At 60.0% G+C, this 115,343-nt stretch carries 102 protein-coding genes and 1 tRNA gene (1 of these 103 running past the window's edge); 30 read left to right on the top strand and 73 right to left on the bottom strand.

All coding sequences use genetic code 11. The features are described 5' to 3' along the window. The 11 genes from F568_RS0103180 to F568_RS0103130 all read right to left on the bottom strand — a co-directional run. Positions 1-200, bottom strand: partial view of an adenylosuccinate synthase gene (locus tag F568_RS0103180; protein ID WP_019017254.1) — the start only. Its footprint begins 1,096 nt before the window's first position; only the first 200 of its 1,296 coding nucleotides appear in the window; it begins with the start codon at positions 198-200; the stop codon falls past the left edge of the window. A gap of 71 nt (positions 201-271) precedes the next feature. Continuing rightward, the gene (locus tag F568_RS0103175; protein WP_019017253.1) at positions 272-1,468 is read right to left on the bottom strand and encodes an ATP phosphoribosyltransferase regulatory subunit; all 1,197 of its coding nucleotides are present in this window, start codon (positions 1,466-1,468) and stop codon (positions 272-274) included. Positions 1,469-1,575: 107 nt separating this feature from the next. Beyond that, positions 1,576-2,472: a protease modulator HflC gene (gene hflC / locus F568_RS0103170; RefSeq protein WP_019017252.1), complete on the bottom strand. Its 897-nt coding sequence runs from the start codon at positions 2,470-2,472 to the stop codon at positions 1,576-1,578. After that, a complete protein-coding gene (gene hflK / locus F568_RS0103165; RefSeq protein WP_019017251.1) occupies positions 2,469-3,707 on the bottom strand; it encodes an FtsH protease activity modulator HflK in 1,239 nt (412 codons plus the stop codon). The genes hflC and hflK overlap by 4 nt, the downstream gene beginning before the upstream one ends. Before the next feature lie 80 nt (positions 3,708-3,787). After that, positions 3,788-5,119 carry a ribosome rescue GTPase HflX gene (hflX, locus tag F568_RS0103160; RefSeq protein WP_019017250.1) on the bottom strand — a complete coding sequence of 444 codons (1,332 nt, stop codon included), beginning with the start codon at positions 5,117-5,119 and terminating at the stop codon, positions 3,788-3,790. Between the two features lie 13 nt (positions 5,120-5,132). Beyond that, positions 5,133-5,381 (bottom strand): RNA chaperone Hfq, encoded by a 249-nt coding sequence (hfq, locus tag F568_RS0103155; RefSeq protein ID WP_019017249.1) that lies wholly within the window; start codon positions 5,379-5,381, stop codon positions 5,133-5,135. Between the two features lie 124 nt (positions 5,382-5,505). Beyond that, entirely contained in the window at positions 5,506-6,465 is a 960-nt protein-coding gene (miaA, locus tag F568_RS0103150) for a tRNA (adenosine(37)-N6)-dimethylallyltransferase MiaA (RefSeq protein WP_019017248.1), read from the bottom strand. Next, positions 6,462-8,477 (bottom strand): DNA mismatch repair endonuclease MutL, encoded by a 2,016-nt coding sequence (mutL, locus tag F568_RS0103145; RefSeq protein ID WP_019017247.1) that lies wholly within the window; start codon positions 8,475-8,477, stop codon positions 6,462-6,464. Before mutL ends, miaA begins: the two co-directional genes overlap by 4 nt. Positions 8,478-8,536: 59 nt before the next feature. Next, on the bottom strand, positions 8,537-9,916 hold the full coding sequence (locus F568_RS0103140) for an N-acetylmuramoyl-L-alanine amidase (protein WP_019017246.1): 1,380 nt from the start codon (positions 9,914-9,916) through the stop codon (positions 8,537-8,539). A 118-nt stretch (positions 9,917-10,034) separates the two neighbouring features. Next, a complete protein-coding gene (gene tsaE, locus F568_RS0103135; protein ID WP_019017245.1) occupies positions 10,035-10,511 on the bottom strand; it encodes a tRNA (adenosine(37)-N6)-threonylcarbamoyltransferase complex ATPase subunit type 1 TsaE in 477 nt (158 codons plus the stop codon). 8 nt (positions 10,512-10,519) lie between these two features. Then, complete coding sequence (locus F568_RS0103130) at positions 10,520-12,028, bottom strand: bifunctional ADP-dependent NAD(P)H-hydrate dehydratase/NAD(P)H-hydrate epimerase (RefSeq protein ID WP_019017244.1); 1,509 nt, start codon at positions 12,026-12,028, stop codon at positions 10,520-10,522. Between the two features lie 99 nt (positions 12,029-12,127). On the opposite strand from F568_RS0103130, the gene queG reads away from it, so the two are divergent. Continuing rightward, on the top strand, positions 12,128-13,243 hold the full coding sequence (queG, locus tag F568_RS0103125) for a tRNA epoxyqueuosine(34) reductase QueG (protein ID WP_040475828.1): 1,116 nt from the start codon (positions 12,128-12,130) through the stop codon (positions 13,241-13,243). A gap of 18 nt (positions 13,244-13,261) precedes the next feature. On the opposite strand, the gene orn is transcribed toward queG, so the two are convergent. After that, on the bottom strand, positions 13,262-13,846 hold the full coding sequence (gene orn, locus F568_RS0103120; protein ID WP_019017242.1) for an oligoribonuclease: 585 nt from the start codon (positions 13,844-13,846) through the stop codon (positions 13,262-13,264). 114 nt (positions 13,847-13,960) lie between these two features. On the opposite strand from orn, the gene rsgA reads away from it, so the two are divergent. From rsgA to asd, 3 genes are all read left to right on the top strand, one after another. Beyond that, positions 13,961-14,971: a small ribosomal subunit biogenesis GTPase RsgA gene (gene rsgA, locus F568_RS0103115; protein ID WP_019017241.1), complete on the top strand. Its 1,011-nt coding sequence runs from the start codon at positions 13,961-13,963 to the stop codon at positions 14,969-14,971. A gap of 86 nt (positions 14,972-15,057) precedes the next feature. Further along, positions 15,058-15,888: a sulfurtransferase gene (locus F568_RS0103110; RefSeq protein WP_019017240.1), complete on the top strand. Its 831-nt coding sequence runs from the start codon at positions 15,058-15,060 to the stop codon at positions 15,886-15,888. A gap of 113 nt (positions 15,889-16,001) precedes the next feature. Further along, on the top strand, positions 16,002-16,847 hold the full coding sequence (gene asd / locus F568_RS0103105) for an archaetidylserine decarboxylase (RefSeq protein WP_019017239.1): 846 nt from the start codon (positions 16,002-16,004) through the stop codon (positions 16,845-16,847). Positions 16,848-16,864: 17 nt separating this feature from the next. Here the strand turns inward: asd and epmA are convergent, their stop codons facing one another. Together epmA and efp are read right to left on the bottom strand one after the other, a co-directional pair. Then, a complete protein-coding gene (gene epmA, locus F568_RS0103100; protein ID WP_019017238.1) occupies positions 16,865-17,836 on the bottom strand; it encodes an EF-P lysine aminoacylase EpmA in 972 nt (323 codons plus the stop codon). A gap of 134 nt (positions 17,837-17,970) precedes the next feature. Then, positions 17,971-18,537 (bottom strand): elongation factor P, encoded by a 567-nt coding sequence (efp, locus tag F568_RS0103095; RefSeq protein ID WP_019017237.1) that lies wholly within the window; start codon positions 18,535-18,537, stop codon positions 17,971-17,973. 99 nt (positions 18,538-18,636) lie between these two features. On the opposite strand from efp, the gene epmB reads away from it, so the two are divergent. Further along, positions 18,637-19,668, top strand: a complete 1,032-nt coding sequence (gene epmB / locus F568_RS0103090; RefSeq protein WP_019017236.1) for an EF-P beta-lysylation protein EpmB — start codon at positions 18,637-18,639, stop codon at positions 19,666-19,668. 21 nt (positions 19,669-19,689) lie between these two features. Here the strand turns inward: epmB and F568_RS0103085 are convergent, their stop codons facing one another. From F568_RS0103085 to F568_RS0103055, 7 genes are all read right to left on the bottom strand, one after another. After that, positions 19,690-20,841 carry an MFS transporter gene (locus F568_RS0103085; RefSeq protein ID WP_019017235.1) on the bottom strand — a complete coding sequence of 384 codons (1,152 nt, stop codon included), beginning with the start codon at positions 20,839-20,841 and terminating at the stop codon, positions 19,690-19,692. Positions 20,842-20,878: 37 nt separating this feature from the next. Beyond that, positions 20,879-22,588, bottom strand: coding sequence for a 2-isopropylmalate synthase (leuA, locus tag F568_RS0103080; protein WP_019017234.1), 1,710 nt, complete (start codon positions 22,586-22,588; stop codon positions 20,879-20,881). 380 nt (positions 22,589-22,968) lie between these two features. After that, positions 22,969-23,217 carry a TIGR02647 family protein gene (locus tag F568_RS0103075; RefSeq protein WP_019017233.1) on the bottom strand — a complete coding sequence of 83 codons (249 nt, stop codon included), beginning with the start codon at positions 23,215-23,217 and terminating at the stop codon, positions 22,969-22,971. Positions 23,218-23,292: 75 nt separating this feature from the next. Further along, positions 23,293-23,619 (bottom strand): protealysin inhibitor emfourin, encoded by a 327-nt coding sequence (locus F568_RS22045; protein WP_019017232.1) that lies wholly within the window; start codon positions 23,617-23,619, stop codon positions 23,293-23,295. Continuing rightward, positions 23,616-24,677 (bottom strand): M4 family metallopeptidase, encoded by a 1,062-nt coding sequence (locus F568_RS0103065; RefSeq protein WP_019017231.1) that lies wholly within the window; start codon positions 24,675-24,677, stop codon positions 23,616-23,618. The genes F568_RS22045 and F568_RS0103065 overlap by 4 nt, the downstream gene beginning before the upstream one ends. Before the next feature lie 56 nt (positions 24,678-24,733). Then, entirely contained in the window at positions 24,734-25,609 is an 876-nt protein-coding gene (locus F568_RS22040) for an alpha/beta hydrolase (RefSeq protein WP_019017230.1), read from the bottom strand. Between the two features lie 73 nt (positions 25,610-25,682). Further along, positions 25,683-27,821, bottom strand: coding sequence for a TonB-dependent siderophore receptor (locus F568_RS0103055; RefSeq protein ID WP_026300298.1), 2,139 nt, complete (start codon positions 27,819-27,821; stop codon positions 25,683-25,685). A gap of 151 nt (positions 27,822-27,972) precedes the next feature. On the opposite strand from F568_RS0103055, the gene F568_RS22035 reads away from it, so the two are divergent. Then, entirely contained in the window at positions 27,973-28,968 is a 996-nt protein-coding gene (locus F568_RS22035) for a helix-turn-helix transcriptional regulator (RefSeq protein ID WP_019017228.1), read from the top strand. A gap of 11 nt (positions 28,969-28,979) precedes the next feature. Here F568_RS22035 and F568_RS0103045 read toward each other — a convergent pair whose 3' ends face one another. The 6 genes from F568_RS0103045 to pgi form a co-directional block, all read right to left on the bottom strand. Then, on the bottom strand, positions 28,980-30,656 hold the full coding sequence (locus tag F568_RS0103045) for a PilZ domain-containing protein (protein WP_019017227.1): 1,677 nt from the start codon (positions 30,654-30,656) through the stop codon (positions 28,980-28,982). Positions 30,657-30,735: 79 nt separating this feature from the next. Beyond that, the gene (serB, locus tag F568_RS0103040) at positions 30,736-31,953 is read right to left on the bottom strand and encodes a phosphoserine phosphatase SerB (protein ID WP_019017226.1); all 1,218 of its coding nucleotides are present in this window, start codon (positions 31,951-31,953) and stop codon (positions 30,736-30,738) included. 88 nt (positions 31,954-32,041) lie between these two features. Further along, positions 32,042-34,294 carry a DNA topoisomerase IV subunit A gene (parC, locus tag F568_RS0103035; protein ID WP_019017225.1) on the bottom strand — a complete coding sequence of 751 codons (2,253 nt, stop codon included), beginning with the start codon at positions 34,292-34,294 and terminating at the stop codon, positions 32,042-32,044. Positions 34,295-34,305: 11 nt separating this feature from the next. After that, positions 34,306-36,186 carry a DNA topoisomerase IV subunit B gene (parE, locus tag F568_RS0103030; RefSeq protein WP_019017224.1) on the bottom strand — a complete coding sequence of 627 codons (1,881 nt, stop codon included), beginning with the start codon at positions 36,184-36,186 and terminating at the stop codon, positions 34,306-34,308. A gap of 26 nt (positions 36,187-36,212) precedes the next feature. Continuing rightward, positions 36,213-36,872, bottom strand: coding sequence for a YqiA/YcfP family alpha/beta fold hydrolase (locus F568_RS0103025; RefSeq protein ID WP_019017223.1), 660 nt, complete (start codon positions 36,870-36,872; stop codon positions 36,213-36,215). Between the two features lie 28 nt (positions 36,873-36,900). Then, the gene (gene pgi / locus F568_RS0103020) at positions 36,901-38,568 is read right to left on the bottom strand and encodes a glucose-6-phosphate isomerase (protein ID WP_019017222.1); all 1,668 of its coding nucleotides are present in this window, start codon (positions 38,566-38,568) and stop codon (positions 36,901-36,903) included. A gap of 120 nt (positions 38,569-38,688) precedes the next feature. Between pgi and cmoA the strand changes: the two genes are divergently transcribed. Together cmoA and cmoB are read left to right on the top strand one after the other, a co-directional pair. Continuing rightward, entirely contained in the window at positions 38,689-39,432 is a 744-nt protein-coding gene (cmoA, locus tag F568_RS0103015) for a carboxy-S-adenosyl-L-methionine synthase CmoA (protein ID WP_019017221.1), read from the top strand. A 3-nt stretch (positions 39,433-39,435) separates the two neighbouring features. Then, positions 39,436-40,428, top strand: a complete 993-nt coding sequence (cmoB, locus tag F568_RS0103010; protein WP_019017220.1) for a tRNA 5-methoxyuridine(34)/uridine 5-oxyacetic acid(34) synthase CmoB — start codon at positions 39,436-39,438, stop codon at positions 40,426-40,428. 49 nt (positions 40,429-40,477) lie between these two features. Here the strand turns inward: cmoB and F568_RS0103005 are convergent, their stop codons facing one another. The 6 genes from F568_RS0103005 to F568_RS0102980 form a co-directional block, all read right to left on the bottom strand. Then, complete coding sequence (locus F568_RS0103005) at positions 40,478-40,957, bottom strand: hypothetical protein (RefSeq protein WP_019017219.1); 480 nt, start codon at positions 40,955-40,957, stop codon at positions 40,478-40,480. Between the two features lie 231 nt (positions 40,958-41,188). Next, a complete protein-coding gene (gene cysN / locus F568_RS0103000; RefSeq protein ID WP_019017218.1) occupies positions 41,189-42,616 on the bottom strand; it encodes a sulfate adenylyltransferase subunit CysN in 1,428 nt (475 codons plus the stop codon). Beyond that, the gene (cysD, locus tag F568_RS0102995; RefSeq protein ID WP_019017217.1) at positions 42,616-43,527 is read right to left on the bottom strand and encodes a sulfate adenylyltransferase subunit CysD; all 912 of its coding nucleotides are present in this window, start codon (positions 43,525-43,527) and stop codon (positions 42,616-42,618) included. The genes cysN and cysD overlap by 1 nt, the downstream gene beginning before the upstream one ends. Positions 43,528-43,722: 195 nt before the next feature. Beyond that, positions 43,723-44,457 (bottom strand): phosphodiesterase, encoded by a 735-nt coding sequence (locus F568_RS0102990; RefSeq protein ID WP_026300297.1) that lies wholly within the window; start codon positions 44,455-44,457, stop codon positions 43,723-43,725. 35 nt (positions 44,458-44,492) lie between these two features. Continuing rightward, on the bottom strand, positions 44,493-44,936 hold the full coding sequence (locus F568_RS0102985) for a DUF1249 domain-containing protein (RefSeq protein WP_019017215.1): 444 nt from the start codon (positions 44,934-44,936) through the stop codon (positions 44,493-44,495). Positions 44,937-44,939: 3 nt separating this feature from the next. Then, the gene (locus tag F568_RS0102980; RefSeq protein WP_019017214.1) at positions 44,940-45,569 is read right to left on the bottom strand and encodes an NUDIX domain-containing protein; all 630 of its coding nucleotides are present in this window, start codon (positions 45,567-45,569) and stop codon (positions 44,940-44,942) included. A 390-nt stretch (positions 45,570-45,959) separates the two neighbouring features. Between F568_RS0102980 and greB the strand changes: the two genes are divergently transcribed. Then, the gene (greB, locus tag F568_RS0102970) at positions 45,960-46,496 is read left to right on the top strand and encodes a transcription elongation factor GreB (RefSeq protein ID WP_019017212.1); all 537 of its coding nucleotides are present in this window, start codon (positions 45,960-45,962) and stop codon (positions 46,494-46,496) included. A gap of 14 nt (positions 46,497-46,510) precedes the next feature. Here the strand turns inward: greB and F568_RS0102965 are convergent, their stop codons facing one another. Further along, positions 46,511-47,506 (bottom strand): methyltransferase, encoded by a 996-nt coding sequence (locus F568_RS0102965; protein ID WP_026300295.1) that lies wholly within the window; start codon positions 47,504-47,506, stop codon positions 46,511-46,513. A gap of 177 nt (positions 47,507-47,683) precedes the next feature. Here F568_RS0102965 and F568_RS0102960 point away from each other — a divergent pair, with 177 nt between their 5' ends. Beyond that, on the top strand, positions 47,684-49,465 hold the full coding sequence (locus F568_RS0102960) for a putative bifunctional diguanylate cyclase/phosphodiesterase (RefSeq protein ID WP_019017210.1): 1,782 nt from the start codon (positions 47,684-47,686) through the stop codon (positions 49,463-49,465). 11 nt (positions 49,466-49,476) lie between these two features. Here F568_RS0102960 and F568_RS22030 read toward each other — a convergent pair whose 3' ends face one another. Further along, positions 49,477-50,250, bottom strand: coding sequence for a methyltransferase domain-containing protein (locus F568_RS22030; RefSeq protein ID WP_019017209.1), 774 nt, complete (start codon positions 50,248-50,250; stop codon positions 49,477-49,479). A gap of 231 nt (positions 50,251-50,481) precedes the next feature. Here F568_RS22030 and F568_RS0102950 point away from each other — a divergent pair. From F568_RS0102950 to F568_RS24805, 5 genes are all read left to right on the top strand, one after another. Further along, positions 50,482-50,558 (top strand) — tRNA-Arg (locus F568_RS0102950). Between the two features lie 305 nt (positions 50,559-50,863). Next, positions 50,864-51,607, top strand: a complete 744-nt coding sequence (locus tag F568_RS0102945) for a sulfite exporter TauE/SafE family protein (RefSeq protein ID WP_019017208.1) — start codon at positions 50,864-50,866, stop codon at positions 51,605-51,607. Positions 51,608-52,545: 938 nt separating this feature from the next. Beyond that, positions 52,546-52,803 carry a hypothetical protein gene (locus F568_RS0102940; RefSeq protein WP_019017207.1) on the top strand — a complete coding sequence of 86 codons (258 nt, stop codon included), beginning with the start codon at positions 52,546-52,548 and terminating at the stop codon, positions 52,801-52,803. A 1,655-nt stretch (positions 52,804-54,458) separates the two neighbouring features. Further along, positions 54,459-54,776, top strand: coding sequence for a hypothetical protein (locus F568_RS0102920; RefSeq protein ID WP_019017203.1), 318 nt, complete (start codon positions 54,459-54,461; stop codon positions 54,774-54,776). A gap of 73 nt (positions 54,777-54,849) precedes the next feature. Beyond that, positions 54,850-55,065 (top strand): hypothetical protein, encoded by a 216-nt coding sequence (locus tag F568_RS24805; protein ID WP_156817332.1) that lies wholly within the window; start codon positions 54,850-54,852, stop codon positions 55,063-55,065. A gap of 66 nt (positions 55,066-55,131) precedes the next feature. On the opposite strand, the gene F568_RS24800 is transcribed toward F568_RS24805, so the two are convergent. The 9 genes from F568_RS24800 to F568_RS23775 form a co-directional block, all read right to left on the bottom strand. Continuing rightward, on the bottom strand, positions 55,132-55,287 hold the full coding sequence (locus F568_RS24800) for a fimbrillin family protein (RefSeq protein ID WP_019017202.1): 156 nt from the start codon (positions 55,285-55,287) through the stop codon (positions 55,132-55,134). Positions 55,288-55,327: 40 nt separating this feature from the next. Further along, the gene (locus F568_RS0102910) at positions 55,328-56,830 is read right to left on the bottom strand and encodes an FAD-dependent oxidoreductase (RefSeq protein ID WP_019017201.1); all 1,503 of its coding nucleotides are present in this window, start codon (positions 56,828-56,830) and stop codon (positions 55,328-55,330) included. Positions 56,831-56,879: 49 nt separating this feature from the next. Beyond that, complete coding sequence (locus F568_RS0102905) at positions 56,880-58,916, bottom strand: sensor domain-containing diguanylate cyclase (RefSeq protein WP_019017200.1); 2,037 nt, start codon at positions 58,914-58,916, stop codon at positions 56,880-56,882. Between the two features lie 288 nt (positions 58,917-59,204). Beyond that, positions 59,205-60,407, bottom strand: coding sequence for a porin (locus tag F568_RS0102900; RefSeq protein WP_019017199.1), 1,203 nt, complete (start codon positions 60,405-60,407; stop codon positions 59,205-59,207). 505 nt (positions 60,408-60,912) lie between these two features. Continuing rightward, positions 60,913-61,635: a ProQ/FINO family protein gene (locus F568_RS22025; protein WP_019017198.1), complete on the bottom strand. Its 723-nt coding sequence runs from the start codon at positions 61,633-61,635 to the stop codon at positions 60,913-60,915. Between the two features lie 197 nt (positions 61,636-61,832). Then, positions 61,833-62,390: a dihydrofolate reductase gene (locus tag F568_RS0102890; protein WP_019017197.1), complete on the bottom strand. Its 558-nt coding sequence runs from the start codon at positions 62,388-62,390 to the stop codon at positions 61,833-61,835. Then, positions 62,387-63,160, bottom strand: a complete 774-nt coding sequence (locus tag F568_RS0102885; RefSeq protein WP_229804203.1) for a thymidylate synthase — start codon at positions 63,158-63,160, stop codon at positions 62,387-62,389. The genes F568_RS0102890 and F568_RS0102885 overlap by 4 nt, the downstream gene beginning before the upstream one ends. Before the next feature lie 151 nt (positions 63,161-63,311). Beyond that, positions 63,312-64,121 carry a prolipoprotein diacylglyceryl transferase gene (gene lgt / locus F568_RS0102880; protein ID WP_019017195.1) on the bottom strand — a complete coding sequence of 270 codons (810 nt, stop codon included), beginning with the start codon at positions 64,119-64,121 and terminating at the stop codon, positions 63,312-63,314. Between the two features lie 38 nt (positions 64,122-64,159). After that, positions 64,160-66,349: an ATP-binding response regulator gene (locus F568_RS23775; protein ID WP_019017194.1), complete on the bottom strand. Its 2,190-nt coding sequence runs from the start codon at positions 66,347-66,349 to the stop codon at positions 64,160-64,162. Positions 66,350-66,441: 92 nt separating this feature from the next. Between F568_RS23775 and F568_RS0102870 the strand changes: the two genes are divergently transcribed. Beyond that, positions 66,442-67,230, top strand: a complete 789-nt coding sequence (locus tag F568_RS0102870; RefSeq protein WP_019017193.1) for an NRDE family protein — start codon at positions 66,442-66,444, stop codon at positions 67,228-67,230. On the opposite strand, the gene ptsP is transcribed toward F568_RS0102870, so the two are convergent. Next, complete coding sequence (gene ptsP, locus F568_RS0102865; RefSeq protein WP_019017192.1) at positions 67,227-69,494, bottom strand: phosphoenolpyruvate--protein phosphotransferase; 2,268 nt, start codon at positions 69,492-69,494, stop codon at positions 67,227-67,229. The genes F568_RS0102870 and ptsP overlap by 4 nt on opposite strands. A gap of 52 nt (positions 69,495-69,546) precedes the next feature. Then, entirely contained in the window at positions 69,547-70,038 is a 492-nt protein-coding gene (locus tag F568_RS0102860) for an RNA pyrophosphohydrolase (RefSeq protein ID WP_026300293.1), read from the bottom strand. 158 nt (positions 70,039-70,196) lie between these two features. Here F568_RS0102860 and F568_RS0102855 point away from each other — a divergent pair, with 158 nt between their 5' ends. The 5 genes from F568_RS0102855 (at position 70,197) to F568_RS0102835 (ending at position 78,626) form a co-directional block, all read left to right on the top strand. Continuing rightward, complete coding sequence (locus tag F568_RS0102855; protein ID WP_026300292.1) at positions 70,197-70,850, top strand: histidinol-phosphatase; 654 nt, start codon at positions 70,197-70,199, stop codon at positions 70,848-70,850. Between the two features lie 267 nt (positions 70,851-71,117). After that, positions 71,118-72,626, top strand: a complete 1,509-nt coding sequence (gene mqo, locus F568_RS0102850) for a malate dehydrogenase (quinone) (RefSeq protein ID WP_026300291.1) — start codon at positions 71,118-71,120, stop codon at positions 72,624-72,626. Between the two features lie 291 nt (positions 72,627-72,917). Beyond that, complete coding sequence (locus tag F568_RS0102845; protein WP_040475807.1) at positions 72,918-74,312, top strand: FAD-dependent oxidoreductase; 1,395 nt, start codon at positions 72,918-72,920, stop codon at positions 74,310-74,312. A 133-nt stretch (positions 74,313-74,445) separates the two neighbouring features. Further along, positions 74,446-75,537, top strand: coding sequence for an efflux RND transporter periplasmic adaptor subunit (locus F568_RS0102840; protein ID WP_019017187.1), 1,092 nt, complete (start codon positions 74,446-74,448; stop codon positions 75,535-75,537). After that, positions 75,537-78,626 (top strand): efflux RND transporter permease subunit, encoded by a 3,090-nt coding sequence (locus tag F568_RS0102835; protein WP_019017186.1) that lies wholly within the window; start codon positions 75,537-75,539, stop codon positions 78,624-78,626. Before F568_RS0102840 ends, F568_RS0102835 begins: the two co-directional genes overlap by 1 nt. 80 nt (positions 78,627-78,706) lie before the next feature. Here F568_RS0102835 and F568_RS0102830 read toward each other — a convergent pair whose 3' ends face one another. The 5 genes from F568_RS0102830 to F568_RS22015 all read right to left on the bottom strand — a co-directional run bounded on the left by F568_RS0102830 (position 78,707) and on the right by F568_RS22015 (position 84,343). Further along, positions 78,707-79,210, bottom strand: coding sequence for an Rsd/AlgQ family anti-sigma factor (locus F568_RS0102830; protein ID WP_019017185.1), 504 nt, complete (start codon positions 79,208-79,210; stop codon positions 78,707-78,709). A gap of 78 nt (positions 79,211-79,288) precedes the next feature. After that, complete coding sequence (locus tag F568_RS0102825) at positions 79,289-79,822, bottom strand: disulfide bond formation protein B (RefSeq protein ID WP_019017184.1); 534 nt, start codon at positions 79,820-79,822, stop codon at positions 79,289-79,291. Positions 79,823-79,882: 60 nt separating this feature from the next. Continuing rightward, positions 79,883-81,493, bottom strand: a complete 1,611-nt coding sequence (gene gshA / locus F568_RS0102820; RefSeq protein WP_019017183.1) for a glutamate--cysteine ligase — start codon at positions 81,491-81,493, stop codon at positions 79,883-79,885. Positions 81,494-81,613: 120 nt separating this feature from the next. Beyond that, positions 81,614-83,962, bottom strand: coding sequence for a Tex family protein (locus F568_RS0102815; RefSeq protein WP_019017182.1), 2,349 nt, complete (start codon positions 83,960-83,962; stop codon positions 81,614-81,616). A gap of 141 nt (positions 83,963-84,103) precedes the next feature. Further along, a complete protein-coding gene (locus tag F568_RS22015) occupies positions 84,104-84,343 on the bottom strand; it encodes a DUF1127 domain-containing protein (protein ID WP_019017181.1) in 240 nt (79 codons plus the stop codon). Positions 84,344-84,411: 68 nt separating this feature from the next. Between F568_RS22015 and F568_RS0102805 the strand changes: the two genes are divergently transcribed. Beyond that, positions 84,412-85,302: a LysR substrate-binding domain-containing protein gene (locus F568_RS0102805; RefSeq protein WP_229804187.1), complete on the top strand. Its 891-nt coding sequence runs from the start codon at positions 84,412-84,414 to the stop codon at positions 85,300-85,302. Positions 85,303-85,366: 64 nt separating this feature from the next. Here the strand turns inward: F568_RS0102805 and F568_RS0102800 are convergent, their stop codons facing one another. The 4 genes from F568_RS0102800 to yrfG all read right to left on the bottom strand — a co-directional run bounded on the left by F568_RS0102800 (position 85,367) and on the right by yrfG (position 89,167). Continuing rightward, positions 85,367-86,950, bottom strand: a complete 1,584-nt coding sequence (locus F568_RS0102800) for a phosphoenolpyruvate carboxykinase (RefSeq protein WP_019017179.1) — start codon at positions 86,948-86,950, stop codon at positions 85,367-85,369. Between the two features lie 232 nt (positions 86,951-87,182). Beyond that, on the bottom strand, positions 87,183-88,058 hold the full coding sequence (gene hslO / locus F568_RS0102795) for an Hsp33 family molecular chaperone HslO (protein ID WP_019017178.1): 876 nt from the start codon (positions 88,056-88,058) through the stop codon (positions 87,183-87,185). A gap of 38 nt (positions 88,059-88,096) precedes the next feature. Then, positions 88,097-88,486, bottom strand: coding sequence for an RNA-binding S4 domain-containing protein (locus F568_RS0102790; RefSeq protein ID WP_019017177.1), 390 nt, complete (start codon positions 88,484-88,486; stop codon positions 88,097-88,099). 9 nt (positions 88,487-88,495) lie between these two features. After that, the gene (yrfG, locus tag F568_RS0102785) at positions 88,496-89,167 is read right to left on the bottom strand and encodes a GMP/IMP nucleotidase (protein ID WP_019017176.1); all 672 of its coding nucleotides are present in this window, start codon (positions 89,165-89,167) and stop codon (positions 88,496-88,498) included. Positions 89,168-89,239: 72 nt separating this feature from the next. On the opposite strand from yrfG, the gene nudE reads away from it, so the two are divergent. Then, on the top strand, positions 89,240-89,818 hold the full coding sequence (gene nudE / locus F568_RS0102780; protein WP_019017175.1) for an ADP compounds hydrolase NudE: 579 nt from the start codon (positions 89,240-89,242) through the stop codon (positions 89,816-89,818). Between the two features lie 73 nt (positions 89,819-89,891). Here the strand turns inward: nudE and F568_RS0102775 are convergent, their stop codons facing one another. From F568_RS0102775 to ilvD, 3 genes are all read right to left on the bottom strand, one after another. Next, the gene (locus F568_RS0102775; RefSeq protein WP_019017174.1) at positions 89,892-90,281 is read right to left on the bottom strand and encodes a hypothetical protein; all 390 of its coding nucleotides are present in this window, start codon (positions 90,279-90,281) and stop codon (positions 89,892-89,894) included. A gap of 169 nt (positions 90,282-90,450) precedes the next feature. Next, a complete protein-coding gene (locus tag F568_RS0102770) occupies positions 90,451-91,500 on the bottom strand; it encodes an oxidoreductase (RefSeq protein ID WP_019017173.1) in 1,050 nt (349 codons plus the stop codon). A 346-nt stretch (positions 91,501-91,846) separates the two neighbouring features. Further along, positions 91,847-93,691: a dihydroxy-acid dehydratase gene (gene ilvD, locus F568_RS0102760; protein ID WP_019017171.1), complete on the bottom strand. Its 1,845-nt coding sequence runs from the start codon at positions 93,689-93,691 to the stop codon at positions 91,847-91,849. Positions 93,692-93,998: 307 nt separating this feature from the next. Here ilvD and F568_RS22010 point away from each other — a divergent pair, with 307 nt between their 5' ends. After that, a complete protein-coding gene (locus F568_RS22010) occupies positions 93,999-94,409 on the top strand; it encodes a hypothetical protein (RefSeq protein ID WP_019017170.1) in 411 nt (136 codons plus the stop codon). 100 nt (positions 94,410-94,509) lie between these two features. Here the strand turns inward: F568_RS22010 and lon are convergent, their stop codons facing one another. From lon to nrdR, 9 genes are all read right to left on the bottom strand, one after another. After that, positions 94,510-96,879 (bottom strand): endopeptidase La, encoded by a 2,370-nt coding sequence (gene lon, locus F568_RS0102750; protein WP_229804202.1) that lies wholly within the window; start codon positions 96,877-96,879, stop codon positions 94,510-94,512. 162 nt (positions 96,880-97,041) lie between these two features. Further along, a complete protein-coding gene (locus F568_RS0102745; RefSeq protein ID WP_019017168.1) occupies positions 97,042-98,307 on the bottom strand; it encodes a DUF945 family protein in 1,266 nt (421 codons plus the stop codon). A gap of 157 nt (positions 98,308-98,464) precedes the next feature. Beyond that, positions 98,465-98,938, bottom strand: a complete 474-nt coding sequence (locus tag F568_RS0102740; RefSeq protein WP_019017167.1) for a phosphatidylglycerophosphatase A family protein — start codon at positions 98,936-98,938, stop codon at positions 98,465-98,467. Next, entirely contained in the window at positions 98,935-99,888 is a 954-nt protein-coding gene (gene thiL, locus F568_RS0102735) for a thiamine-phosphate kinase (RefSeq protein ID WP_019017166.1), read from the bottom strand. The genes F568_RS0102740 and thiL overlap by 4 nt, the downstream gene beginning before the upstream one ends. A gap of 23 nt (positions 99,889-99,911) precedes the next feature. Next, a complete protein-coding gene (gene nusB / locus F568_RS0102730; RefSeq protein WP_019017165.1) occupies positions 99,912-100,412 on the bottom strand; it encodes a transcription antitermination factor NusB in 501 nt (166 codons plus the stop codon). Continuing rightward, entirely contained in the window at positions 100,409-100,891 is a 483-nt protein-coding gene (gene ribH / locus F568_RS0102725; protein WP_019017164.1) for a 6,7-dimethyl-8-ribityllumazine synthase, read from the bottom strand. Before ribH ends, nusB begins: the two co-directional genes overlap by 4 nt. A 25-nt stretch (positions 100,892-100,916) precedes the next feature. After that, positions 100,917-102,128, bottom strand: coding sequence for a bifunctional 3,4-dihydroxy-2-butanone-4-phosphate synthase/GTP cyclohydrolase II (ribBA, locus tag F568_RS0102720; RefSeq protein WP_019017163.1), 1,212 nt, complete (start codon positions 102,126-102,128; stop codon positions 100,917-100,919). Between the two features lie 168 nt (positions 102,129-102,296). Beyond that, the gene (ribD, locus tag F568_RS0102715) at positions 102,297-103,427 is read right to left on the bottom strand and encodes a bifunctional diaminohydroxyphosphoribosylaminopyrimidine deaminase/5-amino-6-(5-phosphoribosylamino)uracil reductase RibD (protein WP_019017162.1); all 1,131 of its coding nucleotides are present in this window, start codon (positions 103,425-103,427) and stop codon (positions 102,297-102,299) included. Positions 103,428-103,519: 92 nt separating this feature from the next. Next, positions 103,520-104,002 (bottom strand): transcriptional regulator NrdR, encoded by a 483-nt coding sequence (gene nrdR / locus F568_RS0102710; protein ID WP_019017161.1) that lies wholly within the window; start codon positions 104,000-104,002, stop codon positions 103,520-103,522. Between the two features lie 138 nt (positions 104,003-104,140). On the opposite strand from nrdR, the gene F568_RS0102705 reads away from it, so the two are divergent. From F568_RS0102705 to F568_RS0102685, 5 genes are all read left to right on the top strand, one after another. Then, positions 104,141-104,389, top strand: coding sequence for a GlsB/YeaQ/YmgE family stress response membrane protein (locus F568_RS0102705; RefSeq protein ID WP_019017160.1), 249 nt, complete (start codon positions 104,141-104,143; stop codon positions 104,387-104,389). Positions 104,390-104,512: 123 nt separating this feature from the next. Next, entirely contained in the window at positions 104,513-106,354 is a 1,842-nt protein-coding gene (locus F568_RS0102700) for a sugar phosphorylase (protein ID WP_019017159.1), read from the top strand. Between the two features lie 103 nt (positions 106,355-106,457). Further along, a complete protein-coding gene (locus F568_RS0102695) occupies positions 106,458-107,216 on the top strand; it encodes an amino acid ABC transporter substrate-binding protein (RefSeq protein WP_019017158.1) in 759 nt (252 codons plus the stop codon). Between the two features lie 59 nt (positions 107,217-107,275). After that, entirely contained in the window at positions 107,276-107,950 is a 675-nt protein-coding gene (locus tag F568_RS0102690) for an amino acid ABC transporter permease (protein WP_019017157.1), read from the top strand. Further along, positions 107,947-108,693 (top strand): amino acid ABC transporter ATP-binding protein, encoded by a 747-nt coding sequence (locus F568_RS0102685; RefSeq protein ID WP_019017156.1) that lies wholly within the window; start codon positions 107,947-107,949, stop codon positions 108,691-108,693. The genes F568_RS0102690 and F568_RS0102685 overlap by 4 nt, the downstream gene beginning before the upstream one ends. 36 nt (positions 108,694-108,729) lie before the next feature. Here the strand turns inward: F568_RS0102685 and F568_RS0102680 are convergent, their stop codons facing one another. After that, positions 108,730-109,950 (bottom strand): glycosyltransferase family protein, encoded by a 1,221-nt coding sequence (locus F568_RS0102680; RefSeq protein ID WP_019017155.1) that lies wholly within the window; start codon positions 109,948-109,950, stop codon positions 108,730-108,732. Beyond that, positions 109,947-110,786, bottom strand: a complete 840-nt coding sequence (locus F568_RS0102675) for an HAD-IIB family hydrolase (protein WP_019017154.1) — start codon at positions 110,784-110,786, stop codon at positions 109,947-109,949. Before F568_RS0102675 ends, F568_RS0102680 begins: the two co-directional genes overlap by 4 nt. 292 nt (positions 110,787-111,078) lie before the next feature. Between F568_RS0102675 and F568_RS0102670 the strand changes: the two genes are divergently transcribed. Continuing rightward, positions 111,079-111,594, top strand: coding sequence for a gluconokinase (locus tag F568_RS0102670; RefSeq protein ID WP_019017153.1), 516 nt, complete (start codon positions 111,079-111,081; stop codon positions 111,592-111,594). Positions 111,595-111,653: 59 nt separating this feature from the next. Here the strand turns inward: F568_RS0102670 and F568_RS0102665 are convergent, their stop codons facing one another. From F568_RS0102665 to F568_RS0102650, 4 genes are all read right to left on the bottom strand, one after another. Next, positions 111,654-112,559, bottom strand: a complete 906-nt coding sequence (locus tag F568_RS0102665) for a 2-dehydro-3-deoxygalactonokinase (RefSeq protein ID WP_019017152.1) — start codon at positions 112,557-112,559, stop codon at positions 111,654-111,656. Continuing rightward, positions 112,556-113,242, bottom strand: a complete 687-nt coding sequence (locus F568_RS0102660; protein WP_019017151.1) for a 2-dehydro-3-deoxy-6-phosphogalactonate aldolase — start codon at positions 113,240-113,242, stop codon at positions 112,556-112,558. The genes F568_RS0102665 and F568_RS0102660 overlap by 4 nt, the downstream gene beginning before the upstream one ends. 10 nt (positions 113,243-113,252) lie before the next feature. Further along, complete coding sequence (gene dgoD, locus F568_RS0102655; RefSeq protein WP_019017150.1) at positions 113,253-114,401, bottom strand: galactonate dehydratase; 1,149 nt, start codon at positions 114,399-114,401, stop codon at positions 113,253-113,255. Between the two features lie 11 nt (positions 114,402-114,412). Further along, positions 114,413-115,343: TRAP transporter large permease (locus tag F568_RS0102650; RefSeq protein WP_019017149.1), on the bottom strand; the 931-nt coding region annotated here is incomplete at its 5' end.

Here is a 115,343-nt window from a genome sequence, read left to right as displayed (position 1 = left end):
CAGGTCTTGTCTTCGCGCAGAATGCCCGAAGGAATCAGGTGAAGTACCGTCTTCTCGCCGTCGATGACTAGCGTATGGCCAGCATTGTGCCCGCCCTGAAAACGTACGACCGCCGATGCCGACTCGGTCAGCAAATCGACGACCTTACCCTTGCCTTCGTCACCCCACTGGGTGCCCAGTACGACTACGTTCTTGCCCATCACTCTCGTCTCTTGAACTAGAAAACCGCCAATCGGGCCTTACGGGCGGAGCATCGGCGCCGCTCGTCATATTATGTCAGTGGTGAAACCTGCCAATCGTCACCCATGCGCACGAGCTGACGATTGCAGCGGTGCTCAGCGGGACCGGTCTGCTGATCGGGTAGCGCCTGCACGACACGCTCACCGGCACTGCGTAGACGCGCGATCACTGCATTGAGCTGCTGCGCTTCGCTACTCGAAGCTGCCAGCGACGGAGCCCAGATACCATCATTCTGGGGAGCTTGCTCCACCAGAGTGGCCAGCAGCTTGAGGTCCATCGAGAAGCCGGTGGCCGGCCGGGCACGACCAAAGGCACGCCCAGTATCATCGTAGCGTCCTCCTTTAGCCAACGCCTGTCCATACCCTGGCACATAAGCGGCGAACATCATGCCCGTGTGGTACTGATAGCCCCGCAGGTCGGCGAGATCCACGTATAGCGTGACATCGGGATAGTCCCGCTTGACTCCCTCACACAATGCCTGCAGCTGATCGAGCGCTTCAGCCACCTCTGCCGGCGCTTCAATCAGCGCAGTGCGAGCCGCTTCGAGTATGTCACCCCCCCCGTGCAGATTCACCAGTGCGGAAAACATGTCTGCCAGCCCCGCATCATCGACATGCGCCGCAACCAGCGCATTCACCTCGCTGGGCGACTTGCGCTCGATAGCCTCGAACATGGCCCGACGGGCATCGCCCTGAAGATTGGCAGCCTGGACCAGCGTCCGGTAGATGCCAATATGACCCAATGCCAGGTGAATCTCCGAGGCGCCGGCCGTAGTCAGGCTAGACAGGGCCAAACGCAGAATTTCCAGGTCGGCTTCGAGACCGGCATGACCGAACAACTCCACACCCACCTGAACCGGGCTACGCCCTCCCTGATGCTGGTCGGCCTTGGCCCGCAGTACATGGCTGCAATAGCATAATCGCGCCGGCCCTTGGCGTTTCAGAGAATGCGCGTCCATACGGGCTACCTGCGGCGTCACGTCGGCACTGGCGCCCATCAGGCGGCCAGTGAGCTGGTCGGTGAGCTTGAAGGTCTGAAGGTCGAGGTCGGTTCCGGTCCCGGTCAGCAAGGAGTCCAGAAACTCAACCGGCGGCGGCATAACCAAGTCGTAACCCCAGCGATAATACAGATCGAGAAGCGCGCGACGTAGCGCCTCCATGCGGGTCGCCTGCGGGGGGAGCACCTCGTCCATGCCGTCGGGAAGCAGCCAGCGGTCTGCGATGGTCATTTGCCCTGTCCTGCCAGAAATGAATGGCGCACAAAAAAACCGGGCCACGCCCGGTTAGAGGATTCTATCACGTTTGCTCTCCGGGTGTACCCCGGAGAGCCTTGGCATCATTGGCCTGCGTTCTGGCCCTGCTCCGGACGCGCACTTTCAAGATAGCGGAAGAAATCGCTATCCGGCTCCAGAACCAGCAAGTCATCCTTGCCATCGAAGCTGTCGCGATAGGCGTTCAGGCTGCGATAGAAGCGGAAGAACTCAGCGTCTTGCTCATATGACTGGGAGTAGATTGCCGCCGCTTCGGCATCGCCCTGGCCACTCAAAGTCTGGGCCTTGGCCTGAGCTTCGGCGATCAGAACCTGCCTACGCCGATCGGCATTGGCGCGAATCTTCTCGGCCTGCTCCTGCCCCTGAGCACGATACTCGCGAGCCTCGCGCTGACGCTCGGTACGCATGCGATCGTAGACCGCCTGGGTGACTTGATCAGGCAAATCGATCCGCTTGATGCGGATATCGATGATAGCCACCCCCAGCTCCTCCCGCAGCAGCTCGTTGAGCTGCTCGGTGGGTTCCGCCATCAGAGCATCCCGCTTCTCGGCGATGATTTCCTGCAGCTCAAGCCGACCGAACTGGTTACGCAGACTCTCGTCCACGCGAGGCATGATCAAGCGCTCTGCGGTCTGCTCATTGCCGGTCGTCGCCTCGTAGTAACGAGTAGGATTGACAACTTTCCACATCACATACGAATCGACGATCACCGCCTTCTGTTCCAGGGTCAGGTAACGGCTGGTGTCCGTGTCCAGCGTAAGTACCCGGGTATCGAAGGTCCGGACGGTCTGGACGAACGGGATCTTGAAATGCAGACCCGGCTGGATGTTCTCCTCGATGATTTCACCGAAGCGAAGCTTCACGGCACGCTCAGTCTCGTCGACGATGTAGAGGCTGCTGCTGCCGACCCAGGCAACCACGGCAAGGCCGGCAACGATGACCAGGGAACGATTATTGATCATTGACGGCCCTCCCTACGGATACCACTGTTGTTCTGCTGCTGGCTGTTACCGCTGTTCAGGCGCTCGAGGATACGCGGATCCACGCCCGCCTGGCTCTGGTCCTGGTCGCCATTACCGGATTCGGTATCCTGACTGCCCTGGCTTAGTCCCAATTTCTCCAGCGGCAACACCATCAGCGGACTGTTCGAGCTGACATCGACCAATACCTTGCTGGTATTGCTGAGCACGTCGGACAGCGCCTCGATGTACATGCGGTCACGCATGATCTGCGGCGAGTTCTGATACTCGGACAGCAGAGAGTTGAAGCGGTTGGTATTACCCTGGGCCTCAGCAACCACCGACTCCCGATAGCCTTGCGCCTGCTCGATCATGCGCTGAGCCTCACCCTGGGCTACCGGAATGATGGCATTGGCGTAACCGATGGCTTCGTTGATAGAGCGCTGCCGATCCTCCCGGGCCTTGATGACATCGTCAAAGGCCTCCTGAACGGCATCCGGCGCAGCCGTCGATTCTACGTTAACGGCCTGAACAGTTACCCCTGTTCCATAAGCGTTGAGGTAGTTTTGCAAGCGTGTCGATACCGTATCCGCCAGCAGTTCACGCCCGGATGTCAGGATCAGCTGCATCTCTGTGCCACCGACCACATGACGCAGCGCTGAGTCCAACGCGTTCTCGATACTGAGTTCAGGGTTGCGCACGTTGAGGACGAATTCGCCCGGGTCGGTCACGCGGTACTGCACCGACATGTCAACCTCGACGATATTCTCGTCTTGGGTCAGCATCGATTTGGTTTGCGAGATGGAACGAACGCGCGTGACGTTGACCATGCGCACATCGTCAATGAACGGTGGATTCCAGTGCAGGCCGGGAGTTACCACGTTCTGCATCTTGCCGAAGCGCAGCACGACACCACGCTCGGACTGGTCAACGAGATAGAAACCGGACGCGGCCCAAATCGCCACGGCAATGATGATCACCAGCGCCGGCAGCGTAAAGGTACTGCGCTTGCCGCCACCGCCACCGCCACCGGATTCACCCCGACCGCCCCGTTTGCCACGGCCACCGCCGAGCATGTTGTTGAGCTTGTCCTGGAACTTCTTCAGGGCTTCATCGAGATCGGGCGGGCCCTGGTTATTGCCGCCACCACCGCTACCGTTGCCGCCGCTACCGCGCCGACCACCACCACTCCACGGGTCGTGCTGGTTGCCACCACCACCAGGCTCATTCCAAGCCATACGTTGTCTCCACTCAGCGTAAATTGCGACATGCGTTGATCAGGTGCGCACGACCGATCGAGGCCATCAGCATCGATCGATCATCGCCGGGCCTCGTCGGCCCACACCGGCGACGCTTCCATGTCCTCCGGCGCTAGATAGTCCTCTGCTTTCTCACCCAGTCGAGCAAGCAACTGCATGAAATCACGCCGCGGCAGGCGAACGTTCAACAGGGTATTGCCCTGATCGTCGAACGTCTCTTCGCGCACGGCACCCAGCTCATGCAAACCGGCACGTAGTCTACCCTGCTCGGGAGATAACGTCAGACTGGCCTCTATCACATTCTCGGCGAGACGCTCCGAGAGCGCTTCAGCCAGTAGGTCGAGCCCAAGCCCCTGCTGAGCCGAAAGCCAGACGACTTCAGGGATTCCGTTGCCGTCACGTTCGATACGAGGCGCACTGTCAAGTAGATCGATCTTGTTCATGACTCGCAAGCAAGGCACCTCATCGGCGCCGATTTCCGCGAGCACACCTTCTACCTCGGCAATATTCATCTCGCGATCGGGATCGGCAGCATCGATGACATGTACCAGCAACGAGGCTTCGGCCGCCTCCTGCAGAGTGGCCTGAAACGCCTCTACCAGCTTGTGAGGCAGATGGCGAATGAAACCAACCGTGTCGGCCAGCACCACCGGGCCGACATCGGCAATTTCCAGGCGCCGCAATGTGGGATCGAGGGTGGCAAACAACTGATTCGCGGCATAGACCTCAGACGAAGTCAGCGCATTGAACAGTGTCGATTTGCCGGCATTCGTGTAGCCAACCAGCGAAACACTGGGAATCTCGGCACGTGAGCGAGCACGACGGTTCTGCTCGCGCTGGCTGCGGACCTTGTCGAGACGCTTGTGAATGGACTTGATGCGTGCGCGCAGCAGCCGACGGTCTGTCTCTAGCTGGGTTTCCCCAGGCCCACGCAGGCCTATCCCCCCTTTCTGGCGCTCAAGGTGGGTCCAGCCGCGTACCAAACGGGTGGACATATATTCGAGCTGGGCCAATTCGACCTGCAGCTTACCCTCGTGGGTACGTGCACGTTGCGCGAAGATATCCAGGATCAGCCCAGTACGATCGAGGATACGACACTTGAGCGAGCGCTCGAGGTTACGCTCCTGAGATGGACTGAGCGCATGATTGAATATAACCAACTCGGCTTGGTGGACAGCCAACAGCTCGCGCAGCTCTTCCACCTTGCCGCTGCCTATGAAGGCACGTGGATCGGGCTTACGCCGGCTCCCCTGCATGAGGGTTGCCGGCTCAGCCCCTGCGGAGCGCACCAGCTCCAGGAACTCGCCTGGATCTTCGCGCTCCTGTTCGTCCTGAAAATCGATATGGACGAGTACCGCCGTCTCTCCGGCGTCGGGACGTTCAAAAAACAATCAAGGCCTCTTATCAGCTTTCTTGGGAAGCTGCATTGGGGTCCTGTGCAGGCAACCGTACGTTACGGGAAGGTACCACAGTCGAAATGGCATGCTTATACACCATTTGGCTGACTGTATTGCGCAACAGGATCACGAACTGGTCGAAGGATTCGATCTGCCCCTGCAGCTTGATCCCATTGACCAGAAAAATGGACACCGGGATGCGCTCCTTGCGCAGGATGTTCAGATACGGGTCTTGAAGGGACTGCCCTTTGGACATTTTGCTCTCCCTAACTGTCTCTATAATGTTGATGTCTTTTTATCGATTCGCCTGGGGCATGTGCCCTTGGGGCCACGTATGCGCAGCGTAGCATCGTTCCGCCACACGAAGCCCTTATCTTACGCTAAGAGCGCCAGGGGCGCACGAGATTCAATATCTCTTCGAGCGGTGCGCTTCCCAGGGAATCAACCCAGTGAAGCGCCGGCCAGCTACGCAGCCAGGTGATCTGCCGCTTGGCCAGTTGTCTAGTGGCGACGATTCCCTTGAACTTCAAGTCCTCCTCGCCGTAGGCACCATCCAGATACTGCCACGCTTGACGATAGCCTACGCTTTTCATCGACGGTAGCCCTGGATGCAGGTCTCCCCGCTGCTTGAGCCCGGCGACCTCGTCGATGAAACCTGCCCTGAGCATCATCGTGAAACGCCGAGCAATGCGCTCATGCAGTACATGCCGATCAGCCGGAGCAAGCCCTATGGACAACGTGCGCCAAGGAAAGGTTTCCCGAGCCTGCTCACGCCACAGCTCACTCATGGGACGCCCCGTGATGCGCTGGACCTCCAACGCCCGCATCAGCCGCTGTGGATCGTTGGGATGTATACGCGCAGCCGAATCGGGATCGACCTTGCAGAGATGATCATGCAAGGCCTGCATCCCGTCACGGGCCGTCCACGCCTCGAGTTCGGCACGCACCTTGCTATCGGCCTCGGGCAGGCTGCCGATGCCACCCACCAAGCTTTTATAGTAAAGCATGGTGCCTCCAACCAGCAGCGGGATATTGCCACGTGCGCTGATCCGGCACATTTCGCCTCGTGCATCGTCGCGAAATTGGGCCGCCGAGTAGGGTTCGGCAGGATCCCGGATATCGATCAGCCGATGTGGAGCCCGCGCCAGTTCCTCGGGCGAAGGCTTGGCGGTGCCGATGTCCATGCCGCGATAAACCATGGCCGAATCGACACTGATCAGCTCGGCACCTAGCCGCTCGTGCAGCGCCATGGCCAGGTCGGTTTTCCCAGAGGCCGTCGGGCCCATGAGGAAGATGGCGAGAGGCCGGGTATCCGTGTGCATCGCTTCCTTATTGCTCATTGACCGCGCAGGAAAAGCTTGTCGAGTTCCTGCATCGACATCTCGGTCCAGGTGGGGCGCCCATGGTTGCACTGGCCGCTGCGCTCGGTGCGTTCCATGTCGCGTAGCAAAGCATTCATCTCCGCAAGCGTTAAGCGCCGGTTGGCACGCACACTACCATGGCAGGCCATGGTCGCCAGCAGTGCATTGATATGTGCCTCGATGCGGTCGGAATGGCCGTAGCGGTCCAGATCGGCGAGCATGTCACGGATCAGCGGCTCGACATCAGCCTGGGCCAGCAGTACCGGCACCTGACGAACCAGCAGCGTCTCGGGACCAGCCACATCAAGCTCCACCCCTAGACGAGAGAACGCATCGCGGCACCGCTCGGCAGTTTCCACCTCGCCGGGGCTGGCCGCGAGCGATACCGGAACCAATAAGGGCTGGGCTTCCAGACGCCCTTCGTAGTCGACGCTGCCATGTACCTGCTGCTTCATAACCTCGTAGGTAATCCGCTCGTGGGCAGCGTGCATATCGACCACCACCAGGCCACGCGCCGTCTGGGATAGTATGTACACCCCATGCAACTGGGCAATTGCGTAGCCCAGCGGTGGAGCCTGAGTCAGGTCCTCCTCGGGCATCGCACGCGCGCTCGTCGTGGGCAATGTAGTTACCGAAGGCGCATCGCTATGCCGCTCCTGCCAGGCGACGGCGGCTTCAGCCCCACCCGGAGCCGGTGGCTGCGGTGTCAGCAAGGCCTCCTCATGGTCAGGATGCAGGGCCCGATAGCCGGCCATGAATTCGCGGACCCGAGCAGCGCCAGGTCGAGAATCGTTGCCGGTCTTCGAGCCGTCACGACCAGGATATAGCGCCATGGGCTGCTGTTGCCAGCGGGCTTGGCTGGCCGCTTCCTGGCTTGTCGATGAATCAGCCTGCGAAACAGTCACATCGTTCGCGTCCGCGGTATCCGCCGCGCCGCCGCTCTGACCAGCAGCAGTGTCGTGGGTTACCTCGTTGGGACGAACCTCGGCCAAGGCCCGGTGCAGGCTCGAGAACAGGAAGTCATGGACCAGCCGGCCATCGCGAAACCGCACTTCGTGCTTGGTGGGGTGGACGTTGACATCGACCACGGTGGGATCGAGCTCAAGATACAACACAAAGGCAGGATGCCTGCCGTGGAAAAGCACGTCGCGATAGGCCTGGCGTATGGCATGAGCGACCAGACGATCACGTACCACGCGACCATTGACGAAGAAATATTGCTGGTCGGCCTGGGCCCGCGAATGGGTCGGCAGACCGACCCAGCCCCACAGTCGCAACCCCGACGCCTCAATGTCCAGATGCAACGCATTATCGAGAAACTTGCCACTCAGCAAGGCATTGATGCGTCGCTCGCCTGACGCGGCATCCATGGCCGGGCGCAACTGGTGAATGGTCTTCTGGTTGTGCCTGAGTGTCCAGCCGATGTCGTAGCGCGACAGGGCAAGGCGCCGAAACGCTTCTTCGACATGGCCGAACTCGGTTTTCTCGGTGCGTAGAAACTTGCGGCGCGCCGGGGTATTGAAGAACAAGTCACGCACCGTCACCGACGTGCCGCGCGGATGCGGTGCCGGAGAGACCCGCGGTTCCATTTGGCGGCCTTCGGCCACTACGCGCCAGCCGGCCGTAGGATCATCGTCGATATTGGAGATCAACTCCAAGCGCGACACCGAGCTGATCGAGGCTAGTGCTTCGCCCCGGAACCCCAGGCTGGCGACTCCCTCCAGGTCTTCCAGCGACTCGATCTTGCTGGTGGCGTGACGCGACAGAGCCAACGGCAGGTCTTCCTCGGCGATACCGCTGCCATCGTCGCGAATCTTGATCAAACGCGCCCCACCGGCTTCCAGCTCAACCTCGATCCGCCGGCTGCCTGCATCGATGGCATTCTCGATCAGTTCCTTGACCACAGATGACGGCCGTTCGACCACCTCTCCGGCAGCGATCTGGTTGGCCAGGCGCGGATTGAGTATCTGTATGCGTTGTGTCTGCGTCATCGCCTTACCATTAATGGCCCTGCAATAGCCCCTGTCATCGTCGTTGCCACTATGCGGAATTAGCCCCGAGGAATCCGTAACACCTGGCCGACACGAATCACATCACCGTTGATCTCATTGGCTTGCTTGAGCGTCTGCAACGGTACCTCGTGACGCGAGGCAATTTCCGACAAGGTATCGCCGGGCTGAATGCGATATTCGTTGGACGGACCGCCACGCTGCTGATCGCGCTGCCAGGCCAACAGGCTGGCTGGCGGGGGGTTGCGCTGGTAATGAGCATTGATGCCGGTGAAGATCGCCTTGGCCAGCGATTGCTGATAACTCGCATCGCGCAGACGCTTTTCTTCCTGCGGGTTTGAGATGAACCCCGTCTCGATCAGCAGCGAGGGGATGTCCGGCGACTTGAGCACCACGAATCCCGCCTGCTCAACCCGCGACTTGTGCAGATGGTTGATCTGGCCGAGTTGATCGAGCACCTGGCCACCCACAGCCAAGGAGTCGTTGAGGGTCGCAGTCATGGTCAGGTCGAGCAGCACGCCCCGTAGCACTTCGTCCTTGTCAGCCAAATTGAGACTACCATCCACACCGCCGATCAGGTCCGAGCGGTTCTCGCTGGTAGCCAACCACTTGGCAGTCTCGGACGTGGCACCACTCTGCGACAGGGCAAATACCGAGCTGCCTTTGGGACGCGGGCTCTTGAAGGCATCGGCATGAATCGAGACGAAAAAGTCAGCCTTCTGGTCACGTGCCAGCAATGTACGCTGGCGCAGGCCAACATAATAATCGCCATCGCGGATCATGACCGCCTTGTAACCGGGCGTGCCCTGGATGGTCGACTCGAGCCGGCGAGCTATCTGCAAAACGACATCTTTTTCACGGGTGCCGCTGGGCCCGATGGCGCCGGGATCTTCACCGCCGTGGCCGGCATCGATGGCAATAATGATGTCTCGCTTGGGATGAGGTTGAGCTTTTTCGCGGGCCAGAGACGCCTGTTTCTGTGCAGCGTTACCGCCACCCTGCGCGCCTGCCAGTGCCCGATCCACGGCTATTTCCTGCTCGCGAATCTTGGCTTCGATGGGATCGATCGGATTATCGACGGCACTTGCTCCCGGATACTCCAGATCCACCACCAAGCGGTGGCCATACTGATCATTGGGCGCCAATGTGAAATGCTTGGGCTCGACGTTACGGCTGAGATCGAGCACGACACGCAAATCATCCCCGTGTCGAGTTCCCGTACGAATCTTGCTGACAGCGCTCCCGCCCAGGTCCAGCGTGTCGGGATCCAGGGTCATTCGACTATCGGCCAGATCGATGACCAGACGGTCGGGATTATCTAAAGAAAAGACTTTGGCATCGGTCGGAGCAGATAGATCGAAGACCAGTCGGGCATGGTCAGGCGCAGCCCAGATACGCAAGTTCTGAACATCACTCGCCATTCCCAGGGCAGGCAACAGAGTCGCCGTGACCCCAAAAAACAGAGTGGCTAGCCGTCGCAGTGGCCGGTGAGAAGCACGACACAGGCGGTACGTTAGCCGATTCACACACATCATAACGTTAGCTGTCGCCCTTTTCGGAAAGGATGCTGTTCAGTCGGGAAAGGACATGATCGCCATAGGGCGTGCTTGCCATCACGCTGGCCTCACGCCCCGCACCCACTACCGATAGCGTCACGGTCAGGTCGGACATGGGAAGCCACCCCTCGCCACGGCTAGGCCACTCGACCAGACACAGGCTGTCTTCGGAGAAAAGCTCACGGGCCCCGATGAACTCGAGCTCCTCGGGATCCCCCAGGCGGTAAAGATCAAAATGGTGAATCTGTGTCTCGCCCAGATCATAAGGCTCCACCAGGGTATAGGTCGGACTCTTGACCGCGCCCTGGTATCCGTAGGCACGCAGGATACCGCGCGACAGAGTGGTCTTGCCCGCCCCCAGCTCTCCCTGAAGGAAGATACACCCACGCCCATTCAGGGCATGGCCCAGTGTCTCCCCAAAGGCGACCTGTGAGGCTTCGTCACGCAGAGATAGGTGCATGCTTTCGCTCAAGAAGAGTGACCGTTATCGAGATTCATCAAGATACGCGCATAGGATGCCAGATCACCCGCCAGCAGGCCACGCTCCCCTTCCTTTTGTGCTGCCAAATCAGCGGCGAGGGCATGTAGCGTCACCCCAGTACGAGCCGCTTGCTCCAGGGGCAGTCCTTGAGCGATGAGTGAACCCAACATTCCCGAAAGGACATCTCCGGTTCCACCACTGGCCATGCCCGGATTGCCGTAGGGGCAGACACCGATGCCCATAGGTCCCGCCACCAACGTACCCGCCCCCTTGAGTACGATCGCGCCATGCCGGCGCTGCTGCAAGTCACGCACGGCGCTCAACCGATCCCCTTCTATCGCTGCGCTACTACTTTCGAGTAGCCGCCCTGCTTCGCCAGGATGTGGGGTAAGCAGCCAATCGTCACGCTGCAGGTCGGGCCAGTACAGGGCAAGCAGATTGAGGCCGTCAGCATCGATAACCAAGGGCTTGCCGGAATCCAGCGCCACCTGAAGCATTCCTTGCCCCCAGGCATCCTTGCCTAACCCCGGACCGACCACGATGACATCGGCCATGTCGACCAGCGGCTCGGCATCGGAGACACCCCTGACGCCACGCGCCATGATCTCGGGGGTGCGTATCAGGCTCGCCCCGACATGCTCCGGTGCCGTCGCCAGGCTGACCTTTCCGGCGCCCAGCCGTGCTCCCGCCTCGCTGGCCAACAAGGCTGCGCCACCGAAGCCAGGCGCCCCGCCAATCACCAATAGGTGACCATGATTGCCCTTATGGCTGGTGCGGCGCCGTGGCGGAAAAGCCTCCCGTACCAGCCCGGCATCGAGTAGATCGGCTTGTGGTTCAATATCGCCCTGCGCCTGCGGCTCGATGCCAAGCGCACGATACACGACGCGTCCGACGTGATCGCCCGCCTTGCCGGTATGCAAGCCGAACTTGTCGGCGATGAACGTCACCGTGACATCGGCGTCGACGGCCGCACCCAGCACGCTGCCGGTGTCTGCCGATAGCCCCGAAGGCACATCTACAGCCAGTACTGGCAGCCCGCTGTCGTTGATGGCAGCAATGGCCGATGCGAATGGCTCACGTACCTCGCCTCCCAGGCCGGTGCCCAGCAAGGCATCGACGACTACCTCCCCGGGCAGCGCCATGCCGTCCTGCCAAGACTGAGCGTTCAGGGCTTCTGCTGTTGCCATGGCATAGGCGCGGGCAGCGTCTCCCTTGAGGTTCTCCGGCGAACGTACGGCAATCAGTGACACCTCAAGACCATCCCGCGCCGCCAGGGCGGCAATTATGTAACCGTCTCCGGCATTGTTGCCTGCTCCGCACACGACGCATACATGCCGGGCCAAGGGCCAGTGTTGGCGTAGCTGCTGGTAGGCGGCCAATGCAGCCCGCTGCATCAGGACAAAGCCGTCGCCCGCTTCCTGCGACGCAATGATACGCCGATCGATTTCCCTGACCTGGGCGGCGAGGTAGAGGGGGTGGCGGTAGCCTCGCGACATGAGCTCCTCCGGTGTGACGTAGACTGTGTTCTAGTGTAGTGTGGCGCCTCTTCACTACTTGCCTTGCTGTTCCGCTTCCTGCGTTCTTCCTCACTCATGATGACACGTCAATCCGTTAAAGACGGCGACTCCCTGGATCTTTCCGGTCTGGCCGAACGTATCCACGAATGGGGCCGCGAACTGGGCTTCCAGCAGATCGGCATCACCGATACCGATCTGGCAACGCATGAGCGTTATCTGGAACGCTGGTTGGCGGCAGGACATCATGGCGAGATGGGCTTCATGGCCAAACACGGCAGCAAACGCACGCGACCGGCCGAGCTAGTCCCCGGCACGTTGCGAGTGATCAGCGCTCGCATGGATTACTTGCCACCCGAAGTCGAAACTACCAAGGTCCTCGGCCAGGCAGACAAGGCCTACGTGTCGCGCTATGCGCTGGGGCGTGATTACCACAAGCTGATACGCAAGCGTCTGGCATCGCTGGCCAAGCGCATCGAGGACGAGGTCGGCCCCTTCGGTTATCGGGCATTCGTCGATTCAGCACCGGTCATGGAGCGCGCCCTGGCGCAAAAGGCCGGCCTGGGCTGGTTCGGCAAGAACTCGATGCTGCTGCACCCCAGGTCCGGCTCGTTGTTCTTTCTCGGTGAGCTTTACACTGACCTGCCCTTGCCCATCGACGCCCCCTTCGACAGCGAGCACTGCGGCAAGTGCAACCAATGCCGTACCGCCTGCCCCACAGGCGCGATCATCGATGACAAGGTCGTCGACTCACGGCGCTGCATTTCCTACCTGACCATCGAGTTGCATGGCAGCATTCCCGAGGAATATCGCGAGGCAATGGGCAACCGTGTATACGGCTGCGATGACTGCCAACTCGTCTGCCCCTTCACCCGCTTTACTCGCGCCAGCCATGAGGAAGATTTCGCTCCGCGCCACGACCTGGACCGCGCAGAACTGGTGCGCCTGTTCGGCTGGGGCGAGGAGGAATTTCTGATGCGTACCGAAGGCAGTGCCATTCGCCGCATCGGCTATGAGCGTTGGTTACGCAACCTAGCCGTTGGACTAGGTAACGCGCCGTGGAGCGAAGCGGTGGAGGCCGCACTACGTGCTCGCCTGCCCTACCCCTCCGACCTGGTTCGTGAGCACGTGCGCTGGGCACTTGCCAGGCAACACGGCAAGCGCCAGCGATTGATTGCGGTCAGTCCTAACCACTAAGAGCGTTGGGACAAGTTACTACGCGTCTCCTGTCTTGCCTTCATCCAGGCGCAGGAAGGTACGGCGATAATGTGCCAGTTCGCTAACTGATTCGTGGATGTCATCCAAGGCACGGTGTGTGTTTCGTTTCTCGAAACCTTTCAGTGCGTCGGGATTCCAGCGCTTGGCCAGCTCCTTGATGGTGGACACGTCCAGGTTGCGATAGTGGAAGAAGTCATGCAGGGCTGGCATCTCACGCTCGAGAAAGCGCCGGTCCTGATGCACGCTGTTGCCACATACTGGTGAGCTTCCAGGCACTACGTAGCGGGCCAGAAATTCCAACGTCAGACGTTCGGCCTCAGCGGTGCCGATCTTGCTGGACTTGACCCGATCGATCAGCCCCGACTCGCCATGGGTACGTGTATTCCACTCATCCATGGCCGCCAACAGGCTATCAGGCTGCTTGACCGCCAGCACCGGGCCTTCGTCAATCAGGTTCAGCTCGCCATCGGTAACCAGCGTCGCCACTTCGATGATCCGCTCCTTGTTGGGATCGAGGCCGGTCATTTCCAGATCGATCCAGACCAATAGATCCTTGCGTGGCGCGTCGGACTGTTCGGGCATGCGGCACTCCTGTCTTAGACTATAAAAAAATACCAGTATCGATCGGCGTCCTTGGGCGGACATGGCGGATCGCGCTGGGTACAATACGTCCATTGTACGCCCAGCCGAGGTTGCATGAGCAAACGTAAGCTGTCGCGCCAACAACGTTGGCGTGTTGAGAAGATCCAGGCCGAGCGCGCCGTCCGTGCCGAAAAGCAGGCCGCGCGTGAAGACTACGCGTTGGAAGCCGGGGAATACGGTCCCGAGATTCCCGGCCGGGTTATCGCTCACTTCGGACGGACTCTCGATGTCCAGGCGCCCGAAGACACCGAAAACCATCGCTGTCATTTGCGGGCCAATCTCGAAGGTCTGGTTACTGGCGACCGGGTAATCTGGCGCCAGGCGCAAGATGGCAGCGGTGTAGTCGTGGCCAGGGATACGCGCGACAACGTACTCGAGCGCCCCGATCCGCGTGGCCAACTGAAGCCGGTCGCCGCTAACATCGATCAGATACTGATCGTCTTCGCTGCCGAACCCGCTCCCTTCGCCAACCTGATCGATCGTTACCTGGTCGCGGCCGAGGCCACCGACATTACGCCGGTACTGGTTCTCAACAAGGTCGACTTACTGCCTGAGGGTGGCGGTGAATTGGGCGCCCTGCTAGAGCGATACGCCGCCCTGGGTTATGCCGTGGTACGTGCCACTACCCAGACCGCACAGGGCCTGGATGACTTGCATGCCAAGCTGCGGGACAAGACGTCCGTGTTTGTAGGGCAGAGCGGAGTTGGCAAGTCTTCACTCATAGACCGGCTATTGCCGGATGAGGCCCTGCGTATCGGTGCGCTCTCCGAGGATTCGCGCAAAGGGACACATACCACCACCACGGCCCGCCTCTATCGGCTGCCCATCGGTGGAGAGTTGATCGATTCGCCGGGGATTCGTGAGTTTGGGCTCACTCACCTCGACGAGCAGCAAGTCACGGAAGGCTTTGTCGAGTTCCGTGACGTGCTGGGCCACTGCCGTTTCCGCGATTGCCGTCATCGGGATGAGCCTGGGTGTGCCCTGCTCGAGGCGGTAGCCCAGGGCGACATCGCCAAAGAGCGTTTTGCCAGCTATCGGCGCATTCTGGACAGCCTGAACTCGTAGTTAGTGAGCCTCTTCATTCGCGAGAACCGCCCGGGTTGTGCCATGATCGGTGCCAATACCGAGTGTCCGCGTAAGGAGAGTCATCCATGAGCTCTGAATCCAACCTCCTGCCGCTGATCGTCGAGCCGGACCAACTGGCCGAGGTCATCGACGATCCCCAGGTACTGATTATCGATGTGCCACTCAAGGCGGACAGCTACACGGCAGGCCACGTGCCCGGTGCAGTCTTCCTGGACCATCGCCGCCTACTGCGTGGTGACGGGGAGGTTCCCAATGACGTTCCCGAGGAAGACGCCCTATCGGCCCTGTTTTCCTCGCTCGGCCTGACCCGGGACACCCATGTGGTGGCCTATGATGATGAAGGCGGCGGCTGGGCCGGGCGTCTACTCTGGACCCTCGAGCTGATTGGACATACCCGCTATTCCTACCTGAACGGCGGTATTCATGCCTGGCGTGCCGAGGGACTGCCCGTATCAACGGAAGATCACGTACCGGAGCCCAGCGATTATCAGGCAGAGTTTCTTCATCCTCAGGTTCTGATCGAACGGGAGGAACTTGCCGAGCGCCTGAATGACAAGCACCTAGCAATCTGGGACGCGCGATCTCCCGAGGAATACCGGGGAGAGAAAGGCAAGAATAAGCACCTGGGTCATATCCCCCGCGCCATCAACATGGAGTGGACTGATGCCATGGATCGCGAACGCCAACTACGCATTCGTGACTATGCCGAACTGATCACCGAACTCGAGGCTCAGGGGCTCACGCCTGATATGGAAGTGATTACTCACTGCCAAAGTCATCACCGCAGCGGATTCACCTGGCTGGTCGGCAAGGCCCTGGGCTTCGACAGGATGCGTGCTTACGCTGGATCCTGGCAGGAATGGGGCAATCGCGACGATACGCCGATCGAAAAGTAGCGAAAACAGACACTGCAGGCTTGCCGACACCGCCTCGGCAAACGCTGTATCAACTTGTCTCTTAGGCCCGCTACGACTATGGTGGCGGGCTGTTTCACTATGGATTCCGAACCGTGGATCGCGATCAGCTGTTTTCCCTCATCCAGTACCCGCTACCTCATCACCTGATTTCCCGGTTGGTGGGGCAACTCGCCGAGTGCCGTACGCCCTGGCTGAAGAACCTGTTGATCGAACAGTTCATTCGCGTCTTCGACGTCGACATGAGCCAAGCCCTAGAGCCCAACCCGCACACCTATGACTGCTTTAACGCTTTCTTTACCCGTGCCATGCGAGACGATGCCCGCCCCATCGGCGATGGCCTGGTTTCCCCTACCGATGGCGTACTCTCACAATCCGGGCGTATCGAACATGGCACATTGATCCAGGCCAAAGGGCAGGCCTATTCGTTGACTACCCTGCTCGGGGGAGATTCCCGGCGTGCCGAGCCATTCCGCAACGGCAGTTTCGCAACCATCTATCTTTCGCCCCGGGATTATCACCGTGTCCATATGCCGCTGGGTGGCACGCTGCGCGAAATGGCTTACGTCCCGGGGCGCCTGTTCTCGGTCAATCTGGCTACCGCCGCTAACGTCCCCGGGCTTTTCGCGCGAAACGAACGCCTGGTTTGCATTTTCGATACGGAGTTCGGCCCGATGGCCATGGTACTGGTCGGCGCAATGATCGTGGCCGCCATAGAAACCGTATGGGCGGGGCAAATCACACCAAAATCGGGCCAGGTCCAGACGACCCGCTACAATGAAGCCATCGAATTGGCCAAGGGAGCCGAGATGGGGCGGTTCAAGCTCGGTTCCACTGTCATCCTGTGTTTTCCGCGTCCCGTCGACTTTCGTGAAGACCTGTCCATTAATAACAGCATGGTCAGCATGGGGCAGCCACTTGGGCAGTTCCATGACACCTGATACGTAGAATTCAGTTCCTAGGCGTTGGGCGTGGCAAATGCCATGACATCGGCCACGCTATCCTTGCCCAGCACCAGCTGGATCAACCGGTCCAGCCCCAATGCTACACCACAACCCTCCGGCATTCCGGCCTGCAAGGCCGCCACTAGCCGCCGATCAACATCCACCGGCGGCTTACCAAGGCGCTCGCGTTCACGATTGTCTTCGTCGAAGCGGTTAGCCTGCTCCTTGGCATCGGTCAGCTCATGGTAGCCGTTGGCCAGTTCCAGGCCATTGATGTAAACCTCAAAACGCGCTGCCACCTCGACACCATCCTCCGGGTCGTAACGGCGCCTGGCCAGGGCTGCCTGACTGGCCGGATAATCGATGACCACATCGATTCCGTCACGACCCAGCCCGGGCTCAATCATCACGCTCATCAACAAGTCCAGACAAGCGTCTCGCTCGCTTTCCATCATGTCGATCTGGCCATGCTGCATCGCCAGCTGCCGCAGCGTACCGAGAGGTGTCGTAAAGGGGTCAACCTGCAACGCCTCGCGAAACAGATCGCGATATCGGCGTTGGCGACACGGTCCAACACTCGGCAGGACATGGCGTATCAGGGCATCGGTCTCGCCAATCAGCGTATCCAGAGTGAATCCGGGACGGTACCACTCGAGCATGGTGAACTCGATGTTGTGACGCCGCCCCACCTCGCCATTACGAAAACTGCGTGCCAGTTGGAATATCGGACCACTGCCGGCAGCCAGTAGACGTTTCATGTGGAATTCCGGTGACGTCTGCAGCCACAGCCGCTCGCAGCCCGCCGGCGTGGTCGCCGCCAGACACAGCGAATCGAGATGCACATCGGTGCTCCCGCCATGGCCCAGTACAGGCGTTTCCACCTCCAGTACATCACGCTCGGTAAAGAATGCCCGTATCCTTGCCAATAGACGAGACCGCTCGCGCAGTGTCTCGATGCTCGCCGTAGGATGCCAGTCATCAGTCATGTTTTGCTCCTTGTGAAAACCAAAAGGCCACGCATCCAAGCGTGGCCTTCAAGCAGGGCACCCGTCTTCACGGGCGCGCAATGAGCATAGCGTGCCTGTTTCCAACGTCACATCACCGAGCGCAACAGCGCCGATTATGCCCGAGAAACGTACTCGCCGGACCGTGTATCGATCTTGAGCACCTCGCCCTGATTGATGAACAATGGCACTCGCACCACAGCGCCGGAAGACAGCGTAGCCGGCTTGGAGCCGCCTTGGGCGGTATCGCCCTTCAGGCCGGGATCGGTCTCGACCACTTCCAGCTCGATAAAGTTGGGTGGCGTTACGCTGATCGCGTTGTCGTTCCACAGGGTCACGGTATAGGCCACCTGCTCCTTGAGCCACTTCTCGGTATCACCGAGCGCCTTCTTGTCGACCGCGTACTGCTCGAAGGAGCCGTCAGTCTTCATGAAGTGCCACATGTCCCCGTCGGTATAGAGATATTCCATCTCCAAGTCCATGACGTCAGCGCCTTCCAGCGATTCGCCGGACTTGAAGGTACGCTCCCAGACGCGCCCGGTAATCAAGTTGCGCAGCTTGACGCGGTTGAAGGCCTGACCCTTACCTGGCTTGACGAATTCGTTCTCGACGATGTTACAAGGATCGCCGTCCAACATGACTTTCAGACCGCCCTTGAATTCGTTGGTAGAATAGTTCGCCATGATTCCTCGCTGAAGATTCCTTCGTCTGGCCTGCCGGCCGGACGTGCATGAACTGACCCGCGAAGCGCATGTCGCCTTCGCATTGATATAGTGTGGCGCATGATAACCCGAAGCCCCGACCTTTTGCAGAGCGTTATCCCCACAGTAACGGACGAAGCTCGAGACTGGCAGACACAGCTCGCCAAGGCCATTCGCGATCCACGCGACCTACTCGCCCGGCTGGGCCTGGACGAGCGCTGGCTGCCGGGTGCCAGTCAAGGGCATGCGCTGTTCGAGGTGCGCGTTCCCGAGGCATACTTGTCTCGGATACGCCGGGGCGACCCCCACGATCCGCTGCTCCGTCAGGTGCTTCCCGTGACTGCCGAGACAGACAGCGTGGCCGGTTTCGTCAGTGACCCGCTGGAAGAAGCGGAGCATACGCCCCGCCGAGGCCTGATCCACAAGTATCATGGGCGAGTATTGTTGATCGGCAGCCCGACCTGTGCGATCAATTGCCGTTACTGCTTCCGGCGTCACTTCCCCTATGCCGAGAATTCCCCCTCGCGCACTCAATGGGAGGAAACGCTGGGGTATCTGCGCCGTGACCCCAGCATCCAGGAAGCGATCCTGTCCGGCGGCGACCCTCTGGCTTCCAACGATAAGCGCCTGGCCTGGCTGGTGGGGCGCCTCGGTGAAATTCCCCACCTGCGCCGGCTGCGGATCCATACTCGGCTGCCGGTGGTGATTCCCGACCGGATAGACAACGCCTTGCTGGCCTGGTTAAAGGATACCCGGCTGCAGACCGTCATGGTACTGCACATCAACCACCCCAACGAGATCGACGACGCTGTCATCGAGGCCTGTAAGCGCCTGCAGAATGCGGGTGTGACCCTGCTTAACCAGAGCGTGCTGCTGCGGGGCGTCAACGATGAGGTGGCTACATTGGCCGAACTCTCCGAACGGCTGTTTTCCGCCGGTGTCCTGCCCTACTACCTGCATGTCCTCGATCCGGTAGCTGGCGCTGCCCATTTCGACGTGCCCGATGCCGAAGCGGTGGCCCTGATCGATGCGTTACGGACCCGCCTGGCTGGCTTCCTGCTGCCACGCCTGGTTCGTGAGGTCCCTGGAGAGGCCAGCAAGTCGCCATTGTAGCCAAGACGAGATACCGTCAGTTCAAGCGCGCCGAATGATCGAGGCGAAGGCAATCACCGACAGCATGGCCACGATCAGCATCGCCAACGCCGTGGTCAGGCTCGTAAGTTGCGCCACGAAGCCGATCAAGGGGGGCCCGGTGAGTAACCCGGCATAGCCCAGCGTGGCTACAGCGGCGATCGCCGGGCCACGGCGCATGGTCCGGGAGTTGCCTGCCGCGCTGAACAAAATGGGAATCATGTTGGCCAACCCCAAACCAATGATACCAAAGCCCACCAGAGCGACGCCGAACGATGGCGCCAGCAAGGTCAAGGTCATGCCACTCGCCGCGAGGGCTGCGCTTAGCCGGGCCGCCAGAACCCGACCGACACGCGCCACCACGCGATCGCCAAATAGCCTGCCCAGAGTCATGGTCAGCGAGAAGCTGGCGTAGCCCATCGCCGCCAAACCTGGCCCCAAGGAGAAGGCATCACGCAGGTAGATGGCGCTCCAGTCGTTCATCGCCCCCTCGCAGAACAGCGTGAACAGCGCCAGCACGCCGACACCCAGCAAGGCACCACGCGGCAGCACGAACTGTGGACCACTGGCCTCGCCCTGGCCGTGTAGCGCCACCCGTAGCGCCGGAACGCAGGCCACCAACAGCACCGCTGCCAGCAGAGAGACGTGGGCCCACGGCGCCAGCCCCATTTCCAGCAGTAGCCCGCCGCCTCCGGCTCCGACCAGCCCCCCCAGGCTGAAGAAGCCATGAAACGAGGACATGATCGGCCGCCCGTAGCGCTTCTCTATGTCCACCGCCTGGGCGTTCATGGCCACATCCATGCTGCCGTTGCCCAGACCGAACAGTACCAGCGCCGCGAACAGGATGGGCAGCGATGGCGCGACGATCGGCCCTATCAGTGCCAGGCAATAGATCGGCGTAGCGACCATGACAACGGTGCGGCTGGTATAGCGCTCGATGAACTGCGCCGTCAACGGCATGCTGACGATAGCGCCTATGGCCACCCCCAGCAGGGCGATGCCCAGCCATCCGGGGGTAAGGTCGAGGCGCGCCTGAAAGAGCGGGATATGCGGCACCAGGCTGGCCGTGACCAGCCCGTTGATCAAAAACAGGCCGAGTACGCCTAGGCGCGCCAGACGCACCTCTCGGCTACTGCTGTCAGCTAACTCAGACAATATTCGGCATCCTTTCCGAAAAATACATCCGTAGGAGTTACTTGAGCGTGTCGGCCGTGACGTTGGGCGCCGCTTCTGTGTGCGTGGCCAAGTGTCGGTTGAGCGCCCCCATGACTGCCTTCATCGAGGCGCTGGTGATGCTCTCGTCAATGCCTACGCCGAACACGGCCTTGTCATCGATGCGCACCTCGACGTAAGCGATGGCTTCCGCCTCGGCGCCCTGTCCTCGTGAATGCTCATGATAGTCGATGATCTCAATGTTCAATCCATGGGCACCAAGCGCCTTGATAAACGCAGCCAGTGGGCCATTGGCAGTGCCATGCAGGGTCTCGCGGCTATCGCGATCCTCGATGACCGCCTCGAGATGCACACGCGGGCTGTCCGGCTCGGAGGAAAGGCGGTGATTGACCAGCGCATACGGCGACGTTCTGTCCAAGTACTCGTCGGCGAAGGCCTGGTAGATCATCTGCGAGGTGATTTCCTTGCCGGTACGCTCGGCGACCTCTTGAACCACCTGGCTGAACTCGATGGACAACCGTCGCGGCAGCTCGATGCCATGCTCCTCTTCGAGCAGGTAGGCGACACCGCCCTTGCCGGACTGGCTGTTGACCCGGATGACCGCCTCATAGCTGCGGCCCACGTCGAGCGGATCGATCGGCAGATATGGCACTGCCCACATGGCATCGGGATGCTGACGGCGCTCGGTCATGCCCTTCTTGATGGCATCCTGGTGCGAGCCGGAGAACGCCGTGAACACCAAGTCGCCGACGTAGGGATGGCGGGGGTGTACCGGCAGCTGGTTGCAATGTTCGACCTCACGCATGATCGGCGTGATGTTGGAAAAATCGAGCTGTGGATGCACGCCTTGGGTATAGAGGTTCATCGCCAGGGTAACGATATCGACGTTGCCGGTACGCTCGCCATTACCAAACAGCGTGCCCTCGACACGATCGGCGCCAGCCATCACCGCCAGTTCAGCCGCCGCCACCCCCGTCCCCCGGTCGTTATGGGGATGCACGCTGACCACCAGGCTATCGCGGTTGGCAACGTGACGACAGAACCACTCGATCTGGTCGGCATAGTTGTTGGGCGTGGCAATTTCTACCGTGGCCGGCAGGTTGACGATCATCGGCTTGTCGGGGGTCGGCTCATAGCTCGCCGCCACGGCATCGACAATCTCGACGGCGAAATCGAGTTCGGTTGAGGTGAACAGTTCCGGTGAATACTGAAACGTCCAGTCGGTCTCGGGATGTTCCGCCATGCGCTGCTTGATGAGTTCAGTGGCATCGGTAGCGATCTTGATGCACTGGGGCTTGTCGACGTTGAACACCACGCGACGGAACACCGGATCGGTCGCATTATAGACATGAACGATGGCCTTCCTGGCCCCCTTTAGGGCTTCGAAGGTACGCTCGATAAGATGCGGTCGGGCCTGGGTCAGCACCTGTATGCTCACGTCGTCCGGCACCAGGTCGTTGTCTATCAGCTCACGAACGTAATCGAAGTCGATCTGCGAGGCCGAAGGAAAGCCTACCTCGATCTCCTTGAAACCGATCTTCACCAGCATCTCGAAGAAACGACGCTTGCGTTCAAGATCCATGGGGTCGATCAGCGCCTGATTACCGTCGCGCATATCGACGCTGCACCATACCGGCGGATGAGTGATTCGCTGATTCGGCCATTGACGATCAGGCAGGTCGACGGCAACGAAGGGACGGTACTTGATGGACGGATCAGGCAACATCATGGCGGAAATTCCTCGTCTGGCAGTGCGGGTCAGAACATTCGGAGCGAGTAACGAAATACCCCGCTGAACTTCGGCTCAGCGGGGCAACGCGACAATACTTTGGATGCGTCTTGTCAGACGCAGGCATCCACCGAACAGAGCAACAGCCCTGATGGCGGACGAAAAACAAAACCGATGGGAAATGAGGCTGGGAGTGACTGACCGGCATTGTGTTGACTCTCGTAGCTCGACAGGAAGGACTCAGTGCCCAAGGGCACACAGACACGGTGGCGCAATCAAAGGGCGCCTGGTAGTCGTAGCGATAGCGAGAGAACGCAAGTACCGGTATTCATCCTTCAAGAAAACCAATTCATCAGAAGCTTGTCAACTCCAGCCAGCAATCAGGTAGTGGCCGGTGCCGTCGACAGGATCGTCAGCAGGTTCTGGGCCTGCGTGGCAGCATCGCGACCAAGCCCGGTCAGATAACCGCCATCGGGTTGGGTCACCAAGCCACGCTCGTAGAGGCGCTGTGTGGCAGCGACTTTCTCAGGCATTGCCGATGAGTGCACCTTGATTCCCTCGTGAGTCGTCGACAAGTTGAACAGGCACAGAACGTTAAGCTCATCGATCATGTCAGGCGTGTAAGTCATGAATCACCTCGGATTGTTGTTATGGCGCCTTTCACTCTAGGCCAGAACCAGCCGTTCCTGCCATGCTTGGTGTTGCTATTCCTCCAGCATGCCATGTTGCCAGAGCCTTATCAGGGCCGCGGGAGCCTGGGACTCATCAAAGGATAGCGTCCAGGTCGGCGACGTGGACGCATCTTCCTCCGTGATCTCGAGACAGAAGCGGCGCCGGTCGGCGCCACCTTCGATATCCAAGTATTGCCCAGCCTGCTCGAGCAAGCTCTGAATCCACTGACGCTGTTCCTCGGTGCATTGAGCGCATCGTATCCGGCGAGGCGACGCCAGGCCCGGAAAATGCGCAATGCCCCCCTCGCGTCGAATGAGCAGCACGCTATGCGGCCCCAGCCGGGGCGTAGACTGGCTCATGACAATACCCCCACGCCTCGCCAGGCATCACGGACAGCCCCCACCTCCCGACTGTGCCTACCGAAGCGCCGGTCGGCGTTATCTTCGGTCAACCGGGCAAAGGTGGCGAAATCACAGTCAGCTGTTAGCCGTGAGTCAAGCAGGGTGTCATACCAGATGCGCCCCGGCGCCTGCCACGCGTAGCCCCCCAGGGCCATCGCCACGAGATAGAAGGCATGATTGGGTATACCCGAGTTGATATGGACACCGCCATTGTCAGCCTGGGTTTCGACATAATCGCGCATGTGACCAGGCTGAGGATCGTGGCCAAGCACTGGGTCGTCATAGGCCGTTCCGGGCTCGGCCAGCGAACGCATGGCACGGCCATTGACCCGTTCAGTCAACAGGTCGGCACCGATCAACCAGTCGGCCTGAGCTGCCGTCCTGTTCAAGTAGTGCTGCCTGACCAGGCTGCCGAAGACATCGGAAAACGATTCGTTGAGCGCTCCGGACTGATAGGCATAAACCAGACCGGCTTCTCGTTCGGTCACGCCATGGGCCAGTTCGTGGGCAACCACGTCGAGCGAGGCGGTAAAGCGATGGAACAATTCGCCGTCACCATCGCCGAAGACCATCTGCGCCCCGTTCCAGAACGCGTTGTCATAATCCTGACCATAATGCACCGTGCCGATCAGCGGCATGCCCCGACCATCGATGGCATCGCGCGCGAACACTTCCCAGAAGAAGCGATAGGTCGCGCCCAGCCAACGGTAGGCCTCATCCACCGCAGGGTCGCCGATGGCTTCCTGCCCCTCTGCCCTTACCAGCCGGCCGGGCAACTCCAGGAGTTGATCGGCACTGTGAATATATCGCGCAGGCTGGCCGGGTATCGACCGCTCCAGCGGTGTTGGCAAGGTTTCAGCAATTCCCGGCCCACGCCGGTCGCGAAACGTCTGGTCGGTGGTCAGCGTGTGACGCGCCACATCCCGAAGCCGCTCGGTGCCATGAGCGGCAACACGCTCCAGCACATAGGGCGGCATGAAACCGTAACGACACGAACGGTGATGCAATAACGACATTCCAAGCCTCTCCTGGCGAACATTGCTATTTGCTGTTTGCCTGGCCTTAGTGTGGCTCAAGATCGGTCGTTCGTGTCACGCCCTGACATGTCCCAAGGCGCCAGGAACACGATGGCCTGACGTGCTGCCGGCCACATGACACTGCCGTGGTGCGTTCCGGGATAGACCTCGAAGCGCGTTTCCCATTGGGGGCGAAGCCGTTGAAGTACCCGGGCGGCCCGACCTGCGTTGTCCACCATGGCATGTGCCCGCTTGCGTTGGCCACGCGGTGTATCGGCCTCGCTTGGCGGCGGCGTTTGCTCGAGTTCTCCGACACCGATCAGGACATGGCGCCCAGCGACAACGCTCGGCGAATCAGGCTGTGACGCTAACGCCTCCAGTACCTGACCGTGCTGCCACCAGAGCGATGGACTGATGGCTATATAACGCTCGAAGCTCTGCGGCGCCGCCTGCAGCACGTGCATCACGAACAGCCCACCATAGGAATGACCCATCAGCGCTTCACGCGAGGTATCCACGGCAAAGCGCTCGGCCATGGCCGGCTTTAGGGTCTGCTCGATGAAGGCCAGGAAACGCTCTGCCCCGCCTTGCGCCGAGCCGTCCTCTGCCGGCCCGGAGGGTAGCGGCGTGTAATCGCGCGCGCGACGGGAAACGTCGAAACGTTCGGTGTCCGGGTAACCGATACCGACGATCAGCAGCGCGCTTCCCCTCCCGTAAGGCCCCTGCCGGGTCAGGGTATCCCGTGCCAGGTGCAATAGTGGAAAGCGCGCGTTGCCATCCAGCACATAAAGCACCGCATAGCCCTGTTCGGGGGCAGGCGTATCGGGCACCGAGACCTGAATAAGGTAATCGTCTCCGGTCTGGGGGGAATGCAACACGAACGCCTGGGTGCCCGGTAGGCTGACGGCGGTCGTGTCCTGACTGTGAGCCATGGCCGGTACCAGTAGAAGGCAGCAAAGCAGCAGAGTGAAAAACCGGGAGCGCGATGCGCGCTCCCGAGACAATCTAGAAGTCATAACGCAGTGAAGCCACGACGTTGGCTGGCTCACCCACCATGTTAAACGTCCCGGTACTGCCCACCCGGGTGTAGTAATCGCGATCGAAGACATTGTTTAAATTGACCTGCCCGGAAAGCTGGGACGTAAAATCGTAGCCCAGCATGGCATCGAATACGGCATATCCTGGCGCCTTGATGCCTTGGCTGGAACTGAAGTCGCTCATCGCCGTCACGCCACCGCCGACATGCCAGCCTTCCAGGGTACCGCCCTCGAAACCGTACTGTGTCCAGAGATTGAACAGATTACGGGGCATCAGCAGGAACGTCGCCGGCGTCTCTGCATTGTCCACGTCGGTTTCCATATAGGTGTAACCGGCGATCACATCCCAGCCAGGCAATGGTGAACCGACCACTTCGAGCTCAGCCCCTTGGATGCGACGCTCGCCGATGGCGGCACTGTAGGTCTCACCGGTCACGCCGGCAGCGGTGTTCTCATCATAGAGACGGAAGGCAGAGAGGCGAGCATTCAGGTCGCCGTCCAGGTAACTGCCCTTGATGCCGACCTCGTACTGCGTGCCTTCACGCGGCTCGAGCAGATCGCCATTGGCGTCATACTCAGTTTGCGGCTTGAACACCTCGGAGTAGCTCGTATAGAGCGAGTGATTCGGGTCGAGGTCGTAAACCGCGCCAGCGTAGCTCGTGAATTCATTATCGTCGCGCACATAATCGGTATCGGTGAGCTGGTTTTCCAGTTCGACTTCGTAGTCGCTGATCCGGCCACCAACGGTCAACGCCAGCGGAGCGACCGGCCGGAACGTCAACTTGGAGTAAAGCCCGGTTTCCTCAAGGGTTTCTCGTGTATCGGTAGAAAGGTAGTCAGCCAGAATATCGACGTAGGCAATATCGGCAAATGTATCGACGGTAGACGTGCCCAGGCGCGCCTTGGCTGCCAGCGTATCGGTCTCATAGCGCTTGTAATCGCTGCCGACCACAAACTCACTGACACTGCCCAGCGCCGCGAACGGTTGGCTGTAGCTGGCATCCATGGACAGGGCTTGCTGCTCTATGTCGCCCGCTGTGCCGGCGATGCTCACCACACCATCATCACTGACCGAGCCACCACCGAACGCGTAGTTGTAGTCAGCCTTACGGTCTGAATAACGCGCGGCGAAGCGTCCATAGCCGCCATTGGCAAAGCGGTGCGTCAGCTCGACCAGCGAGTCGTTGCTCTGCATGGTGAACGCGTTCCAGTCGGCACCGAAGAACGTGGAGCGGTCGGAGTACAGCAGGTCGCCATTCGTATCGGTAGCCTGACCGTTGTTGACCGTGATGTCCTTGACCTGGCGCAGGAAGGCCAGTGACAGCGTGGTAGCCTCATCAAGGTCGATATCGAGCGCCCCGTAGAAGGTCTGGTTCTCGTTGTCGTTATGGTCGACGAAACCCTCCGTGGCGCTATCGGACACCACGAGTCGACCACGCATACGCCCTTCGCTGTCGATCGGCCCAGCAATGTCGGACTCTAGGTAGCGCTGGTCCCAGCTACCGTAGCGGCCAATCACATGGCCCTGGAACTCGTCGGTAGGCCGCTTGCGGACCAGGTTGACGATGCCACCCATTTCGCTGGTGCTGTTGAACAGGCCCGACGGGCCACGCATCACTTCGACACGGTCGAACGCGGACAGCGTAGGCACCGTCCCGTTGATGCTCTGCATCGGAGCCGGTAAGCCATCGATATTGTATTCGTCGTACTCGTAGCCGCGCGCATAGATCGACGATCGCCCATCGTCGTTGTTGAGCACGCGCATGCCCGGCGTACGCTGCCCCAGCTCATCGAGGGTATCGAGATTCCGGTCCTCGATGGCATCGCGCGTGACGACCGTGATCGACTGGGGGATGTCGCGCAGCGCGGCGGGAATCTTGGTCCCGACGGTGGCGGCATCCACGTCGTACCCTTCGGTTTCCTCCGAGGGCAACATCTCGTAGAGCCGGTTACCTTCGACGGTAATCGTCGCGAGACGGTCATCGGCGATTCCCGACGCTGCATCCTGTGCCCAACCGCTGGGGGACACGCCCAACAGGAGGGTTCCGCCAATCGCCAAGGACAAGGGCGTTCTTTTGTATGCGTCACTCAATTTGATCGTTCCCATTTGCACCTGCCTGCTCAAGTGGCAATGATAATCTATTGCAACAACTACCAATGCCGAGCATTATTCCAGTTGCAGGATCGCTGTGCCTTTGCAGAAGCGGCAAAATGCTTTGTGAAATGGGCAAATGCCTAACCCTTCGGGAACCTTACTCATGCCTGCCATTCCCCCGCCGACGATCGACAAGCAACGGCTGCGTGCCTTGTCCTCCCCTCTCGTGGCGCAGCATGAGTTATACGCACCGGACTGGGACCAACGTGCGCCCTTGCTCGAAGGCAGCATGCGCATGATCCAGCCCCAACCCGGCATGTACGTCAGGTTGGCGGACGTCCGGGATCGCTACGATCTGATCAGCGAAGCCGAGCTCCCGCCTGGTATACGGCTAGCCTTGGTCCTCTCCGGCCAGGCACGGGTCAGGTTCGGGCATCATCAACTTACTCTGGGGCCTGATACTGCGGACGGCTCGATGACACAGGCCATGCTAGTTTCGCTGCAGGAAACCACTGGCTTCCAGCGCTTCGGCCGTGCTAATGGGCATGAGCGGACCCTGACGATCACACTGACGCCTGCATGGCTGCAGCGCTATCTGGCAGACCATATGGCCGGAAGAGCATGGCAGGATACGCTGGGCCAGCACTTGGCCCTAGTGACCTGGAGCCCCTCATACGTGGTGCGCGAGCTGGCACAGCGCCTCTTCGCGCCCCTCACGGAAACAGGGCCGCTACCCGAACTGAGCGAACGTCTGATTACTGAAGGTTGCGCTCTTGCCCTGATCGGGGAAGCTCTCTCAGGCCAGCATCCCCCGGTACGGGAACAGCGAGACCTTACCCGTCTTAGAGAAGACCGACGCTTGCAACGCCTACGCGCGATGATCGATACCGGGGAAGCCTACTGTCTGACTCAGGACGCTCTGGCCGAGCGGCTCGGCATGAGCCACAGCAGCCTGCAACGCCAGTTTCGGACACACTTCGGCATCAGTCTGGGGCGTTACCTGCGCGTGCGCCGCCTGCAAGCATCGCGCCAGGCCTTGTGTGAGAAAGGAGTCAGCGTGGAAGCGGCGGCGGCGCTGGCCGGTTACACCAGCGCCGCCAATTTCGCCACGGCATTCAAGCGTCAATTCGGCATATGCCCCAGCGCCTGTCGCCAGTAAGATACGTTGCCTTACTGCCTTGGCAGCAGCTCCGGCAATGGCGCTCGTAGAATCTCTTCTATCACGCCCAGTGACGCCACTTCGTCATCCAGCCGTAACTGGGCAGCCGGACTGATAACGGCGACCTGCCGCGGCTGCCCCTTGCTGTCCAGACGCTGTATCCAACCTTGCGCGCCACTCGAAAAGCGCACCAGGCTGCCGATCGGATAACGGCCGAAATAGCGAATATAGTGTTGTACCCATTCGCGATCGAACATGGCGGGCCGCCCCAGCATATGTCGATAGGTATCTTCCAGCGACCAAGCCGGACGATCCGGACGAGAGCGGGTCATGGCATCGACGACATCAACTACCATGGCCATCCGGGTCAGCTCCGTCAGCTTCGCGTCCTGCAAGCCGCCAGGATAGCCACTTCCGTCGAGGCGCTCGTTGATTTCCCCGACAATGCTCCGGATCACTTGGGGCGCCAGCCAGCGGCATGCTTCCAGCCTGGTGCGGATCAAAGCGACATGATCGTTTAGCTGGTCACGCATTGCAGCGTCGAACGATGGGCTATCGCGCAGCGCATCGTCCAGCAGAGCCTTGCCTAAATCATGCACCATGGCGGTAGCCACGATGGCCTTGAGAAGCTCCCGCGGGGCCCTGCGCGCCTTGGCCAGGTCGGCCAGGCGAATCGCCACAGCCAAGCCGTGCTGAACCAACGGAGGCTCATGGTGAAGACAGACACTGGCGAACACTAATGCCTCGCGGTCTTCCTCAAGCAGCCCCAGCAGCATGTCGCTGTAACGTGATAGCTGCGTGCTGTCCACGGAGCCGCCATTCTGCAATTGCACCATCTGGGCATTGAGGAAGTCCGCGATCTTGGCCAGACGGCGAGCCATCGGCGTGGCATAATCGGCACGCAGCCGGCGGGCAGGCGGTTCCTTCGATGTCGTCGGTGCAGCCCGGAACAGCTCCGAAGGGCCCAACGCCTTCTCTCCCTGCGTCGCCTTGCGCACCGCCTCGCGCTCGATTTCCTTGACAAGAAACCAGATCCAGCGCTCCAGCTTCGGCGACGGAACGTTGAACTCGCACCCCACCAGAGCACGTTGCCACTTCTCGTCGATGCGCACATGACGCACCACACCCTGTGCTGTCAGGCGCTGCCCACTGGGGAAAATTGCCTCCAGGCGTGCCAGTGACTGGTCGGACTTCAGCGCCGCCGCCTTGTTTAACGGCAATTGCACTAGGCAGCCGCCCAGCGAGAGGTTGATCAGCTCACCATGGATCACCTCTCTCTCGGCGTCGAGTTCCAGCTCCACCGCCACGGGCATGCCAGGGCCGAGTTCGGCGCGAAACGCGTTGCGCCTATGCCAGACATCGAGGCGCTGCGGATATGCACAGCTGAACCGCAGGCGCCCAGGCGTGCCGCTTAACGGCAATGCCGTGAGCGGCTCTGTCGACACCATGGCGCCATGCGCCTGTCCGGTCAGCTGAAATGGACGCTCGGCCATCAGCTCGCCAGCGATCTCAGGAGCGGCACTGATATCGAGTACCAAATGCCGATCCTCGATTACCTCGACGAGGAGCACCGATACCGGTGCCCCATGCTCTTCGAAGCTCAGCGACACACCGCCAGGCTGGCTCATCGCCTCCACCAGCTTGGCAATTTCCCCCGCATGCTCAACAGTCGAAGGCGACTCGTTCATCTCGCTCCCTACGCTACACGTTCGCTAAAACCAGGGGTCGATCCCGGGTCCCTTGTTCTGATCATCGTTATCGACTGGTCTAAACGTCTTTCAAGTCATCCAGATCACCCTGTCGGTAGCCGATCAGGTACAGCACGGCATCCAGACCCAGCGTAGAAATGGATTGGCGCGCCCGGCTACGGACCAGAGGCTTGGCCCGGTAGGCAATGCCCAGCCCAGCGGTGGCCAGCATCTTTAGATCGTTGGCACCGTCGCCTACGGCAATGGTCTGCTCCAGGCATAGCCCCTCGCGCTCGGTGATCTCTCGCAGCAGTGCCGCCTTGCGATCGGCATCGACAATCGGCTCCCGAACCTCACCGGTCACCTTACCATTTTCGATAACAAGCTCATTAGCATGTATTTCGTCAAAACCCAGACGTTCCTGAAGGTGGCGGGCAAAATAAGTGAATCCGCCAGAGAGTATCACCGTACGATAGCCCAGACGCTTGAGATGCTTCATCAGGCGTTCGACGCCATCCATTAGCGGTAACGACATGGCGATCTCGTTGAGCACACTCTCGTCGAGCCCGTTGAGCTTGCTCATTCGCTCGCGAAAGCTCTGCTGGAAATCCAACTCGCCGCGCATGGCTCGCTCGGTGATCGCCGCCACCTCGTCGTAGACGCCATGGCGACGCGCCAACTCGTCAATCACCTCGGCCTGGATCAGGGTCGAGTCCATATCGAAACAGACCAGACGACGGTGTCGGCGCCAGATGGAATCTTCCTGTATGGCGATATCCACGCCGTGCATGGCCCCCAGTGCCAAGGCCTTTTCGCGTAACGACTCGAGGTCGATCTCCTCGCCGCGCAGCCAACACTCGACACAGGCCCCATACTCGGGGGCTTCGCCATCCAGCGGTTCGCGACCGGACAGGCGATGAATCAGCTCAACGGTAAGGCCATGCTCGGCGGTCAATGCCCCCACCTCGGCAAGAATGCCGGCCGGCAGCCGAGGCGCCAGCAGTGTCAGAATCAGGCGCGGCTGTCCCGCCTGTGTGGTCCAGCGTTGATAGTCGTCAGCACTGACCTGGATGGCCTGGACATCGAGCCCCAGCTCATCACCAGCTTCGTTAAGGGTCGCTTCCAGCGCGGCATCCTCATCGAGACCAACCAAGGCCTCTAGCGACACGATGCCGAACGTCACGCTCTGATTGATGTCTAGCAGGCGTGCCCCACAGCGGGCCAATGCGCGTCCAAGGCCAGCCAGCTGGCCGGGGCGTGCCGTGCCGGTGGCACGAATCAGAATGCGTCGAGTCATGGAAATCTCGAATCAGAATGAATGGCAGCGGATCGTGACACTGAGCCACGATCCGTCGGGTAACCTATATTGAGCCGAAGCCCGAAGGTCAGGATTCTACCTCAAGCCGATCTACCTTCTGGAAGCCGCGCGGTAACTTGCTACCCCGCCGCCCGCGCTCACTCACGTAATAGTCGAGATCCGCCGGCTTGATGGTCAGCTTGCGCTTGCCGGCATGCACGACCAATGCAGCCCCTTCGGTCAGGATTTGCAGATCACGCACGAACTCCTCGCGGCGCGAAGCCCGCGTGCCGGGAATGTCGAGCATCTTGTTACCCTTGCCCTTGGTCATTTCGGGCAATTGATCAACATCGAACAGCAGTAGGCGGCCTTCGTTGGAGACCACCGCGACCTTTACGCCATCGACGCCAGGTACTGGTTGCGGTGGCAAAACATTGCATCCTTTGGGTACCGACAGTACTGCCTTCCCCGACTTGTTCTTGCCGATCAGCTCCTCTAGGCGGGCAACGAACCCGTAGCCGCCGTCAGAAGCCAGCAAGTAGCGAGTCTCGGGCGGCGCCAGCATCAACCCGACCATGTGTGCGCCAGCCGCAGGGTTGATCCGTCCGGTCACCGGCTCTCCCTGGCTACGTGCACTTGGCAGGTTGTGCGCGGCCAGCGTATAGGTGCGCCCACTGTCGTCGAGCAGCACCAACGGCTGGTTGGTCTTGCCACGTGCGGCCAGATGAAAGCGGTCCCCGGCCTTGAAGGCCAGCCCCGCAGGGTCGATCTCGTGGCCCTTGGCACTGCGAATCCAGCCTTTCTCCGAAAGCACCACGGTCACCGGGTCGGCCCCCATCAACTCGACTTCGGACAGCGCCTTGGCCTCTTCGCGCTCCACAATCGGTGAACGCCGGGAATCGCCATGCTCACGTGCCGCCTCGCGCAGTTCTTCCTCGATCAGGTCGGTCAGCGCCGCATCGTTGCCGAGCAACTCCTTGAGCCGCTTGCGTTCGGCTAGCAGCTCATCCTGCTCACCGCGAATCTTGAACTCTTCGAGTTTGGCCAGATGGCGCAAGCGTAGCTCGAGGATGGCCTCGGCCTGTCGTTCGGTAAGGCCGAAGGCCTCCATCAGGGCAGGCTTGGGTTCATCTTCCTCGCGGATGATGCGGATTACCTCGTCGATGTTGAGGTAGGCCGTGAGCAAGCCTTCTAGGATATGCAGCCGATCCTCGACCTTGCCCAAGCGGTGTTCCAGACGCCGGCGTACCGTGGCGCGCCGATAGGTCAACCACTCGCCGAGCATGTCGTTAAGCGGCATGACCCGTGGCCGGCCATCGAGTCCGATTATATTGAGGTTGGCACGGATGTTCTTCTCGAGGTCGGTGGTGGCGAACAGGTGCGCCATCAGCGATTCGATATCGACACGATTGGAGCGCGGCTCGATCACCAGCCGGGTCGGTGTCTCGTGGGTCGACTCATCACGCAGGTCGGAGACCATCGGCAGCTTCTTGGCCTGCATCTGCGCGGCGATCTGCTCGAGCACCTTGGAACCACTGACCTGATAAGGCAACGCCGTGATCACCACGCTGCCCTCTTCCAAGGTGTAACGCGCGCGCAGCTTGATCGAGCCACGCCCGCTCTCGTAGAGCTTGCGCAGGTCGCTGCGCGAGGTAATGATTTCTGCCTCGGTGGGGAAATCCGGCGCCGGCACGTACTTGACCAGATCGGTGACTGTCGCTTCGGGATGCCGCAGCAAATGGCAGGTCGCCTCGACAACCTCGTTCACGTTGTGCGGGGGGATATCGGTGGCCATGCCTACGGCGATCCCCGTAGCACCATTGAGTAGCACATGAGGCAGGCGTGCCGGCAGCACCGCCGGCTCGTTCATGGTGCCATCGAAGTTGGGCATCCAGTCGACGGTGCCCTGCCCCAGTTCGGTGAGCAAATTCTCGGAAAACTTGGAAAGCCGCGCCTCGGTATAACGCATTGCCGCGAACGACTTGGGATCGTCCGGGCTGCCCCAGTTACCCTGACCGTCGATCAGCGGATAACGATAGCTGAACGACTGCGCCATCAGCACCATGGCTTCGTAGCAGGCGCTATCCCCGTGGGGATGGAACTTACCCAGCACGTCGCCAACGGTACGTGCCGACTTCTTGTACTTGGCATTGGCGGTCAGCGACAGCTCGCGCATGGCGTAGATGATGCGTCGCTGGACCGGCTTCATGCCGTCGCCAATGTGTGGCAACGCACGGTCGAGAATCACGTACATCGAATAGTCGAGGTACGCCTTTTCAGTATATTCGCGGAGCGACAGGCGTTCGACGTCGCCTTCCGCTACCTGGATATCCATGGTCATTCAACGACCCCTTACACTTCGATGTCGGCGAGGTTGCCGTAATCTTCGAGCCAGCTCTTACGATCGGCTGAGCGCTTCTTGGCCAGCAGCATGTCCAGCATCTCGCTGGTGCCGTCGCCCTCGATCCGAGTCAGTTGCACCAGACGTCGTGTATCCACCGCCATGGTCGTCTCGCGCAGTTGCAACGGGCTCATTTCACCGAGGCCCTTGAAGCGCTGAACATTTGGCGTACCGCGTTTGCCCTCGAGACGCTTGAGAATCGCGGCCTTCTCGCTCTCATCGAGGGCGTAGTGCACCTCCTTGCCGAGGTCAATGCGATACAGTGGCGGCATGGCGACATAAACATGCCCAGCGTCGACCAGCGCGGGAAAGTGGCGCACGAACAGTGCACACAGTAGTGTGGCGATGTGCAGGCCGTCGGAGTCGGCATCAGCGAGGATACAGATCTTGTGGTAGCGCAGCTTGGACAGATCATCGCTGGCCGGATCGGTGCCGATGGCCACGGCAATGTCATGCACTTCCTGGGAACTGTAAATGTCGTGGGAATCGACCTCCCAGGTATTTAATATCTTGCCACGCAGCGGCAGGATGGCCTGGGTCTCACGGTCGCGTGCCTGCTTGGCACTGCCGCCCGCGGAGTCGCCCTCGACCAGGAACAGCTCGCTAGAGATAGGGTCCTGCCCCGAGCAATCGGCAAGCTTGCCGGGCAGTGCCGGCCCGGCAGTGACCTTCTTGCGGGCAACCTTCTTGGCGCTCTTCTGGCGTCGCTGAGCAGCGCTGATGACCATCTCGGCCAGCGCCTCGGCCTGATCGACGTGGTGATTGAGCCACAACGAGAAGGCGTCCTTGACCACGCCGGAGACAAACCCTGCCACGGTCCGTGACGACAGTCGCTCCTTGGTCTGACCGGCGAACTGCGGATCGAGCATTTTCACGGAGAGCACGAAGGAGACGCGCTCCCACAAGTCATCGGGCGTGAGCTTGACACCCCGAGGCAGCAGGCTACGGTAATCGCAGAACTCACGCAGGGCCTCGAGCAGCCCCGAGCGCAAGCCGTTGACGTGCGTGCCGCCCAGCGGTGTGGGAATCAGGTTTACGTAGCTTTCCATCAATGGCTCACCGCCTTCCGGCAGCCACTGGATCGCCCAATCCGCGGCCTGCTCGTCATCGGCAAAGTGGCCGATGAATGGCGATGGCGGCAAGACCTCGTAACCGTCGGTGGCCTGGGCCAAATAGTCGCGCAGGCCATCCTCATACTGCCAGGTGCTTTGGGTGCCGTCAGTCTCGGTCAATACCACCTTGAGCCCAGGGCACAGTACTGCCTTGGCACGCAGCAGGTGCTTGAGGCGCGGCAACGACAGTTTGGGTGAATCGAAGTACTCCACCTCGGGCCAGAAGCGCACTACCGTTCCTGCTGCCCGCTTGGGGCAAGTACCGATGACGGCCAGCTCCTCGACCTTCGCGCCCTTCTCGAAGGCAATGGCGTGGCGCTGACCGTCACGGCACACCTCGACCTCCAACCGCCGTGACAATGCGTTGACGACCGAGACGCCAACCCCATGCAGGCCACCGGAAAAACGGTAGCTGGACTGCGAGAACTTGCCGCCCGCATGCAGCTTGGTAAGAATCAACTCGACCCCCGACAAGCCGTGCTCGGGATGGAGGTCGATGGGCATGCCACGCCCGTCGTCGGTCACCTCGATGCCGCCGTCGTCGAGCAGGCGCACCTGGATCTCGCGGGCATGCCCGGCCAAGGCTTCGTCGACACTGTTGTCGATGACTTCCTGGGCCAGGTGGTTAGGACGGGTCGTGTCGGTATACATGCCGGGGCGCTTGCGCACCGGCTCAAGGCCGGAAAGGACCTCGATCGAAGTGGCGCTATATTGCGTCATGTGTTGTCCATGATGCTGTATTTGTCTCAGGAAGCGGTGCCAGACACCTCGTCGATGGCAGATGGTACATCGTCCAGCCGATGACCGCCGTGGGCCAGCACAGCGGGCAGAAACTCACGCAGACGACTGAAGCCGTGATCGCCATCGGGCACTATGAGCGTGCGGCTACCAGCATATGCCTGGAAGGCGTCATGGCAGTCAAGCGTCTCATCGGCTGTGCCGAGCAGCAGCAGATAGCGCTGTGGCGTCAGGATCGCCGGAGTCAGAGCCTTCAGCTCGTCCCGGTGAGATGCCTCGATCATGAAGCGCTCTCCGGTATAGTCATTGACTAAAGCCATGCCCAGCCACTCGCTGACCAACCGGGCCGGTTCGACGGCCGGGTTGATCACCACAGCCTGCAGCGCGAACCGCTCCGCCAGGCAAGTCGCCAGAAAGCCGCCCATTGAGCTGCCTACCAGCAGCGTTTTCTCTCCCATCGTACTCAACAGGCCTTCGGCCAGGTCATAGGCTGCCTGGGGATGGTGTGGCAACTGTGGCGTACGGCAGGCCAATGGCCTGCCGCGATGACTGATGTGTGCACAGACGGCGCGCATCAACCTGGCCTTGGGCGACTCGCTACCGCTGTTGAACCCATGCAAGTAGAGCACGCCATCGACGGGCGTTGCTCCCGACGGCAGGTTCAGCATACCTCAAACCCTGGACAAATAAACAGCATCAATAGTCACTTTCCCGCCATACCGCTTCGATCAGGCCACGGCTGGAATCGTCCAGCGATTCGATACCTTCGTGCGAGGTGAGGATCTGCTCGGTCTGGGTGGCGATTTTCTTGCCCAACTCGACCCCCCACTGGTCGAAGGGATTGATATCCCAGATCGTCGCCTGTACGAACACCTTGTGCTCATAGAGCGCGACCAATGCGCCCAGTGTTTCCGGTGTCAGCCGGTCGAGCAGCAGCGTAGTCGAGGGCTGGTTGCCACGATAACGCTTGTGGCTGGGTCGCGGACCGTCATCTTCGATGGCGTCGTCACCGAGCATCAGTACCCGTGACTGGGCGAAGCAGTTAGCCAGGGTCAGGCGATGCTGGCCCTTGAGGTGTTTGCGGGTTGCCTCGTCCTCGACACGATCGTAACGACGGATGGGCGCGATGAAATCGCACTCGACGGGCTGCGTCCCCTGGTGCAGCAACTGGTAGAAGGCGTGCTGGGCATTAGGCCCCAGCTGCCCCCAAAGCACCGGACAGGTGGAGTAGGTGACGCTGCGGCCTTCATTGGTGACCGATTTGCCATTGGATTCCATCTCCAGCTGCTCAAGATAGCTGGCAAAGTATTCCAGCCGCCCGTCGTAGGGCAGGATCGAGTGGGCGCGAATGTCGAGGAAATTGACGTTCCAGATCCCCGCCAGAGCCAGCAATACCGGCAGATTGTTTTCCAGTTCCGCAGTAGCGAAATGACGGTCCATGGCATGCGCCCCGTCGAGTAACGCACGGAAATTGTCCATGCCCACCGCCAAGGCAATCGGTAGACCGATGGCGCCCCACAACGAATAGCGGCCACCGACCCATTCCCAGAACTCCAACTGGTTGCATTCGCTGATGCCCCAGTCGCTCATCTTTTCGGGACTGGCGGAGACACCGATGAAGTGTTGCCGCATCACCAGGCCGTTGGTGTCGTTGCCGTCGGCCAGATGTGAGAACAGCCAGTCGCGGGCGGTCCGTGCGTTGGACAGGGTATCGATAGTGGTGAAAGACTTCGACGAGATAACGAACAAGGTGGTCTCGGGGTTGAGACGCAACAGGTAGTCGGCAAGTTGCGAGCCGTCCATGGTCGAAGCGAAGTGCACCTCCACCGGATGTACGTCGCGCGGACGATAGTCGGCCAAGGCATGGGTCACCATCAGCGGCCCCAAGTCCGAGCCCCCGACCCCGAGGTTGACCACGTCGGTGATCGCCCGGCCGGTTGCCCCCCGCCACTGCCCGGCCTGGAACTTGGCCACCATGGTTGCCATGCGATCCAATGTGCGGTGTACGCTAGGCACGACATCCTTGCCATCTACCTCCAGCTTGGCATCTGCCGGTAGGCGCAGCGCAGTATGCAGCGCAGGACGATCCTCGGACAGGTTGACACGCTCTCCGGAAAGCAGCCGATTGATCGCCGACGGAACATCAGCGGCTCGTGCCAGATCGAGCAGCATGTCCAGTGTCTCGTCCCGCCAGCGCTGTTTGGACAGATCGAGCATCATGCCCGCGGCCCGCCGGGTATAGCATTCATGCCGTCCGTCCTGCTCCTGGAAAAGATCCTTGAGATGGACTTCGCGCATGGCTTCGGCATGCTTGCTCAATGCCCGCCAGGCTTGCTGCTGATCGATCGGTTCACGTGCTGTCATCGGCTGTCTCTCCTTGAGCTCGGGTGGGTCCATCCTGGCCTGCGGGTGCAAGCCCGGCTGAGGGCGCGTAAAATGACTTTTTGCGCCAAGATCGCGCCTCATAGAACGTTTACGAATATCATGAATGATCCATCTTACCGTGACGCGATCTTTACGACACCCCTGGATCGTGTCGCGTCGTTCTCCTTCGATGAACAGGTCGTGGCCTGCTTCCCTGACATGATTCGCCGTTCGGTGCCGGGTTACGGACAGATTCTCGGCATGCTCGGCGTCCTGGCCGAACGTCACTTGCGTCACGGCGGTCATGTTTACGATCTCGGCTGCTCTCTGGGTGCCGTGGGTCTGGCCTTGGCCGGCCGGTTGCCGCCGGAGGCCTTCAGCCTGACCGGCGTCGACCTGTCGCCCGCCATGGTCAGTCAAGCACGCGCCCTGCTGGCCGAAGAGTGTCCCGAGCATCGTATCGATATCGTTGAGGGCGACATCCGCCAAGTCGAGTACCGACCGGCCAGCATGATCGTGCTCAACTTCACCCTGCAATTCCTTTCTCCAAGCGATCGCGACGGCGTGATTGCGCAGCTCTACGAGGCCTTGGAACCGGGTGGCGTGCTGGTATTGTCGGAAAAGATTGTTGCCGCCGATGAACAGGAAAATGCCTGGCTGGTGGAACGCTACCACGATTTCAAGCGCGCCAATGGCTACAGCGACCTTGAAATCAGCCAGAAGCGCACGGCGCTGGAGAACGTGCTGATTCCCGACACGCTGGAGGCTCACCATGCCCGATTGACGGATGCGGGCTTCAGCCGAGTGACAACCTGGTTCCAGTACCTCAATTTCGCTTCGATGATTGCCTTCAAGGACGCCTGACGCATGCCTTTTCCCGATGATGCCCAGCAGGCGCTCTATCACGCCTTCGTGGATCATGGCCTGACGCGTTGGCTGGCTCGCCTGCCCGAGCAACTGGCCAACGGTCTTGATCGCAAGCGTTACGGTGACCTGCCTGCCTGGGAAAAGGCCGTGGCCAAGCTACCCCCACTGCCTGAAGCCCGTAAGGTTTTTCTCGACCACGACCGGGTCACTGTCGACGTCGCCCTCAGCGACGCTCAGCGTCGCCAATCGGAGAACCTGCTGCGCAAGCTGATGCCGTGGCGCAAGGGTCCGTTCACTCTGGGCGGCATCGATATCGACACCGAATGGCGCTCGGACTGGAAGTGGCAGCGTGTTGCTCCGCATCTTGCTCCGCTGACCGGGCGCAAGGTACTCGACGTGGGCGGGGGCAGTGGCTATCACGCCTGGCGCATGGCCGGTGCCGGCGCCGCCTTCGTGCTGGTGATCGATCCTTCGCCGCGCTTCTACTACCAGTTCCAGGCGGTCCGGTATTTCGTCGGCGAGGCGGATGGTGGGCGTACGCATTTCCTGCCGGTGGGCATCGAGGATGTGCCCGACGCCCTGGAGGCCTTCGACACGGTATTCTCGATGGGTGTGCTCTATCACCGTCCGTCGCCACTCGATCATCTGTTGCAACTCAAGGGCGCACTGCGACCCGGCGGGGAGCTGGTCCTGGAGACACTGGTCGTCGAAGGCGACAGCAACACTGTATTCATGCCCGGTGAACGCTACGCTGCGATGCCCAACGTCTACTTCCTGCCTTCATCGGCAGCTCTGAAGCACTGGCTGGAGCGCTGCGGCTTCAGTAACGTACGCGTCGTCGACGAAGCCATGACCACGCTCGATGAACAGCATGCAACCGACTGGATGACTTTCCAGTCACTAGCCGATTTTCTTGATCCCGAGGACCGCACCCTAACCATCGAAGGCTATCCGGCTCCACGGCGCGCCGTGATCATCGCCGACAAGCCCTGAAACGCATCGACCCGCCAGTTGGCGGGTCGAACAGTGAAGTCGCGGAAGCTTACTCTACGGTTGCCGTGTCGGCTTCACGCATCATGGCATCGAATGCCATACCGGCCTTGGTCAGCACAGTAACCGACTGAACGTCACCACCCGTGTCATGATCGCGCGTAGCGGCATACTTGACTGCCTCAACCGCACTTCTGCCATGATCAATGGCCGCCAGGGCCCATTTCCAACCGGTACCGTAGGCGACCGGGCCGGACACCGGCATTCTGACCAGACGATCGAACATCTCGAACACTCCGTCCGGGCCGGCAATGATCATCTCGATGCGTGTTACATGCGGTTTGGCATTGCGCGGCGCACCGGCATTCAGCCATTCCATGACTTCCCACCATCCCTGTTGCTCGCCGGCGAAGGCCACCCACTCGCCGCTGTTGAGTTTGAAGAGCTTCTGCGCATGGTTGTACGTCGAGCCATTGACGCTAATCAGCGAATCCGTCGCCAGTGTCGTTCCGTCCCATACGATGGTAGTCATCTACATACCTCTAGTTATAAGAATGGCCTGCTGCTCCGACCTTCCTCGCTTGCCTGGCGTTACGATAAAGATAAAAAAAGGAAGGATTCGTCAACAATAATGCCGTTTTGTTTCCGCCCTCATTGCTGAAATAACGTTCTCCCTGTCCTCCTAATCCAACCTTTGGCCCAATAGACAACGGGCCCCACCGATTACTCGACAGGGCCCGCAGGATTTCGTTTCAAGCAGGCGTTACTTGCTCAGCAGCTCGCGTACGTCCTTGGCTTCCCAATGCGGGAAATACTTGCGCACCAGCGCATTGAGCTCGACCTCGAAGGCCTGCCAGTCGACCTCGTTGGTCTGTGCCCCCTGCCCATCGGCCACACCACGGATCATCCCGGCCCCCACGGTGACGTTGGTCAGCCGGTCAATGACGATGAAACTGCCCGTGCCCGGGCTGGTGCGGTAGTCGTCCACCGGTACCGGCGCGGTGAGCTCGACCCGGCAGCGGCCAATGGCGTTCAGCCCCAGCCGTTCAGCGGCATGCTGCTCCAGGGTGTTGACGTCGATCTGGTAATCGATGGCGCTGACCTGACCCGCCAGATCGCGGGTGGCAAGCTTGAGATCATAGAGCTTGCCCGGCGCGAGCGCGTCCTCGTGCATCCACACGATGTCGGCGGTGAAGGCATTCGACAGTGGCACCTCGGCATCCGCCGCCACCAGCCAGTCGCCGCGCGAGATGTCGATCTCGTCCTGCAGGGTCACGGTGATCGCCTGGCCTGGGTAAGCGGCGTCCAGGTCACCGTCGAAGGTGACGATGCGCTCGACCGTGGAGGCCTTGCCCGAAGGCAGCGCCTTGACCGCCTGGCCGGGACGCAGGATACCGGCGGCCAGCGTGCCGCAGTAGCCGCGGAAGTCCAGGTTCGGGCGGTTGACGTACTGCACCGGCAGGCGCAGGTCGGCGAGATTCTGGTCGCGACTGATCTCGACGCCTTCCAGCAGCTCGAGCAGCGGCGGCCCGTCATACCACGGTGTATGCTCGCTGCGGTTGACGACGTTGTCGCCTTCCAGGGCCGACATCGGCACGAAGCGAATATCACGGGCATCGAGCTTTTCGGCGAAGGCGCGGTACTCGGCGACGATCTCGTCGAAGCGATCCTGCGAGAAGCCGACCAGGTCCATCTTGTTGACCGCGATCACCAAGTGCTGGATGCCCAGCAGGTCGGCGATGAAGCTGTGCCGGCGGGTCTGGGTCTGCACGCCGTGGCGGGCGTCGATCAGGATCACCGCCAGGCTGGCCGTGGAGGCGCCGGTGGCCATGTTGCGGGTGTACTGCTCGTGCCCCGGAGTATCGGCGATGATGAACTTGCGCTTGTCGGTGGAAAAGAAGCGGTAGGCGACATCAATGGTGATGCCCTGCTCGCGCTCCGACTGCAGCCCGTCGACCAGCAATGCCAGGTCGACCTTGTCGCCGGTGGTGCCGCTCTTCTTCGAGTCGCGAGTGATCGCCGCCAACTGATCCTCGTAGATCATCTTCGAGTCGTGCAGCAGCCGCCCGATCAGGGTCGACTTGCCGTCATCGACGCTGCCGCAAGTGATGAAGCGCAGCAGATCCTTGTTCTCGTGCTCGTGCAGGTACTGCTCGATGTTTTCAGCGATCAGATTCGATTGGTGTGACATTAGAAATATCCCTCACGCTTCTTGCGCTCCATCGAGCCCGCCTGGTCATGATCGATGGCCCGGCCACTGCGCTCACTGGTGCGGGTCAGCAGCATTTCCTGAATGATCTCCGGCAGCGTGGCGGCCTTCGATTCCACTGCCCCGGTCAACGGATAGCAACCCAACGTGCGGAAGCGCACCCACTTTTCTTCCGGCACCTCGCCGTCTTCCAGCGGCAGACGCTCGTCATCGACCATGATCTGCATGCCGTCACGCTCGACCACCGGGCGCGGTGCGGCGTAGTACAGCGGCACGATGGGGATCGACTCGAGATAGATGTACTGCCAGATGTCCAGCTCGGTCCAGTTGGAGAGCGGGAACACGCGGATCGACTCACCCTTGTTGACCTTGGCGTTGTAGATGCTCCACAGCTCGGGACGCTGGTTCTTGGGGTCCCAGCGGTGGTAGCGGTCACGGAACGAGTAGACACGCTCCTTGGCCCGCGAGGCCTCTTCGTCGCGACGAGCCCCGCCGAAGGCGGCATCGAAACCATATTTGTCCAGCGCCTGCTTGAGCGACTGGGTCTTCATGATGTCGGTGTACTTGGCGCTGCCGTGCTCGAACGGGTTGATGTTCGCAGCGCGGCCTTCCTCGTTGATGTGCTCGATCAGCTCCATCCCGGCCTCCGCGGCCATGCGATCGCGGAACTCGATCATCTCGCGGAACTTCCAGGTCGTGTTGACGTGCATCAGCGGGAACGGCGGCGTGCCCGGGTAGAAGGCCTTGCGCGCCAAGTGCAGCATCACCGAGGAGTCCTTGCCGATGGAATACAGCATCACCGGATTGCGGAACTCGGCGGCGACTTCACGAATGATGTGGATCGACTCCGCCTCGAGCTGCTTGAGGTGGGTCTGGCGTTCAGGAGAAAGCATTGCGCTTGCAACCTCTCAATGACAACGGCGCCTTAACATGACAAGACGCCTCGAAAACGTGGTCAGCGTTGGCGCCCAAGGCGCGACCGCTGGTCATGGAGGCTACGTTACCGACCTTGCAACGATAACGTCAAAGAATTAAGAACTATTCTTTAAGCATTACAAGCTATAACGAGATCCAGTTTCTCACACATATTACAGATCGACGCGTTCAACCCAGGTCGCAAGACGGTCCCCTTCCAGATCGACGACGCGCAAGCCGGGCCGTGAGGCCTCGTCAATGGCGAAATCAGGCGATCCCCCTAGAAACTGATCAGACGTCGATGGGCAACCGTAAATGGCAATCTCGCCGATTGGCGAGGCATGACGCGTCGCAAAGGCCTGATGGGTATGACCGAAGAGGATACCTCTCACCTGGCCGTAGGCCGCCAGGGTCTGCCACAGCGCCTCGCGATCTACCAGGCCAATGGCATCCATCCACTCCGACCCGACTTCGATTGGTGGATGATGCATGGCCAGCAGGGTTGGCCGGTCATCTTCTTCCAGGCGCCATGCCAGCTCTTGAATCTGTGCCTGGCCAAGTTCGCCATGTACCTGTCCAGGCACCTGCGTATCGAGGACAAGTAACCGCCAGTGATCGAGGTCAACCTCATTATGGATCTCGCGCAGCTCCGCCATGAGCTGCGACCGGTCATGGTTGCCAGGAAACCAGAACCACGGGCAGTCGAAGCCGGAAAAAGCCTCGAAGGCATGGCGGTACGAGGCCGGCGTCTCATCCTGGCTGACATCCCCCGTCACTAGTACGACATCAGGGCGCAGTGCACGCGCTCTCTCCAGCACGGCACGCAGCTGACGTAGCGGAAATCCCTTGCGGGACTGTGCATCGGGATTGGCATGAAGATGACAATCGGTGATCTGAACCAGCCGCATCAAGCCATGGCTCCGTAGGACGTCAGTGTCATGGGTCAACGCAGCTCCTGAAGAGCGGCATGGCCATGGGCAAGCCCGTGATCCAGCCACTCACCGAGAAAACGATTGAGCTGTAGTTTCTCGTCAGGCTGGTGCATGCGCGGATTGGGGTAGCGATAGCGACCGCTGAAATGGCGTTGCCGCTGAAAATCGGTGACTTCGGCCATGCGCACGTCATGATAGAGATGCACGAGCATGCGCGGCGTGTCGACAATACCATCGAGCACACCGGTCTGACAGACACGGACGATGGTGGTATAGGGCGCACGCTCGACGACCTCGAGCCATAGCGTACCGAAACGCACAGAGTTGCCGGAGAGTGGCACTTCTCGTACATCGCCCGCTTCCAATGAGCCCAGCAGCCGGGTCATGCGCACGTAGTTGGCTGTGCACTCCGCCTGCAGGCTCTTGAGATCGGTTACATAAGCGGTTCTTGCCACAGACTATCTCCTTGCTCGCAATGATGCCCGTTCGCGTGCCAACCAGTAAAACGCGATCAGGCACATGGCGTTGTCGAGTCGTCCGGCGTCGAGAAGTTCCCAAGCACGTGCAAAAGGTATCACATGGACAAGGATATCCTCATTTTCGTCATCCAGCCCATGCACGCCGCCCAGGCCACGGGAATCCACCAGCCCCAGGAACAAGGTGACCTGTTCGTCGCAGGCGCCCGGGCTGGGGTAATAGGTATGCAGCTCGATCAGCTCCTGGATGGCGCAGCCAGCTTCCTCGCTGGCTTCCCGGCGCGCCACGTCCGCCGGGTCCTCGCCCGGCTCAATCAACCCGGCCACTGGTTCCAACTTCCAAGGGCTACGGGGATCGTCGAGCGCACCGGCGCGTATCTGCTCGACCAGAACGACGCTGTCCCGCTCCACATCATAGAGCAGAACACCCACGGCATCGCGACGAACGTGGACTTCACGCGTTATCACATTGCTCCAACCACCCTGGAACAGGCGATGGCGTAGTTGGCGCTTCTCGAGGCGAAAGAAACCTTGGTGAAGCGCTTCCGTTTCCACCCGTTCGACATCGGCACGACCAAAGTGTGGTGTGTTGTGCAAAGTCTCCTCTGCCATGGCAGCCTCCCTGGCGTTCGTCGATCAGCGTACCGGTACCGTACGCACAATCGCTCATTATCCCGGCCCACTTAACGGATTCCAACCACGGCAGAAGTTTCCGCGCCCACTGACCGTGAAACGGACTATCCCAGCTTAGCAGCCAATGCCCTTGCTTCTTCCGGCAATTTTTAATCGCATACCGCCTCGCCGGCCAAGAAGACCGCGTAGTAGTAGTTGACGTCGATACCCGCCGGACGCACCGTTAGTGCCTGACGGAACATGGCAACTCCTTGAAGTACGTTATGATTGTTTGTCGTCTGCCGGCGTCTTTCGCCTCGCGGTTTCGGCAGCCCCGGGAGAATGTAACGAACGTTTGAATTATTTGCTATCCAAGAGAACCAGTCGACAATGAAAGGCCGCAACATGACGCGCTGGCGGGATCCGGCCAAGGATCCACGCCAGGAGAAGAAGAGCAACCTGATCACACCGCAGGGCTATGCGCGACTCAAGGGCATTCACGATCACTTGTCGCGGGTACGTCGCCCCGAAATCTCCGCCAAGGTTGGCGAAGCCGCCGCGCTCGGCGATCGCAGCGAAAATGCCGATTACACCTACAACAAGAAAGAGCTCAACCGAGTCATTGCGCGCATCCGCTACCTGGGCAAGCGGCTCGATGAGCTGCAGGTGGTCGACAGATTGCCGGCCGACACCGGTCGCGTCTATTTTGGCGCCTTCGTCACCCTGGAGGACGAAGATGGCGAGGAGATGCGCATTCGCATCGTTGGCCACGACGAGACCGATACCAGTAAGCGCTGGATCAGCGTTGACGCCCCCTTGGCCCGAGCCCTGCTCGGCAAGGCTCTCGACGACGACGTGACAGTCGCCGCGCCGGGCGGAGAAACCACCTACGTCATCACCGACATCGATTATCGTGAACCGCAGTAACCAGGCCCTGCGTATTACCGCATAATGGTGTGATAGACCCGAAATCGCCGATTGTCGGCCAACACCGTGAACGATCCAAAGGCGGACTCGAGCAGGTCGGGATAGGGTAGAAAAGCATTGGCCACCAACGTAAGGCTGCCCCCGGACACCAGCCGTCGGGGCGCTTCACGAATCAGCCGTGCGGCCGGCCCGTAATCGATGTCCCGCTCCTGGTGAAATGGCGGATTGCTGACGATAGCTGCAAAGCGCTCGCTGTCCGGCAGCCCCGAATAGACATCGCCCTGTACCACCCTGCCTTCAAGTTGATTGGCCTGGAGTGTGCGTCTTGCCGCTTCCACGGCGAAGGCATTAATGTCCGTGGCGGTCACCTTCGCTCCCCGCCTGGCCAGACTGGCAGCAATGACCCCATCGCCGCATCCCACGTCGATCACACCCTGCTCGGCAGCACCCGACAGGTTCGGCAGATGCTCAAGCAACAGGCGCGTTCCCTCATCGAGCTTGCCATGCCCGAACACGCCGGGATGGCTGACCAGTCGCAGGCCCAACGCCTCGAAAGTCGACCACACCTCATCCGGCGAGACCGGCACCGGGGCTGTCGTTGTTTCCAGCAACAGACAGCGCCTGGCATTGTCGACCTTACGGCACCCCAGACCCAACGCGGCCAGAACCTTCAGAGCCCGCTTGATCCCGCCCTGGTTTTCGCCAACCACCTGGAGCCGAGTCTCTGCCGGCAAGTAGGTGCACAATGCGAGCACCCACCATTCTCCCAAGGCATGCGACTTGGGCCAGAACAGTACTGCGCCCGGCACATTGTCAGGTTCCGGCATCAAGGTACCGAACACCTCTCGCCCACGTTCACGCCATGCCTGACAGACACCCAGATCGGCGCTCCACACCCGCCCTTGGCCACTCTCCAACCAAGGATCATGAGGCGGCGCGACCCACAACCAACCCCGGTAATCCGCGTCCTGCCGCTCAAGCAACTGACAAGCGGGGGTGACAGCCCTCATGATCGGTTACCTAGAAAATTCATACTTCCCCTATGACCCAAACCAAGCGTTACAATGAAACAATATGTAACACAAACGAAATTGCGGTTAGGAATGACAGTACTCGCCTGAGGGATCAGCGTCGGAAAAAACAACAACCGCCTACTGTGGCCCGGCAACAATGCAAGGAACCCCAACGTGACCCATTCCCTATCCGAGCAGCCCATGAACGCCACCAGCCCGAACCGGCCTCTTCACACGCTTCCTCAGCCATGGCTGTTACGATCGGTATTCGCCCATTGCCAAGAGGGCATTCTGGTCACGGATGCTCATAAGACCATCATCGATGCCAACCCGGCCTTTACCCTCATCACCGGCTTCACTCGCGAAGAAGTGATTGGCAAAAAGCCACATATCCTCTCGTCGGGCAGGCACACGGCGCTTTTTTACCAGAACATGTTTATTGATGTCGCCGAACAAGGCTTCTGGAGCGGTATTATCAAGAATCGCCATAAAGATGGTAGCCACTTCATCGCCCAGACCACCATTACGGCGGTGTACAACGACGCGGGCAAGCTCAGCCATTACTTCAGCATATTTCGAGACGTGACCCAGCACCAGCTCAGTCAAGCCCGCCTGGAACGCCTGGCCATCCATGATCCATTGACCCATCTCTACAACCAAGAGCACTTCACGAATGCGTTGGGCAATCTGTGCGAGGGACTGCGTTATACCGAAGCCGGCCTCGCCTTGCTGTTCATGGATCTAGACGATTTCGAGCGGGTCAATGACCGTCATGGCCACACCGCCGGCGACGAGTTGCTGGTCGAGATCAGCCACCGGCTCAAGCGCATGATGCGCAGCATCGATTTGGTGGCCCGCTTTGGTGGCGATGAATTCATGGTAGCCTTACCCGGCATGGCCAGCCTCGATATGGCGGAGTCGATAGCCAGCCGAGTCCTCAGGGAAATCATGCGACCCTACATACTGAGCAACGGCCAATGCGTCCAGGTATCCGGATCGATCGGCATTGTCTTTGCCACCCACCCCGGCAGTACTGCCGAAACCTTGATGGATATGGCAGATGCGGCCATGCACGACGCCAAGCAGAACGGCAAGAACTGCACCGTTACTGCACAAGACAGCCCTGAGTCCCGCTCCAACGATACTTTCATACGTATACGCAACGCCTTCGAGCAGGGCGAACTTACGTTGTACTACCAGCCGATTATCAGGCTCGCGGATCTGAAGACGGTGGGCTTCGAGGCCCTGGCTCGATGGCATCATCCCTCGCTGGGGACGCTCGGGCCGAAGCACTTCGTCGATGTGCTCACCTGCTCTTCGCTATGTCACCCTTTCGCCCAGTGGCTGATTCGCAAGGCCGGCCGGTTGGCACGGCGTTTCCAGGACCTGAACACTCAAGCCGTTATCGGGGTCAACCTGACCCAAGAGCAAATAGAGGCAGGTTTTTTTCTGCGCACGCTGGGTGAAACACGAGATGAGCTGGGGCTGGTCTCGCCATTCGTGACCATCGAGATTCACGAATCCAGCCAGTTCCACGATCTCGACCTGACCGGCAATCAGCTCCATGAAGCATGCCAGTTGGGAGCCACGGTCGCGCTGGATGACTTCGGGACAGGTATTTCCTCGGTAACGTATGCTGCCGAACTGCCCATCGATACGCTCAAGATCGACCGTACGATGATCAAGAGCCTGGTACACCGCCCCGACCAACGGGAATTCGTCAGGGGCGTGACACTGATGGCTCAGGCCATGCAGCGTCAGGTCCTCGCCGAAGGCGTCGAGAGCGAGGCCCAGCTCAACCTGCTCCGGGAGCTGGGGTGTGACCTGGCCCAAGGATTTTACTTGGGCCGGCCGATGCCGGAGGAAGAGCTTGAACGTTACTATCTGGCGCCAAAGGCCACGCCGAGGTATCCCCTGGTACCGCTAGGCAATAGCCATGCGACCGCTATCCGGTAAGTAGGTTACGGTTAGCTCACCGCCGTCACCGGTTTTTGCACGCTGTACAGCAGGTAACGACCAAGCCGCCAATGCGGATCGACGTCACAGTAGCGACGTTCGAGTTCGAACAGGCGGGCCAACGTAGCCTCATCCGGCTCACGCTCACGCAGATAGTCGTGAAAGATTCGAATTCCGGCGACATGTTGAACCATCAGCCCCTGCTCACCCAGCCAGCCAACGACATTGTCATGGGTCAGTGGAGAAATCGGTGTCAGACGCTGACGCTTTCCGGTGCCTTCCAACCGATCCTCGAGGGCCTTGTTCAGGTTGCCCTTGATCACATTGGAAAAGCGCAATGCATCGCGATTGAACACCATCAGCGAAAGATGCCCACCGGGGGCCAGCAGCGAGGCCAAGGTAGCGATGGCCGCTCGAGGATCGGCCAGCCATTCCAATACCGCATGACAGACGATCAATGGCCAAGGGCCGGGGGTCCGCTCCGGCAAGGCCTGAAGCGGCGCCTCAAGAAAGCTCACCTCGAGACCGGCCAGCGCGTCGCGGGCCTTGGCGAGCATATCAACGGAGGGCTCGGCTAGGGTGACGGCATGGCCGCGCCGTGCCAGCCAGGCGCTCATCTGTCCCAGTCCACCCCCAACGTCCAGAGCCGGCTGGGCCTGAAGCGGCAGCGTGCGCGGCAATAGTTCATCCAGCAAGGCCAGGCGAAGTCTGCCGCGCGATGCCCCGTACAGGCTGACGGCAAACTTGTCGGCCAGCCCATCGAAGACCCGATCGTTGGCGCTCACGTCGCCCTCCGTAAAAAAGCGCCCAGTCTAGCGCCGCCTCCCCGGAACGCTCCAGCGAAAAGACGCCGTCAACATGCTGGAGCGCTATGCGGAGGCAAGTATTTCCGCCGATTACCCTATGCGGCATCCAGCCAGCCGGCCCCAACCTGTCAGTGCCTTGACACGGGCCACACCCGCAATGGGTTTATCTCGTTCCGTCAACGGCTTATAATGCGCCTCATCTCGCATGTAGCCCCCGTAGCTCAGCTGGATAGAGCAGCCCCCTCCTAAGGGGCAGGTCATAGGTTCGAATCCTATCGGGGGCGCCAACTCAGGTTCCGGGGCGTTCCTTCCAAGGCCCAAACCACTCAAAGAAACACAGTAACAGCGTCCTACCTTCCCCAGCGTTCCCAGTAAAAAATCACGTGTGTAATAACGCATTGAGAAGATGAGAACGATTATCGACTCTCGCACGACGCCGATTTGCACAATCGTATGATGACCACTCCCCCCCTGGCGAGCGAACGGGGTTCGGTCCAAGAACCTGAAGGCTTGATGGACGGTCGGGAAAATTGCCAGACCGTGAAAGCCATCGCACACTCTCACACGTTCCCTTCTCGAGTATGGCTGCCCTGTGAGTGTCGAGACGTTTATCATCATCGCCTGTGCCTATTTCGTGGCCGCCTTCGTCAAAGGGGCGACCGGCTTGGGGTTCACGACTTCCGCGCTGCCCATCCTAGCGCTTGGCTTGGGGCTGAAATCCGCCATGCCGCTTGTCATCATTCCCTCGCTGATCAGCAATGCCATCGTAATGAAGCAGGCGGGACACTTCAGCGAGACGATTCGGCGTTTCTGGCCCATGTTTCTCGCCACCATTCCCGGCTTGCTGCTGGGTCTCACCGTACTTGATCTTATCGACAGCCTCATTGCCGGGGCGATACTGGGCGTCGTCTTGATCGGCTACGGGGCATTCACGCTGCTTCGTCCAGGGCAGCCTATGTCGGATGCCCTGGGCCGGAAGCTTGCACCGGTCTCAGGCTTTCTCACGGGGCTGGTCAATGGCATGACGGGATCGCAAGTGATGCCGGTATTGCCGTTCCTGCTCGCACTCCGACTCGATCCCAAGCGGTTCATCCAGGCGATCAATATCTCTTTCAGCCTGTCGAGCGTCATCATGGCGGTGGGCCTGGCAAAGCTCGGCCTCATGACGGCCGAGTCGGTCTGGATCTCGTTGCTGGGGTTGATACCGGTTTATGCCGGCACCAGGGTCGGCGGCATCGTGCGCCAACGGATGGATGCCGCCACATTCCGCCAAGTCGTCCTGCTGATGCTGATCGTCCTCGGCGTGGTCCTGGTCAGCAAGACCGCCCTGGCCTAGCGAGTGGCGGTTGCCAGGGCAGCGTTGGCTGGAAGCGCCCATAGGCAAGCGCCAATCTCTTTCCAACTCTCAGGCGAACGAGAGAGAACCATCGGGCCATTCGCCGCGTCCGGCGCTATCGGTCAGGTCGAATAGAGCCAACCGCTCAAGATGGCCATTCGAAAGACGATACGGAGAGAAAGGTTCCCGAATCGACCCGAGGAAGCCGGAATGTTCCAAGAAAGGAGCTTCTGCCAGGTCGCGTAACTTTTTTTAACATGACAGAGTTTGCCTACAAAGGATGTCTCTCCTAATCTGTTGAGTACGGTAAGCAGCGGCCAAGGATGGCTGCCAGTTCAGGAAGAGCGCGGTCAGGAAGACCGAGGCTTGGGAAGGTAGGCGAAGCGAGGCAGGATGCCGTTGACGCCAAGGATCCCAGAACGGCTTACCCTTTAGCAGTCTCCCTCGACTGCGTGGCCCGGCCTTAGCCCCCTCTAAGGCCGGGTTTGTTTTATTTGGTCTCGTGCTAACTTCACAATTGCTAAATCTACCGTTCATCATGACGTAGCTGGTGGACTGGTTTGTGGCTAACGTCTCTTGCCAGCCGATACCTGTACAGCTACCGCTTGAAAGTCGATCATGCCGAGCTTCGAGGAATAGCCCGCCTTAACCGCCGTAGAGATAGCCAATCTTGCCCTGCTCTTGTCAGCGGACGCCACAAAGCTCTTTACTGCCTTTGAAGTAATAGTTTCTTGCGCTCATATCGTTTACCTCTCCCAATCATGGCGTCAACAAGTACCTGTTACGAGGGCTCCCCTTCCCGCTCAGCATCGTAAGCCAAACCGATCGGCTATTAGATGCAAGCCTTCATTCATGTTATGGCGGCTAGGCGATTGGTGCCCTACGTTGGAGAGCAGGACGCAACGGACTTGCGTTCGAGTTCGTGAATGGAGAGTACGATGACTGAAAAATTGACCATTGGTGAGGCTGCACGTATCGCTCAGGAGGCTTTTGCTCCGAACGAGTGCAAGACGAAGGAAGTTGATGACGGGGACCTTCTCAAGGTCGCGGTCGATATTAATGGTCATCTCGTGGATGTGAATGACCTGCACCGCGACATTTATACGGACAAGGAGACGTTCTTATCCAAGTTAGAGCTTGCCAGGCAGCGCATGACCGACATTGGCGCTGACTTCGATGAATGGCGGCCAAGCTGAAGCGCGAATGCCCCTGAGAGTAGCCCGACCACAGTGAGTCGGGCTATCTGACTAGTCCTGCCTTCTTGCTGTTATCACTGCAGTATGTAGCCCTTCTTGTAATTTCTTGTGAATGAGTTAATTTTCAAAGAAACGGATGCATGCAGGGATAGCATATGCATAAATCGTTCACCCTCATCGCGACGTGCGGCGTAGCCATAGTCGCTAGTACAACAGCGCTGACCTTTCCCGAGAAGAAAGCGTTGCCGGTAGACCCAGGCCACCTGACCCCGCAACAAAAACAGTACTGTGCGGATGTGGAGCAGTGGTATAGGGAAGAGATACTGGATATTCATATTCGGCAACGACTGGGTAGGCCTGACATGAATGGCACCTACACGCAGTGGTGTACAGGGCGCTAGCCAAGCGATTCTGCTCCCAGCCATAGAGCGTCACTGAACCTGACTATGATTGGATGGTCGGTAGCGCCGTTTATTGCAGCATACGAAAAAGCCCTGCACATGGCAGGGCATAGTCACGTGACGCGTCTGAATTGGACGAAACCTAAACACAGGCACGAGTTGCTCGAGGCGTCACTAACCGGCTAGCAAGGCAGGTAACGTTGATCAGAGAAATAGTCCGTTACTTCTCGTAAGCGCCTTGGCTCCGGCAATCCATAAAAACAGCCCGGCCACATGGGCCGGGCTGCATAGCGCTGCGTATCCTTGCTTGCTTCACAGGCATCCTGCCCGTGCATCCTTGGCGCTTGAGCCTTCCATGTGCTCGTCTTCCTTGATTGGGCCTCCTGCCCAATGATGTTAAGCGTGGCAGACTAAAGCCAACTACGCAGTAATCCATGTTGGTTGTGTTTGTAAGAGATCAACGACAACTTTGTAAGCCCCCCCAATACACTTCACATGCCTAGCAACATATTCGTACGCCACTCCCCCTAATGAAGCCGAACGCGACTGCCTATCGGAGGCTACAAGGCAATCCATCATTGACTCTTAGGGTACCAACCTCCATAACTGAAGGATGACACTTTGTCTGGCACAGACAGGGAGGTAGATATGAGAAAGTTCCTAGGGATGGCAGTTGCTAACTGGCTACGCAAGCCGGCAAACCAGGAAAAGGTTAAGCGCACGGCAAAACGGTTTTGGCAAAAACGCCAGGGTGGTAAGCAAACGACGAGTCGCCAAGACCAAAACCCGCCCCGATAATCCAACACCCCGGTCCTAGACCGGGGTGTTTCGTATCGACAAACTTTTCCGCCCCTCTTGAACTGTGCGTAGCGCCAAGCTCGAAAGCGGTCTGTTTACGATCGACCTGCTGCGTGTCGTTCCGGAGGCGGAAAAGCCCCGCCAGATTCCGATTGCTTCAGGGGGTACCGGCCAGCCGCAAGTGCGACAGCTGGAAACCAGCAAGAACGAGACCGCAGCCGAGTCCGCATATCAGCAAGCATGTCCCCGGCTACCGGGAAAACAGTGAAAGCCCCGCCCCGGCGGGGCTTCGTGTTTTTGCTCGGCATATCTTTGTGTGTGGCTTAGTCTTTCAGTCCTTAGAATCAACGTAACAATACGTAACACATGAGAAGAATACCCCAGCGCCGTCACGCCGCCCCGCTAAACTCTTAGGAACTGCTACGCTTACTTATTCATGGAATGACGAGGTGTACCATGGCACAGGGACATGTATCTTGTGGACACAGCTTCGAGACGCTGATGGCGTCCTTGCGTGGCGCCAAGAGTGAACCGCAATCACCGGCAAAGCCGACAGCGTCAGCCAATGCTGCTACGGTCGATTTGCGTAGCCCCATCGAACGCATGCAAGAGGCCAATCGGCGGCTTCAGGAAGCCACCGCTCGCTTGAAACAATCCAGCAATCGGCTCGAGTACAGTGTTTCCAACCTGCAGGCTGCCGTGGCTCAGCTATTGGAAAAATATCCTGAGCTACGACACGAATTGCCTGACGAAAGGCTCAAGTTGAAGAAGTAGCGTATGTATCGCTCGCCCGAGCCTCGGCGCCGGCCGAGGCTTTTGATGTTTGAAACATTGGCCGGAGATCCTTATGACGCATACTGAATGCTGGGTGCCATCTAGAGGCGCGCATACCCTGGAGGCCCAACAGCAGCCTCCGCCGGAAGAGCCCCCCCTCAACGACCCGCCTTCGCCGGAACCGCCCGAGGAAGAGCCGCACCAGCCACCCAGGCCAGAAGACCAACCGGGGGATACCCCACCGGAAGAAGTGCCGCCTTACCCCGAGCCGCCGTTACCGCCCGGATAACCGGCTGCGCAACGATACCCATCGATACAACGAACAAGGCCGCTCAATGGAGCGGCCTCGGCACGATCAGGCGGAACCTCCTCCCGTCGAATCCTGGAACGATTCCTCTTCTTGAGTCGGGGTCCCCGGCTGTTCTTCCTCACTTTCCTGACTGCAGGCAGTCAATGCCAGGAAGGCGATGAGGGCGAGAATCGATGATAGTGCTTTTCCGTGCTTGAACATGGCCTCTCTCCATGAAGTCAGTGACGTAGCTAACCGGCTTTCAAGAATCCTTCGTTCGCCGGGCCAAAGGATGATAGGACGGCCCCTCGATAACTTCACCCTGGGTATCGAAACGGCTCCCATGACAGGAGCAATCCCATGTGGACTCAATATCGTTCCAATGCACCAGGCATTTCATGTGCGGACATACCGCTGAGAGCACCGATACCTTACCGTCGTCATCTCGATAGATGGCGACCTTCTCCCCTTCCAGCGTAGCCACCTTTCCTTGCCCCGGCGCAACGTCATCGAGACTTTCCAACTTGCTTACACTCAAGTATCCCGGCACGAAGTGTGTCGCGACGGATACGTTTTCCTTGGCCCACTGTTTGGCGGACTTTACCGGCGTGAAGCGTCTGGCATCGAAGCGCTCGTGCCAGCGGTTGTCCCGACCTAGAATGAGATCGCCCAAGATGGCGCCTGCAAGCGCTCCCCAGACTAGACCATCGGCAGCAAAGCCCGTCGCCAGGTAGACCTTGTCCCGGCCGTGCCAGCGGCCAATATAGGGCAGTTCATCGGCAGGGCTGTACTGCTGGGCGGACCAGGCATGAGTGAAGTCCTGAACATCGAAATTATCACTCAGGTAGTCGCGCAGCCGTCGCGGATAGACATCATCCACTTCGCCCTCACCCACCTTGTGCTTTTCGCCGATGACCATCAGGTAATCGTCGCCGTCGTGGTGATAGCTACGCAGCGAGTGGAAGTCATCGAGAACCCAGAAGGTGCCCTGAGGATACGCCGAATCGGGCTTGAGTCTGGCGCTGACCCCATACTCGCGAGAAGGGAGCATCACGGACTGCAACAGATTGATGCCCTTGGGCGTGTGCGTGGCATGCACAATGTGCTCCGCCTCGACCGCTCCTGCCTCGGTCTCGACGACACCACGCTTGTAGTCCACATCTCTTACCGCGCTATGCTCGTGGATGGTGACACCCAGGTGAACAAGCTCACGAGCTAGCCCCCTCACATAGGCCAGCGGATTGAACTGAGCCTGGTTTTCCAGTTTTACCCCCGTGATTATCGGCACGGGCAATGCGTTACTTTCGGCCTCCTGCACTGTCAGGCCGGCCGCCAGCATGGCTTGACGCTCTTCCTCGAGGGCGTCTCGCATCGATTCCTTGCCTTGGGCAACCAGACGATACAGAGGGCGGCGGTGAAACCCGCAATCGATACCGAACCGGCTTACCGTAGCCTCGATAGAATCGATGGCCTGGCTCCGCGAGGCAACAACATCACGCAGGACCTCATCGCTCCATTTCTTGCGTACGGGAGCCAGCCCCTTGGCTAACGTGCTGTACAGGTTGCCTGTCGACCCGCCGGTACAGCCCGCTCCAACGGTATGGGCTTCCAGAACCGTGACATGCATGCCTGACTCGGCCAATGACAGCGCCGTGGTTAGCCCCGTGATTCCCGCACCGATAATGACAACATCGCTCCGGGTCTGGCCGGACAAGGGCGAAAACTGGCCCGAGGGCGGGCTACCGAGTGTCCAGATGGCTTCCATAACGTCTCCCTACTCGCGGTATGCCTACTAGTTATAGAAGCCATCGTCGCTAACGCAAAGTGACGGGGGATGTCAGTGCTTCATCCACCACCGTTCGGTTACGTCCTTCCGCCTTGGCTCGATAACTGGCGTGGTCGGCACGCTGCATGAGGCTATCGATATCCTGATCGCCTGGCAGAAACGACGTGACGCCAAGGCTTAGCGTCACCTGGTAATATCTCCCCTGATGCTCGATGCCTAGTTCTTCAATGGACTTGCGTAGCGCTTCGGCCGTATTCCTGGCCTGCTCCCATCCACAACCGGGCATCAACAGCGCGAACTCATCCCCACCATACCGCGCCAGATTATCGCTTGTGCGTATCCGGGCGGAGGCGGCCTGGGCTACCCGCTGAAGCATGTCATCCCCCAGGGCGTGCCCCCCCTCGTCATTGATCGGTTTGAAGCGATCCAGATCGAAAAACACCAGTGCCGACGGCTGGCCACTTTTCACCCAGTCGGCCAAGGCTTCTTCCATACGGCGCTCGAAACCTCGCCTGTTGAGCAGTCCGGTTAGTGGGTCGTGTTCCGCCTCCCAGCGTTGCAGGGCTTCCATCTCTCGGGTATGGGTTATGTCTTTCAATGTCCCCACGAACCCGAGCGGGCGGTCATCGGCCAGGCGGACCAGACTCGCGTGCGACTCGACCCAAATCGTTTCACCCTGTGCCGTCACGTAACGATATTGACGCTGGAAGTCCCGTCCGGTTGCCAGGGCATCCTTCCAGTGATCCCTGACATCCTCTCTGTCGCTGACATGGATATGCGCCCCGAAACTGCGCTGCCGGTACATTTCGAGGCTATAACCGGTCAGTTTCATCATGGCGGGATTGATGTAACGCAAGTTGCCGTCGAGATCGTAGATGAACATGCTCAACGGCGAGGAGGCCAACACAGCATCCAGGAAGGCCTGCCGATCGAGCAACTCACTCTCTGCCAGCCGCTGTTTCTCGACGACGCGGTTGAAGGTCTCCATGACCCGGTTCAGTTCGGTAGATCGGGTATGCAAGTCGACTCGTTCGCGCAGCCCCTGCCCTACGGCATTAATCTGACGCTCCAGACGCGTCAGTGGCCACAGGGCCAGGCGCAACAGCCACCATAGCAGCCCCAGCATGACCACGACGGTCAACGTCCCGACCAACCACATGTGGCGAACGAACCACTGCAGCGGCGCGAACGCCTGCTCCAGCGGCATCATGACACCAACGATCCAGTTGGCCGCCCAGACCTGGCGATAGGCTTGCAATGCCGTCTGGCCAGTGGCCAGTGTGCCGACGGCATTGCCTTGCCATCCGGCGAGAGCCAGATCCAACCATGGGTTCTGCGATGCCGGAGGAACATCGCTCAGAATCCAACCCAGCTCGGGGTGCACCAGTATCTTGCCGGAGGCGGTCATCAACGCGGCAAACCCTTGGTCACCGATACGGATGCGACGCAACTTCTCGAAGAAGCTGCCTTGCATGATATTGACGACACCCCCGACGAGGCCGATAAATTCTCCGTTGCGCCCCCTCAATGGCATGCTGAGCATGAGCAAGGGCGCCTGGCTGGCGCGGCCGAAGAATGGCTCACTGACATAAGGCCCGCCGACCTGCTGCTGGAACGCAAAATATCCTGTATCTGAAACGTCCAACCCTTCGCGACCGGCCACTTGCGGCCAGTCAGCCAGAACCTGCCCATGACGATCGACAACCATCAGCCCATCGAACAGGGCCAGCAGCGCATCGTTATGGCGAAGTTCGGCACGGAGAAGCGCCGCATTCTGCACCTGTGGCGCAGGTAGCTGTAATGCCAGTCGCTCGAGCGTTTCGAAGCGCAACCGGACTTCCTGGTCGATCATTTCGGCGATGGCTCTCGCCTCGTATTCGAGATGCTCGTTGCTGACTTCCCCGATCAGGCGTTGCCCTGAATTCCAGGTCGAGAGGAGAATGGCAGCAACGACGACGATCCAGCCAGTGGCCAGGCCCAGCAATAAACGCTTGTGCAGCGAACGGACGCCCAGCGTCAAAAGCCGACCGATTCGCTGAAGCCCCGCGGAACGCCACCCGTCCAAACGTTTTCCTCTGCCAGAATAAGCGATAGGCCTAGGATATAAGCCTGCAGAGTCATATGGCTATCGTCCGAGCGACGAAAGTCATGGTGTCGTTCAACGTTGGCGCAGTTCAGTAACGGCCTGGTTAACCAGGGTTGCCGCTCAAGGATGGTCCAGAACGTTCAGTGCTGAGATAAGCAGAAGAAGGAAAAAGGAAGGCAGGTTGGCTAAAAATCGGCAAACAACAGAAAGCCGGCCCCAAGGGGCCGGCTTCGATTTCACGAGAATCGTGAAAGGTATTCTGTCCGCTTAGAACGCGTAGACAGCACCGACAGCTACGCCGTCGCCAGCATCGCTTTCACGGTCATACCAAGCCGCTTCGGCGAAGGTATACAGTGAAGAAGTGATGTTGTAGGTCGCGCCGAGAACGATCTCGTTACGAGAATCGTCGTTGTCGCCGATGGTAGCGTTGTTAGCACCGATGGTATCTGCCAGGTCAGAGCCACCTACGTCAACGTACTGGTAGGCACCGTAGACATCACCAAAACCGTAGCCATAACGGGCGCCGAGAGCGTAACGGTTTTCATCAGCCAGATAGGTAGTATCACCAGACTCGTAACGCTCATACTTGGCCGCCAGACGCAGAGCATCGATAGTGTACTGGAAGGTTACGCCATAAGTATCGCCAGCTTCGAAGTCGTCAGTTCCGCTCTCGCCAGCATCATTAAAGTCGCCGTCGTTATTCAGATCGACAGGTTGATAAGTGGAACCAGTGACTTCACCGTCGTAGTTAGCGAGGTTGTCGTAGACCGCAGCGACAGAGAAGGCACCGACTTCATACTTAACGCCACCATAGAAGGCAGCATTACCAGAGTTATCGATGTTCTCGCCAAAAGAATCGCCACTGCCTTCTTCATATCCGCCTTCGGCATCACCCTTATATTGAGCACCGACAGCGAACTGGAGACCATTAAAGGACGGGGAAAGATACTGAATCTTGTCACCTTCCCGGTCGTTGTTCTCCTGGGTGTTGGCACCGTCATCGCCCCCGTAGAGGCCGTTACCGTCGGTCAGGTCGAAGGTTTCGTTGTTGGTAATCGGATCCTGAACCCAATCGTCGATCAGATCGTCCCAAGAACCCAGGCGAACGTCACCGAAGCTGCCCTTGGCACCAATGAAGGCCTGGTCAACGTCCATGCCAGAGAAGCTTTCTTCATCCAGACCATCGACATCGAACTGCATGTCGAAGTAAGCGGTCACACCAGCGTTGATGACGTGCTGACCAGTGAAGCCGAGGGTCGAGCCGTTATCATCGATCCCGTCCTGTGCTGATACGCCTGTAAAGTCACCGTTTGCATTATAGGTGGCTTCTTCGACAGACTTGTAGGCGTAGTTCAGATCGCCGTAGATGTCGAGCTGAGTACCGTCCTGGTTGTAGACAGTCGCGGCCTGAGCAGCGGCGGAGGCACCCAGGGCACCGGCAATAGCAGTCGCTAAGAGCGTCTTTTTCATCGCGATAGTTCCTTAACTAGCTTACTGTTCGATCGTTTTCTGCGTTATGCAGCCGGCTTGCCAGGCGCCCTCGACAGAAGTTAGGAAGGACTGCCTTAGCGAAGCCTTGTTATATTGTCCAATGCTCGCAGGAGAAACCTTATACCGGGTCTATCCGGAACGCAACAAGAAAAAAACACTGTTTTTAATCCTTGTGTACGAAAGTCGAATAGCGCCCTATCGCTAGTGTTGCCCTGCGCGCCAGGCCATGACCCACGTAATGTAGCCACGCCTTGCTCGCACCGTAATCCGCCTCTATGACAGCAAGATGACGAATGCGAACGCCGTTCATGATGAGCAGCCACCGGCTGAGTTGCAAGGGTCCGCCAAGCGCTATTAGCGCCAAACCATCCAACGCCCAGCCAACGCAACCCCGTAATAAGGAATAAAATTCTACTTATCAAACAGTTAACATAAAAAAACCGGCGACAATGCCGGTTTTTTTATGCCGAGTTGAACGAAATGGCTACTGCCGGCTCCCGTGCTTGGCCAGCAAATCGCTCAATTTTTCATCGAGCCGTGCGTGACGCTGGGCTTCTGACTTGTCCTTCCGGCTCTTGTCTCGCTCACGCTGGCGGGCCTGGAGGCCCTCAAGCTTCTTACGGGCGTGCTGGGCTTCCTCGTCATTTACCGCGCCCGCCGGCTGGCCATCCAGATCGACTCGTTCAATGCCGGGCCTCACTGCCTTAAGATAACGTGGCAGGTGGACGTAACAGGCCAGCGCCCGGCGTACCAACTTCTCCGGCCAGGGCTCCCGCGCCAGCAAGTCCTCATGGATGCCGACCTTGAGCGGTCGAGTATGCCCCTTGAAAAACGTGTTCGTGTAACGACGATACCATTCATTGAGCAGCGCCTGGGGAGACGGCAGCTCATCCTGGGCCTGGGGCGATGCATCGACCGCCGGCTCGACCCTGGACGTGTCCGGCGCCGGTGGTTTCAGCGCTTCGGTCTCGGCCTCGGCAGGGGCCACTGCCTCTTGCTTGGGTAACGGAGCGCCCCGCTCTGCATGCGTCACTGGCTTTTCTACCGATGCGACCTGGGACTGCTGGGATTCCAGAGCCTCACGCAGGCGGCGGTTTTCCGCTTCCAGCGTGGCAACACGTTGGCGTAATGAAGCGATTTCGTTCAGACCCAGGCGGGCCTGCGCCTCAAGCAAATCGAATAGCGCGGTGGTGCGTTCGTTGATCAAAGCTCGGCCTCCCCTCTACGCGCTGACTGAATAATGCCTGCGCTATCCCAGACGGCGTTAACTATCGCCACATAATGCTTCATTGAGTGCCAGTGAACTCGCCTGCGAATTCAGTGCTTCCCTCGCCAATCTTGCCTTGGCTATGATGCCCGTCTTGCCATCGCTTTCAGACAGCACTTAATACCTGCCCGATGAGCTTATGCCTGCCGACGCTCGTAGGCCACGAAGGCATACTCGGGGCGGACCTTGCCTTGCGCATCACCGGTACCGCTCTCCTCGCCTGCGACGCGCTGGACCTCTTGCCACTCTTGCGTGTCCAGTTCCGGAAAGAAGGCATCACCGGCGATATCCACCTCGACCTCGGTCAAATAGAGTCGTGAGGCACTCGGCATCGCCTGGTGAAAAATTTCCCCTCCACCGATCACGGCGATCTCCTCGACCCCGTCGATCGTCGCCTGCTGGTCGGCCAGTATCAGGGCGCTTGCCAGATCATGGCAGACACGCACGCCTTCGTGCTGAAACTCACGACTGCGGGTGACAACGATATTCAAACGCCCCGGCAAGGGGCGCCCAATCGACTCGAAGGTCTTGCGCCCCATGACCAGCGGCTTGCCCAATGTGATGCGCTTGAAGAACTTGAGATCTTCGGGCAGGTACCAAGGCAACTGGTTAGCCACCCCGATCACGCGATTACGTGACATTGCCGCGACCATGGCCACCGGCACCAGGGTATCGATCGTCTCGTGTTCGCTCATACGGCGACCTCGGCCTTGATATGGGGATGAGGATCGTAACCCTCGATGGCGATATCCTCGAAGCGGAAGGCAAACAGATCCTTGACGTCGGGATTCAGCCTCAGCTGCGGCTCCGATTGCGGCGTTCGCGACAGCTGCAGCTCGGCCTGCTCGAGGTGATTAAGATAGAGGTGGGCATCGCCCAGGGTATGCACGAATTCACCCGGCGCCAGCCCACAAACCTGGGCGATCATGCGGGTCAACAGGGCATAGCTGGCAATATTGAAGGGCACGCCCAGGAAGATGTCCGCACTACGTTGATAAAGCTGGCAGGACAGGCGGCCTTCCGCCACATAGAACTGGAACAGTGCATGACAGGGCGGCAGCGCCATGTTCTCGATCAGGGCTGGATTCCAGGCCGAGACGATCAACCGCCTCGAGTCGGGGTTGTTGCGAATCTGCTCGACGACATTGGCGATCTGATCGACGTGCCCCCCCTCCGGGCGCGGCCAGCTGCGCCACTGGTAGCCATAGACCGGCCCCAGCTCGCCTTCTTCATCCGCCCATTCGTCCCAGATACGGACCCCATTCTCCTTGAGATAGGCGATATTGGTCTCGCCACGCAGAAACCACAGCAGCTCATGAATGATCGAGCGCAGGTGCAGTTTCTTGGTAGTGACCAGGGGGAATCCCCGTGCCAGATCGAAGCGCATCTGGTGACCGAATACGCTCCGGGTACCCACGCCGGTACGATCGTGCTTGGTCACGCCATGCTCGAGAACATGACGCATCAGGTCGAGATAGGGCTGCTCCAGTGCAGGTGGCGTAGTCGCCGCTGCGCAAGCCGTCGGTGAGGAGGAAATCAAGGACACGGTCTCGTCGGACATCGAACAAGTGGACCCACAGTGTAGCGATACGCCATGCCAAGAACTAGGCCCCGCCTCATGTCGTTGCTCCCGACTCGGCACGGCTGCCGTCCACCGGCTGGCTTCGCGACCAGGCCATTAGTGCCAGCCCCGCTGCGATCATGGGCAAGGTCAGCAGCATCCCCATGGTCAGCCAACCGAAGGCAATGAAGCCTAATTGCGGGTCGGGCATCCTTACGAATTCGATGGCGAAGCGGAAGACACCGTAAAGCAGCAGAAACAGGCCTGAAATCATGCCGCGGTGGCGAGGCCTGCGCGACACGAACCAGAGGATGGCAAAGAGCACGACACCTTCGAGCAGAAACTCGTACAGCGACGAGGGGTGACGGGGCTCGGGTCCCATGCCTGGAAACGGCATCGCCCAGGGCACCTCGGCGACACGCCCAGGCAGCTCGGCATTAATGAAGTTGCCGATTCGCCCCGCCCCCAGGCCGACCGGTACCAGCGGGGCAATGAAGTCGGTCAGCTGAAAGAAGGCCAACCGGTGCTTGCGGGCAAACAACCAGGCAGCGATCAGCACCCCGATCAGGCCACCATGAAAGCTCATGCCGCCATCCCAGACCTGGAAGATCCACAACGGATCGGCCAGTAGGCGGTCGAATCCGTAGAACAGGGCGTAACCGACACGTCCCCCGAGCACGACCCCCAGGGCACCATAGAACAGCATGTCGCCAATATCGTCCTTGGTCAGGCCCAGACGATGCGCGCGCATGCGTCCCAGCCACCAAGCCCCGATGAACCCCACCACATACATCAGCCCATACCAGTGGATCTTGAACGGACTCAGGGCAACAGCGACCGGGTCAATTTGCGGGTAATCAAGCATGGCTCTCTCGGTGTGACGAAGGAAAACAGGGAAATCCGTCAGGTCGTCCCGGGCAAGGCGTCGGGCAACCAGCGATGGATCATATCGATCAGCGCCTGGGGGCGATAGGGCTTGGCCAGGTAATCATCCACGCCGACGGAGAAGAATTGCTCGCGGTACGCTTCACTGGCATTGGCGGTCAGGGCGATGAGTATACTGCGCCGGCCAGTCCCCCGGGACTCGCGTTCACGCCAGCGACGGCTAGTCTCGATGCCGTCGGGTGCCGGCATGAAGATATCCATGAAGACCAGATCGTAGTAATGGCGATCCGCCAGTAACAGTGCCTCCTCCCCACTCCCCGCCGTGTCCACGCTCAATCCATGGCGCGAGAGTACGTTGTAGGCCAGCGCCGTATTGACCGGTCCATCGTCGACGATCAGTACGCGTGGCGGAGAAGGACTGGCAGACGGTTGCGTCCGTTCGCCAAGAGTGTCAGGCCCCGCGGTCTGAGGCGTATCGTTCAGGCTATCGAGCATTTCCATCAATCCCCAGAAGCGCTCACGGGCCGTCTCACCGACATCGACGTCCTGCTGACGCACCTGCAGAGCTAACGACTCGAGTTCGCTACGCAGCATCTTCAAGTACCGGGACTTGAGCTGAGACTCCTGACGCGCTCGGTTGCGGGCCTGCGTCAGTTGCTGTATCCGGTAGTGGCTATCGGATTCATCGATCAGCACGGCCAGTTGGTAGCCTTGCCCGTCATTGCCACGGATGACGCGTAAGCGGTGCCAATGGCCACTGCCGTCACGCACACGCACACGATGCTTACTATCGGCATCATCGGGAAGAATGACGACCTCGCTGGCCACACCCTGCAGCTCGCCACGCGGGCGCCCGACAAGGGCCTCGAAAGCGGCATTGACTGAGGTCAACAACCCGTCATAGGACAGTGCCGCCGGTACGTCGAGCTCATCGAGCATCGTCGGCAGGCGGGGACGCGTCTCCAGACGCAGGGAGGCCTGTTCCAGCGAGTCGAGTGAGTGCTCGAGCCGTGACATTGACGAACCGCCAAGGGCGCCAGATGCCGCCCAGGCTTCTTCAGGCGAAGGCAGCAGATCCGGCTCCTCGGCCTCGAGTCGCTGACGGATGCGTGCCAGCCGCTCCATAGGAACGCGCATATTGCCTTCCCAACGCTGCATCCGGTAACGCGCCTGCAACTGAAGCATGGAGAGCATCATCAGGCTTCCTGCGGCCCAGATCAAAACAACCCAGCCTATCGAGGGCAGCGCCCAAGGAAGCGGAGACTCAGGCAGCGTACCGACCAGACGCCAGCCCGCGGTGGGTAGCGTGACCCAGGCCAGCAAGCCTGCCCCCTCCTGTTCGCCGTTCAAGGTGCGGATACCGCGCTGCCCAGCATCGTCAGGTAATGTCACCAAGGCGTTCCCGACCAGAACGTCTCCCTGAGGATTAACCAACCAGATATGCCGACTGACTCTGACATAATCCTGCATCAAACGTAGCAGCCGATCCTCATCGAGTTTTACTCCCAGCAGGGCTTGTCGGTCGGTGTCGAAGATATTGAAGCGCAGCTCGATATTTGGCGCTGTCCCGCTGTCACGCTCCGAACGCCAAGGTAATGGCGTGTCAGGGGGTAAATCACCCGCGCCCAGCCAATGGGTTTCCAGCTTGGGAGTAGCATGGGTGACACTGCTATCCGAGCCCGGCAGGACCGCCGCCACCCCCTGAGGTAAAACGATATACAGGCGCTGAATGAGCGCATCGCTCTGATAGAGGTCGCTCATCAACGGCTCCAGCCAGTGAACCTGACGAGTAAGCGTGCTGGCTTCGCGCTCGGAGGGCGTCAATGCTGGTTCGAAAATTCCGTTTTCTGCGTCCTGAGGTAGCGGACTTGCGCCAGGCAACGGGGAAGCGAAGGCAACAGCCGAAGGCGGCCCCTCGCCCTGAAACAGGCGTCGTGTTGCATAGCCGAGTTGCCTGAGGTACTGCTGCTGGTCGGCGAGACGTTGATCAAGTAGCCTCGCTTGAAGGCGGAACGTTTCGAACTGCTCCTGATGGTATTCCTGTACCTGGCTATCGTGATCATTACGCCAGATCCAGCTACCCACGCCGAGGCAGAGTATCGTGAAGCCTATTTCGGCCAGCAGGACAGGCAATACGCTGCGCTTGGCCAAGCGGCGCCACCGCCCGCCTTGCTCCACATTTTTTCCCGGCATGTCTTGCATCGGCATCCCTGGCATCGTGAATAACGAAATTTTACGCCTCTGGCCATAATGATGTCATGCCATGCCCTGCAAAACGAGGAACATCAGAAAAGTGCACTATGTGTCTCATCGTTCTTGATTGGCAACCTGGTCTCTCGACACCCTTGCGCCTGGCGGCCAACCGAGATGAATTCTACGACCGGCCGACAGCACCTCTCGCCCAATGGCAGGATGCACGGGACATTATCGGAGGGCGCGATCTGCGTGCCGGAGGGACCTGGCTTGCCGCCCATCGCCAAGGCAGGGTGGCCGCCTTGACCAACGTTCGCGACCCGGAATTTCATGCGCCCGCCGACGGGCCCAGCCGCGGCGAACTGGTCCGGAATGCTCTGGAGTGTCCGTCGTTGTCAACGTGGCTGGAACGGTTGGGCCAGGAAGGCGCACATGATTATGCAGGATTCAATCTGCTGGCCAGCGACGGCCATTATCTCTGGCACCTGCATCATGGCCGCAGCGGCACTCGGCTACAGCAGGTCAGCCCTGGATTGCATGGATTGTCCAATGCCACGCTCGACACCCCCTGGCCCAAGCTGAAACGTAGCCGTCAGGGCCTGCAGCGCATTCTGGCCGCCTCAGCCACATCATTTGCCGAAAATGCCTGGTCGTTATTGGCCGATGACTGGCGACCCGACGATACGGAGTTGCCGGAAACCGGCGTCGGCCTGGAGCTTGAGCGGCTATTGTCTGCTCCGTTCATTACCAGTCGCGATTACGGCACCCGCGCCAGTACCTGGCTGACATGGCATGCCAGCGGCCGGCTCGAAATGGGCGAGCGCAGCTTCGGCCCCTATGGCCAGCCGCTGGGCGAGCGGCGGCAAGCACTGGATCTCCCTCCCCTGAAGAATTAGCCCTCATCCTTGGGTGGCAACAGATGCTCTAATTGCCAGGCCGTGAAACACTTACCGAGATGGGAACGTACTTCTTTCGAGGTGGGCATGGACAGGATCTCGCCCACCAGCTCTCGCGCCGAGGACAGCGAGACCCGGCGAATCGCCGCGCGTACCCGTGGCAGGCTGGGTGCGTTCATCGACAACGCATCAAAGCCCATGCCCATCAATAACAGCGCACCCGCCGGGTCACCGGCCAACTCGCCGCACACCGATGTGGGCACTCGTAGCTGCGACGCCTCCTCCGCCAGGCGTGCCAATGCGGCCAATACCGCCGGATGGCAGGCATCGTAGAGATCCGCCACGCGGGGATTGTTGCGGTCCACAGCCAGCAAGTACTGGGTCAAATCGTTACTACCGACCGAGAAGAAGTCGACACGCGCCGCCAGTGCCTCGAGCTGGTAGAGCGTCGCCGGCACTTCGATCATCACTCCGACGCGCGGCCGCTCGAGGTGAACCCCATCCTCAGCAAGTTCGACGAGCGCTCGGTCGAGAAGCCGCAGGGCCGCGTCGACTTCGTCGATATTGGTCACCATGGGCAGCAGGATCTGGAGGTTATTGAGCCCATCGGAGGCTCTCAGCATCGCACGCAGCTGCACCATCAACACTTCGGGATGGTCCAGAGTGACTCGAATGCCTCGCCAGCCCAGGAACGGATTGGCTTCGTTGATCGGAAAATACGGCAGGTCCTTGTCGCCGCCGATATCCAGGGTACGCATGACCACGGGTAACGGCGCAAACCCCTCGAGTTGCTCGCGATAGAGCCGCGCCTGTTCCTGCTCGCTGGGAAAGCGCTCGGTAATCATGAATGGCACTTCGGTCCGGTACAGACCGACCCCACTGATACGCGGCTTGAGCAGCCCCACGGAATCTACAGCCAGGCCGGTATTGACCATCAAAGGCATGTCATGGCCATCGGGTGTGCAACTGGGCAGGTCCTGCTCGTGCTCCAGTACCTCGGCCAGCGCCTGTTCTTCGGCGATCAGGTTTCGGTAGCGCTTGATCAGCTCTTCATCGGGACGCACGAACAGGCGTCCACGATAGCCATCGAGAATAACCCGAGCGCTGTTCAGTCGCGGTAACGGCAAGTCGACCATACCGAGCACCGTTGGAATGCCCATCGCCCTGGCCAGAATCGCTACGTGCGACGTGCTCGAACCACGAACCGAGACCAGACCCGCCAGCTTTTCGCGCGGTACTTCGCCGAGCATGGTCACGCTGATTTCATCACCGATGAGAATGCAGCACTCCGGATAGGTTTCCGGTGTGAGCGGATTCCCCTCCTGGAGATGCGCCAATACCCGCCGCCCCAGATCACGGATATCCGCGGCACGCTCACGCAGATAATCGTCATCGACCCGCTCCAGATACTTGACATGGCGACGCACGACATCTGCCAACGCACCGGGCGCCCATTGGCCTTCGCGTATGCGCTTTTCCACCTCCTGGCCCAGCGAGGCGTCCGCCAGCATCTGTTCATAGACATCGAACAGCGCCAGCTCCTGGGTCGAGATGCGGCTGGCCAATCGAGCGCCGGCGCTGCGTATCTCATGACGCACACGATCGATGGCCTCGCTCAGGCGGCGCACCTCATAGTCGACATCGGTGGGTATCAGGTCCGGCACGCTGTCCAGATCGGCCGGGGGGGCAATGACCACGGCTTCGCCGATAATGACACCGGGCGATGCGGCCACGCCCTTGAACATTGCCATGTCATCGGCGCGCGTCGGCCGGTTAAGCGTCCCGGTGGCCAGTGCATGCGCCAATACACCTGCCAGTTGGGCCGCCATGGTCACCAGGAAGGCTTCATCGCCCTCATCGTAGCGACGCTTGTCCTTCTGCTGCACGACCAGCACGCCAAGCATGCGCCGCTGATGAATGATGGGTACGCCAAGGAAACTGGAAAAACGCTCTTCGCCGGTCTCCTTGAAATAGCGGAAGTGCGGGTGCGAGGGAGCATCCTCGAGATTGAGCGGCTCCTCACGCTGGCCGACCAAGCCGACCAGGCCCTCGCCCAGGCGCAACGTGACATGCCCCACCGCCTGGGTATGCAGACCGATGGTATCCATGAGCACCAGGCGATCCTGGGCAGGATCGAAGAGATAGACCGAACAAACATCGGTCTGCATCGCCTTGCGAATGCGGCGCACCATGGTAGCCAACGCCGCATCGAGGCTGCGTGCTCCGTTAACCTCTTGAACGATGCGGCGTAGAACTTCGAGCATGGGCATTCTTCTTGTGTAGTGATTGTCATGCCGTCGCGAGATGAACCCGCGATCAGCCGCCTCCCTGGGCCAGGCGCTGCACGCGTGGCGCCAGCTCCCTCAAGGCGCGACGATAGACTTCGCGCTTGAACGGTACCACCTGCCCCAACGGATACCAGTAACTGACCCAACGCCAGCCGTCGAACTCCGGCTTGGGCGTCGTGTCCATGCAGATGCGGCTATCCTGGCATCGAATGCGCAGCAAAAACCATTTCTGCTTCTGGCCGATACAGACCGGCCGTGATTGGGTTCGTATCATGCGCCGCGGTAGACGGTAACGCAGCCACCCCCGTGTACAGGCCAGCATCTCGACATCGTCCGGAGTCAGGCCGATCTCTTCTTCGAGTTCGCGAAAAAGTGCCTGTTGCGGAGTCTCATGCGCCTTGATGCCTCCTTGGGGAAATTGCCATGCATTCTGTCCCACCCGACGCGCCCACAGTAATTGCCCTTCGTGGTTGGTAATAATGATACCAACGTTGGGGCGGAAGCCGTCAGCGTCGATCACGGGCTTCACCTTATGAAAACCAGTATTGAAGCCATTCTTCCACAAAGCCGGAAAGCGCATCAATACAGGGATGCCAAGCGGTGTGCATCGCCGACCGGTTCTGCAATAATCAGCGCCGTTCTCGCCAACGTCATCGCACACGCACCGGGGAGCCACCTTTGAGCCTGGCCATTTTCGATCTCGACAACACCCTCATCTCCATCGACAGTGATCATGCCTGGGGGCAATTCCTCGTCGAGCAGGGCGCCGTCGATCCCGTCAGCTACCATGAAGCCAATGAGCGCTTCCTCGAGGATTACAAGAACGGCACCCTGGATATCCATGCCTACCTGGAACTGGCACTCAAGCCGCTGGCCGAATATAACCGTGAGCAGTTGAACGCCTGGCATCAGCAGTTCATGGCAAGCAAGGTCGAGCCGCATATCCTGCCCAAGGGCGAGGAGCTGCTGGCCCGTCACCGCGAGCGCGGCGACACCCTGCTGATCATCACGGCAACCAACCGCTTCGTGACCGGCCCCATCGCCGAACGCCTGGGAGTCGATGACCTGATTGCAGTCGAGCCGGAGTGCGTCGATGGCCGCTATACCGGCCGGGTGAGCGGTATTCCCAGCTTCCGTGAAGGCAAGGTCAAGCGACTGGATGCCTGGCTAAGGCAAGGCGCAGCCTCGCTGCATGGCGCGTGGTTCTACAGTGATTCCCACAACGACCTCCCGCTGCTGAAGTTGGTCGATCATCCGGTGGCTGTCGACCCTGACGACACATTGCGACGCGAGGCCAAACGTCACGACTGGCGCATCATTAGCCTGCGATAGGTAATTTTTATCGGCGCCCCGATACTGCACCGCACCATTGCCAGACCCCCCAAAATGCGACCTAACCTATTGGCTGGGTTGCATTTTTCCTTTACGCGTGACGCTAAGCTTTTCCTTATGGCCAAACAAGTAACCATAAAGTACACCTTTGGCATAGGTCGTTTTTAGCTCCAAAGCGGCTATAATGAACCCAATTCGACGTTTATTGGGCCACCGCGCTAGAAGCGCACAGGGCCCCTCAAAAACGATTCCTGATGACTACCGCCAATGGTTGATAACGTTATGGATGAGACAGTCGATGTCTTGCTGGTTGGCGCGGGGGTGATGAGCGCAACACTCGCCACCCTCCTCCATGAACTGGAACCGGAAGCACGCATCGAGGTCCTCGAGCGGCTCGATTCCACGGCCAGCGAAAGCTCGTTCGCCTGGAATAATGCCGGCACCGGCCATGCCGGCCTGTGCGAGCTCAATTACACGCCGCTGGCCGCCGATGGCTCGGTCGATATCCAGAAGGCCATCAAGATCAATACCATGTTCGAGGAGTCCAAGCAGTTTTGGACCTACCTGGTCGAACATGGCAATCTCGGTGATCCATCCCGTTTCGTCTACCCGGTCCCGCACATGAGCTTCGTGCGCGGACAGCAGGATGTACGTTTTCTGCGTGCACGCCACGAGGTGATGCAGGCCCATCCCTGCTTTGAGGCGATGAAATACACCGAATCGCCGGAAACCATCGAGCAGTGGGCTCCGCTGTTAATGAACGGCCGCAAGGCTGGCGAACCATTGGCGGCCACCCGGGTCGAGGCTGGCACCGACGTCGACTTCGGTGCTCTCACACGCCAGCTTCTGGAGCGCCTGAAAGCCGAGCCGGACGATCAGGTCCGCATCAGTACCGGTCAGAAGGTCAGCGACCTGGAGCGCAATCGCGACGGCAGCTGGACAGTCAAGGTCGACACGAACGATGGTGACCGTCGAGTCATTCGCGCCCGCTTCGTGTTCCTCGGTGCCGGTGGCGCCTCTCTGCACCTGTTGCAGAAGAGCGGTATTCCAGAAGCCAAGGGCTATGCAGGCTTTCCCGTCAGTGGCCAGTGGCTTCGCTGCGACAAACCTGAGATCGTCTCCCAGCACAACGCCAAGGTTTATAGCAAGGCGCCCATCGGCGCGCCGCCAATGTCGGTGCCCCACTTGGATACTCGCAACGTCGACGGTACGCCTTCGCTGCTGTTCGGCCCGTTTGCCGGCTTTACCACCAAGTTCCTGAAGACGGGATCCGTCTTCGACCTGGCCAAGTCAGTGCGTTCCTCGAACCTGAGCCCAATGTTGGCCGTTGCGCGTGATAACTTCAGCCTGGTCAAGTACCTCCTCGATCAGGTACGTCTCTCGCATGAGGAGCGCGTCGAGGAACTTCAGGATTTCTATCCTGCGGCAGCCGTCGACGACTGGCGGCTCGAGATGGCTGGTCAGCGCGTCCAGGTGATCAAGAAAGATCCCAAGAAAGGCGGCGTCCTACAGTTCGGTACCGAGGTCGTGGCGTCGAGCGACGGCTCCATCGCCGCCCTGCTTGGCGCCTCGCCGGGTGCTTCGACAGCCACCTCGATCATGCTCGGATTGATCGAGCGCTGTTTCCCCGAGAAATTTGCCTCAGACGCCTGGCAGGCGCGCCTGAAGCAGCTGGTTCCTGCCCGTGACGACACGCTTGCCGAACAGGGGGCGTTGCTCCGCGATATTCGCGAACACACACACCGCACGCTCAAGCTAAGCGACCCGGCGGCCTGAAGCGAGTCCTGACTGGTGCCCTGGCCTTTTCCGATGGATTGGTCGGGGCATACATCCCCTCCTATACTCATCAGTACTGATACATCGCAACATCGCCGTTTCCATGTTGCCTGTTAGCGGCAAGACTGCAGAAAACTAGACCATTAGTCTAAATTACCTACTCAAGTGACCTCCTATACTCGTTAGCGAGTGACTGCGGTCCGCCTCATCATTACGCGGCGCTCGGTAGTCAAGTTTCGACCCCCGACGCGGGCCGAAGCACCACTTCTGTACCAACCAGAGCGCATGGCCATGTCCGAAGCGACTTACGACGTCCTCATTATTGGCGGTGGCGTATCCGGCACCGCTCTGCTCTACGAACTGGCGCGTTATACCGACCTGAAGTCGATTGGCCTGGTGGAAAAGTACGATCATGTGGCGATCGTCAATTCCCACGGCCGCAACAACAGCCAGACTATCCACTACGGCGATATCGAGACCAATTACTCCCTCGACAAAGCCCGCGTCACCAAGCGCACGGCAGGCATGGTGGTCAACTTCGCGACCAAGCTGCCCACAGAGGAACGCGATCGTGTCATCTTCAGGTACCCCAAGATGGTATTGGGCGTAGGCACCAGAGAGTGCGAGTTCCTGCGTGCCCGGCATAGTCGCTTCAATGAACTGTTTCCCAACCTCAAGCTGCTCGAACGCGACGAGATCGCCAAGCTCGAGCCCAATCTCGTTGAAGGGCGCAGGACCGACGAACCCATTGTTGCACTGGCAGCGCTCGATGAATATTCGGCGGTCAATTACACCACCTTGTCCGAAGCTTTCGTCGACCAGGCACAAAAGAGCGCCGCCGAGAAGGAGACGCGATGCGATGTCTTTCTCTCCACGGCCGTCGAGCGAATCACCGAAGAAGGCGGAATCTTCAAGGTCAGAACACCCAACCGAGGCACCCTGACAGCGCGCTATGTCGTAGTCAGCGCCGGAGGGCATTCGTTGCTGTTCGCTCACCAGATGGGTTATGGCCTGGACAAGTCCTGCCTGCCCATGGCCGGCTCCTTCTACTTCACGCCGAAGGTACTCAACGGCAAGGTCTATACCGTCCAGAACGAGAACCTGCCGTTTGCCGCCGTGCATGGCGACCCCGACGTACTCGTTGAGGGTAAGACGCGCTTCGGGCCAACCGCGCTCATGTTGCCCTTGCTGGAGCGCTACAACGGCAAGACGTTCTTCGAGTTCCTGAAGGTGTTGCGCCTTGACCGAAACGTCATCAAGGCCCTCTGGGAGTTGCTCAAGGTCCGTGACATACGCAACTACATCTTCAAGAATTTTCTCTACGAAGTGCCCATTCTGCGCGAGCGGTTGTTTCTCAAGGACATCCAGAAGATCGTGCCCAGCCTGACGGCCAAGGAGGTCACCTTCGCCAAGGGATTCGGTGGTGTACGCCCGCAGCTGATCGACAAGAACAAGCACAAGCTCGTCATGGGCGAGGCAAAGATCAATCCGGGCACTGGCATCGTATTCAACATGACACCCTCCCCCGGCGGCACCAGCTGTCTGGGCAATGCCGAAAAGGACATGTACCTGGCCAGGGACTTCCTGGGATTCACCATCGATACCGAGGCCTTCGAACGTGACCTGCTGACCGGAGAAATTCCGCTTACCGAACTCGAGCGACCGGAAGCCTCCTCGTTGATGTAAGCTAGCCATGGCTTGAATCGCTGCCCCGGCCTCGTGCCGGGGCCTTGCGTTGACAGCGCTATCGCTGTGCATCGATTATCTCGGTCGAGCGATTTCATCAGCGCTTCCTAATTTTTTCGATTCGGATGGCACGATGCGCCACAGACTTGCTCTTTCTCCTGCCTTAGTCGCGCTGATTCTGGGCATCGCCCTGCTCGTCTGGCTGGCATTCGGTGATATGCAGGGTTTTAGTGACACGGCACCCCCTGCCGACGATCAAGCTGGCAAGGATCTGCCTCGCGTCGAAATCACCTTGTCCCGTGCCGAAATACACGTTCCCCACCTCACGCTGCAAGGGCAACTCGAGCCGCGCCGCGATATCACTCTGCGCCCGAGCCTGTCGGGTACTGTCATCCGCTTGCCCCAGCCACAAGGCACGCGTGTCGAACCAGGCGACGTGCTGGTCGAACTTGAGCAGGAAGATCTTGAAGCCCAGCTAGCGCGCGCCGAGGCCGAACTCAAGTTACGCGAGGCGGAACTCGAGGCCGGCCAGCGCCTGCGTAACCGCGAGTTGATTGCCGGCAATGAGCTGCTGCGCCTGCAAAGCACCCTAGCCACAGCCCGGGCGGAATTGGCTAGCCTGCGCGAACAACAGGCCAACCTGCGCATCATCGCTCCGTTCGCCGGCACCCTTGACCGGCTGGACGTCGACAAAGGCGATTATCTCCAGGCCGGCGAGGACATCGGCCGGCTGATCGAGATCGACCAACTGACGGCAGAGGCCTGGGCTCCCCAGCGCCGCGCCCTGGTCCTGCAGGAAGGCCTGCCGGTAACGGCCACCCTGCTCGACGGCAGCAAGCTTCATGGCGAGCTTAGCTACATAGCCAGCGGTGCCGACGCGGCGACCCGCAGCTATGCCCTGGAAGCCGACATTGCCAACCCCGAGAGGCGACGTATCGCTGGCGCCAGCGCCACACTGGAAATTGCCCTGCCCGAACGTCAGGCTCATCGCCTCTCGCCTGCCCGGCTGGTACTCGATGATCAGGGCCGCCTGGGTATCAAGCATCTAACGGCGGACAATACGGTCGAATTCACACCGGTAGAGCTACTCACCGCCGATGCCACCCAGGCCTGGGTGACCGGCCTGCCCGATGAGGTACGCCTGATCACCCTGGGCGGCGGATTCGTCGATGACGGTGACGTCGTCATCCCGATACCGGCCGACACCGAAGAAGAGCGGAGCTGATGCGCACTCTGATCTACGCTGCGCTGAATCGTACACGCACCACCCTGCTGCTGCTGATATTCCTGCTGCTGGCCGGCATGGTGGCCTATCAGGCGATTCCCAAGGAATCCAACCCCGACGTGGCGATTCCGATGATCTACGTCTCGCTGAGTCTCGAAGGCGTCAGCCCTGAGGACGCCGAGCGCCTGCTGGTCCGCCCGATGGAGCAGGAACTACGCGCCATCGAAGGCCTCGAGAAGATGACCTCCCAGTCAAGCGAAGGCCATGCATCGATCACCCTCGAGTTCGATGCTGGCTTCGATGCCCGCCAAGCCCTCGCCGACGTACGCGAAAGGGTCGATATCGCACGCAGCTCGCTGCCCGATGAAGCCGAAGAACCGCGAGTCATGGAAGTCAACGTATCGCTCTTTCCGGTGATGTCGGTCGGTCTATCGGGACCGCTTTCGGCTGCCGAGCTGATGACCGTGGCCCGCGAGCTCAAGCAGGTCATCGAGGGCATACCCCAGGTACTTGAAGTGGATATCGCCGGCGAGCGCGAGAATCTGTTGGAAATCGTGGTGGATCCGCTGGTCCTCGACAGCTATGGAGTCGACTTCGACACGTTGTTCAACCTGGTATCACGCAACAACCGCCTGGTCGCGGCCGGCAGCATCGATAACGGTGCCGGCCGGCTGACCATCAAGGTACCCGGCGTGATCGAGGATCTCGAAGACATCCTGGCAACCCCGGTCAAGGTGGATGGAGACCGCGTGGTCACCTTCGGCGACGTAGCAATGGTCCAGCGCACGCTTAAGGACCCCGCCGGCTATGCACGCATAGACGGCCAACCGGCGCTGGTGCTGGAAATCTCCAAGCGCACCGGTGCCAACATCATCGCTACCGTGGATGCCGTCAAGGCCCTGCTGGAGCAGGCCGAGTCGCGCCTGCCGGAGACGTTGGACGTCAGCATCATCATGGACCAATCGACCGACGTCGAGGATATGCTCGCCGAGCTGCTCAACAACGTGCTCACCGCAGTGGTCCTGGTACTGATCGTGATCCTCGCCACCATGGGACCACGCTCCGCCCTGCTGGTTGGCACGACCATTCCCGGCGCCTTTCTCACCGGCATACTGCTGATCTGGGGTATCGGCTACACGCTCAACATCGTGGTGCTATTCGCACTGATCCTGGTCGCCGGCATGCTGGTCGACGGCGCGATCGTGGTTGGCGAGCAGGCTGACCGTTTTCTCGCCGAAGGGCTCACGCCCCACGATGCCTGGGCGGGTGCTGCCAGTCGCATGGCCTGGCCGGTCATATCGTCCACTGCCACTACATTGGCCGTATTTCTGCCGCTACTGTTCTGGCCGGGGGTGGTCGGTGAGTTCATGAAATACCTGCCAGCGACGGTGATTTTATGCCTGGTGGCCTCGCTGGCCATGGCCCTGGTCTTTCTGCCCACGCTGGGTAACCTTTTCAGCCATCGCCGCACAACCCCAAGCGACACGATGAGTGGCGGCGGACGGCTCTACCGCCGAACCCTGGCTAACCTGTTGCGTCATCCCGGCCTCACGCTGGCCGGGGCGCTACTGGTCATGGCGCTGATCTACATGGGCTATGCCCGCTTCAATCACGGTGTGGAATTCTTCCCATCGGTCGAGCCGGACAGCGCCCAAGTACTTGTACATGCCCGCGGTGACTTGTCGGTCGATGAAAAGGACACCATCGTGCAGCGAGTGGAAGCTCGCCTGGATGACATGAGCGAAGTCGAGGCACTCTATGCCCGCTCCTTCGCCGTGCCTAACGAGCAGCTCGGCGTCGATGTCATCGGCCAGCTCACCTTCCAATTTATCGATTGGGATCAACGCCGGCCGGCGGGTGAGATCCTCGCTGACATGGCCGAACGCACCGAGAACATTCCCGGCATTCAATTGGAGTTTCGCGAGCAGGAGCAGGGGCCGACCAGCGGCAAGCCGATTCAGATCGAACTGAGTGCCGACGACCCGGCCGCCATCGAGCGTGCCGTGAATCAACTGCGTGCCGCCATGCAGCGCCTCGGCGGCTTCCGCGATATCGAGGACAACCGCAGCCTGCCCGGTGTGGAATGGCGACTCAAGGTCGACCGAGAGGCAGCGGCTCGCTTCGGCGCCGACGTGACCACTATTGGTAGTGCCGTGCAACTGGTGACCACAGGCCTGCAGATTGCCACCTATCGCCCTCAGGATGCCACGGACGAAGTCGATATCCGCGTACGCCTGCCAGGTGCTCGGCGGAGTCTCGATCAGTTGCAGCGTATGACGATTAACACTGCGCGTGGGCAGGTGCCAATCGGCCATTTCGTTACGCTGGAGCCGGCACCCAAGGTCGGCACGCTGCACCGAGTCGATGGCCAGCGCACCCTGACCCTCGAAGCCGATGTCGCCCCCGGTCGACAAGTCGATGAGCGTATCAAGGCACTGAGCGGCGAACTGAATGCACTGCCCGACGGTGTGCGTGTCGGGTTCGCGGGGGAGCAGCAGGATCAGGCCGAGACCACCCGCTTTCTGGGGATGGCGTTTGGCGTGGCAATCTTCCTGATGATGATCATCCTGGTCACCCAGTTCAACAGTCTTTACCAGGCGGGCCTGGTACTGTCAGCGATCGTATTTTCCACCGCCGGTGTGCTGCTAGGTCTGCTGCTAAATGCGCAGCCCTTCGGCATCGTCATGGTGGGGATGGGGATCATTGCCCTGGCGGGTATCGTGGTGAACAACAATATCGTGCTGATCGATACCTACAACCAACTGCGCGACGAAGGGCTGGCCGCCGCCGAGGCGGCCCTGGAGGCCGGTGGGCGCCGTCTACGCCCTGTGCTGCTTACGGCCATCACCACGATTCTCGGACTGATGCCGATGGTACTGGGGGTCAATGTCGATCTACTCGGACCGAGCCTGGGCTGGGGCGCTCCCTCGACGCAGTGGTGGACCCAGCTATCCAGCGCCATTGCTGGCGGATTGGGCTTTGCCACCGGCCTGACCCTACTGCTCACGCCATGCATGCTCCTCCTGGGTGCCCGCCTGGGTGAGCGACTCTCACGCCGACGCTCTATCAGCCATTCGGGTTCAATCTGAGGGCCGGGAAAACGAAGACCCGCCGGCATCGCCGGCGGGTCTTCGTTGGTCATAGACTGTCACAAGGGTGCGATCAGTCTTTAGAATGTCGCGCTGGACGCCGCCTGCGATGCCGGCGGTGGGGAATGCGCCGCATGTAGCCGTTCGATGAACTCGTCCTCCAGCGCAAAGCGCTCGGTCATAGCCTTCTGCAGCTTCGTCAGCCAGGTCGGCAGGCGGGACGCAAAGTGCTGGCAGCGTACCGGTGTGGAAAACTCGTTTTCGAACTCCAGCGCCATCTCGGTGGATTTCTCCAACCGCGACAACAGCTTTTCCGCGACAGCCAATGCTTCCCGATCATCGAAGGCCTTGGCCTCCTCGCGTAACTGCGGATAAATCTCGAAATGGCCGGCACTGATGTAGTCCATCAGCAGCTCGTTGAAGCGATCGATCCGTTCCTTGGGTACCGATTCGCAATCGATATCGCAGGCTTCATGAAGGTCCATGAATGCCACCAGCATTTCATGGCGTTCTTCCAGCCAGTGATCGATGAGGCGATGTACACCACCCCAGCGTTCCAGGGCCGTTTTGCAATCCTCTAGCATGGGCAGCCTCCCTTCGTCCTTGTCCCAGCGGACACCCAGCGTCGCCTCAAGCCACGCCGGTGTCAATCCTGTATTGCGCTAAAGCCGTGCCGAACTAACGTCACGTTGCAAAAAGCTACGAAATGTCATGAAGAGCGGAATGACCGCCAGGATCACGAAACCGATCAGCGTCCATTGTGGCAGGGCCAGGCCCAGCCAAACGCCATCGATCTCGGCACATTCACCTGATCCCGAAAGTACACGCGAGAGTACGTCCCACAAGGGCAACACTTCCATCATATAATCGAGTCCGGGACCGCAACTCGGCACCTTATCTGGCGGCAGCGACTGCAGCCACACGTGACGCCCAGCCACGGCGATCCCTCCACCGACCGCAGCCAGCCCCAGAACGCCATAGACGCTACCGCCCCAGCCACGCGGGTTGTGGATGGCCGCTATCAGAAAGACGAGCGCAGCGGCAAGCACCGCGACGCGCTGGAAAATGCACAAGGGGCAAGGTTCGAGACCCACGCCATACTGCAGCCACAGCGCCACCATCATCATCAGTGCACAAAAGGCCAGCCCCAGTACACTCCACTGGCGAATGCTCGCCCTGGACAGGACGTTCCACATCGAGTCGATCTCCCTCGCAAAGAAACGGCCCACGAAGGTGGGCCGCTGGTTTCGATTACGTCAGACCGTGGTCGCCGGTCGGGGTTCACGCGCCCTAGCAAAATAGGCGTTCAGGAACTCGCTGAACTCATCCAGATCGGCTGCCTCGATATCGCCCTGCTGTTGATGCGACGTCTCGGTCAATTGCGTGAATAAGGTGTCGCGCGCTCGGTCCATGGGCTGGCTGCGGAAAAATTCCGCTTGCGAGCGGGCCTGCTCGAGCGTGAATTCGACGAACTCACTACCGGTTTCTTCGAGCGCGGCCAGCAGGCGACCGGAGGGAGTCTGTTCGGGGTGGCCGAGTAACGGGCGCAATGCATCGAGTGCTTCGACATGATGGGCGGCATTGCCCTCGATGGTATCGAGCAACGTCGCGACCCCACGCATCTCATCGAAGATATGGCCGGCCCGCTCGGCCAGGCGCTGCTCTCTGCCATCGACTGCCAGCATCAGCGCTGGGTCACGACCGAAGTCGACGACAGCACGGCGGTTGTCATCGAGTCGGTCGCATTCCTCGTCGGGGATCCACGGACTCTCGGACAGCAGACACCACATCAGGAACGTATCGATGAAGCGCATCTGGGACTCGTCGATGCCCAGCGGCAGAAAAGGATTGAGATCGAGGCAGCGCACCTCGATATACTCGACGCCACGCGCCTCCAGTGCCTGGGTTGGCGTCTCGTCATGACGCGCGACGCGCTTGGGCCGGATGTCGCTGTAGTACTCGTTCTCGATCTGCAGAATATTGGCATTGAGCTGTTGCCAGTCACCATCACGGTTAACACCCATGCGCTCATAGGTCGGCCAAGGGGTAGTAATGGCGTGGCGCAGCGTGCCCACATAGTTGGAAAGCGAGTTGAAGCAGATTTTCAGCTGCGCCTGGACCTTGTTCTGATACCCCAGGTCGGACATGCGCAGGCTGGTGGCATAGGGAGAAACCAGCGAATCGCGAGCATGGGCGCGTAGCTTCTCGGGAGCCGCTCCGGTCAGGAAACTGCGATCCAGTGCCGGTGATGCTCCGAACAGGTACAGAAGCAGCCAGCTGTTGCGCCGGAAGTTGCGAATCAGGTCGAAGTAGCGCCCTGAGCGGTAGGCATCGATCGGCTTGTCCTCGGCACCTTCCAGCTCGCGCAATAGCGGCCACATGCTTTCCGGCAACGAGATGTTGTAGTGCACCCCAGCGATGGCCTGCATGATGCGTCCATAACGGACGTCCAGCCCCTTACGATAGACATGCTTCATGGTACCGACATTGGAGTGGCCATAATCGGCGATCGGTACACTATCATTGCCCTGCAGCCGCGCCGGCATACTCGCCGGCCAGATCAGCTCGTCGCCCAAATGACGATAGCTGAAGCGATGCAGGTCGGTGAGGAAGTCGAGGGCATCCTTGGGCCGGCAGGATACCGGCGTGATGTACTCGAGTAATGCCTCCGAATAGTCGGTGGTGATGTGCGGATGGGTCAGCTTCGATCCCAACGCGTGCGGATGGGGCGTCTGGGCAATGCTGCCCTTGGCGTCCACCCGCAGCCCTTCCTTCTCGATACCGCGCCGCAGCCGGCCAAGCAGGCCCTGACGTGCCGGCCCCTTGAGCCGCGCAATGGCGTTGTCTAGTTGCTCGGACAAGATCACTACCCCTCGTTGAAGGCGGTACGCCGGCGCGCGGCACGGCGAGTTAAACTTCAGATTATGGTGCCGCAGCAGGCCCTTTCAAGGCGCACTTCGTTTTCAGGCTAACAAAGAACACGCATTTTAGCGGTTCTTGCGGGCATTCAATAGCGCTTCGCCCAATGCCCCCATCTGGCTACCGCCGCCAGCACCGCCCTGTCCCTGGCCATTGCGCCGCGTGGGCTTGCCGCGCGAGGCGTTGTTATTGCCACCGGCACTTTTACGTGTCGCAGTCTCGCCGGGCTGATCGTGCATGCGCATCGACAGGCCGATACGTGCGCGCTCGATGTCCACCTCCATGACCTTGACCTTGACGATGTCGCCGGCCTTGACCACTTGGCGGGGATCATCGATGAACGTGTCGGAGAGTGCCGAGATGTGCACCAAGCCATCCTGGTGGACACCGATATCGACGAAAGCACCGAAGTGAGTGACGTTAGTCACCGTGCCTTCGAGGATCATACCCGGCTCGAGGTCCTTGAGAGTCTCCACACCTTCGCGGAACTCCGCGGCCTTGAACTCGGGGCGCGGGTCACGTCCGGGCTTGTCGAGCTCCTTGAGGATGTCAGTCACCGTAGGCACGCCGAAGCTATCATCGACGTAATCTGCAGGTTTCAATGACTTCAGAAAGGCACTGTCACCGACCAGACTGGATAGCTCGCGCCCCCCCTTCTTGGCGATACGGTTTACCACCGGATAGGCCTCGGGGTGTACGGCACTGGCATCCAGCGGGTTGTCACCATTCATGATGCGCAGAAAGCCGGCGCACTGCTCGAAGGTGCGGGGCCCCAGGCGGCTGACCTCGAGCAACTCACGACGGTTGCGGAACGGGCCCTCGGTATTGCGTCGCATGACGATATTCTCGGCGAGACCTGGGTTGAGCCCGGACACCCGCGAAAGAAGCGCGCTGGATGCCATATTGAGATCGACCCCTACGGCGTTGACGCAATCCTCGATCACCGCCTCCAGGCTGCGCGAGAGCTGTACCTGCGAGACATCATGCTGATACTGCCCGACCCCGATCGACTTGGGCTCGATCTTGACCAACTCGGCCAACGGATCCTGCAGGCGGCGGGCAATGGAAATGGCGCCGCGAATGGTGACGTCGAGATCGGGAAACTCCCGCGAGGCATACTCGGACGCCGAGTAAACGGAGGCGCCGGCTTCGCTGACCATCACCTTGGACAGGCGCCGCTTGCCGGCCAGCCCCTTGACCAGCTCAGCGGCCAGCTTGTCGGACTCGCGACTGGCGGTACCGTTGCCGATGGCGATCAACTCTACATCGTGCTTCTCGACCAGCGCGGCAAGTGTCTCCAGCGATTCCCGCCAGCGGTTCTGCGGTGCGTGCGGGTAGATCACGGCATGGTCGAGGAACTGGCCGGTGGCATCGACCACCGCCACCTTGCAGCCAGTACGCAGGCCCGGGTCCAGCGCCAGGGTGGCCTTGGGCCCGGCCGGTGCAGCGAGCAGCAGGTCCTTGAGGTTGGCGGCGAAGACATCGATGGCCTCGGTCTCGGCGCGCTCGCGCAGGCGCCCCATCAGTTCAGTCTCGAGATGGGTATAGAGCTTGACGCGCCAGGTCCAGCGCACCACTTCGCGCAACCAGCGATCGGCGGGGCGACCTTGATCCTCGACTCCTGCATGCCGGGCGATGGCGACCTCGGCGGGATGCACCGGCGCGTCATCTTCTCCGGGCAGCTTGATGGCCAGGCCCAACACACCCTCGTTGCGACCGCGGAACATCGCCAGCGCGCGATGCGAGGGCACCTTGGACAGACGCTCGTCGTGCTCGAAATAGTTGGAGAACTTGGCACCCTCCTTCTGCTTGCCGTCGATCACGCGGGCGCTGAGCTCGCCCTCGTCCCACAAGCGATCACGCAGACGGCCGACCAGCTCGGCATCCTCGGCGAAGCGCTCCATGAGAATCTGCTTGGCGCCGTCGAGGGCCGCCTTGGCGTCCTCGATCGCCGGAGTGTCGCCCTCTGCCACACGCAGGTAAGCCTGGGCCTCGGTCTCCGGATCAAGCGCCGGATTGGCCAGCAATGCATCGGCCAGCGGCTCAAGCCCCGCCTCGCGCGCGATCTGCGCCTTGGTGCGCCGCTTTTTCTTGTACGGCAGATAGAGATCTTCCAGGCGCTGCTTGGTATCCGCCTCGCGAATCTGGGCAGCCAGTGCGTCGGTCAGCTTACCCTGCTCGTCGATACTGGCCAGCACCGCCTCGCGGCGCTCTTCCAGCTCGCGCAGGTAACGCAGGCGCTCCTCCAGGCTACGTAACTGGCTATCGTCGAGGCCGCCGGTGACCTCCTTACGGTAGCGGGAGATGAACGGGACGGTGGCGCCGCCATCGAGCAGTTCCACGGCCGCCGTCACCTGGTTGGGACGGACGGCGAGTTCGTCGGCGAGACGCCGGGTGATCTGGGCTTGAGCGTCCATGGGATCCTTGACGTGTTTCTGAACCTGAATGTGCCGCCGTCAGGCGATACACAGGGCGCCAGCCTGCCATGGGGCCGGGCCGGCGCGGGAAATGGCGACAAGGTACCATAAAGCTTCCCAAGGGCGCAGAGTCAGACAGCATCAATCACGGCTCAATCCGTCATCATCCCAGAACGGCCGGCTCGCCTCGCGTTCGATATCGGCCCGCGACAGGCCGATATCCTTGAGCGTCGCGTCGCTTAGCCGCCAGAGCTCCTGCCGTTCATGGCGCAATTGCTGCCAGCGGCGTAGGCGCTTGATCAGACGACGCCAGCCCGGCGTCCTGGATGGATTCGTGTCGCCTAGCCTGGCGGAACCAAGGGGCTCGTTGAAAAGTGACATGAACGTTTCCTCCGGTTGGTGATGGAGGAAGTGTCCGCGGCGGGCTAGAATCAATCCAACGAATGTTCATGATGCTTAGCATCAACCCTGTTGATGGACATGCCATGTTCCAGACCATCGATCACGAACTGCTGCGTACCTTCGTCGCCATCGTCGACCACGGCGGCTTCACCCGTGCTGCCGAAGCGGTCAACCGTACCCAGTCTGCCGTCAGCATGCAGATAAAGCGTCTCGAAGAGGATGTCATTCGGCGGCCATTGTTCGAGCGCGATGGCCGTCAGATCCATCTGACCAGCGAGGGCAACACTCTACTCGGTTACGCCCGCCGAATTCTGGATTTGCATGGCGAAGCCCTGAACGTGCTGCGCCAGCCCGATATGGTCGGTCGTGTGAAGATCGGCGTCCCCGACGACTATGTGATGCGTTTTCTGCCGGGCATCCTCAAGTCGTTCTCCCAGGCCTGGCCGATGATCGATGTGGAGGTCCACTGTGAGCCGTCTTCCCAACTGCTGTCGCGCCAGGACGGCAGCCTCGACCTGAGCATCGTGACCCGCGAGGTAGGACACGAAATCGGCGAGATCCTTCGCCAGGACGCCACGGTATGGGTCGTCGCCGAGAGCCACTCGCTGCATCAGCAAACGCCTCTGCCGCTGGCGCTCTTCGAAGAGCCCTGTTTCTGTCGCAGGCACGCGTGCAACGCCCTGGCGCGTGCCGGGCGGCAATACCGGGTCGCGTACAGCAGCCCCAGCCTGGCAACCCTGCAAGCGGTAGTCAGCGCAGGGCTGGCCGTTTCAGCCTGGATGAAGAGCCTGGTCGTGCCGGGAATGCGCATCCTCGATGAAACCGACGGCTTCCCCCCCTTGCCCGATGCCTCGATCGTATTGCTACGCGCACCGCAGGCCCACTCACCGATCGTTGACGGGCTGGCACGCTACATAACTGAAGGCTTCAAGCATTAGACGAAAAGAGGGAGCCTGATGGCTCCCTCTTAATGATGACTACGGCATAAAAGCCATCGCCGCCTCAGTCGAGTGATGGCCCTGCCGCAACGATGGCGGCATCGACGCCGGAGAATTTCTTGAAATTTTCGTTGAACTTGGCCACTAGTTCGCGCATCTGCGCATCGTAGGCATCCTTATCTTCCCAGGTGTTGCGCGGCACGAGCAACGACGAATCGACCCCCGGCACGCTGACCGGCACGTCCAGATTGAGGCCGTCGATACGATGCGTCTCGATATCTTTCAATGTCCCGGACTGTATAGCGCTGATTACGCTACGCGTCGTGGGGATGCTGAAGCGGCTACCCCCCTGGCCGAAGCTTCCGCCAGTCCAGCCGGTATTCACCAGATAGACACGGGAGCCGAAGGCTTCGACGCGCTTGATCAGCAACTCGGCGTACTCGCGAGCCGGACGCGGGAAGAACGGTGCACCAAAGCAGGTCGAGAATGTGGCTTCGAGCCCGGACGAAGATCCCATCTCGGTGGAACCGACCTTGGCGGTATATCCGGACAGGAAGTGGTAGGCCGCGGCTTCCTTGGAGAGCACCGACACCGGCGGCAATACACCGCTCATGTCACAGGTCAGGAAGATAATCGCATTCGGCTCGCCGGCACGATTCTCGGCGACGCGCTTCTCGACATGCTCGAGCGGATAGGCGGCGCGGGAGTTCTGAGTGAGACTGTCGTCGGTGTAATCGGCATGGCGCTGCTTGTCGAGCACGACGTTTTCGAGAACGGTACCAAACTGAATGGCTTTCCAGATAATCGGCTCGTTCTTCTCTGAAAGGTCGATGCACTTGGCGTAGCAGCCGCCTTCGATGTTGAAGACCGTGCCCTCGCCCCAGCCATGCTCATCGTCCCCGATCAAGTAGCGTTCGGGATCGGCAGACAGCGTAGTCTTGCCAGTGCCGGACAGCCCGAAGAACAGCGTGGTTTCACCATCCTCACCGACATTTGCACTGCAGTGCATGGGCAGGACGTCCTTCTCGGGCAGCAGGAAGTTCTGCACCGAGAACATGGCCTTTTTCATCTCGCCGGCGTAACGCATCCCGGCAATGAGCACACGGCGACGGGCAAAGTTGATGATTACCGTACCGTCGGAATTCGTTCCGTCACGCTCCGGCTCGCAAACGAAATGCGGTGCGTTGAGAATGGTCCACTCATGTTTGCCCTTGGGGTTGTAACCCTCCGGGCGGACGAACATGGTATAAGCAAACAGGTTATGCCAAGCCGTCTCGGTGGTTACCCGAATCGGCAGGTAGTGCTCGGGATCGGCCCCCACGTGCAGCTCGGACACGAAACTGTCACCTTCGGCCAGGTAGTCTTCGACACGCTCCCAGAGTGCATCGAAACGCTCGCTGTCAAAGGGGCGGTTGACGCTTCCCCAGTCGATCAGTTCCGAGGTGGAGGGCTCATCGACGATGAAGCGATCCGTCGGAGAGCGACCGGTACGTACGCCGGTGTTCACCACCAGGGCACCAGTATCGGCAAGTTGACCTTCGCCACGTGAAATGGCGCTTTCGATCAGCTCGGCGGCACTCAGATTGGTGTGTATCTTCACGGCGCGACGCTCCGTCGCCTCCTGAGGAACAGCTTGGGTAGTGGTCATTATGGTGTCCTGGGCCCGCGGGCCTATTCTCTCTCGTTAGCCAAAAGCGTTTTTCTTCCTTGCGCTCGGCGGTTTCCCCGCTTCTGTATAGAGCACAAAAATCCTTTTACGGGCGCAGCGCGTCCCGGGTCGTCATTATGGCAAAAAAGCGACAGTCCGGAAAACGCTGCTTTTTCTCCCCCAAGGCCAATGAACCGGCTCAGCCTTAGGTCATCCACAAGGCTGAAAACCGTTAGTGCAGTGTGGGGGAGTCGGCATCGGGTGAATCGAGCATCGCTTCGACTTCTGCCGCACTGAAATGGTACCGGGTATGGCAGAAGTGACACTGGGTATCGATGGCCTTCTGTTCGGCGAGAATGTCGCGCAGCTCCGCTTCACCCAAGGTAAGCAGTGCATCGGCGATACGCTCCCGTGAACAGGTGCAGCCGAAATGCAACGGCTTGGGATCGAACACCCGGACGGTCTCTTCATGAAAGAGCCGGTAGAGTAGGTCGCGCTGATCAAGGGACAGCATCTCGTCGGCCGATACGGTACTGGCCAGCGAGGTCAGCCGGTCCCAGGCATCGGGGTCGAGGTTACTGGCGTCGTCGGGCAATTGCTGGAGCAGCAGGCCAGCCGCTCGGCGACCGTTCGCGGTTAGCCACAATCGTGTGGCTAGTTGCTCGGAGCGGTAGAAATACTCTTCAAGGCAACTGGCCAGGTCCTCGGCCTCAAGGGCCACGATGCCTTGGTAACGATTGCCCTCTCGCGGATCGAGCGTGATAACAAGCTGCCCGTCACCAACCAGTTGCTTGAACGAGGCATCCTCGGCCGGCACGGCTGCGTCTTCGGCCAGCCGAGCGATGGCCCGCAGTTCGCCCCCTGGGTTGGACTCTGCCATCAACAAGCTCAGCTCACCTTGGCCACGCACTTCCAGGCTCAGGGTGCCGTCGAGCTTGACGGTTTCCGTGAGCAGCGCCACGGCGGCCAGCAACTCACCGAGCAGGCGCTCAACGGCAGGCGGATAGGCCTGCTTGCCCAGTACTTCAGCATAGGTGGATTCCAGCGTGACGATTTCGCCGCGCACGTTGGTGTCATCGAAGATGAAACGTTGGATCTGATCGGTCATGAGTCAATATCGGCATTAAAAGGTGATGGCCCCGCCCTTTATTCCTCGGGGCGCTGGCGCTGAAAACGCTGTATTTCGCGGCGTTGCTTCTTATCCGGTCGGACTGGCGGAGCGCTCATGGCCTGATTCGCCAAGCGCCGGCTCTCGGTTTCACGCTCGCGTCGTGCCTGGCTTTCTGGCGTCTCGCGGTAGAGTTCGCGGGCTTCGGGAGCGCCGCGCCGCTGGTCGGACACCGCCAGCACCTCGACTTCCCACAAATCCCAGCCTTGCGGCACCTTGATCAGGGCTCCGGTTTCGACGGTCTTGCTGGTCTTCACCCGGGTACCGTTGTAATGAACCTTGCCACCTTCGATGGCTTTCTTGGCCAAGGCACGCGTCTTGAAAAAACGCGCCGCCCATAGCCACTTGTCGATACGTACTCCAGTCATGGGGCTCCGTCAGGATTCGGCCCGGAGCGGCGCGTTGGGTAGCAGTGACGCAAACCGATCCAGGACAATGAACTCTTCCAACTCTTTTTCGGGACGTGTACTGTCAGGCTGCTTGATCCCCAGCAGATGACGTATACCGTATTCACGCGCACTTTCGAGTACCGCCGGGTTGTCGTCGATGAACAACGTGCGAGACGGGTCGAAAGGCTCGACTTCCTGCAAGGCGAACCAGAACTCGGGGGCCTCCTTGGGCATGCCGAGGTCCGCGGAGGAAACGATGGCATCCAGATAGGCCTCGAGGCCGGTCAAAGGCAGCTTGAGCGCCAGACTTTCTCGGTCAGCATTGGTCGCCAGCACCACGCGAGGGTGAGCTTTCTTCAGCCATTGTAGAAAGTCCAGGGCATCGCTGCGCAGGCCGATGAGATGTTGGACCTCGCGCTTGAGCGCCACGATGTCCACGCCAAGCTCGCGACTCCAGTAAGCCAAGCTGTACCAGTTCAGCGTACCTTGCTCGCGAATGATACGAGCCCGCACCTCGTCCTGGGTGGCTTCGTCGAGTCGGTGCAATTCGACATAACGACGCGGCAAATGTTCCAGCCAGAAATGACTGTCGAAGTGCAGGTCCAGCAGGGTACCGTCCATGTCCAGCAGCACGGTATCGATGGCGCGCCAGTCGATCATTGGCCAGGAGCTCCACAGCGATGGTAAAAGGAAGGCAGATAGCTATGTTTCATTGTACTGGATACCTTTGCCATGCCGCCAACGCCTCCACATAAACCCAGCATCCTCTCCCGAGAAGAAGTTGCGCGTAGTCAGCTATTCACCATAGAACGTTTGGATCTGCGCTTCTCCAACGGCGCAGAGCGCACCTTCGAGCGCCTCAAGGGTAGTGGACACGGTGCCGTGATGATCGTCGCCATGCCCGACCCTGACCATGTGCTGCTGATTCGCGAATATGCCGCCGGCTTCGATGATTATGCCCTGACCCTCCCCAAAGGATTGGTCGATCCTGGCGAGGACATCATTACCGCAGCCAACCGCGAGTTGATGGAGGAATGCGGCGTGGGCGCCCGCAATATCGAGCCGCTGGTCGAATTATCCTTGGCACCCAACTATATGAACCACCGCATGCATGTGCTGCTGGCCAGCGACCTTTACGAAAAGCGCCTTCCCGGCGACGAGCCGGAGCCTCTCATTGTCGAAACCCATGCCTTTCGAGAACTGCCCGCCCTGCTTGCACGTGAGGACTTCCACGAGGCGCGCGCCATTGCCGCGCTGTTCATCGCTAGAGAAAAACTACGCAGTGACCGAGACCAGAGCGACTGGTGGTAAATTACGAACCAACGAAAAACGCCGTCGCTTGGTGCGACGGCGTTCCAGATACTACGTTACGTCAATACAGTAACTATTGAGTTGCGGATCCACCCTGTACCTCGGTATCTCCGGCTTCAGTGTTGGCTGACCCAGTCTGGGTGCTCATGTCATCGTCAGGACCACTCGGGATCTCGCCGTCTGCACGAGGCTCCTCTGTCTTCACACGATACTCTTCGTCATTCTTCATCGTGCTGCCCTGAGCCGAGCTGCTACCGCCATTGTCCAGGTTAGGATCCTGGGCAGTGCCACCCTTGACGGCGGTATCACCAGCCTGAGTGTTGGCTGAGCCGGTCTGGGTGCTCAGGTTCTCGGTGGGACCAGAGGGCACTTCATCATTGGCACGCGGTGTATCATTGGCCAGTGCCGCGCCGGCGGAACCGAACAGGACGGCTGCAATAAGAGCGCTATAAATTCCTTTCATGCTTCTCCTCCTCATTCCTTTGTGGCAGCGTCTCGCTTAGAAAACCGTTTCATAATCTCCAAGCTTGTCTTGAAGCTAGAAACGATACGCGGGTTTTGCAAATGTTGTATGGCTTCAGACTGTAACCGGTCAATTACAATCGCATGCCCCGCCGATCCGATGGCTTGTCCTATTTGAGCCGGACCCAACGCTGCTGACGGGAGCTGTCGAGCCCGGCCTCCAGAAGCTGCATTACGGCTAGCGCTTCCTCTGCCGATACCGGATTCTCGGCTTCGCCACGCAAGGCATCGCGTACGCCAGCGTAATAGGCCAGGTAGTCGCCAGGGTGTGTCGGATAAGTCGACGTCGCCAAGGGTGCCTGTTCCCCTTCACCATCTCGAACGGTCAGCTGCCCGTGACGCTCGTCCTCGCCCCAGCTTGGCGCAGGCGTTTCGCCGGCCTTGAGTCGTGCCTCCTGAGGGTCCAGGCCGAACTTGACGTAGCTACCCCGCGTTCCGTGCAGCGTGAAACGCGGCGACTCGGCAGCCACCAGCGCGGAGGCATGCAGCACGACACGCATGTCGCCATAATCGAGTAACGCATGGAAGTCATCATCGACCTGGGCGCCATCGCGCCGAATGGCCAGATCGAGCAAGATAGCTTGAGGCATACCGAACAACACGCGAGCCTGGTCAAGCAGGTGGGGCCCCAAGTCATACCAGATTCCCCCACCCGGCTTTGCCTGTTCCCGCCAGCGATCACGCACCTCTGGCCGGAAGCGATCAAAGTGAGATTCGAAATGCACCAGGCGCCCTAGACGTCCACTCTCGAGAAGTTCACCGATCGTCAGGAAGTCACTGTCCCAGCGGCGGTTGTGAAATACCGACAACAACTTGCCGCTGGCATCGGCCAGGCTCTTGAGCAATCGCCCTTCGCGTAGCGTTACCGTAAACGGCTTGTCGAGCACGACGTGTTTGCCCGCATTCAGGGCCGCCTTGGCCAAGGGATAATGCGTTTCGTTGGGAGTGGGAATCACGACCAAGTCAATATCAGGCCGGGCAAAGAGTGCGTGAGGGTCGGACTCGACCGACACGTCGGGCAGGTCGGCATGCACTTTCTGGGCATCGCTACTGGAAACGGCGACCAGGTCCAGGCCGGGGGTAGCGGAAATCAAGGGCGCGTGAAATGTCTTGCTGGCGAAGCCATAGCCTACCAGCCCAACCTTGAATGATTCCTTCATGCTGTCCTCCTTGTCTCATGAATGTCGCCCTGCACATTCGCAGAGCCATCCTATGACCCATGTCAAACAGGCGAGAGAAAACACCTGTCGACCTTGGTCTAGCCGACCATACTTTTGCAGTCAGTTTCTATCCACCGATCAGGGAGCAAACATTAATGTGCTGTTCGGAAGAAAGCCTCGAAATGCTGGAGATCTGGTTTACGTTGGAGTGCGAGCGGGAAATGCTTGCAGACGTCGAGGAAGAGACGTTCAGCGAGGCTGCCTGAGCCTCGCCCAGCCCTGGCATTTTACAGGGATGCATACTTCACCGAGGCCCGGCCGAATGCCGGGCCTCGTTCTTTTCCATTCAATCCAGCTTGGACAGGTCGCGTACCGCGCCCTTGTCGGCCGAGGTCGCCAGCAAGGCATACGCCTTGAGCGCAGCGGAAACCTTGCGCACCCGCTGAATACTGGGTTTCCAGGCTTGGCTGCCGCGCGCCTCCATCGCCTCACGGCGGGTTGCCAGCTCGGTGTCGCTGAGTTGCACATCGATACGCCGATTGGGAATGTCGATACGGATGATATCGCCGTTCTCCACCAGACCGATCGCCCCACCGGCAGCCGCTTCGGGCGACACATGCCCGATCGACAAGCCCGAACTGCCACCCGAGAAGCGCCCATCGGTCATCAATGCGCAGACTTTACCGAGCCCCTTGGACTTGAGATACGAAGTCGGATAGAGCATTTCCTGCATTCCGGGCCCACCACGAGGACCTTCGTAGCGTACCACCACAACCTCACCGGGCTTCACCAACCCTTCCAGCACGTGCTCTACCGCCTGATCCTGGGATTCGACCACATGGGCAGGGCCTTCGAAAACCAGAATCGACTCATCGACCCCGGCCGTCTTCACCACGCAGCCATCCTGAGCGATATTGCCGAAAAGCACCGCCAACCCGCCCTCCTTGGAAAAGGCGTGCTCGAGATCACGGATGCAGCCATTGGCACGATCGCCATCCAGGCTCGGCCAGCGGGCATTCTGCGAGAAGGCCTGTTGAGTGCGAACTCCACCCGGCCCGGCCTTGTAGAACTCAACAACATCAGGCGACGGATTGCGCATGATGTCCCACTCGTCGAGCGCGGCCTTGAGCGTGTCACCGTAGACGGTAGGCACCGAGGTATCGAGCACGTGGGCACGATCAAGCTCGCCGAGGATTGCCATGATGCCGCCAGCTCGGTGGCAGTCCTCGATATGGTACTGCTGGGTGTTGGGTGCCAGCTTGCATAACTGCGGCACCTCCCGCGACAGACGGTCAATATCAGCCATGGTGAAGTCGATTTCTGCCTCCTGGGCGGCAGCCAGCAGGTGCAGGATAGTATTGGTCGACCCACCCATGGCGATATCCAAGGTCATGGCATTCTTGAACGCCGCCTTGTTGCCAATGGCACGCGGTAACAGGTGAACCTCGTCACCCTCGTAGTAGCGCTTGGCCAACTCGACGATTCGTTGACCCGCTTCCTCGAACAGGCGGCGACGGTCGGCATGGGTCGCCAGCATCGTGCCATTGCCAGGCAGCGCCAGCCCTAGCGCTTCGGCCAGGCAGTTCATGGAGTTGGCGGTGAACATACCCGAGCAGCTGCCGCAGGTCGGGCAGGCGCTGCGCTCGATCTCGGCGATATCCTCGTCGCTGTACTTGTCATCGGCGGCATAGATCATTGCATCGATAAGGTCGATGCTGTGATCGAGCAGCTTGGTCTTGCCCGCCTCCATCGGCCCACCCGAGACGAAGATCGTAGGAATGTTGAGGCGCATGGCCGCCATCAGCATTCCGGGTGTGATCTTGTCGCAGTTGGAGATACAGACCAGCGCGTCTGCACAGTGCGCATTGACCATGTATTCGACACTGTCGGCGATGATGTCGCGGCTGGGCAGCGAGTAAAGCATGCCGTCATGGCCCATGGCGATGCCGTCATCGACGGCAATGGTATTGAACTCCTTGGCTACCCCGCCGACCTTCTCGATCTCGCGCGCCACCAGCTGGCCCATGTCCTTGAGGTGGACGTGACCGGGCACGAATTGGGTGAAAGAATTGGCCACAGCAACAATCGGCTTATGGAAATCCTCGTCCTTCATGCCGGTGGCACGCCAGAGGGCGCGGGCACCCGCCATGTTACGGCCGGCGGTGGTAGTGCGTGAGCGATACTGGGGCATGGTTACCTCGTTGTTTGCTAGCCAACTTCACGCCGCCGGACGATCGTCAGGGATACGATCGCCATCAGCGTGGCGCCGCTGGTCTGTAGGGTGTCCAGGGTGGAAGATAATTTTGTCATGGCACGGCGGCGTTGCCTAGCGACACGCCATGGCGAGGTAAATTTTTGTGAAGGCTATGGACGGTTCGTGGCGCTGAGCTAACGTGAAAACAGGCGCAACAGGAGCAGCGTCGGCCCCAGGCAAACCCGCACCGGCTCGCCTGGCATCTTCAGATCCTTCTGTCCCATGGGGACAAGGAGACGGATCAATGAACACAACAAACCTCAACCTACCCAAGCTTTCCATGCTTGGTGCCAGCCTGTTAGTTACAGGCATGCTGAGTGGCAGCATCGTCATGGCCAACGAATCGGCAAGCGGTTCGGCTACGGGCAGCGGCCATGGCCACAGTACGACATCCGGTGGCGGCACCTCGAGCCACGGAAGTATGCACATGGATGATTGTCCCGACGATCTCAAGGAAGGCGATGAGTGTCCCGAGGGCTGGAAGCCCGAAGGCAGCGGACAGAACATGCCCGAGCAAGGCAGCGATTCTTACGGAGGCGAGGGTGGCTCAGGGGGCATGGATACAGGCACTGGCACAGGCACAGGTGGCAGCGCCACAGGAGGTTCGACGGGAGGCGGTAGCGGCTCATCGAGTGGTACCGGTACCGCTCAATAACCATACGCTGCATCTGTAGTGCCCTGCCCCATGGCTGCGAACTGATTCCGGGCACGCCAACCGCAACCAGAAAGCCCCGCCTATGGCGGGGCTTTCTGACTCAGCGGAAAACAATCTTCGACACATCCTTGTAATGCTGGGCAAAGTGCACGGTGACGCCCTCCTTGAGGTAATCGGGCAGTTCCTCGTAATCACGCCGGTTGGCTTCGGGCAGGATCACTTCGAAGATATCGCTGCGTCGTGCCGCGATTACCTTTTCACGAATCCCACCCACCGGCAGTACTTGCCCGGTCAGCGTCACCTCGCCGGTCATCGCCAAGGGCCGGTCGATGGCTTGATGGCGAGCCAGCGAAATCAGTGCCGTCGTCATGGTCACCCCGGCGGAAGGGCCATCCTTGGGCGTGGCGCCCTCGGGGACGTGCAAGTGTATGAATGCCTCATTGAAGAAGTCGGCATCGGCACCGTACTCGGCCAGGTGACCTACCGCATAACTGTAGGCGATATTGGCTGACTCCTGCATTACGTCACCGAGCTTACCGGTCAGCTTCAGCCCCCGGGTCAACGCGTGCACCTTGGTCGCCTCGATGGGCAAGGTTGCCCCGCCCATGCTGGTCCAGGCCAGGCCGGTCACCACCCCGATCCCCTTGAGCACCTTCTCCCTGCGGAACAAGGGCGCCCCCAGATACTCCTCGAGGTTATTGATCGATACCTTGATGCTCTTCTGGTCACTTTCCAGCAGCTTCACCGCCGCCTTACGGACGATACGGTGCAGTTGCTTTTCCAACTGGCGCACCCCGGCCTCTCGGGCATAGCCCTCGATAACCTGGCGCAACGCCGCATCGGTCAGGTTGATGCACTTCCTGGGCATGTTGTCGCGCTTGAGAAGCTTGGGCCACAGGTGATCCTTGGCGATTGCCATCTTCTCTTCAGCGATGTAGCCGGACAGGCGAATTTGCTCCATGCGATCGAACAGCGGCCCAGGAATCGTATCCAGCTGATTGGCGGTGCATACGAATAGCACCTTGGACAGGTCCAGGCGCACATCAAGATAGTGATCGAGGAAATCGGAGTTTTGTTCCGGATCGAGCACTTCGAGCAAGGCCGAAGCCGGATCGCCCTGGAACGACTGCCCCATTTTGTCGATCTCGTCGAGCATGATCACTGGATTCTCGACCTCGACCTCCTTGAGGGCCTGGACTAACTTGCCAGGCATGGCGCCGATGTAGGTCCGGCGATGCCCCTTGATCTCGGCCTCATCGCGCATTCCGCCAACCGAGAAGCGGTAGAACTTGCGTCCCAGCGCTTCGGCAATGGAACGCCCGACGGAGGTCTTGCCGACCCCCGGGGGCCCGACCAGCAATACGATGGAACCGCCGACATCGCCCTTGAAGGTGCCCTCGGCAAGGAACTCGATAATGCGCTCCTTGACATCGCCCAGACCATTATGGTCCCGATCCAGCACTGTACGGGCATGAGCCAGGTCGAGCTGATCCTTGGAAGTCACTCCCCAGGGCATCGACGTCAGCCAGTCCAGATAATTACGCGTGGTGCCGTACTCGGGGGAGCCGGTTTCCAGTACCGCCAGCTTGTCGAGCTCATCATCGATGCGCTGCATGACCCGCTCGGGTACCACGCGCCCCTCCAGACGTGCGCGAAAGGTATCGACATCGTTCTCGCGATCATCCTTGGAAATCCCCAGTTCCTTCTGGATGATCTTGAGCTGCTCACGCAGGAAAAATTCGCGCTGACGCTCCTGCATTTGCGCGTTGACCTGCTCACTGATCTCACTTTGCAGCTGAGCGACCTCGATCTCCTTGCGCAGCAGCGGCAACACTTTCTGCATGCGCGTCATTACCGGCAAGGTTTCAAGAATGCCCTGCAGCTCACGCCCCTTCGCCGACGTGATAGCGGCCGCGAAGTCGGTCAGCGGGCCCGGCTCGTGGGGGCTGAAGCGATTGAGGTAGTGCTTGAGCTCCTCGCCATACAGCGGGTTGATCGGCAATAGCTCCTTGATGCCATTGATCAGCGCCATCGCATAGGCTCGCGCCTCGTCCGCCTCGTCATCGATCGGCTCCTTGGGATAGGTGACCTCGACCAGGTAGGGAGGCTTCTTCGACAGCCAACGTGCAATACGGAAGCGCCGCATACCCTGGGCGATGAACTGGATCTGCTGATCCTCACCCTGAACCTTATGAACCTTGACCGCGGTACCGACCTCGGGGAAGTGTTCGTGCTCGAGCTCATTGACACTCACATCGCCCACGTAGGCTACCCCCACGGTATGATGCGGCGTGTCGGAGACGCGCTTCATGGTCTCTTCCCAGCGCTGACGATGAATCACGAGCGGCTGGACCTGAGCGGGGAAGAAGGGACGGTTGTGAATTGGAAGCAGGTAGATGCGCTCAGGCAAGTATTCCCGGGTCGGAACTACTGCGCCGGAATGTTCTTGGCGCTCTTCCTGGGCATCCATGAGGATTTCCGGTGCATCTTGATCACGTTCGCTCATCGTTCACCTTGCATCAGCTGGGCTTTTTACCCGTTATGTGCCGAGGAATGCGGGCAACTTGGCGAAAGTTCAAGTCGCGGCCTGGCTCGGTAACGGGCTTTGCATGGGATTCAGCCTAGAACAGAATCACATGAGCGATGGCAAGGGGCGGCCATTGATCCGTATCTGCCCTGCATCGATGGTGATTACGAGCTCACGCGTATCCAGCGGTAAACCCAGCTGCAGCGCGACCAGGGGAGGAATGCCATTCCAGGTAAAACGTCCATCGAGACGTTCACGCCAGGCCGAAGCGTCAGTATCGAGCAGGTCAAGCACACTCAACGTTCGGACATTCTGGCCATCGAAGACAAGTTCACCATGGCCACGGGTATCGACCCCGAACAGCGAACTCGACAGGGTCGCCCCTTCGAGAATAAAGCGCGGCGAATTCTCCAGCATACTCAGAATCGTCGGCTCGAGGCGCTGCAAAAGACGGCGTCGACCGCCCTCGTCGAGTCCCGATAGATCGCCGCCTTCTTCCTCGATCATGGTTTCTACCTGTCGGGCCAGCTGCCTGGCGGCCTGGCCATCGAGTCGGTCAAGGCTGGCATCCACGCGCCCGGCGAGCAATGGCTCACCGGCCACCTGCGCCTGTTCCAGCGACAGCGACATGTCGAGGCGCAACTGATCGTCGAGCCGTGTCTCGTCGCTGTAATGCACACCGGTCAGCGTCACCGGGGCGCGCTGGGGGCCTTGATAATCGAGGCGGTTGAGAATCAGCTCGTTGCGCTGATGAAAATAATAGTCATCTGAGGACTGGTAGCGACTATTGAGATGCACAGGTCCGATGGCAAGCTGCTCACGTCCCTGTTGCCAGCGAATCGGCGCGATCTGGCCCTGAACCGCGACATCGCCGAGCCGTCCCTCAGCGGTAAATTCCGCCCCGCTGAAAGAGAGTTGCGCTTCGTCACGGGACAACTCGAACCCGGCCACGTCCAGGCGGCCATCGGCCTGCCGATCCAGCGTGTGGAAAGTGGCTGTCCAGCGCGGCTCGGCGGAAGGCAGGACATCACCAAATACCATGTGGGTAGAGGAAGTATCACCGTCTTCGGACAGCAAGATCTGCACTGCGCCGTTCAGACGGGTGGAAAGTATACCGTGACTAGCGTTGTAAGGTATTTCCGCCTGCCAGCGGTCGTCGCCGGTAGGCGAAAGCTGCAGATGTCCTTGAGACTGAAACCATCCCTGCTCTACGTTCTTGCGCTCGACCTCCCACTGCCCGTCGTCACGCAATGCCTCAATCGTTCGCCCCAGCTCCTGCTCGAAGATATGACTGGCATAAGCCTGTGCCCCTAGATAACCGGCTACACCCAGCACCATCACCAGGATGACCACCCACCATGTCCTGCGCATACCCTCTCCCTGGTTGAGCCCTTGAATACCTACACGATGGGAAGCGTCACGAGCGAAACCAGGCTAGGCGAAAGCAGACAACGCAGTGAAGATTACATGCCAAATAAACGGGCATGTTGCGCCTGCTGGCAATGGCGTATGGTCGAGCGCAGCCGCCTCAATGCAACCAGAACCACAGGTGCATCGCTCCCCAGGCATACACCCCCGCCAGAATATCGTCGAACATGATTCCAAACCCACCGGCTACCCGGCGATCAACCCAGCGGATCGGCCAAGGCTTGATGATATCGAAGACCCGGAACACCACGAAGCCCCATAGCGCCGACTCCCAGGAGAACGGTACCGCCGCCATGGTCAGCCAATAGCCGACGAACTCGTCCCAGACGATGCCGGAGTGATCATGGACGCCGAGGTCGCGAGATGTCTTGTCGCACAGCCAGATGCCTACCAAGCTGGCAACCAGTACAAGCCCCAGATACCAGGAAAGCGACAGGTCTGACATCAACCAATAAAAAGGGATAGCGGCCAGTGTGCCGAATGTCCCGGGGGCGAACGGTACCGCCCCCGAGCCCAGGCCAAAGGCGAAGAAATGCGTGGGACGTCGCCAGACGCTGGAAGGTGCACGATTCATGAAGCCCCTCCCGGAAAGTGCTGCCAGCCGCTGGCGGCGATCTCATCCACCCCGGTGATCCCTGCACCCGCATGCAGCCGCCCGATGGGCCACAGGTCAAGGCTGCACTCGCGCAGCCGGCGCTGCGCTTCAGTCAGGAATGCTTCGGGCAAGCTGAAGAGCAGCTCGTAGTCATCTCCTCCGCACAAGGCAGCATGACGAGCGCCCTCTCCCCCTAGCAGGTCCTCGAGGCCTGTCGCCAGGGGCAGCCGCTCCATGTCCAGCTCGGCGCCAAGATGAGAGGCTTCGCAAAGGTGATTGAGGTCGGCCAGTAATCCATCCGAGATATCGATGGCGCAGTTGGCCAAGCCTCGCAAGACCAAGCCTGCCGACAGGCGTGGCTTGGGCAGCAGATACCGGGACAGCAACGGATCGGCCAGGTCGCGCATACCCTGCTGCCAAGCTACAAGCCCGCCATGACCGCCGCCCAACGGGCCAGTCACCGCCACGATATCGCCGGCCTTGCCTCCGTTTCGGCACAGGGCAGCTCCAGCCGGCACCTCACCATGCACGGTAACGCTGATACTCAGCCCTCCCCGGGTCACGTCTCCCCCGACCAACGAGATGCCACTCTCTGCGCACAGTGCATGAAAGCCTTGGCTAAATGCCTCTATCCATGCTTCGTCGGCCTCGGGTAGCGTCACCGCCATGGTGCACCAACGCGCCCGCGCGCCCATGGCGGCCAGATCGCTCAACGACACGGCCAGAGCACGATACCCCACGGCCCAGGCGGGAGCCTGAGCGGGGAAATGCACGTCGACCACGGACGTGTCGACGCTGACCGCCAGTTGCTGGCCCGACGATGGTACCAGCAACGCGCAATCGTCTCCTGCGCCCAGCGCAACACCGGTCGACTCGCCTTCGTTACGCTGTACGAAGTAACGGGCGATGAGTTCGAACTCACTCGGCATGACTTGCCATCCGACCCGGCACGTCAGCGACGGCGGGCGTTGACCTCGGCATTTCGCAGCCGACCAGCGAGCTTGTCGAGAATACCGTTGACGTATTTGTGGCCATCGGTGGCGCCAAACGACTTGGCCAGTTCGACCCCTTCATTGATCACCACGCGATAAGGGACTTCGGGACGCTTGGCCAATTCGTAGGCACCCAGGCGCAGGATGGCCAGTTCGATGGGATCGAGATCATCGAGGCGACGATCGAGCAGTGGCGAGATGCTGGCATCAAGGGACTCGCGTTCGCGCACCACGTTGTGTAAGAGTTCATGAAACAGCGCCAGATCGGCGATCTCCATGACCTTATGCCAATTCTCGTGGTCCTCGAGATCCTCATCGGCCACTTGGCTGCGGAACTCGGCCTCGAGCGTGGTGACCGGCTTGCCGGTCAATTGCCATTGATAAAGCCCCTGCACGGCGAGCTCGCGCGCCGCATGTCGTGCTTGGCGGGCATCCGCCGAGGCAGGTCTTCTGGCACTCATGCTTCACCCCCGAAACGCTTCATCAGCGACACCATTTCCATGGCAGCCATGGCAGCTTCGGCCCCCTTGTTGCCGGCCTTGGTCCCTGAACGCTCGATGGCTTGCTCGATGGAGTTGACGGTCAGGACGCCATTGGCAATGGGGGTATCGAACTCCAGCTGCAGATTGCCCAGGGCCGCGTTGCAGCCACCGGCAACATATTCGAAGTGTGGCGTGCCACCACGAATCACCGCGCCAAGAGCAATCACTGCATCGGGCTTGACCACACGCAGCGCTCGCTTGACCGCAAGGGGCAGCTCCCAGGCGCCGGGCACATGCACGATATCGATGTTTTCCTCATCGACGCCATGCCGTACCAGAATGTCAACGGCGCCTTCCACCAGGCTATCCACCACGTGATGGTTGAAACGGCCGACGACGATCACGTAGCGGCCATCGACATCGGTGAAGGACCCTTCGACTTGGGAGATCGGTTGCATAGTCTTTACCTGGCAAAAAAGGGACTTATTCTAACGAGTCGTCGGCGTCTGCGATATCGCCACCCAGGCGCTCAACCACTTCCAGATCGAAGCCGGAGAGCGCCGAGAATTTCCATGGGGAACTGAGCAGGCGCATCTGCCCGACACCGAGCTGACGTAGTATCTGAGAACCGGTGCCGATCATCAGATAATTTCCAGCCCCGTCGGAGTCGCTCGAACGCGGCGCCCGCTTGCGCTCAAGAAAAATGTCGAGCTGGCTTTTGAAGTTCAGCGCCGTGCGGCCGTCGTCGAGCAGTACGAATACGCCGGCGTCGGCCTGGGCCACCTGGGCCAACGCACCCTGGGCCGTCCAGCTCTGGCTCCCCGGCTTCTGCAATGCCAGCAAATCTCGCAGGCTGTCGGCCAAATGGACGCGTACTGTGGTGGGCTGCTCGGGCTGCGGCTGTCCCTTGACCAGTGCCAAGTGGTGCGAGCCCTGAATGCGATCACGGAACACATGCAACGTCAGTTCGCCAAACGAGGTATGCACCGGTACGCGTTCCTCGAGCTCGACGGTCTGTTCATTGTGGATACGATAATGGATCAGGTCCGCGATCGTACCCATCTTGATGCCGTGCTCGGCGGCGAATCGCTCGAGTTCGGGACGGCGAGCCATGCTACCGTCCTCATTCATGATCTCGCAGATCACGCCGCTGGGCTCAAAACCAGCCATAGCCGCCAAGTCACATGCTGCCTCGGTGTGACCAGCACGCCGCAGCACTCCGCCCGGCTCGGCCATCAGCGGAAAAATATGCCCGGGCTGCACGATATCCGAAGGCTGGGCGTCGCGTGCCACGGCCGCGCGTACGGTACATGCACGATCGGCAGCAGAGATACCGGTGGTCACGCCGTGCGCAGCTTCGATCGACAGCGTGAACTTGGTGCCGAATCCGGAGCCATTGTCACGTACCATCAACGGCAAGTTGAGCCGTTCGCAGCGCTCACGGGTCATCGGCAGGCAGATGAGTCCACGAGCATGACGAGCCATGAAATTGATATGCTCGGCTTCGACCCGCTCAGCCGCCATGATGATGTCGCCTTCGTTTTCACGATCCTCATCATCCATCAGGATGACCATCTTGCCCTGGCGAATGTCCTCGACCAGTTCCTCGATACGAGCCAAGGTCTGCCGAGTGGAATCCTGGCCAAGAGACTGAGAGGCGCCCTGTGAAGTGGGCTGGGAAGAGGAAGCCACCATCGGTTCTCCGGATTTCGTAACGTGCGGGATTGTCGACGAAAAGCGACATGATCGGCCCCATTGGCCAGCACTCCCGCGTTAGGTCGGCGGTCAGGGTACCTGTCTGCGCGCGTGCGCGCTAGTCCCGAATCGGGCTTATGACGGGACCCCGTGAGCCCCGTGGGAACGTCATGCGACTCGCTGCGGGCGGGCGATGATGCGCCAGTCGCGCCCCACGGCGCGGATGTCGTCGATCTGCAACGGACGCTGCTGCGCCATTCGCTCGAGACCGGGCAGCGCGAACAGCGGACGTGCCTCGCCTCCCAGCAGAGTCGGCGCGACGAACAGGTGCATTTCATCGATCAGCTCAGCGTCGAGCATGCTCCCGGCCAGTGTCGCCCCGGTTTCGAGCAGCACTTCGTTGCAGCTTTCCTCTCTCGCCAGATAGGACAATAACGCTGAAAGATCGACCCGGCCGTTGATGTCACAGGCCAGCACGAGGATTTCCGCCCCGGCCTCTTCTAGCTTGTGTCGTCTCGGCGACTCGGCTGCGCAGGTAGCGATCAAGGTGCGTCCGGGTTCATTCAGGCAGGCCGCAGCCAGTGGCATACGCAGTCGGGTATCTACGACAACGCGCAACGGTTGGCGCGCACTGATGCTGTCAGCCTCGTCGAGCCCCAATTGCTCGGCGCGTACGGTCAGGCGTGAATTGTCGAAGATGATCGACTCGACGCCGGTCATGACCGCACTGGAGCGGGCTCGCAGGCGCTGCACCTCGGTGCGTGCCGACGGACCGGTGATCCACTGGGATTCGCCGCTGGCCATGGCGGTGCGTGCATCCAGGCTCATGGCCATCTTCAAGCGTACAAAGGGGCGCTCGCGGCTCATGCGTGCAATAAAGCCTGGATTAAGGGCCCGCGCCTGGTCCTCGAGCAGACCAACGTCCACATCGATGCCAGCCTCGCGCAGCATGGCAATACCTTGCCCTGCCACTAGCGGATTGGGATCTCGCATGGCCACGACCACCTTCTTTATCCCGGCCTCGATCAGCGCCACGGCGCACGGCCCGGTACGCCCCTGATGCGAACAGGGCTCCAGCGTCACGTAGGCCGTCGCCCCTCGGGCGGCCTCGCCCGCCTCGCGCAGGGCGTTGACCTCGGCATGCGCTTCGCCGGCCCGCCGATGCCAGCCCTCGCCGATCTTGCGGTGATTCTTGACCAGCACGCACCCGACACGCGGGTTAGGGTCCGTGGTATAGAGGCCGCGCCGCGCCAGTACCAGCGCACGCGCCATCCAGGTTTCGGGAGTCACCTTGGCCATAGGGCATCCTTGGGGCGGAGAGGATGAAAAGCGATGATGATAACGACCGCGTTCGAAGTCGGGCCACAAGCCAGCAGGCGGTAATCAGGCGCTCATTGCTCATCTTCCTGCGGCGGGAAGGAGGGCTCCTGGGCGAGGCGGTCAATCTCGGCCCGGAACTCGTCGATGTCTTGAAAGCGACGGTACACCGACGCAAAACGGATGTAGGCGACCTGGTCGAGCCGTTTGAGGGCGCGCATGACTTCCTCCCCAATTTCCCGCGCCTCGATTTCACGCTCGCCACGAGCACGCAGCCGTTGGCGGATGCGCTCGATGGCAGCTTCGGTGGATTCGGCGCTGACCGGGCGTTTTTCCAAGGCACGCAGCATTCCATCGCGCAACTTGCGCTCGTCGAAGGTTTCACGCGACCCATCGGCCTTGACGACGCGAGGCATGACCAGCTCGGCGGTCTCATAGGTAGTGAAGCGTTCGCCGCACGCAGTACATTGGCGCCGTCGGCGAACCTGATCGCCTTCTGCCACCAGACGTGAATCGGTCACTTTGGTCTCGTGCGTACCACAGAAAGGACAGTGCATCAGTCGGCATCCGTGTGCATGTTCATGTCATTGTAACGGTTTGCCGTTAAAGGCGGAAATGACGAATCCCCTTGCCCAATCCCAGACATACCGGCCATGCTCATGGTTGCACACCAACCCTCAATGTAAGGAGACACCATGGGTTTTTTCGCCTGGATCATCTTCGGTCTGATTGCCGGTATCGTTGCCAAACTCATCATGCCTGGTAAGGACCCGGGTGGCTTTATCGTGACGATTATCATCGGCATCCTCGGGGCGCTCGTCGGAGGCTGGATCGGCACGGCCCTGGGCTTTGGCTCGGTGGACGGGTTCAACATCGGCAGTTTTGTCATAGCCGTGCTGGGCGCCATCGTGCTGCTTGTCATTTATCGTCTCGTCAAGCGCTGATCGCTTAAGACGTGGATCGGGGTGCGCCCCGGTCCACTCCCGATGGCCCCGCGAGTCCCAGGTCTTGGCACGTCTGATGCAAGTAGCAAGTGGAGATGAACGCAGACGAAAAGGATCTCTTCCATGGCCCCCACCTTGCAATCCCACCAGCCTACCTTGCCGCCTACCCCCGCCAGACCGCTAGACGAAACTGAGTTCATTACCCGTGCCGAAGCCCGATTATCGGAAATTTATGGGCCGTGTGCCGGCGAGGTACTACGCCGCCTGTTGACCCTGCTGATGCACCAGCGTAGCGCGCTCGATCCCACGCCACGCCCCCTATGGAGCGAGCGAGACCAGTGGCTGATCACTTATGGCGATACTCTGCTGGATGGTAACCGTCCGCCTCTGGAAGTCCTCGATGAGTTTCTCGACGAACGCTTGCCGAACACATTCAGCGGCCTGCATATCCTGCCGTTCTTTCCTTGGAGCAGCGACGATGGCTTCTCGGTTATTCACTATCGAGAGGTGAATCCGGACTTGGGCAACTGGGAGCACATCCGGCAATTGGCCAGCAAGCGCAGCTTGATGACTGACCTAGTCATCAACCATGTCTCGCGCGAGTCGCTGTGGTTCGTCGACTACCTGGCCGACAGCCAGCCGGGAAGAGACTATTTCATCGAAATGGACCCCGACACCGATATCTCACAGGTTACCAGGCCTCGCAACACGCCACTGTTGGTCCCGGTGGCTACGCGTCGGGGCACTCGCCACGTCTGGGCGACTTTCTCCGAGGATCAGATTGACCTCAACTTCGCCAACCCCGACGTGCTGCTGGAATTCGTGGGCATCATGCTTTACTACGTCGAACAGGGCGCCCGCATGATCCGCCTCGATGCCATCGCCTACCTTTGGAAAGAACTAGGCACGCCCTGTATTCATCTGCCTCAGACACATGCCGTCGTGCGGTTGCTACGCGCCGTCCTCGACTTCGTCGCTCCGGGTACGCTACTGATTACCGAAACCAACGTACCCCATAAAGAGAATATGAGTTACTTCGGATTGGAGCGACTAGGCTTGGCGAGACATGATCCTGTAAGCGAAGCCTCCGCCGAATACGCCACTCCCGACGAAGCCCATCTGGTTTATCAGTTCACGCTGCCGCCACTGCTGGTTCATACATTCACCTGTGGCAACGCCTCGGCACTCAGCGAATGGGCACGCTCACTCCCCGCCCTGCCCCCGGGCTGCAGCTATTTCAACTTTACCGCCAGCCATGACGGAATCGGTGTACGTGCCCTTGAGGGGCTATTGCCACCCCATGAAGTCGAGACGCTGCTGGAGCTAATGCATCGCTTCGGCGGGTACGTAAGCATGAAGGCCAACCCCGACGGCAGCGATTCGCCTTACGAGATCAACATCGCGTACTACGATGCCATGAAGGGTACGCGGCGTGGTCCCGATGCTTGGCAAGTGGAACGTTTCCTGTGCAGCCAGAATCTGTTACTGGCACTACAGGGGATTCCAGGCATTTACTTCCATTCATTGACTGCGACACTCAACGATTACGAGGGTGTCGAGCGAAATGGCCATTTGCGTGCAATCAATCGCCGGCGCTGGCACAAGGAAGAACTCGAAGAGTTGCTGGACAGCCGCAGCACGCCGACACGTGAAGCATTCATGTCGCTCAAGCGCCGCCTCGCCCTGCGCGCCAACGAGCCCTGCTTCCATCCCGAAGCCGCTCAGACAGTGCTTGCCACCCCACCCGGATTATTCGCCATCCAGCGAGGCCCCTTGCCGGGCGGACGGCGACTGCTGGCCATCTACAACATCAGTGACAAGCGCCAGCCACTCGACCTTCAAGAACTTCATGAGGACACTTGGTACGACGTGCTCGAGGACGGCGCCCTATGGCAGCCGGACGCGCCGGATATTCTGAGACCCTACCGCAGCTTGTGGCTGACTTCTCAGCCACAATCTATATAGAGTTCGTCCATTATCTAAAACTTTATGGAATATTAAACGACACTATTATTCCGCCCCAGCAGCATGCGCTACAATTGCGTTAGTCTTATTACAGGAGCCAACCATGCCCCTACCTCGCCTGTTCTCCTCGACATTGGCCGCGCTCGCCCTCGGATTCACTGTGGGGGCGGCACATGCCGAGACCCTAAGAGTCGGCATGTCCGGCGGCTATTACCCATTCACCTTTGTCGAGCAGGACCAGCTGAAGGGCTTCGAAGTCGATGTCATGAACGCTGTCGGCGACATTACCGGTGACGATATCGAATTCATTACCGCCAGTTTCTCTGGCCTGGCCGGTATGCTTGATTCTGGGCGCATCGATACCATTGCCAACCAGATCACTATCACCCCTGCGCGCCAGGCCAAGTATGCCTTTACCGCCCCCTACGTCTATGACGGTGCCCAGGTGGTCGTACGCGAAGGCAACGACAGCATTCAAGGTGTCGAAGATCTCAAGGGCAAGACGGTGGCAGTCAACTTGGGCTCCAACTATGAGCAGCTGCTACGCGAGCTTCCCTACTCTGACCAGATCAACATCAAGACCTATGAGTCCAATATCGAGCAGGATGTTGCCTTGGGGCGTGCCGATGCCTTCGTCATGGACCGGGTCAGTGCTACCCAGGTAATCAAGGACAAGCCCCTGCCGCTACAGCTTGCGGGCAAGCCCTTCTCACGCATTGAGAACGCTCTACCCTTCCGCGATGACGAGGCTGGCCAGGCGATGCGCGACCGCGTCGATTCAGCACTCGACAAGCTGCGCGACAATGGCACGCTCTCGCAGATCTCCGAAAAGTGGTTCGGCACCGACATCACCCAACCTTAATCTGCTGACGGCCGGGTAACCCGGCCGTCGTGCTCCTTAACTATTCAGGCTGATTGACCATGCACGCGCTCGATGTCGACTACATGCTGGGCCTCGTGCCCATACTCCTGGGCTATTTGCCGCTGACCTTGGAGATGGCCGCTGTCGGTATGGCCTGCGCCCTTGTCCTGGCCTGTCTACTAGCCATCGTGCGCGTTCGCCGATTGCGGTTCCTCAATGCGCTGGCAATGCTGTTCATTTCCTTCTTTCGTGGCACCCCGCTGCTGGTTCAGCTTTTTCTGTTCTATTACGGCCTGCCCCAGCTACTGGCCTTTCTGGTGGCGATCAATGGCATCACAGCGACCATTATGGGCCTGACGCTGCACTTTTCGGCCTACATGGCCGAATCCATTCGTGCCGCCATCGTCGGTGTCGACCGCAGCCAGACCGAAGCGGCACTGTCGATCGGTATGACACAGGGCCAGCTGATGCGGCGCATCGTACTGCCCCAGGCAACCCGCATCGCTACGCCGACGTTGATGAACTACTTCATCGATATGATCAAGGCGACCTCACTCGCGTTTACGCTTGGCGTCACTGAACTCATGGGAGCAACCCAGAAAGAGGCTGCCAGCAGCTTTCTGTACTTCGAGGCATTCCTCGTCGTGGCGATCATTTACTGGATCGTCGTCGAGGCGCTTTCCTGGCTGCAGCGACGACTGGAAACCCGACTCAACCGAGCCTATCAGCGATGATCGAACTCAAAGGCATCACCAAGCGCTTCGACAACCAGACGGTATTTGAAAACATCGACCTGTCGCTCGCGCGGGGAGAGATCATCGTGGTCATTGGGCCATCGGGTACCGGCAAGTCGACCCTGCTACGCTGCATCAACTTCCTTGAACGGCCCGACGCCGGGCATCTCACGGTCGGCGATCTGGCCTTCGACGTGACCCGCGCCACCACGCGAGAGATTCTCGCCCTGCGCCGCCGCACCGCCTTCGTCTTTCAGAACTATGCATTGTTTGCCAACAAGACGGCGCTGGAAAATATCAGTGAGGGAATGATCGTGGTCGATGACCTCCCCAAGGCGCAGGCCCACGCAAGGGCGCGGGAGATCCTCGAGCGTATCGGCCTGGCCGACAAGGCCGATGCTTACCCCGCTTCGTTGTCAGGCGGCCAGCAGCAGCGCGTGGGCATCGGCCGTGCGATGGCCGCCAACGCCGAGGTCATCCTTTTCGACGAGCCGACCTCGGCACTCGATCCGGAGTGGGTCGACGAGGTACTGAGCCTCATGAAGCAACTCGCCACCGAGCGCCAGACGATGATCGTGGTGACCCATGAAATGCAGTTCGCCCGCGACGTGGCCGATCGCGTGGTATTCATGGATGAGGGACGCATCGTCGAGCAGGCCCCGCCAAGCCAGCTGTTCCATCATCCGCGCGATGAACGCACTCAACGCTTCCTGCGCAAGGTGCTGCCCCAAGCTCCAGTCTAAGCGCCGCCAAGTAAGCTGTTCTTGCTTTAGCGGGATCTACACCTTGCCCTGATTGTCCAGTTCGACGGCTTCGTGCATCCGCTCCAGCACATCGGGAAATGCCGCCTGTACGCGGTTCCAGCTAGGGATGAACGGTTTGTCGCGCGGGTATTCGAGAAACGCCTTGCCGGCCTCCATGATATTGCTGGCGAACAGCTCGACGGCCTGCTCCTCGCTGTGCCGGTCGAGTTTCAGTCCATTCATGATGGCATCGTTGTCGTAAGTCTCGATCAGATCCAGAGCAATGCGATAGTAGGTCGCCTTGATGGTACGGAAGCTCTCGGCACTGATCTGTACACCGAGTGTCGCCAGCTTGCGATAGAGCGCCTTGGCGATATCGAGGCTCATGCGGTTGAGCCCGCCGCTAGCGTCGTCCTCGGAGACCGGCTGATGCTTGTGGTCGTAGATATCAGCGATATCCACCTGACATAGGCGCTTGGTGGAATAGTTGCGGTGCACTTCGGAAAGCACGCCAATCTCCAGCCCCCAGTCGCTGGGAATCCGAATGCCGTCGAGCACGTCGGTACGCATCGAGAATTCGCCGGAGAGTGGATAGCGATAGCTGTCTAGATAATCGAGGTAAGGCAGCGGCCCATAGATCGTCTTCAGCGCCCGTATCAAGGGGATCACCATCAAGCGAGCGACGCGCCCATTGAGCTTGCCATCGGCGATGCGCGAATAATAGCCTTTGCAGAATTCGTAGTTGAATTGCGGATGCGCCACAGGATAGATCAGGCGAGCCAGCAGTCCACGATCGTAAGTGACGATATCGCAGTCATGCAACGCCACCGCTTCGGTACGCCGCGAGGCCTGTACGTAGCCAGCGCAATACCAGACGTTGCGTCCTTTGCCGGACTCCTGGGGTGAAATACCCTCTGCCTCAAGCTCCGCATCCAACGCCTTCAAACGTGGGCCGTCGTTCCAGAGGATGCGATGGTGTTGGGGTAACTTCGAGAAGAACTCCCTGGCCCGCAGAAACTGGCCGCGGTCGGCCCGGTCGAGGCCGATAACGATTTCGTTGAGATACGGCACGCGCGTCAACTCGTCGACAATATTGACCAATGCCGGCCCCTCCAGTTCGGAATAGAGTGAGGGCAGAATCAGTCCCATTGGGCGTCGCTTGGCAAAACGCACCAAGTCGGCTTCAAGCTCTTCCACGGGTCGGCGGGTCAGGTTATGAAAGTTGGTAATAATACCGTTCTGGTAGAAATCGCTCATGACAGCTCCTTGCCAAGCCAGTGTTCCATGCCCTCGGCCCAGCCTCGCGGGCCCGCCGTCTGCGTTCGGTAGAGACTGGGATGCTCTATCTCGACGGGGTGTGAATGCACCCCGCGTATCAATACCGCGGCATCAGTGGCTTTCAACAGGGCCACGTCATTGGGTCCGTCCCCCAGCCCCAAGGACCAAGGAGCCACACCGCGCAATGCCGCGAAGCGCGCCATAAGCCAGTTCACCGCTCGCCCCTTGTCGGCGCTTCCCATCACATGCCAGAACCGCCCACCCTGGGTCAGCGTCAAATTGTCGTTGATCAACATTTCCTGCAATGCATCGAGTTTTGCCTCGCTATCGTGCCAGAGCAGAGGAATACTGCCCTCGCGAGCTCGCGCCAACTCGGCACGAGGCGCGTCAAGGCCAGTCGCCTCGACAATTTCCTCGATAGACATATCAGGAAGACAACGGAAGTCGGCTTGCAGGCGCTCACGGATCACCCTGAGTCGACGCGTGAGGAAATCGATATCCACGCCCAAGGCTTTGACTCGCAGCCCATCGACATTGGCTGGGTCACGGTCCAGCCGTGCATGCTGCCAAGCGGCAGGCAGGCCAATGATGGCGCCGTTCTCGGCGATGAAAGGAGTCTGCTCGAGACCAAGTTCGCGTCGAAGCGGCAGCAGTTCCGCCCGGGTCTTGCTGGTTACAGGGATGACCGGCACACCAGCAGCAGCCAATCGGTTCAGCCAGGGCCTGGCCGGCTCCCAATCATAATCGTGATGGTCGAGCAGTGACCCATCCAGATCCGTGAATACCAGGCGCGGCGGCGAAGTGACTTCCTGCATTGCAAACCCTCGCGCTTGCTTGGCGACTTACACGATGTCATCGCCCTATGGGTGCACAAGCATATAACATGCCAACCTGTGCGGAGTTGGCGTTGGCTAACATTTCCGGCGTTCACTTACGGTACAGAGTATCGCCTTGGCCCACTGCGAAAGCTTCTGTGCGCTCTTCTGGTGCAATGCGATAAAATTACGTATATCTACGTATTTTTTACCGGCTATAACCGCTAAATCAGGAAGCACAAATGGTATTATTTTCGTGATGAGAAGAGCTTCATTTCAGGAACAATAGCAGATGGAAACGTCACCCACGTGTATTCTTGTCATGGGCGTATCGGGCTCGGGCAAATCGCATATCGGCCGAGGTTTGGCCAACAAGTTAGGCTGTCACTTCATTGATGGGGACGACCATCACAGTGCAAACAATATCGCCAAGATGTCGCGTGGTGAGCCGCTCAGTGACGACGATAGAAAGGATTGGCTACTGATACTCTCAGGCCTTTACCGTGACCATTATCATCGCGGCGAGCCGGTGATCATTGGCTGTTCCGCGCTGAAGAAGCGTTATCGGGATGTTCTCCGCCAAGGGGCCCCGAAGCTCAAGATCCTCTATCTTCACGGCAGCCGCGAAACGCTGCTTGAACGACTGGTTTCACGCGCCTCGCATTTCTTTCACGGTGAGCACATGCTGGATAGCCAACTCAAGGCCTTGGAAGTACCGGAAGCCTCTGAAGCCATGCAGATTGATATTCGCTGCACCCCAGAGGAAATCGTCGAAAGCTTTATCGCCTATTTACGTAAAAGTCCGTAATTTTTCTTCATTGATAATGAAAAATGCCAGCCGATCGGCTGGCATTGGGAGAGGCGGTTTCAGCAGTGGTTTTCAGCTAGGGCCACCAGCCCTGCCAGCGTCGCTCGGTCACTATCCACCTCAAGGATATCCTCGAAACCGGCCTTTTGCATGGCCAGGCGATATAATCCGTTCAAGGCACTGGAACCGACCAGAATGACACGGCCCGCCTCAGGATGAAGTGAACGCTGGGTACGTACTTCACTGCCGATCATGACGCCCGAAATGAAACTTCCCACCTGCTCACCGGCCAGACCAGCGTATAGGTGGCGGCTTCGCGCTTCGAACAGCGCATGTAGCAGCCCCGCCGGGTGTGCTGCAGCCTCGAGCCCCTGATGGAAAGCTGACGCATCGAATTCGGCCGACTCTCTTGCCGGCTCACCAGGCAGGGTGTGGAAACGCACCACATGGTAGAGCTCGCCGGTCATTGCCGTGACGAAGTCGACCAGACGACCTTCCTCTAGCCGCACCCACTTGCTATGCGTTCCCGGCAGGCAGCACAGCGCCTCACGGGTGTTTGCAATGGACAAGGCACCGAATGCCTGAATTTCTTCGCCGCGCATGACATCGACATGGTCGGGCCGCACCACCTTGACGCCCGGCACGATCCAGGCATTCTCCAGCCCCAGAGCAGCCACGACATGGCCGGCCAGGGTATCGGCGTCTATCGGAAGGTCCAGCTGCGGCGCCTCGCTCCAGCCACGCTTTGACCCCACCATGCCGGCCAGATAGACCGGAACGCGGCCCTCTTCTCGCCATTCACCGACCTGGGCGGCACAGTAGTGCGGGAACTCGGCGCTGCTCAACGAACGTAGGCCGGCATCGGAACGCCGGCTGTCCAAGACCTCACCACTGTTGCGATCGACCAAGAAGGCGCGGAAGTTACTGGTGCCCCAATCGATGGCGATGAGCTTCGATGACGTCATGCATCCGCCTCGCGCTCTAGCCCGTCAGCCTGGGCCAACCCCTCCTTGACGCGACACCACTCCGCGACCAGGCCGCGAGCGCAGCGCTCCACTTCTTTCGCCGACCAGCCCGGACGATAAATGCTGCCACCGAACCCGAAGCCATCGATGCCGGCCGTGATCCATTCGCTCATGTTGGACTGGTCGATGCCACCAACGGCGAAAACCGGCATATCCGCAGGCAACACGGCGCTCATGTCACGGAAGTAGCCGATGCCCAGCCGTGCGGCAGGAAATAGCTTGAGCGCACTGGCCCCAGCCCTCGCCGCGGCCAACGCCTCAGTCGGGGTCATGCAGCCGATCATCGGTGCCAGATCAAGCTCCACCGCTTGTCCGATCACCTTGGGATCAGTGTTGGGCGTGATGACCAGTGGAGCGTCGAGATCGGCCAGCCGCGCACAGGCTTCGGGATCGAGTACCGTGCCGGCCCCGATCACGACATCATCGGGACAGCGCTTGGCCACTCGCTCGATGCTTTCCCACGGCCGTGGCGAATTGAGGGGGATTTCGATCAGCTTGAATCCCGACGCAACCAACGCATCGAAGATACCATCGACCTCGTCCGGCCTCACACCACGCAAGATTGCCACCAACGGCAGATCCTTCATGGCCGCGTCCAGCGCGGCCCGGCGTGTCTCGTTCATGTCGCCTCCTTTACCACTCGGCTATCGAGCCATCCTCGTGAGTCCACACAGGGTTGCGCCAACGATGCCCCACCTTGGCGCGCTCCTCCACGAATGTCTCGTCGATCTCGACGCCCAGGCCCGGCCCCTGCGGAATCTCGCAGAACCCGTCCTTGATGGTCAGCGCCGACTTGTCGACCAGATAATCGAGGACATCGTTGTCCCGATTGTAGTGGATGCCCATGCTCTGCTCCTGAATGAAGGCGTTGTGGTTCACTGCATCGACATGCAATGACGCCGCCAGGGTCAGCGGGCCGAGCGGGCAATGCGGAGCCAGCGCCACGTCATGGCAGGAGGCCAGCGAGGCAATCTTCATCCCTTCGCTGATGCCACCGCAGTGAGACAGATCGGGCTGAACGATATCTACCATGCCCTCGGCCAGCAGATCGCGGAACTGGAATCGGGTATGCAGACGCTCGCCGGTAGCAATGGGATAGCCCAGGCCGGTGGCGATATGCTTGAGGCTCGGCAGGTGCTCAGGGGCAACAGGCTCTTCGACGAACATCGGATGATACGGTTCCAGCTCACGCAATAACGCCTTGGCCATCGGGCGGTGCACGCGGCCATGAAAATCGATAGCGATGCCAACATCCGGACCGACTGCCTCGCGCGCCTCGGCGACGCGTGCTACGGCCTCATCGACCTTGCGATGGGAATCGACGATCTGCATTTCCGGCGTACCATTCATCTTGAACGCCGTGAAGCCCTGCTCGACCAGCGCCTTGGCACCGACACCTACATCGCTGGGGCGATCGCCACCGGTCCAGGCGTACATGCGCATCCTGTCGCGCACCTTGCCCCCCAGTAGCTGATAGACCGGTACTCCCAGGTCGCGTCCCTTGAGATCCCACAGCGCCTGATCGATACCGGCGATAGCACTCATCAGAATCGGCCCGCCGCGATAGAAGCCGGCGCGGTACATTGTGTTCCACAGGTGTTCGATACGGTGCGGATCCTGGCCAATCAGGTAATCGGCCAGCTCATGCACTGCCGCCTCTACCGTTGCTGCACGCCCTTCCACCACCGGCTCACCCCAGCCGTAGCAGCCTTCGTCGGTCTCGATCTTGAGAAACAACCAGCGCGGCGGTACCTGCCAAGTCTTCAGTTGGGTAATTTTCATGAAACATCCTTTTACACAAGCCACATGGCGAGATTCGGCCAGAACAGCAGCGCGAACAGCACGCACAATTGCAGGGCGATGAACGGCAACAGCGACACGAAGATGTCCTTGAGGCTGATCTCCGGCGGTGCCACGCCCTTCAGGTAGAACGCGGCCGGGCCGAACGGCGGCGACAGGAACGACACCTGCATGTTCACCGCGAACAGGATGCCGAACCAGATCGGGCTGTAGCCCAACTGGGTGATGATCGGCACGAAGATCGGCAGCGTCAGCATCGCCACCCCGATCCAGTCGAGGAACATGCCCAGCACCAGCAGGATCGCCATCATCACCAGGATGATCACGATCGGCGCCACGTCGAGCCCCATGATCATGCCCGAGATGAAGCGGTTGCCGCCCATCAGGTTGTAGACCCCGACCAGCGCCGCCGCGCCGATGCCGATCCAGATGATCATGCCGCAGGTCATCAGTGTCTGGCCCAGGCTCTCGTGCATGGTCCTGAACGAGAACTCGCCCCGCAGCACCACCGCCATCAGCACGCCGAACACGCCCATCGCCGCCGCCTCGGTGACCGAGGCCACGCCGCCGTAGATCGAGCCCAGCACCAGCACCGCGATCAGCGCCGGCACGATGATCGCCTTGAGCGCCTGGCCCTTGGTGGCAAACGTCTCGGCCCGCGCCTCATCGGTCAGCGGCGGCCCCATGGCAGGGTTCTTCAGGCAGCGCACCAGCACGTAGCCGATGTAGGAGAGCATCAGGATCACCGCCGGGGTGATCGCGGCGGTAAACAGGTCGGCGATCGACACGCTGGCGATCAGGCCGTAGATGATCAGTACGATCGAGGGCGGCATCATGGTGCCCAGCGAGCCGCCGGCACACACCACGCCGATCGACAGGTGCTTGTCGTAGCCCAGGCGCAGCATCTGGGGCAGCGCCAGAATG

It is taken from the genome of Modicisalibacter luteus DSM 23508, assembly GCF_000378505.1.
Classification (GTDB): domain Bacteria; phylum Pseudomonadota; class Gammaproteobacteria; order Pseudomonadales; family Halomonadaceae; genus Modicisalibacter; species Modicisalibacter luteus.
This window is presented reverse-complemented; position numbering and strand designations above follow the sequence as displayed.

Coding starts and splice junctions, on each gene's coding strand:
- F568_RS0103175 (WP_019017253.1), bottom strand. CDS start 1,468: ATGACCATCGCAGACCGCTGGCTGCTTCCCGACGGCATGGACGAGGTG.
- hflC (WP_019017252.1), bottom strand. CDS start 2,472: ATGATCAATAATCGTTCCCTGGTCATCGTTGCCGGCCTTGCCGTGGTT.
- hflK (WP_019017251.1), bottom strand. CDS start 3,707: ATGGCTTGGAATGAGCCTGGTGGTGGTGGCAACCAGCACGACCCGTGG.
- hfq (WP_019017249.1), bottom strand. CDS start 5,381: ATGTCCAAAGGGCAGTCCCTTCAAGACCCGTATCTGAACATCCTGCGC.
- miaA (WP_019017248.1), bottom strand. CDS start 6,465: ATGAGCAATAAGGAAGCGATGCACACGGATACCCGGCCTCTCGCCATC.
- mutL (WP_019017247.1), bottom strand. CDS start 8,477: ATGACGCAGACACAACGCATACAGATACTCAATCCGCGCCTGGCCAAC.
- F568_RS0103140 (WP_019017246.1), bottom strand. CDS start 9,916: ATGGCGAGTGATGTTCAGAACTTGCGTATCTGGGCTGCGCCTGACCAT.
- tsaE (WP_019017245.1), bottom strand. CDS start 10,511: ATGCACCTATCTCTGCGTGACGAAGCCTCACAGGTCGCCTTTGGGGAG.
- F568_RS0103130 (WP_019017244.1), bottom strand. CDS start 12,028: ATGTCGCGAGGCTACCGCCACCCCCTCTACCTCGCCGCCCAGGTCAGG.
- queG (WP_040475828.1), top strand. CDS start 12,128: ATGACACGTCAATCCGTTAAAGACGGCGACTCCCTGGATCTTTCCGGT.
- orn (WP_019017242.1), bottom strand. CDS start 13,846: ATGCCCGAACAGTCCGACGCGCCACGCAAGGATCTATTGGTCTGGATC.
- rsgA (WP_019017241.1), top strand. CDS start 13,961: ATGAGCAAACGTAAGCTGTCGCGCCAACAACGTTGGCGTGTTGAGAAG.
- F568_RS0103110 (WP_019017240.1), top strand. CDS start 15,058: ATGAGCTCTGAATCCAACCTCCTGCCGCTGATCGTCGAGCCGGACCAA.
- epmA (WP_019017238.1), bottom strand. CDS start 17,836: ATGACTGATGACTGGCATCCTACGGCGAGCATCGAGACACTGCGCGAG.
- efp (WP_019017237.1), bottom strand. CDS start 18,537: ATGGCGAACTATTCTACCAACGAATTCAAGGGCGGTCTGAAAGTCATG.
- epmB (WP_019017236.1), top strand. CDS start 18,637: ATGATAACCCGAAGCCCCGACCTTTTGCAGAGCGTTATCCCCACAGTA.
- leuA (WP_019017234.1), bottom strand. CDS start 22,588: ATGATGTTGCCTGATCCGTCCATCAAGTACCGTCCCTTCGTTGCCGTC.
- F568_RS0103075 (WP_019017233.1), bottom strand. CDS start 23,217: ATGACTTACACGCCTGACATGATCGATGAGCTTAACGTTCTGTGCCTG.
- F568_RS22045 (WP_019017232.1), bottom strand. CDS start 23,619: ATGAGCCAGTCTACGCCCCGGCTGGGGCCGCATAGCGTGCTGCTCATT.
- F568_RS0103065 (WP_019017231.1), bottom strand. CDS start 24,677: ATGTCGTTATTGCATCACCGTTCGTGTCGTTACGGTTTCATGCCGCCC.
- F568_RS22040 (WP_019017230.1), bottom strand. CDS start 25,609: ATGGCTCACAGTCAGGACACGACCGCCGTCAGCCTACCGGGCACCCAG.
- F568_RS0103055 (WP_026300298.1), bottom strand. CDS start 27,821: ATGGGAACGATCAAATTGAGTGACGCATACAAAAGAACGCCCTTGTCC.
- F568_RS22035 (WP_019017228.1), top strand. CDS start 27,973: ATGCCTGCCATTCCCCCGCCGACGATCGACAAGCAACGGCTGCGTGCC.
- F568_RS0103045 (WP_019017227.1), bottom strand. CDS start 30,656: ATGAACGAGTCGCCTTCGACTGTTGAGCATGCGGGGGAAATTGCCAAG.
- serB (WP_019017226.1), bottom strand. CDS start 31,953: ATGACTCGACGCATTCTGATTCGTGCCACCGGCACGGCACGCCCCGGC.
- parC (WP_019017225.1), bottom strand. CDS start 34,294: ATGACCATGGATATCCAGGTAGCGGAAGGCGACGTCGAACGCCTGTCG.
- parE (WP_019017224.1), bottom strand. CDS start 36,186: ATGACGCAATATAGCGCCACTTCGATCGAGGTCCTTTCCGGCCTTGAG.
- F568_RS0103025 (WP_019017223.1), bottom strand. CDS start 36,872: ATGCTGAACCTGCCGTCGGGAGCAACGCCCGTCGATGGCGTGCTCTAC.
- pgi (WP_019017222.1), bottom strand. CDS start 38,568: ATGACAGCACGTGAACCGATCGATCAGCAGCAAGCCTGGCGGGCATTG.
- cmoA (WP_019017221.1), top strand. CDS start 38,689: ATGAATGATCCATCTTACCGTGACGCGATCTTTACGACACCCCTGGAT.
- cmoB (WP_019017220.1), top strand. CDS start 39,436: ATGCCTTTTCCCGATGATGCCCAGCAGGCGCTCTATCACGCCTTCGTG.
- F568_RS0103005 (WP_019017219.1), bottom strand. CDS start 40,957: ATGACTACCATCGTATGGGACGGAACGACACTGGCGACGGATTCGCTG.
- cysN (WP_019017218.1), bottom strand. CDS start 42,616: ATGTCACACCAATCGAATCTGATCGCTGAAAACATCGAGCAGTACCTG.
- cysD (WP_019017217.1), bottom strand. CDS start 43,527: ATGCTTTCTCCTGAACGCCAGACCCACCTCAAGCAGCTCGAGGCGGAG.
- F568_RS0102990 (WP_026300297.1), bottom strand. CDS start 44,457: ATGCGGCTGGTTCAGATCACCGATTGTCATCTTCATGCCAATCCCGAT.
- F568_RS0102980 (WP_019017214.1), bottom strand. CDS start 45,569: ATGGCAGAGGAGACTTTGCACAACACACCACACTTTGGTCGTGCCGAT.
- greB (WP_019017212.1), top strand. CDS start 45,960: ATGAAAGGCCGCAACATGACGCGCTGGCGGGATCCGGCCAAGGATCCA.
- F568_RS0102965 (WP_026300295.1), bottom strand. CDS start 47,506: ATGAGGGCTGTCACCCCCGCTTGTCAGTTGCTTGAGCGGCAGGACGCG.
- F568_RS0102940 (WP_019017207.1), top strand. CDS start 52,546: ATGACTGAAAAATTGACCATTGGTGAGGCTGCACGTATCGCTCAGGAG.
- F568_RS0102920 (WP_019017203.1), top strand. CDS start 54,459: ATGGCACAGGGACATGTATCTTGTGGACACAGCTTCGAGACGCTGATG.
- F568_RS24805 (WP_156817332.1), top strand. CDS start 54,850: ATGACGCATACTGAATGCTGGGTGCCATCTAGAGGCGCGCATACCCTG.
- F568_RS24800 (WP_019017202.1), bottom strand. CDS start 55,287: ATGTTCAAGCACGGAAAAGCACTATCATCGATTCTCGCCCTCATCGCC.
- F568_RS0102910 (WP_019017201.1), bottom strand. CDS start 56,830: ATGGAAGCCATCTGGACACTCGGTAGCCCGCCCTCGGGCCAGTTTTCG.
- F568_RS0102900 (WP_019017199.1), bottom strand. CDS start 60,407: ATGAAAAAGACGCTCTTAGCGACTGCTATTGCCGGTGCCCTGGGTGCC.
- F568_RS0102890 (WP_019017197.1), bottom strand. CDS start 62,390: ATGAGCGAACACGAGACGATCGATACCCTGGTGCCGGTGGCCATGGTC.
- F568_RS0102885 (WP_229804203.1), bottom strand. CDS start 63,160: ATGCGTCATGTTCTCGAGCATGGCGTGACCAAGCACGATCGTACCGGC.
- lgt (WP_019017195.1), bottom strand. CDS start 64,121: ATGCTTGATTACCCGCAAATTGACCCGGTCGCTGTTGCCCTGAGTCCG.
- F568_RS23775 (WP_019017194.1), bottom strand. CDS start 66,349: ATGCCGATGCAAGACATGCCGGGAAAAAATGTGGAGCAAGGCGGGCGG.
- F568_RS0102870 (WP_019017193.1), top strand. CDS start 66,442: ATGTGTCTCATCGTTCTTGATTGGCAACCTGGTCTCTCGACACCCTTG.
- ptsP (WP_019017192.1), bottom strand. CDS start 69,494: ATGCTCGAAGTTCTACGCCGCATCGTTCAAGAGGTTAACGGAGCACGC.
- mqo (WP_026300291.1), top strand. CDS start 71,118: ATGGTTGATAACGTTATGGATGAGACAGTCGATGTCTTGCTGGTTGGC.
- F568_RS0102845 (WP_040475807.1), top strand. CDS start 72,918: ATGTCCGAAGCGACTTACGACGTCCTCATTATTGGCGGTGGCGTATCC.
- F568_RS0102840 (WP_019017187.1), top strand. CDS start 74,446: ATGCGCCACAGACTTGCTCTTTCTCCTGCCTTAGTCGCGCTGATTCTG.
- F568_RS0102835 (WP_019017186.1), top strand. CDS start 75,537: ATGCGCACTCTGATCTACGCTGCGCTGAATCGTACACGCACCACCCTG.
- F568_RS0102830 (WP_019017185.1), bottom strand. CDS start 79,210: ATGCTAGAGGATTGCAAAACGGCCCTGGAACGCTGGGGTGGTGTACAT.
- F568_RS0102825 (WP_019017184.1), bottom strand. CDS start 79,822: ATGTGGAACGTCCTGTCCAGGGCGAGCATTCGCCAGTGGAGTGTACTG.
- F568_RS0102815 (WP_019017182.1), bottom strand. CDS start 83,962: ATGGACGCTCAAGCCCAGATCACCCGGCGTCTCGCCGACGAACTCGCC.
- F568_RS22015 (WP_019017181.1), bottom strand. CDS start 84,343: ATGTCACTTTTCAACGAGCCCCTTGGTTCCGCCAGGCTAGGCGACACG.
- F568_RS0102805 (WP_229804187.1), top strand. CDS start 84,412: ATGATGCTTAGCATCAACCCTGTTGATGGACATGCCATGTTCCAGACC.
- F568_RS0102800 (WP_019017179.1), bottom strand. CDS start 86,950: ATGACCACTACCCAAGCTGTTCCTCAGGAGGCGACGGAGCGTCGCGCC.
- hslO (WP_019017178.1), bottom strand. CDS start 88,058: ATGACCGATCAGATCCAACGTTTCATCTTCGATGACACCAACGTGCGC.
- F568_RS0102790 (WP_019017177.1), bottom strand. CDS start 88,486: ATGACTGGAGTACGTATCGACAAGTGGCTATGGGCGGCGCGTTTTTTC.
- yrfG (WP_019017176.1), bottom strand. CDS start 89,167: ATGATCGACTGGCGCGCCATCGATACCGTGCTGCTGGACATGGACGGT.
- nudE (WP_019017175.1), top strand. CDS start 89,240: ATGCCGCCAACGCCTCCACATAAACCCAGCATCCTCTCCCGAGAAGAA.
- F568_RS0102775 (WP_019017174.1), bottom strand. CDS start 90,281: ATGAAAGGAATTTATAGCGCTCTTATTGCAGCCGTCCTGTTCGGTTCC.
- F568_RS0102770 (WP_019017173.1), bottom strand. CDS start 91,500: ATGAAGGAATCATTCAAGGTTGGGCTGGTAGGCTATGGCTTCGCCAGC.
- ilvD (WP_019017171.1), bottom strand. CDS start 93,691: ATGCCCCAGTATCGCTCACGCACTACCACCGCCGGCCGTAACATGGCG.
- F568_RS22010 (WP_019017170.1), top strand. CDS start 93,999: ATGAACACAACAAACCTCAACCTACCCAAGCTTTCCATGCTTGGTGCC.
- lon (WP_229804202.1), bottom strand. CDS start 96,879: ATGGATGCCCAGGAAGAGCGCCAAGAACATTCCGGCGCAGTAGTTCCG.
- F568_RS0102745 (WP_019017168.1), bottom strand. CDS start 98,307: ATGCGCAGGACATGGTGGGTGGTCATCCTGGTGATGGTGCTGGGTGTA.
- F568_RS0102740 (WP_019017167.1), bottom strand. CDS start 98,938: ATGAATCGTGCACCTTCCAGCGTCTGGCGACGTCCCACGCATTTCTTC.
- thiL (WP_019017166.1), bottom strand. CDS start 99,888: ATGCCGAGTGAGTTCGAACTCATCGCCCGTTACTTCGTACAGCGTAAC.
- nusB (WP_019017165.1), bottom strand. CDS start 100,412: ATGAGTGCCAGAAGACCTGCCTCGGCGGATGCCCGCCAAGCACGACAT.
- ribH (WP_019017164.1), bottom strand. CDS start 100,891: ATGCAACCGATCTCCCAAGTCGAAGGGTCCTTCACCGATGTCGATGGC.
- ribBA (WP_019017163.1), bottom strand. CDS start 102,128: ATGGTGGCTTCCTCTTCCCAGCCCACTTCACAGGGCGCCTCTCAGTCT.
- ribD (WP_019017162.1), bottom strand. CDS start 103,427: ATGGCCAAGGTGACTCCCGAAACCTGGATGGCGCGTGCGCTGGTACTG.
- nrdR (WP_019017161.1), bottom strand. CDS start 104,002: ATGCACTGTCCTTTCTGTGGTACGCACGAGACCAAAGTGACCGATTCA.
- F568_RS0102705 (WP_019017160.1), top strand. CDS start 104,141: ATGGGTTTTTTCGCCTGGATCATCTTCGGTCTGATTGCCGGTATCGTT.
- F568_RS0102700 (WP_019017159.1), top strand. CDS start 104,513: ATGGCCCCCACCTTGCAATCCCACCAGCCTACCTTGCCGCCTACCCCC.
- F568_RS0102695 (WP_019017158.1), top strand. CDS start 106,458: ATGCCCCTACCTCGCCTGTTCTCCTCGACATTGGCCGCGCTCGCCCTC.
- F568_RS0102690 (WP_019017157.1), top strand. CDS start 107,276: ATGCACGCGCTCGATGTCGACTACATGCTGGGCCTCGTGCCCATACTC.
- F568_RS0102685 (WP_019017156.1), top strand. CDS start 107,947: ATGATCGAACTCAAAGGCATCACCAAGCGCTTCGACAACCAGACGGTA.
- F568_RS0102680 (WP_019017155.1), bottom strand. CDS start 109,950: ATGAGCGATTTCTACCAGAACGGTATTATTACCAACTTTCATAACCTG.
- F568_RS0102675 (WP_019017154.1), bottom strand. CDS start 110,786: ATGCAGGAAGTCACTTCGCCGCCGCGCCTGGTATTCACGGATCTGGAT.
- F568_RS0102670 (WP_019017153.1), top strand. CDS start 111,079: ATGGAAACGTCACCCACGTGTATTCTTGTCATGGGCGTATCGGGCTCG.
- F568_RS0102665 (WP_019017152.1), bottom strand. CDS start 112,559: ATGACGTCATCGAAGCTCATCGCCATCGATTGGGGCACCAGTAACTTC.
- F568_RS0102660 (WP_019017151.1), bottom strand. CDS start 113,242: ATGAACGAGACACGCCGGGCCGCGCTGGACGCGGCCATGAAGGATCTG.
- dgoD (WP_019017150.1), bottom strand. CDS start 114,401: ATGAAAATTACCCAACTGAAGACTTGGCAGGTACCGCCGCGCTGGTTG.